Origin of the sequence: Paenibacillus sp. FSL W7-1279 (assembly GCF_037969845.1) — a bacterium.
Taxonomy (GTDB): domain Bacteria; phylum Bacillota; class Bacilli; order Paenibacillales; family Paenibacillaceae; genus Paenibacillus_AQ.
The window spans coordinates 1,789,557-1,897,500 of sequence record NZ_CP150215.1; the positions used below are offsets into that span (position 1 = coordinate 1,789,557).

The following is a 107,944-nucleotide window of genomic DNA, read 5'->3' on the forward strand; positions in this document are numbered from 1 at the left end:
AGGGCCGGCATATCGTTCTGACATTTGTTTCATCGGGAACGCGTTCCGCAACCGTGCGGCACTGTTTGATGAATTGGCCCCGTTCTTGAAAGGGAAGCAGGTTCGTATTATCGGAGGCTACTGGGAACGACTTGCCCGTTATAAAGAACTCTCCCCGTTTGTGTACAGCGGCTTCATTCCGCCTGCTGAAACCGTGAAATTCTACAACGGCGCCAAAATTGTGATCAACCTGCACCGGCCCACACAAAGCGGTGACGATAACCGCAACAGCCTGAATTATCCGGGACGTTCGATCAACCCGCGCACCTTTGAGATCAATGCTTGCGGTACGCTGCAGATCACGGATATCCGTGAGGATCTGAGCCAGTATTATACGCCAGGAATCGACATCGAAACCTTTGGCTCCGTTCCGGAATTGAAACATAAGATTTCCTATTATCTCTCTCAAGAGGATCAGCGCAGAAGTATAGCGCAGCGGGCGCTTCAGACAACGATGACAAGACATACGTATGTTCACCGACTGCCGGAACTTCTGACTTTGATCGAAGCCAACCGATAGGACGGACTTTGTTTTTCGTTCAAGCAAATATCAGGGAGGAGCGAAGCGGATGGCTAGAAGTTTAGTTACAGGACCACGTCGGTCCGCCGTATCCGATGCATACGGGCAAGGCAGGAATGCCGGTCTTCAAGCGGGATACGATGAAGGGTACTTCCGGGGGAAATCACAAGGCATCGTCAACCGGATTGTATACACCCCGCCTGTGCGGGATATCCATGTCTTGTTTGTCAGTTCGGGAAAAGGATTTCCCTACTCGCCGATTGACGAGGCGATTATCGGCACGCTGCATGGCATGGTACGTCAGCTTTCGCTGACGGATGCGAAGCAGGATGTAGCAGCGGAAGCAAGCCGCACCAGGCCGGATCTAGTGCTGGTGCTGGACGGCATGTATCTTCCTGTGGAACAGATGGATGCCGTTCGGGCCATGGGGATTCGGACAGCCGTATGGATGACCGACGATCCGTATTATACCGATATGACCATAGGCTGGGTTCATCACTATGATTATGTGTTTACGCTGGAGTTTAACTGCGTGGCCCATTATCAGAACTTGGGCTGCGCTCAGGTTCATTATTTGCCATTCGCTGCATTTCCCGGTCATTATCGTCCGATTGTCAAACCTGGAGCGGCAACCCGCGATATCAGTTTTGTCGGCACAGCCTACCCGAAGCGGATTCAGTTCTTTGAGCCCATTATGGATCAACTGATGGCGCACCGTACATTTATAAACGGAAATTGGTGGGAACGATTCCCTGGGTATGGGCGATATAACAACCGAATCGAGGTCAACAAATGGATGGGCCCCGCGGAAACGGCAGACGTATACAACAGTGCCAAGATTATCATCAATCTGCACCGTGCGGTAGATGACGACGACATTAATCAAAATAGAGGTCATATTCCTGCGGCTTCCCCGAACCCTCGGACGTTTGAGATCAGTGCCTGCGGTACGCTTCAACTCTGTGATGAGCGCGCGGATCTGGCACGCTTTTACACGCCGGGTGTGGAGATTGAGACATACCGATCGCCTGGTGAACTGCTGGAGAAGATTGAGTATTACCTTACGAATGACCAACTGCGTAAAGATATCGCCCATCGTGCGCTGGAGAGAACGTTTCAGGAGCATACCTATGCGCATCGGCTGAACACGATGTTCTCGGTCATCTTCCCTTGATCGATATTCAGAAATAGATGAATGTTGGGGGAACAAGCGTCGTTGCGGTATCTTTGTCTCCCTAATATATTGTACCAACTGGGTGAAAAGGAGGTGGATCGCATCCGGTACTGCGAGAATCACGGTTACTGAAGATGCGGACGATACCGATGGCCCTTAAACCGAAAATGTTGATTTTTTCACACGTATCCAATCCTTCAAGCATTACGGGAGCGGAGAAGCTGCTTCTGTTCTTCTGCGGGCAGTTAGCTCCATACTTCGATTGTGTTCTGGTTGCACCGAATGAAGGCCGGTTGACCATGCTGGCCAGACAATCCGGGATTATGGTCAAAATATACAAAATCCCATTGCTCCACAGTATATATACACCTGGTGCCCATCTTATGAACGAAGCGGAAAAGTTAATGACAACACCTGTATTCCGTGCCTTGACAAAATGGATAGCAAAAGAAGGACCTCAGGTGATCCTTACCAATACCTGCGTGCATTTTATGCCGGCGGCTGCCGGAAAACGACTCGGGATTCCCGTGATGTGGCAGCTGACAGAAAAAATTACGGATAACGGGTATGCCCATTTCTCCACTTCGTTAATCCATCAGTACAGCAGTTGGATCATCAGTATTTCCGAATCGGTAGCCGAGAGCTTCCCGCCGGAAGTGAGGCAGACGAAGATGACGGTTCTTCCTCCATCCTGGAGCGAGTCTGACATTCAGCCGGAAGCATGGCCGGGATGGAGGGCTTCCTACCGGGAGAAGCTTGGGATCACATCGAACAGACCTGTAATTGGAATGATCTCGTCGTTTCTGATCGAGAGCAAAGGGGTCCATCATTTTATCGACATGGCGCTTTCACTCAAGGATGCCTATCCGGACGCGGTCTTCCTCATTGTTGGCAGCGTGCTGGACCTGGACTATGAGAGATTGTGCCGCGATCGGATTGCTTGGTCCGGAGCTCAGCACCGATTCATATTCGCCGGTACCCAGGATGATATCACTCAGGTGTACTGTGCACTCGATGTTGTTGTTGTACCGAGCGTGGTACCGGAGGGATTCGGGTTGACGGCACTGGAGGGCCTGATGTACGGAAAACCGGTTGTTGCCTATGCCTCAGGAGGACTCCAGGAAGTGTTGACAGCTGCCGGCTGTCCGCAACTGCTAGCCGACCCAGGGAGTACGGCCTCTCTGGTGGAGAAAGTAAGGTCCATACTGGATCAGCCGGATCAGGGAGTTTCCTTGGGAATGCAGAACCGGATGCAAGCACAGGCTGTTTATGGTCCTGCGATGTACCAGGTACGAGTGAACGAAATGGTTTCCCGGTGGATGAATGAGCATCCTGAGTGGTTCCAGGCGACGGCAAGAACGGCGAAGCACCGGGCTGCTCCGACGAGACGGCATAAACAGCAGCGTAAGCGGATCCGGAAGAAACGCGGCAAAGCCGGACTGCGCCGAATAATCCCTCGCACGAGAACCAGAGGAACAGAAGGAAAACCGACCAGGCGACGGGCATCAAAGCCTAGACAACGCAGAACGTCCGCAAGGCGACGGAAGGCATAAGACGAGGGGAAAGGCAGAGTGGTCCTCAGGCTCTGAGACATTGAGAAGCAGATATGCATTCACCTCTGCCTCCTCACGAATACGGGAAGAATGGTCGTGCTGCGGAAAGATCGCCTTCGGATCTGTGATTAACTTGGCAAGGGAGAATCCGATATGAAAGTCATGACAATCTTGGGTACGAGGCCCGAAATTATCCGATTAAGCTTGATCATTCCTCTATTAGACCAGTATGCAACGAGGCATGTGCTCGTGCATACAGGGCAAAATTTCACGAATACCTTAAGCGGGGTGTTCTTCTCGGAGATGGGACTCCGCAGTCCGGATTACGTCCTTCAGGACCGTCAGGCAACGCTCGGAGGCCAGCTGTCGGTCATGTTCAGCCGTATGGAAGAAATCTTGGAGCAGGAGAAGCCCGATACCCTTCTGCTGCTAGGCGATACAAACAGCGCGCTTTGCGCTGTGCTGGCTGAGCGTCTGGGGTATCCCGTGGTGCATATGGAAGCGGGGAACCGCTGCTTTGATCTTGATGTGCCTGAAGAGAAGAACCGCAAAGTCATTGATGCGGTATCCTCTATCAACATGCCTTATACGAACTATAGCAAGAATCATCTGCTTCGCGAGGGTGTGCCGAGTCAGCGTATCGTTCTGACAGGGAACCCGATCTATGAAGTCATGAAACATTATGAAACTCAGGTCAATCAAAGCCGGATCATGGAGCAGCTGTCCTTGTCGCCTCAGCAATATTTTCTGGTCACGATACACCGCTCCGAGAATGTGGATCGACCTGAGAATTTAAAGGAAATTTTAAATGGGTTAAACGCGGTTGCGGAAACGTTCGGACACCGGCTCATATGCAGCCTTCATCCCCGGACGGCTTCGCGCCTTGAAGGGGCGAAGGAGGTTAGTCTCCATCCGCTCATTGAATTCCACGAGCCGTTTGGCTTTTTTGATTTTGTGAGGCTCGAGAAGGATGCTCTGTGTGCCATCACCGACAGCGGCACGGTACAAGAGGAATGCTGCATCATGCACGTACCCACAGTAACGGTTCGGCGGACGACGGAGCGACCGGAAACTGTGGATTGCGGAAGTAACATCGTATCCGGCTTGAGTGCCGACCGGATCCATGGAGCGGTCAAATTGATGACTCAATTGAGTCGCGACTGGAAGTGCCCGGACGGATACTTGGCGGACAATGTGTCGCGTACCGTCGTAAAATATGTGCTTGGAGGGAAAGTGAATGTTCACTAATCAACGGATTTTGGTGACTGGCGGCACAGGCTCTTGGGGACATGAACTGATCAGCCAGCTACTGCCGCTAAATCCTAAGCAGGTCATCGTCTATTCCAGAAGCGAGGCTACGCAAGTGGCCATGGACCGTGAGTTTGAAGATCCGAGACTCACTTTCCGAATTGGGGACATCCGCGACAAGGAAGCTCTTACGGCAGCCTGCCAGGATGTCGATTACGTCTTTCATCTTGCGGCGCTGAAACATGTGCCTGTATGTGAGGAGCATCCCTATGAAGCTCTGAAAACCAATGTAGTAGGCACGCAGCATGTCATTGAAGCAGCCATTGAAAACCAAGTGAAAAAAGTGATATATATTTCAACGGATAAAGCTGCAAATCCATCCAACTTTTACGGCATGACCAAGGCGATTGGCGAAAAGCTGATTGTGTATGCTAATCTGTTGAGTAATCACACCAAATTCGTTTGCGTGCGGGGCGGCAATGTTCTCGGAACGAACGGGAGCGTCGTTCATGTATTCAAGAATCAGATTCGGCAAAAGGGACAGATCAGCATCACCGATCACAACATGACCCGTTTCTTCCTGACCTTGAAGGACGCAATCTCCTTGCTGTTCAAAGCGTCGATTGAAAGCATAGGCGGCGAAATCTTCGTTATGACGATGCCGACCTGCCGCATCGTGGATTTGGCGGAAGTGCTTATAGAGGCTTCCGGGCGAAACGACGTCACAGTGGTTGAAACCGGAATTCGACCGGGAGAGAAGATCCATGAAATACTCATGAGTGATTTTGAAAGCCAGACAACCGTTGTTTACGATGACGAATATTTGGTCATATTACCGACTTTAGATATTCCTGATCTGAAGGAACGGTATCAACACCTGCCCAAAGTGTCTTTCAACAGCTTCAGCTCGGAGCATCAATTGATGACGAAGGTCGAAATACGGGATATTCTGCGCCGCGGAGGATTCTTGCCATGAAGATGCTCATTCTCGGGGGAAATGGCATGGCGGGACATATGCTTGTACAGTACTTTCAGTTATCCGGCAAGCATCATGTCTTTTATACGACCCGGGACAGTAGCGATTCACAAGGCCTGGTGCTCGATGTAACCGATATGAGTGCTGTAGAGCATGTCGTTAAAGCGGTTGGGCCCGATATCATCATCAACGCCGTAGGCGTCTTGAATCAACGAGCTGAGGAAGACAAGATAAATGCGTATCATATCAACGGTTTTTTACCTCATCGGTTGCGATATTTAGCGAATAGCATTTCAGCCAGACTTATTCATATCAGCACGGATTGCGTGTTTCTGGGGACCAAGGGAGGCTATCGGGAAGATGATCTTCCCGATGGTGTGACTTCCTATGCGGTAACCAAAGCGCTGGGCGAGGTCAAAGACCCGGATCACTTGACGATTCGAACCTCGATCATCGGACCTGAAATTCGGCAGAGCGGAATCGGCCTGTTTAACTGGTTTATGAAGCAGCGAGGTGAGGTTTCCGGCTACCGGGCTGTGCTATGGAACGGTGTTACAACGCTGGAGCTTGCCAAAGCGATCGAATTCTTCATGAACAAGGACGTGGGGGGGCTCATCCATCTCGGACATCCGAATCCGGTAAGCAAATATGAGTTGCTGCTGTTGTTCAAGGACATATGGGGGAAACACGATGTGGTTGTGGTCCCGACCAACGAGTTTGTTCAGGATCGGACGCTGCGCAGCACGCGACTCGATGCAACCTATCCATTTCCGGATTATGCTCAAATGTTAAAGGAGATGTATGAATGGCAGCAGAAACATTAACAAACAAAAAACTGCTGATCACAGGAGCCACAGGTTTTACCGGCTTACATGCTTGTGCTTATTTCGTCCGGCAGGGCTGTACGGTCGTTGCTGCCGGTCGAAATAAGAAAACGCTGGATTCGATACAAGGCGTCATTTCCGCCGAGTGTCACCTGGAGGATCGTGAACAGGTGAATGACCTTATTCGAAATAACCTTCCCGATTATATTTTGCATTTAGCCGGAAAAAATTCAGCATCGGAGTCGTGGAAGCATCCTGCTTCATATATGGAGAGTAATGTTATGGGTACCATCTATCTGCTTGAGGCTGTTCGGCAGCACTGTCCGGAGAGTCGCATGGTGATGGTTGGGTCCAGACTAAGCGTAGATCCCGCAAAAGGCGCGGCCGCCGTTCCTCATCCATACAGCCTTAGCAAAACCTTTGCCAGTTGGTCCGCAGCGGCCTGGCACAGCATGTTTAACCAGCATATCGTCCTTGCTGAGCCGTCCAATCTGATTGGCCCTGGAGAATCGACAGGATTCTGCACGCTGCTTGCCCGGTATATTGCAGGCTGTGAAGCGGGTAGGGGCCTGCCGCTATTCCGTATCAGTTCCCGATTCGAATCCAGGGACTTTCTGGACGTTCGGGATGCGGTAGCTGCATACGGCGTACTTCTGAAGAGCGGGTCTTCCGGCATGACGTATCCCATCGATTCGGGGAAAGAGCATACGCTTGGAGAGCTGGCTGAGCGCTTACTGAAGGAGACCGGGACGGCGGTGCCCATCGATTGGGGACCTGAATCCGCCTCGCTTTCGTTGGATTCGTTAAATAGGGGGACCGGGGGCCAGCAAGGGGCCGGGCTCCTCAAAGCGCTGGGATGGAGCCCGCAATACGTCCTGGAGCAATCGCTTGCCGATATTATGGATGACGCCAGAATACAGGTGCAGTCCTCCACTTCATAAGTAAATTGAAATAAAACGCCGATGGATGCTCGTGATCTAATCGGTGTTTTTTTGTCCATAAAATTAGGCTTGATCATCAGTAATCTTCCATGTTAAAACCTTTCAGCATACCACTTCTGCCGCAAGGTCATCCTATACGATGTTAATACACTCATTATAGAGATGGAGGATGAATCATGATTAAATCCAAGGCCCTCAACCTGACCGTCTCCACGGCATTGCTGCTGAGTATGGCTGCAGTAGCAGGATGCGGTAACGCCAACGACGGCAACACGACACGTACGAACAATGTGGACAGTGGCCGTATCGGTGTGAATTCCGAACGGAACAACCAGAACGTCCGCAGCACGCAGCAGCATGACCTGACCAACCTGAAATACAGCAAAACGCTGTCGAAGAAAGTTTCGGATATCAGTGGTTTAGGTACAGCGCATGTATTCGTGACGAACCGCAATGCGTATGTATCGCTGTCCCGGGATGGCATGAACACGAATAACATCAACGGTCGTGTGACGGGTATGAGCACTGGAGCTAATCGTGCCACTGACCGTACGCTGACGGGCACGAACACCACGAATGTCAGAAACCGTACCTTCGGTACCTCAGGTACAGGCAGCGTCGGTCTCCTGCAAGGAATGGCAAACGACACAAGACGTGCTGTGGACAATACGACAGGTCTTGGAACAGGTTTAGGCCGTAATGCCGATAACCGCGGCTTCGGTGTAAATGGAACGACAACCAATGGCGGATTTGGCGGCAGCAATTATAATACGTTAAACGGAACACGCACGAATGGACTGATGGGTACTAACGGAACGAACGGTACGACAAATGACACTCATATGGGAACAGGCATCAATGGCGTTCCTTATGGCACTTACAACAACAATAATATGGGCATCATGAGCAACAATCGTGAAGAGGTTCCTCAACATGTACGTCAGGAGATTACGAGCAAAATTCGCAAGACCGCTCCGCATATCAGTCAAGTATATGTTTCCACGGATGAGGATTTTTATCAGCATGCCAATCGTTTTGGAACTGACGGTAATGCAGCGAACACGGTTGGAACGCTTACGCGCGATTTCGGCACATGGATTAACCGTGTGTTCCCACTGAACCTTGGCGGTCGTGACGGCATGAACGATACCCGCGGCAACCTGATGAAGAATGATACGGATGACGGTTGGTTTGGCGGTAATCGGAACAGCCGGTAAAACCTCTATACCAAAAGGAGCTGCTCTTTAGGAATGAAATCATCCCTAAAAAGGCAGCTCCTTTGCTATGTCTGCTATAAGTAATAATCAATCAGGATTAATGTTTGCGTTGTCCTTGAATCCAGACGCCTTGAAGCTCCAGATCACTTGAAAGCATCAGCACATCGGCAAGCTTGCCGGCTTCAAGAGAGCCTGTAAGATCTGCGATGCCGATCTTTGCGGCGGGATTAAGACTTCCAACGCGGGAAGCCTGCTCAATGCTTAACCCAACCTCTCGGACCAACAGCTGAAAGCCCTTGATCATCGTCAGTGTACTGCCAGCCAGGCTGTCTCGGTTGCTCTTGAGCGTGGCGATGCCGTTCTCGACAACAACCGGCAGGTCACCAATCGTATATTCGCCGTCAGCCATACCGGTAGCGGACATCGCGTCGGTAATCAGAATCAGATTTCCGTCTTGCTTCATGCGGGCCAGAATCCGAATGGCTGCGGGGTGGACATGGATACCGTCAGCGATAATCTCGCAGCTTAAGCGATCATCACTGAGCATCGCGCCCACCACGCCAGGCTTGCGGTGGTGCAGTCCTGTCATCGCATTGAATGTATGCACGCCATGGCTAAGACCTGCTTCAACGGCGGCTTCGACTTCCTCATAGGTGGCATCTGTATGCCCCAAGGCGGCTACGATCCCGTGGGTGTTCAGCCAAGAGATAGCCTCTAGTGCTCCCTCGCGCTCGGGTGCGAGCGTCACCTGGCGGATCAGGCCAGGGTAAGTGGATACCCACTCTTCCAGCCAATCGATATTAGCGTGGACGATATGCTCCGGATTTTGTGCGCCGGGCCATTTCGGACTGATAAAAGGGCCTTCGAGATGTACGCCCACCAGTCTTGTGTAAGGCATGCCTTGGCTCTGGTAGTCGTTAACTTCTTGCAGCACATGGTCGATGGCTGCCTTAGGGGCCGTCATCGTGGTAGCAAGCATGGCCGTTGTTCCCTGGGAGCTGTGGAACGACGTGATTTTATCCAGGACATCCTTGGAGGCATCCATGAAATCTTCACCGTTACCCCCATGTACGTGGATATCAATAAAACCGGGAATAATGTACCCATCCGGTTGATGGATCACTTCCGCTGCGGCCTGCTTCAGATCGGCAGGGAGTCCGGAAGCATCACCGGCGTAGGAGATGCTCTCACCTTGAATCGCCAGCACGCCGTCTTCGCGGATTCCGTTTGGCGTCAGGACTTGACCATACAGCAATTGGACAGATTCTTTTCGTTCGCCGCTCATACCAGCAGTCTCCCCGCACCTTGATCCAAAAGGACAACCACGTTCGGATGACATTGAAGCAGCGATGCCGGACATTGTGTGGTAATCGGTCCTTTCAATGCACGGTGAACAATTTCCGCTTTATCCTCACCACGGACGAGGAGAAGGATTTGCCGGGCTTTCAAGATCGTGGCAACGCCCATCGTAATCGCATGGGTTGGCACATCATCCAGGGTAGGGAAGAATCTTGCATTGGCGTTGCGTGTTTTCTCTTGCAGCTCAACCACATGCGTACCCCCACTCAAGGCTTCGCCAGGTTCGTTAAAACCGATGTGTCCGTTATGTCCAAGGCCGAGAAGCTGGAGATCAACCGGGCCGAATTCTTCCAACATTTTATCGTAATTCAGGCATTCTGCTTCCGCATCGGCAGCATTTCCGTTCGGCACATGGGTCCGTTCGATCTGGATGTCCACATGATTAAAGAACTTCTCATTCATGAAAGTGCGGTAGCTCTCGGGATGGTTCTCGGGAAGGCCTACATATTCGTCCAGATTATATGTTGTGGTCTGGGCGAAGCTGACCAGGCCCTGACGGTTCATTTCAATCAGTTTGGCATAGAGCCCGACCGGTGTGCTTCCTGTAGCCAGTCCCAGCTTAGCGCGCGGATTGGTGTGAAGCAGGCTGGAGATCAGGTTGGCACCTGTTTGCACAAATTGCTCTTCATCGCGGAATGTGTAAATATTCATTGGTTATTATCCTCCTCGGCTTTTGCGATAGTTTTGAACATTAAGATATGATTGCTCCAGACGGGGAACATACGTAGAGAAGTCCCGACTGGCCATACCCATGAACAGGATGTCGATAATGTGAAGCTGAGCGATACGCGAAGCCATGTCTCCCCGCCGCATTCCTTCCTCTAATGAAGATGAATACAGTGTGATGTCTGCCAGAGCGGAGATGGCGCTGCTTCGGTACGAGGTGATGCTGATCGTGAAGGCGCCGGCGTCTTTGGCACAAGTCAACGCATCGATGGTCTCCGGTGTTTCGCCGGAGTATGAAACAGCAACGGCAACATCGCTTGAAGCCAGGGTAGAGGCTGATGTGATCTGCATATGCGAATCTGCGAAAGCCGTGCAGTTTTTGCCGATCCGGATCAGCTTCTGGTAGAAGTCCTGTGCCACAATGGAAGAGGTAGCCACTCCGTACAGATCAATGCGCTTCGCGCGGCATAGGGCATCCACGGCACGCTCCAGCTGACCCAGATCGAGCAGCTCTGTCGTATCCCGTATCGAAGTCAGATGATTGGATTCAATCGCCTCGACGATGCCGGCAAGCGCGTTGCCGGCAACGATATCCTGATAGCGCGTATTTCCCGTGCGTGAGGCCATTTCGGCATGAGCGATCTCGGCGGCGAGCTTGAGCTTAAAATCAGGATACCCCTTACACTGAAAGTTCTTACAAAAACGGGTTACGGTGGCAGCGCTGACCTCACACAGCTCTGCAAGATCTTTAATGCCCATATGCACAATCTCGGATGGAGCTGTCAAAATAAACTCTGCGAGCCGTCGTTCCTGACGGGGCAGACTTTCCTTTTCGACAGAAATAATATGCAAGATTGGTGTCATCACAAGCCTCCTTCAAGGTTCCCGGTGAGCTTATTGCTTGGGCATAACAAATGGGATTCCATTTCTGAAAATAATTTTTATAAATATGAAAAAATAAAGAAAATTATTTTTACACCATCATCATAGACCAACCCTCGAGAGGAAGCAAGGACAAAAATCGCCAATACGGGCCAATCGCCCAAATTGTTCGCCTCTTTCGCACCTTCCCCCCTCATCTTACATAAGATGAGTTGACTGTATCCCTTACCCTTGTTAGACCACACATACCCGGGCAAGGAGGGGTGACACCATTGAAGGGGACCGACCATAACAGCAAGTTCTTGTTAACCCACCGTGAACGCGAAGTGTTTGAATTGCTAGTGCAGGACAAAACGACTCGCGATATCGCCGGGCAGTTGTTTATTAGCGAAAAGACGGTGCGTAACCACATCTCCAATGTCATGCAGAAATTAAACGTCAAGGGCCGTTCGCAAGCTGTCGTTGAGTTGATAAAACTCGGTGAGTTGAAGATCTGACACCATGCCGGTTGCATGAACGAAAGCACAGCGAAAGCCTTCCTTCCCGTAGCAACGGGAGTGAGAAGGCTTTTTTGTGTTTTCATTGCGGAAGTCCGGTTATATTCTGTGATTGGAAATGGGCAGAAACTGCCATGACAAATACAAGATATGTTAAAATGTTCGCAAATGTATTAATGTAGCGACGTCGTTTATACGTGATCATGGAGTGTAAATCTGCTAATCGTTTTTTAGCTATTTTGTACAAATAGCCTGCACATGTCGGAGGTGAAATAAACATGGGATGGATGATCGGGATGATGACCGGAGCCGTTCTAGTCCTTCTTGCAGTTGTATGGATCAGACGCAAGAAAAGAAGCGGAAGGGAGCGTAATGTTATCCATCTGAACACAACAACGCGAACCCGGAGCGGTCAGCACGGACAAGCATGCAGTAAATGCCGGCGCAAGCGACAATTAATCTTTTACGCGGATGACGCCGGCGCCGTAAGAGGGCTGTGCACCGATTGCAAAAGAGAGCTTGAGCGGCATCAGGAATTATATCCGGTATAGTATGTTTGGCTGTATATGAGAGGAAGTGCAAGGGGAAACTAACCTTTCGCATTTCCTCTTTTTTTGAGTAATAAAGTACATATGCCTTGGACCTTTGCGGAACGGCGAGGACTCCCTAACTTCAACAAGATTGTGTATAGTGAATTACAGTTCCAAATCGAAAGGGAGTGCAGAACTTGAACAGGTTTGGCAGGCTGAATACACTGCGGAATCAAATCTTCCTTGGATTTATGCTGGTGATGGTTATCGTATTGGCATTGGTCGGGGTGTTTGTATATGATCAGGTTTCGGCTTTGCTGCGCAACAGTGCGGAGAAGCATATTCAGCAGACGGCCGTTCAGGCCACGGGGAAGCTGGATGCGCTGCTCAAGCAGGTGGATACGCTGACGGCACAAGTCTCGACGAACGCGACGGTTCAGCGCTTTCTGGCGCAGGAGACCGCGGGTAAGCCGATAACATTCGGTGAACGGCAGTCCCTTCAACAGGAGGTTCGTAAATATGAAGCCTACGCTACGGGCATCCGGTCGCTGGAATTATATACGAAGGATTATCGGCGGCTGTTTCCACTGGATGAAGGAAGTCTGACCAGCCGGGTTAGGGGCGATTGGATTGCTGCGGCAGACCAGGGCATGGGGAAGCTGGTATGGTTCGGTCAGGATCCCCGGGACCCGGATGTGGTGGTAGCGGTACGGAGAATTCGGCTGATTGACCATTCCTTTGCCCACGGCGGATACTTGCTCGTGAAGCTGGAGAAGGACTATTTTGCGCTGGCGGACTCTGCAGGCGGCATGGGCACCGATTCGCGTGAAACGATGGGATTGTTTGATCAGGCGGGGAATGAAATCTCGTCCGATTTTGCCACCGTGGTGGATGCGAAGGAGGTTTTGCACCGCGAAGGGGAGACGGTTACGGTTGGCCATGAGGACTACATTGCCGTACAGAAACAGTCTGAGGCCACGGGCTGGAACCTGGTCATCCTGACGCCTGTCGATTATACGACGGAGGGGATATCGGTGCTGCGGACCGCGATCATCGTATCCGGGGGCGTGGGTGCGCTGCTGTTTCTGTTCTTAAGCTTTATACTGACCACGATGATCATCCGGCCGATTTTGAATCTGATCAAAGCCATGCGCGGCGTGAGATTGGGAACGCTGAAGCCCATTGCCGTCACCTCGAAGACGATGGAGATCAACGAGCTTAACAATTCGTACAACCAGATGGTGGATTCGCTGAATGAATTAATCGAGGTTGTGTATCAGAAGGAGATCATTCAGAGCCGGACGGAACTTAAAGCGCTGCAGGCGCAGATCAATCCGCACTTTCTTTTTAACACATTGGAAGCGTTTTACTGGGCGCTGGATGATCAAGGGGAAGAAGAGCTGGCCCAAATCGTGGTCGCGATGTCCGGCTTATTCCGTTACGTCATTAACCGCAAAGACGAGGATGAGTGGGTATCGGTCCGGGACGAGCTGGATCATGCCGAGCGTTATTTGATGATTATGAAAATGCGGATGCTGGACCGGTTATCCTGGAAAATCGAGGCGGATGAAGCCAGCAAAAACGTGCCGATTCCGAAGCTGCTGATTCAGCCGATCGTGGAAAATGCGATCCTCCACGGAGTTGAGCAGCGATTGGGTCCGGGCACCGTTATTGTACGGGCGAAGGTCTCGGATCACCCGGGATATACGGTCATTTCGGTTAGCGATGACGGCCCGGGAATGGACGAGGAGACGGTTGCCTCTCTGTATTCCTCCATGGAAAAGGGATACGCGGAATCTTCTAAAAAAAGCGGTGTTGGCATTGCCAATGTAGAGCAGCGAATCCGGTTGTATTACGCTTCCGGGCAAGCCGGCCTGCGTATTCACAGCGTGGTGGGTCAGGGAACGACGATTTCATTTCAAATTCCGAATGATTTTCAGGCTAATGGTGGGGAGGGGGAACAGCATGAAAACGATACTAATCGTGGATGATGAGCCGAGAACGAGGGAAGGGGTAAGGAAGACGCTGGAGGCATGGTCGTCGGGTCGCTGCAGAATCGTGACGGTTTCAAGCGGCGTAGAGGCGCTGGAGTGGCTGCAGGAGCAGGTGGCTCATCTGGTGGTGACGGACATCCGCATGCCGGAAATCGGGGGACTTGAGCTCATTGAGAGATTGCATGAACTAGAGCATCCGCCGGTCATTATCGTCATATCCGGTTATTCGGAATTCGATTATGCCCGTAGAGCGCTGCAATACGGCGTCGTGGATTATCTCCTAAAGCCGCTGGATAAGCGGAAGCTGGTAACTGCGGTCGAATCGGCCCTGGAACGCCGGGAAAAAATAGACCGGATTGAGCGGATGGAGAAACTGGTGGATCCCAAGCTCCTGGAGGCGGCGCAGCAGGATAAGGGCTACAGCATTCAGGTCCTGGAAGCGCTGAAGTACGTGGATCAGCACCTTCAGGAATCGGTATCGCTTAAGGAAGTGGCAGAAGTGCTTCATCTGAATTCCAGTTATTTCAGCGTGTTATTCAAAGAGCAGACCGGACTCACCTTCAGCGAATATTTAACGCGTCGCAGGGTACAGCGGGCCAAGGAGCTGTTGGCGGGCACATCGCTGCCTGTCGCGGAAATTGCGGAGAAGGTGGGATACCAAACGGCGAAATATTTCGTGAAAGTGTTCCGTGACCTTGAGGAGGTAAGCCCGAGTCAATACCGCCATAGCGTATCCGATAGCGGAGAGGAAATCTAATAAAAGTGGAATTAGTCCCAATCATTATGACCTTATACAATCATCCCCTCACTGATAAAATTTGATTAAAGCGGTTTCAATACGCGAACAGCATACTAGAAAAGGGGTTGTAAACGTGTTCAACAAAAAATGGACGGTTCTGCTTCTAACATTGTGTCTCGCACTGGTTGCGGCTGGTTGTGGATCGAGCAACAGCAGCACGGGGGATTCAGGCGACAGCGGCAGCGAGGGCGATAAAGTTACGGTGAACTTCATGCACTTATGGCCGGCAGGCGTTTCTGCGGGACAGAACAAAATCGTGAATCAGATCATCGAAGAATATCAAAAAGAGAATCCGAACGTGACGATCAAACAGGAAGTTCTGGATAATGAGCAATATAAAAATAAATTGAAAGTGCTTTCCGCCTCGAACGAGCTTCCGGACGTAGGGGTAACCTGGGCAGCGGGATTCCTGAAGCCTTATGTCGAAGGCAAGCTTTTTGCACCAGTAGATGATTTGCTGGACGGTCAGCTTAATGGCAAGTTCGTAGCCGGCACGACCGAGGCTTATGCCATTGACGGCAAAACGTATGCGCTTCCACTCGAGTTCAATATCGCTCCGGTATACTACAACAAAGCGATATTCGAGCAGCATAATCTGGCGATTCCGCAAACCTACGAAGAATTCAAAAATGTCGTGAAAACGCTGTCCGATAACGGGATTGCTCCGATCGCACTGGGCAACAAGGATCGCTGGACCGGTTCGCTCTGGTACATGTACCTGGCAGACCGAATCGGCGGACAAGAAACGCTTGCCAGCGCAATCAGCGGTTCGGGTTCTTTCAAGGACGAATCGCTTGTAAAGGCAGCCGCCGAGGTTCAATCGCTGGTGGATGGCAACGCGTTTGTCAAAGGGTTCAACGGCTTATCCAACGAGGAAGCGAAATCCGAATTCCTGAACGGCAAAGCGGCCATGTACATGATGGGGACCTGGGAACTGCCTAACTTTACGACCAATGAAGAGATTCCGCAAGAATTCCGCGACAGCGTCGGTTTCTTCAAATTCCCGACGGTTGAAGGCGGCAAAGGCGATATTAACAGCTGGGTAGGCGGACCGGGTGTCGGCCTGTTCATCGGCGAGAACTCCAAAGTGAAAGAGGAGTCCAAGAAGTTTGTTGAGTATTTCGTCACCAAGTGGGGCGAGCAGTCCGTCACAGGTGCCGGCGTCATCCCTGCAACGAAGGTGGATACCTCGACGCTTGAGCTTCCGCAGCTGTACATCGATCTCTTTGATGAAATGAACCAAGCAAGCAGCATCACCCTGTTCGCGGATGTTCAGATGGAGGCGAATGCCGCCGAGACACATCTGAACATGATTCAGGCGCTCTTCGGCAAAGCCGTGACGCCGGAGAAATTCTCCGAAGAGCATGAAGCGGCGATCTCCAAAGGGAACTAAGACTCTTTAGGACAACAAAGAAACGGGATCCTGATTTATCCGGCAGCGATGCCGGATAAATCTTTCCTTAAGACCATAGGAAGAAAGGAGTCGGACACTTTGGATAAAGTGATGTCCAACAAAAAAATCATCGCGCTGTATGTTTTGCCCGCACTGCTTGTGATTATGGCCGTCGTTTATATTCCGATCCTACTTACCGCCTATTACGGACTGAACGAATGGAACGGCATCGGTGCGATGACCTTTATCGGACTTGATAACTACCAGGCCCTGCTCTCGGACGGCAAGTTCTGGGACAGTGCATGGCACTCCCTGCTGTTAGCCGTATTCTCGGCAGCAAGCCTGATCATTTACCTGGCCGTGGCAATGGTGCTGGCCTCCAAGATCAAGGGCGCCAACCTGTTCCGTAAAATCTATCTCATCCCCATGCTGCTGTCCTCCGTTGCGATCGCGCAGCTGTGGCTGCGCATTTACCACCCGACGAACGGAATTGTGAACAGCTTCCTGGAATCCATCGGGATCACGAACCCGCCGGCATGGCTCGCTGAGCCGTCGCTTGTCTTGTTCGCATTGTTTATTCCGATTCTCTGGCAGTATGCCGGTTTCTATATCTTGATCTATTATGCAGCTTTGAAGAATATCCCGGCATCGCTGGTGGAAGCGGCCAAGATCGACGGTGCGACTTCCCTGCAAATTGCGTTCCGGATCAAGCTTCCACTCATCATGGAAGTGATTAAGGTTACGATCGTGCTGGCGGTGGTAGGTTCCTTGAAATATTTCGACCTCATCTTTGTTATGACGGACGGGGGGCCTAACGGCGCAAGTGAAGTGATGGCGTCCTACATGTATCACACGGCTTTCCGCGCTTATGATTTCGGTTACGGCAGCGCGATCGGATTCTTCCTGCTGGTGATCTGTCTGATCGTAACGTGGGTCATACGGAAATTAACGGCATCGAAAGAAACGATCCAATATTCATAAGGAGGAATGCTTCATGATATCCGGAGCCACAGGACAGCTCCAAGACGGGCGCGCCCGGTCCGGAAACGGAGTGGGGGGCAAGCTGGGTTACACGCTGCTGTATATCGTGCTGATCGGCGTTGCCGTATTCCAGCTGTTCCCGCTCGTATGGCTGCTGCTGTTCTCATTAAAAAACAATCAGGAAGTATTCGATCTTCCTCCGTTGTCCCTTCCGATGAATCCGCGCTGGGAGAATTATGAGAAGGTATGGAGTGCCGGCAACATCAGCGTATATTTTCTGAACAGCGTCTGGATCACCGTTGTCGCGACTGCGCTCACGGTCATTCTGGGAAGTCTCGTCACCTTCGCGATTACGAGAATGAAGTGGAAGGGCAGCTCCTTCGTCCTCGGATTATTTATGGTTGCCATGATGATTCCGGTTCACTCCACCTTGATCCCGCTGTTCAGCATGTTCAACAAGGTTGGCCTGACCGATCATCCGGTTTCTTTGATATTGTCGTACGTGGCCTTCAATATGCCGATTACCATTATGATTCTGCTCGGGTTCTATTACACGCTGCCGAAGGAAGTGGAAGAGGCGGCGGTCATGGACGGCTGCTCGGTTCACCGGGTCTTCTTCCGGATCGTGCTTCCGATGACGGGCTCGGTGCTGGCGACGACAGCCATCATTAACATGATCTACAACTGGAACGAATTTATTTTCGTGAATACGTTTATCAGCTCGGACATATTCAAGACGCTCACCGTCGGCGTGCAGAACTTTATCGGACAATACACAACCGATTGGGGTGCGATTGGCGCAACCTTGATGATCAGTATTTTGCCAATCCTGCTGATGTTCCTGTTCCTCAGTGATCGTATCGTGGAAGGCATCGCTGCTGGTTCGGTGAAAGGTTAAGTTTCATAGAACTCATCCATTTCCGGATAAAATAAAACGAGCCGCTTCAAGGAGACTTCTTGTAGCGGCTCGTTTGCTTTATATGATGCTGATTCAATCCTCGGTCGTTAAACCCATCCCAGTGCCCGGGCCACCTGAGTGACCAGGAAGGTGACGCCGATGGCGATGGCCGTCGGGATGGCAAAGGACAGGAACGTCCACTTTGCGCTTTTCGTTTCCTTCCAGATATTGACGAGCGTGGTTCCGCATGGATAATGAAGGAGCGAGAAGAGCATCATGTTCAGTGCGGTCAGCCAGGTCCAGCCTTGGTCCAGGAAGATTTGCTTGAGGGCAAACATATCGGTAACCTCGGTCAGGGACCCCGTAGCCAAATATCCCATCAGCAGGATCGGCAGCACGATTTCATTGGCGGGAAGTCCGATGATAAAGGCCATCAGAATGAAGCCATCGAGTCCGAGTGCGCGCGCAAACGGATCAAGAAATTCAACGAAATGAATCAGAATGCTGGCATCGCCAATATAGATGTTGGCAAGCACCCAGGTGAGCACGCCTGCAGGCGCCGCTACGATAATGGCTCTGCGCAGCACATAGAGGGTTTTATCCAGGGTCGACCGGAGAATGGTATTCAGTATCTTCGGTTTACGGTATGGAGGCAGCTCCAGGGTGTAGTGGGAAGGAATGCCTTTCAAGGCGGTTTTGGATAGACCCCATGATACCGTGAGCGTGACAACGACACCGATCAGCACCATGCCCATAACAACGGAAGCCGTTACGAGCGTCTGGGCTCCTCCCGAGAAACCTGCAGCCATGAACAAGGAGGCCAGCAGGATCAGGGTCGGCCAGCGACCGTTGCAGGGCACGAAGTTATTGGTCAGAATAGCGAGCATCCGCTCCCGAGGCGACTCGATGATCCGGGTCGACATAATGGCCGCCGCATTGCAGCCGAATCCCATCGCCATGGTGAGGGACTGCTTGCCGTGCGCTCCTGTTTTTTTGAACAGGCGGTCCAGGTTAAAGGCTACCCGAGGCAAATAGCCATAGTTCTCCAGCAGCGCAAAGGCTGGAAAGAAGATGGCCATGGGAGGCAGCATGACACTGACAACCCAGGAGGTCCCCCGGAACAATCCGAGAATCAGCACGCCATAGAGCCAATCGGGAGCATGGAGGGCCTGAAAGGCCATCGTCAGGTATCCTTCGATCCAGCCAAAGAAATTTGCCAGCATGGAAGAAGGCACGTTAGCCCCTGCGATCGTTAAGTAAAAAATAACGCCGAGCATGGCCAGCATGATCGGAAATCCCCACAGCTTGGAGGTGAAGATGCGGTCCAGACGCTCGGAACGGTACAGAAGCTCACGGTTGGTGACGGTGACGGCATCACTGCACAGCTCACGGGATTTTTTGAATAATTCGCCCACGATGTCTTCCCGAACGTCCTCTACCTGCTCAGCAGGAATGGCGGCTGTTAGAGCTTCCAAGCGCTTTAGCTGTTCCAAGTGAAATCCCTCCTTTATCCGAAGCCTTTAATCGTTCTTTCAGCGTCGCGATCAGCTTCCGGTCTCCATCAAGAAAACGGATCGCCAGCCATCTGGCTGGATATTCGTCGCCAAGAATGTCTCGTAATTCGGACTCCAGGCCGGAAATTCGCGATTCCAGATATTCGTTATATTTCATACGGTACGGCGTAGTCGGAGTCTGCCCTGTGCACATGAGAAGCAGCTGCTCGGACAGGGTATCCAGCCCTTCGTTATTTCTGGCCGATATCGGAATGACGGGAACCCCGAGCTGATCCGCCAGCTTGCGTGCGTTAATCTTGATACCTTTTTTCTTCGCTTCGTCCATCAGATTCAGGCAGATGATGACCCGGTCGGTCATTTCCAGCACTTGCAGCGCAAGGTTAAGGCTTCTTTCCAGCGCCGTAGAATCCAGAACCAGCAGGGTAACGTCCGGTTTCTCAAAAATAATATAATCGCGCGCCACTTCTTCATCGGCCGAGTTGGAGAACAAGGAGTACGTCCCGGGCAGATCGATAAATTGGAAGCGGGTGTCTTTGTAATCGTAATAGCCGCTTGCGAGACTGACTGTTTTGCCGGACCAGTTGCCGGTGTGCTGCTTTAGCCCGGTGAGCGCATTAAAAAGCGTGCTTTTTCCCGTGTTCGGGTTGCCAGCCAGCGCGACGGTAAAAGTTCTCATGATGACATCACCTTACCCCAGATTAACTGACTTTCTTCTTTTCTTAATGCTATGACGGTACCTGCCACTCTATAAGAGGTCGGATCGCCGAGCGGGCTGGTTTGCAGCACTTCGACAACGGAGCCCGGTACGAATCCGAGGTCCAGAAGCCGCCGCTTATGCTCTCCGCGGATATCCACCTGTTCAATCAGAAACCGCTCGCCGAGCGCTGCCTGATGCAAATGCTGCCGATATTTTGTCTCATCCATAAAGTTTAACCTCTCCCTACTAAATTGGGCCGAGCATATATTGTTTCCTCGAAGCAACTTTATGCCTATAGTATGACTGAATGTGTATGTTGTCAACTGGATTCATCAGATATTTATTCCAGTTTCATGCGGCGTTTGACGGTGCAATCACCATTTTATGCTTGAAGGGGAAACAAGATCCATGTTATATGTATATATGAGCAATTATTCATATAATTGGAGTGATACCTATATGATATGGGACGTAATCGTTATCGGCGCGGGGCAGGCAGGATTGGCAGCTGGCTATTGGCTGCAGCAGGCAGGGATGAAGTTTCTGTTGTTGGATCGGGGGATGGAGGCAGGCGATGCATGGAAGATGAGATATGATTCCTTGAGGTTGTTTACGCCGAGGACTCATAGTGCCTTGCATGGAATGAGGTTAGAGGGGGATCCCGACGGGTTCCCGGATAAAGATGAGATGGCGTCCTATCTGAAATCGTATGCAGCGCGGTTTAGGCTGCCCATTCAGTTTGAGACGGATGTGAAGTGTGTCCGGAAGGAAGAAGACCGTTTTATAATCGACACCCATCAGGGAGAATATCATGCAAAGGCGCTGATCATCGCTACCGGGCCGTTCCGGCAGCCTCGAATTCCGACGTTTGCAGCATCGGTTCCAGAGGACATTCTCCAGCTGCACTCATCCGATTACAGGCAACCTTCACAGCTTCAGGAGGGCGGCGTTCTTGTCGTTGGCGGCGGGAACAGCGGGGCACAGATTGCGGTCGAACTGTCACGTGGTCGGGAAACGTATTTGGCCCTCGGACAGCAGCCGCGTTATTTACCCATGACCATTGGGGGAAAGGGCATGTTCTGGTGGTTGGACAAACTCGGCATTTTATCTGCCGGCGGTTCCTCCTGGTTGGGGCGTAAGCTGAAGCGCCGCGGACCCGATTTTGGATATGAATTGAAACAAGCGGTCAAGTGCGGTAAAGTGGTGTTGAAAAAGAGAGCCGTTGATGCCGGCGCTTCCGGAATGCGATTCGAGGATGGAACGGAGCTTAAGGTTCAGAATATTATCTGGGCGACCGGCTTTGTTCCCAGCTATGATTGGCTTCAAGTGGATCGAGCGCTGGATCATGAGAAGGCTGTTATTCATACACGCGGTATCAGTCCGGTAAAGGGGCTCTATTATGCAGGTTTGCCTTGGCAGACGCACAGGGGCTCCGCACTCTTGGCAGGAGTTTCACGGGATGCCCGCGAAATCGTTCAAGCCATTATGGAGAAGAGGGGATTAGTTTATGGAAAAAGAGCACCATGAGCTGCTGCACGAAGACGAGGCCATGGAAGCGTCACGACTGCTGAAGGCCATCTCGGATCCGACGCGGATCCGGATTCTTCATTTGCTCTCGCAAGAAGAATGCCCGGTCGGCCATATTGCCGAGGTGCTTGGCATGAGTCAGTCGGCGGTATCCCACCAGCTTGGCTATCTGCGAAGTTTAAGACTGGTCAAATACCGGAGGGAAGGAAATACATATTTTTATACGTATGAAGATGAGCATGTCATCGGGATCTTACGGCAGGTGCTGGACCATATCGCTCATTAGAATCGCCTGACCCGTTCATGCTTGACATTCCGACCGTCCGGCTGTAATGTATTGGAAAATGAATTTCCCGTGAATAACGATCATCAAGGACATGAGGATGCAAGATTCGGCGAGACAGAAAAGAAGCCCTTGGCTGAAAGGCTTCCCCCGCTAGGCTGTGTCCTTCCTACCTTGTAGTTGCCCGCTGTGAACAAGCGGCGCCGGTTTGGCCCGTTACCGCCGTATGAAGCATCTTCAATGGAGCGTCTTTTGCGTCCGGCAAGATGGAATCAGGGTGGTACCACGAGCACATTCGTCCCTAGGAGCGAATGTGCTCTTTTTGCGCTCAGGCAGGTTCATTCATGGATATAAGAAGGAGTATGAGGAAGATGCGGCAAAGCCAATTATTGATGACAACGATGCGTGATGTGCCTTCCGAGGCGGAGGCACTGAGCCATCAATGGATGCTCCGCGGCGGCTATATCCGTCAAACGGCAGCAGGAATCTATTCGTATCTGCCGCTGGGATGGCGGGTCTTGCGAAAGATCGAAGCTATTATTCGGCAGGAAATGGATGCCTCCGGCGGACAGGAAATGCTCATGCCCGCTGTTCAGCCCGCCGAGCTGTGGAAGGAATCGGGCAGGTACGATGTTTACGGTTCGGAACTCATCAGGCTGCATGACCGCCATAATCGGGAGTTCGTGCTTGGACCAACCCATGAAGAAGTGATTACGTCCATCGTTCGCCAAGAGATTTCTTCGTACCGGAAGCTGCCAGTCAACCTGTACCAAATTCAGAACAAATATCGGGATGAGCGGCGTCCGCGTTTTGGTCTGCTGCGGGGGCGTGAATTCCTGATGAAGGATGCGTATTCCTTTGATCGGAACTGGGAAGGCCTGGATGTGTCCTACCGGAACATGTATGAAACGTATGAACGAATCTTCAGACGCTGTGGCCTGACGTTCCGGGCGGTGGAAGCCGATGCGGGTGCCATTGGCGGGCAAGGGGAAACCCATGAGTTTATGGCACTGGCGGATATAGGCGAGGATACCGTTGTTTCCTGTACCGATTGCAGTTATGCTGCGAATCTCGAGCGAGCGGAGTCTGCGGTTTCAGCTGAGCCTGCAGGAAGAGAATCCGTAAAGACAGACGGAAGCTCAGTTATAGAACGGGTAATAACTCCCAATGTGAAGAGCATTCAGGAATTGACTGACTTCCTGCAAGTCGGCCCGGAGCAATTGATCAAGACGCTGATTTACCACGTGGACGGAGAACGGGTTGCGGTGCTTGTCCGGGGAGACCGCGAAGCAAACGAGGCAAAGGTGAAGTCTTACCTAGAAGCAGAACTCGCGGAATTAGCGAGCGCCGAAGAGGTGATGCAGGCGACGGGAGCCCCGGTCGGGTTTGCGGGACCGGTAGGTCTAACCCTGAAGGTATTGGTCGATTCCGAAGTAGCAGCTATGGCAGAGGGGATCACCGGTGCTAACCAGGGGGATATCCATCTGAAGGGAGTCCGCCCAGGACATGATTTTTCGCTGGAACACACCGGCGATTTCCGGAATGTAACGGAAGGTGAACCTTGCCCGCGCTGTGGAGCTTCGCTTCAGTTTCATCGCGGGATCGAGCTTGGACATGTGTTCAAGCTGGGTACGAAGTACAGTGAGGCTATGAACGCCATGTACCTGGATTCCGACGGACGGGAGAAACCGCTGATCATGGGCTGCTACGGTATTGGCGTCTCCCGCGTCATGTCCGCCATCGCCGAGCAGTGCATCTCGGATGAGCGGTTGGTCTGGCCGATGTCCGTGGCTCCGTTCAAGGTGCACATTATCCCGGTTGCGGTTAAGGATGAGATTCAGATGAGACTGGCTGAACATATCTACAGCGAGCTGAACAGGGCTGGTCTGGAGCCGCTGTTGGATGACCGGGACGAACGGGCAGGCGTCAAGTTCAAGGATGCCGACCTTGCCGGCGCTCCGCTGCGTCTGATCGTTGGACGCGGAGCCGCTAACGGAGAGGTCGAATGGATGGGCGAGGACGGAATCAAGATCACCCTGCCTGCCGAGGAAGCCATCCAGCGCTCATGCCAGGAAGTAGACCGTCAGCTGAAGTGATGTGATGGAGCCTTTCAGTATGAGGCGAGCATTCATTAAGCTGGAGATGAGTAGAAGGAATTAACTTGGAATATCAAGAGGTTGCAGAACGTGCAATTTCCCAAGAGGGACTTTGTGGATCGAAAAGAGAGTGTAAACATCATGCAAGTCCTAAGAAAGTCTTACAGGATTGAAATGAAGCGTACTCAGCTAACTCAAAAAAATTACAGTTTCGCTAATGGAGAAGCATCCCCAAGTTTATATGACTATGGGGATGCTTTTCGTATATGAAAGAAGGTCATCTGCTTATTAAGATCAGATGGTACACGCTTTATGATGAACGAGCACGAAGCAGCGGAGCGGACGAATCGATTCCGTAAAAGCGGCAGCGGTCGCCTTTGCCATCGGATTTTTACAATCAATCAATACGATGAAAAAAATCCGGGGGCAACAGCGATTGGAGGAACGATGCGTACGTGAAGCGTCCTTTGATGGAAAACAGTAGCATCTAAACCAGGCACCCTGCTATACATATCCCGATTACAAGCTTATGATGAAAGAGTCGGATTTGAAGTCATAATGCAGATGGAGGTTGCATCTACAATGAATCAGGAAGAGAAGGGAAATAGCCCGGACATTCATCATATAGAAGAACATCAGCTCAGTCAGGTGAAGATTACATTGTCCAACCCTTTAAGATGGGTGAACAGCTATGTGCTGCGGGGGGATGACGGTGTGACCATCATCGATCCGGGGCCGCGAACGAGTTCCTCGGAGCAGGAATGGCTGGCGGCGATGGAGCAGCTCGGGTTCGAGTACAGCGACATCGCTTCGGTCGTGCTGACCCATCATCACCCGGATCACTATGGGCTTGCCGGGTGGTTTCAGGAGCGTTCGGGCGCCAAGGTGTGGATGTCAGAGCGGGCGCATCGGGAAGCGATGCTCATGTGGGGAACGGATTCCACAATGGATCACGAACTCCCGGTGTTCTTCAGGCAGCAGGGCATGCCGGAAACCAAGCTTTCCCTGCTGCCGGAGCATCTGAATGGCTTCTTCCCCCAAGTTACGCCGCAGCCGGAGATCTCGTTTATCAGCGAGGATCTGCCGTTCCGGATGGGCAGCCGGATATGGGTGCCGGTGCAAACGGCCGGCCATGCTCCGGGGCATCTGTCGTTCTTCCATGCAGACAGCGGCGTTCTGCTATGCGGCGATGCCGTGCTGCCGCAAATCTCGCCCAACGTGAGCCTGCTGCCCGGCAGCGACGCCGAGCCGCTGGCACTATTCCTCGCAGGGCTGCGCCGCCTGCGGGAGCTGCATGTCCGGACGGCGTACCCCGGACACCGCCACCCGTTCACGCATTTCCGTGAACGGATCGAGACGCTCCTCCTCCATCACGAGGAGCGCCTAGCCGCCATCGTCGGCATGCTGAGCGCTGCCGGCCGCCTAACCGCCTTCGAGGTCTGCACCGCCCTCTTCGGCGAGAAGCTCGGCATCCACCAGCTGCGCTTCGCCATGTGCGAAGCGCTGGCCCATCTCGCCGAGCTGGCCCGCCGCGGGGAAGCCGAGGAGATCGAAAACGAGGATGGAATGCGCTATTTTTCTGTACGGAAACAGCCGCATTCCTGATATAATTAAGACATAAATAAAACCGTCTGCTTGTACGTTGACTTCCATCATGCGTAGAATAGGCGGTTTTTTGTTTAATAGATTCAGAGGGCTACATTGTGGAGCATCTCTTGATCAGAAGCAGCCGGATAGTCTGCCCGCGCAGCCGCTGCGATCAGGATGCTTGGCAAGTGGCGCCACGGCTTTTTTATAGAAGAGGAGGCCGATAATTCCTAAGATGGGGGGCCTTTCCCTCAATAGAGTCAGAGTTAGAGTCAGAGTTTCTCACTACCCCGCATATAGTTGATGTACCTTGCTGTTTAAGTAAGGCATTCCCTCAAGGCTTTTTTCTTAATCACTCATCACCATGATTCACTCCACCATATTCGTATCGAAGCGTTCCCTTGGTTCCGCAATTTTCATGTTATAGGATTCGTATCTCATAAAGCCCCTTAAAGGAGAATCTGTCATGAAGAAAAAAGATGTGGTCGCTATGCTACTCGCAGGAGGTCAGGGCAAACGGCTGAAGGGCCTCACGAAGACGCTCGCCAAGCCGGCTGTTTATTTTGGGGGTACATACCGGATCATTGATTTTCCGCTGAGCAACTGCTCCCATTCGGGAATCGACACGGTTGGGGTACTAACCCAGTATGAACCTCTGGTTCTGCATTCTTACATTGGCGTAGGAAGCGATTGGGACATGGACCGGTTGAATGGGGGCGTATTCGTGCTTCCGCCCCATGAACGCGAGGACGGGACGACCTGGTACCGCGGGACGGCAGATGCGATTTATCGGAATCTTAAGTTTATTGATCAGTACGATCCCGAGCACGTTTTGATTTTGTCGGGAGATCACATCTATAAGATGGATTATGACCGTATGCTGACTTATCACAAGGAGAAGGATGCCGATTGCACCATCTCCGTCATCGAGGTGAGCCTGGACGAAGCGAAGCGGTTCGGCATGGTGAATACGGATGAGAACTGCCGGATTTTCGAGTTCGAGGAGAAACCTGCGCATCCGAAGAGTACGACGGCATCCATGGGCGTTTATCTGTTTCGCTGGAAGCTGCTGCGATCCTATTTACTGCGGAATGCGGAGCATCCGGATACAAGCCATGATTTTGGCAAAGACATTCTGCCGAGCATGCTGGCGGACGGCAAAACGCTGTACGCTTATCCGTTCGAAGGGTACTGGAAGGACGTCGGCACCATCGAGAGCCTATGGGAAGCCAATATGGATCTGCTCTGCGTGCAGCCCAAGCTGGACTTGAACGATCCGCTGTGGCGCATTTACACCCGGAACCCGAATCAGCCGGCAGAGTATATTTCTCCAACCGGCGTCGTCCGGAACAGCATGATTAACGAGGGCTGCACCGTGTGCGGCGAGGTAGAACATTCGGTCCTCTTTTATGGCGTGGAGGTAGGGGAAGGCAGTGTCATTACCGATTCCGTCATCATGCCCAAGGTGCGCATCGGCAGCCATGTACGAATACACCGGGCGATTATCACTGAGGACATGATCATTCAAGATCATGCCGTCATTGGTCCCCCTCCTGAAGATCCATCCCGGATTGTGCTTGCAAGCGGTCAAGATGAAGACGTCCTGAAGCTGCTTCAATCGTCGTCTTCGTCCCATAATAATCAAGGTTAGGACGGGATTCGCAGATGAGAGAACTCATGGGTATTATTAATTTGGAGCATGAACGGGATGTATTGAGTGAATTGACATATTACCGGTGCGGGGCAGCTGTGCCTTTTGCGGGGAGGTACCGCCTGATCGACTTCGTGATGTCCAATATGATGCATGCGGGCATCGAGGATATTGCGCTGTTTGTTCGCAGGAAATACAGGTCCCTGATGGATCATCTGGGCGAAGGCAGGCCTTGGGATATGCATCGCAAGCGGGGCGGCCTGTTCATACTTCCGCCGGATTGGAACGATGAAGCCGATGTGTCCGCCGGCGAGCTGCGGCATATTTATAACAATCTCGATTTTTTTGAGCGGGGAGCCGCGAAGCATATCGTGCATTCCGGCAGCCAGCATATAAGCACCGTCGATTTTAATGAGGTATACGAATACCATTTGGAGCAGGGCGCCGACGTGACGCTTGTTTATACAAAAGTGACTGCACCACGGGAAGAGCACCGTTCCTGTGTTCGCCTCGATGTCGATGAGGACGGCATGGTCAAGGATATTCATTACGATCACAAGCATGATGCGGTATACATGGAGATGTTTGTGATGGAGAAAGCGCGGTTTCTGGAGATGGCCGACCACTGCATCGCCCATGGGGGCAGCCATTTCTTCCGGGACGCGATCATGCTTAACCGGCACAAGCTGAACATTGCGGGATATGAATACCTCGGCTATCATGCGGTGATCAATTCGCTTGAGAGCTATTACCGTACCAGCATGAACCTGCTGAATCCTAAAACGTACAACAGCTTGTTTCGCAAGCAGGCGGTCCACACCAAGATCAAGTATGAGGTTCCCGCTAAATATTTGAATTCGGCCGATGTGAGCAATGCACTGGTGGCCAACGGCTGCCAGATCGACGGGGAAGTAAAGAATAGCATTCTGTTTCGCGGAGTACAGGTAAAACGAGGCGCAAGCATCCATAACTCCATCATCATGCAAAAATGCGTCATTGGCGAGAATGTGAGGCTGGAGAACGTCATACTCGATAAAGATGTGATGATCTCGCGGGATCATAAGCTTCAAGGGGATTTTCGCAAACCTTTTGTCATCGCCAAGGACATCTCGATTTGATCACAAAATAATTCGAATCCGTCAGGAGGAACTTTCTTTTGTTTAACAACAAGGAAACATTCAAGCAGGTCTTTACGGAGCAGTTGGTGAGTCGGTTAGGGAAGGGACTTGAGGAAGCGACAGCTGAGGATGTATACAAAACACTCGGCGGCATGATCCGGGAGTATGTCGGACGGGAATGGGCGGCCGCCAATCGGATATACCGGGATACCGGGCAGAAGCAGGTATATTATTTCTCGCTTGAATTTTTGATCGGGCGGTTAATGGGAAACAATCTGCTGAATTTGGGCGTGCTGGATATGGTCCGCAGCGGCCTTTTGGACCTCGGGTGGAATTTGGATGAGATTGAGGAGCAGGAACCGGATGCAGGCCTTGGAAATGGGGGGCTCGGACGTCTAGCGGCATGTTTTCTCGATTCGTTGGCATCACTAAGCTATGCAGGCCACGGGTGCGGAATCCGGTATAAGTACGGATTGTTTGAACAGAAGATTATTGATGGCCACCAAGTCGAGCTGCCGGACAACTGGCTTCAGCGGGGCAACGTCTGGGAAGAACGGCGGGCTGACAAGGCGGTGGAAGTGCGCTTTTGGGGCCGCGTGGAGGTGGATGTGCAGGAGGGGCGAACCGTGTTTCACACGATGGATTATGAGCGGGTTCTGGCGGTACCTTACGACGTTCCGGTGATCGGGTACGGTGAGGGGCAGGTGAACACGCTGCGATTGTGGAGCGCCGAGTCCGCTTCGGATATATCCAGAATCCGTTCGGCTCATCATCACAACAGCTATTATAAATTTTTGGAATATAACCGTTCGGTCGAATCGATATCGGAGTTTTTGTACCCGGATGATTCGGCTTACGAAGGCAAGCTCCTCCGGCTGAAGCAGCAGTACTTTCTCTGTTCCGCGGGCGTTCAGAGCATTCTCAGGACGTTCGACAAGCTGGGACGGTCCTATCATGAGCTGCCCGAGCATGTGGCCATTCATATCAATGATACGCATCCGACCTTGGTGATTCCGGAGCTGATGCGGATTCTTATCGACGATAAGGGTTTCGGTTGGGAGGAAGCCTGGGACATCACGAGCCGGACCGTTTCCTACACAAACCACACGCTGCTTAGCGAAGCTTTGGAGAAATGGCCGGCCGGCATGGTTCGTGAGCTGCTGCCGCGCATTTACATGATGATCGAAGAGATCAATAAGCGGTTCTGCGGCATGCTGCTGGAACGCTATCCTGGCGACCATGAGCGCATATCGCAGCTTGCCATCATTGAAAGCGACCAGATCCGCATGGTCAATCTGGCAATTGTGGGCAGCTATCATGTAAACGGCGTGGCGGCGCTGCACACGGAACTGCTTAAGACACAGGTCATGAAACCGCATTATGAGCTGTATCCGGAGCGATTCAGCAACAAAACCAACGGGATTACCCACCGGCGCTGGTTGATGCACAGCAACCCCGGCCTGAGTCAATTGATATGCGATAGTATCGGCGATTCATGGATCACGGATCCGCATCAATTAATTCAGCTCAAGGGACTGAAGACCGATTCCGCCTTTCAGCTGGGAATTCAGCGGATCAAACGGAACAATAAAGAACGGCTTGCCGATTACATCGCGAATAAGCAAGGGATTGTCATTAATCCTGATTCTATATTCGATGTCCACGTGAAGCGGCTGCACGGCTATAAACGGCAATTGCTGAATATATTACGGGTGATGCACGCGTATAACGAGATTAAGGATCAGCCAAGCGCGGATCGCGTTCCCCGTACCGTCATTTTTGGGGCGAAGGCAGCACCGGGTTATTATCTGGCCAAAAGCATCATCAAACTCATTAATGTCGTTGCCGAAGTCGTGAATAAGGATCCGCAGGTCAATGACAAACTCCAGGTGCTGTTCCTGGAGAACTATTCGGTGTCTCTGGCGGAGAAGATTATCCCCGCAGCCGATGTGAGCGAGCAAATTTCCACGGCTGGCAAGGAGGCATCCGGCACGGGAAACATGAAGTTCATGTTGAACGGCGCTTTGACCATCGGCACGCTGGATGGGGCTAATGTGGAGATGTTCGAGCTGCTTGGCCATGAGAATATGTTCCTGTTCGGATTGAAGCTGGAGGAAGTGCTTGAGTATTACAAGACGGGAGCTTATGTATCCAGGGAGCGGTATGAGCAGGATCCCAGAATCGCCCGTGTGCTGAATCAGTTAATATCTTCAGGACCTTTCTGCTGTCACGAGTTGGAGTTTGGTCAGATTCTCCAGTCCCTGCTTGATCATAACGATGAGTTTTTTGTATTAGCGGACTTTGCCAGTTATGTGGCAACCCAGTCGGAGATCGATCGTGCTTATTTGAATACCGGAGCCTGGACCGAGAAATCGATAATAAATATGGCCCACTCCGGACATTTCTCCAGCGATAACACGATTCACCGTTATGCATCCGACATCTGGAATGTTTCTCCTGTTATGGTTGGTGCGAACCGGTAATCTATCTCTATCATATTCTTTAAAAAAAGAACCCCGCCATAGGCTTGGCGGGGTTTCCATAGGTGCTCTATTGGAATGTTCTTCATCATATCATATGATGGATCTTTTCAAAAATGACTAGATAGATTTACCGATTTACGTGATTGGACAGCCCGTTTTTTCATAGGTGAGAGGAGGCTTCTTATTATAGAAGAAACTCATTGTTCCGGCCCGTAAAGAGGTATGCTTTCTAACTGCATTCGTCTATAATTCTTTGAAATTACCTACTCTCGGCTTGGATAGCTCCCGTCCGGTGAGCTGTTTCCTTCTGGTAGGCAGAAAAAAAGAAGATTCGCATGTTGAGCGAATCTTCTTTTTATGAGCGTTTTATTCTTTTGGAAGCTCTTCGGTCGTGCCGTACAACTCGATCTCACGCTCCGCTTGCTTGCGGTGGGCGATCCGGCTGCTGGCGGCTGCGGCAACCGCGCCGACGATATCGTCGAGAAAGGTATGTACACGGCCGCTTGATTTATCATTCAATTGCTCAAGGATGCCGGGTTTGAGTTTGTCGATATACCCATAGTTGGTGAAGCCGATGCTTCCATATACGTTAACGATGGAAAATGCCAGGACTTCATCCACGCCGTATAACCCTTCGTCATTGGCCAGCATTTCTTGAAGCGGGGATATGAGATTGCCTTCCTCCGCCAAAATATCTAGTTGAATTCCGGTTAATACGGCGTTTTGGACTTCGCGTTTGCTGAGTACGGCATCCACGTTCTCCATGCACTCGTCCATGGTCAAATTCGGGTAGTATTTATTCTGAAGGATCATCACCAGTTCCGCGATTTCCTCCAACTTGATTCCACGCTTATGCAGCAGGCTCCGTGTCGCATCCGCTACCTTCTTGCTGTTCAGACTGTATGGAATGTTTGAATCGTTTTCTGCCATGATGGAACTCACCTCATTTTCGTGGTTGATGAAGATGCATACGACGATTGTACTTTTTCCACCCCCCTTTGTCCAGAAAGGGCAAAACTGAGAGTTATTTTTTTGGAAAGGGCTCGTATACATAGGAGTACAACCTGTACAAAAAAATGTTAGGGAGGAACAATACATGAAACGTAGTAAACGTAACCTTCGCAGGCTTTCCGCCGCCGGGCTGCTTGCTGTTCCGATCGTGTTGTCCGGCTGCGGCGTATTTTCCGGGAAGCAATCGGAGGCGATTGACCCGCCGCCTGCACAAGTGGAGAAGCAGATGCTGAACACGGCCGGATCCACAGCGGCACAAGGTGACATTGGCACGCAGACAACGGTTTATCTTTCGGATGCACGGGGAATGCTGGCACCTGTAACCTTGGGTATTCCGAAGGTAGAAGGTGCAAGCGCCGTGAAAGAATCTCTTGAAGTGCTTGTGAACGGAGGCCGCTATGCTGGCTATGTTCCACAGGGTTTCCAGGCGGTATTGCCTGCAGGTACGCAGATCCATAATGTGACGGTCGATCCGGAGAGCAAATTGGCCGTTGTTGAATTCAATAAATCGTTTACGGAATATCAAGCGGCAGATGAACGAAGAATCTTGGAGGCGTTGACGTGGACGCTGACGGGACATGAAGGCATCGAATCGATGCAGGTATGGGTGGATGGAGTCAAACTAACGGAAATGCCGGTCAATCACACGCCGCTGGACCGTCCGCTTTCACGAGCAATGGGGATCAACCTTCAAAAGGCGGATGACGCATTGTACACTTCCTCTTCGCCGGTTACCGTCTATTTCTCTTCAGTGACGCCAGACGGCATTCAGTATTATGTACCTGTTACCAGACTTGTTCCGACTGGACAGGATGCGGTTAAGGCTGCTTTGAACGAACTGATCCGGGGACCGCATTACGGTGATGGGCTTGTCGAGGTCATCCCGGACGATACCACCGTTGCATCGGTCGAAAAAGGAGAGGACGGCGCTGTTACCGTATCGCTTCAGGACAGCATGTTTGAGCAGGGAGAGCAGGTTCCAACCGAGCTGCTGCAGGCCGTCGTGCTAACCGTAGCCGAGAATTCGGATGATGCGAAGGTCAAAATTCGAATGAACGATCTCTCCGAGGTCGTTGGAACGGATAGCCGTAATTACAGCGAGCCTGTCAGCCGTCCGGAGTTCATTAACGAAATTTCGATCTGACCCTTCACGGCCATCTTTGAAATATGCGCCGGAAAAGGTGCTTTTGTGCCTGCACTTTGGTAGAATAGGGAATGCTAATCAGGATTGCGATAAGAAGTAGGAGGCAGAAAACATGAGATCTAACGGACGTAAGAGCGATGAGCTTCGACCGATGAATTTATCGACCCATGTGAATAAATATGCGGAAGGCTCCGTGTACATCGAGATGGGAGACACCAAGGTGCTGATTACGGCAACCGTGGATGAGAAGGTTCCCCCGTTTCTGAAAGGACAAGGAAAGGGCTGGGTGACGGCTGAGTACTCCATGCTGCCGCGCGCAACACAATCCCGTAACCAACGGGAAGCCAATCGCGGTAAACTCAGTGGCCGGACGATGGAAATTCAGCGATTGATCGGCAGAGCGCTTAGGTCTGTTGTGAATCTGCATGCTCTTGGCGAGCGGACAATTACGCTGGACTGCGATGTAATCCAGGCGGATGGCGGAACGCGGACCACCTCCATTACAGGAGCATTTGTAGCTTTAGCCATAGCGGTAAATAAAATTGCAGAACAACATAAACTAGCGGTATTTCCGATTACGGACTACCTGGCCTCCATTAGCGTGGGCATTGCAGGCGGACAGGCGCTGCTGGATCTGAATTATGAAGAGGATTCCAAAGCGAAGGTGGACATGAATCTGGTCATGACCGGAAGCGGCAAATTCGTTGAGGTTCAGGGAACCGGCGAAGAAAGCCCGTTCTCTCGTGAGGAACTGGATCAGATCCTGGAGCTTGGGGAACAGGGAATCCGCGAGCTGATCGGACGTCAGCAAGAGGCGCTTGGCCCGATTGCAGCAAAAATCGGTTCCGTGAATGCGAGTACTGGAGTATAATCCCATGACATTGACACTTGGAGACACGTTAATCGTAGCTACCCGCAATCAGGGGAAAGTCAAGGAATTTGCGCATGCTTTTGCTGCTTTTGGTACGGAGGTCAAGAGCATGTACGATTACCCTGATCTGCCGGATGTCGTTGAGGACGGAGCCACATTTGCAGCCAATGCATTTAAAAAAGCCAAGGCGGTTGGCGACGCACTGGGATTGCCTGTTCTGGCCGATGATTCGGGATTGTGCGTGGATGCGCTGAATGGCGCGCCTGGCGTTTATTCCGCCAGATATGCCGGCGAGCACGGCGCGGATGAGGACAATAACGAGAAGCTGCTCGGTGAGCTGGAACAATTAAGGCTCGGTGAGGATACGGAGCAGCCCTTGCTAAGTCCGGCCCGATTTGTCTGTGTGCTGGTGCTGTATGATCCGGTCTCGGGAGAAAAGCTTGAGGCTGAAGGGAGCGTTGAAGGCTGGATCACGTCGGATCCGTCCGGAAAAGGCGGGTTTGGATATGATCCGCTGTTCTACCTGCCAAGCCATGAGAAGACGATGGCCGAGCTTTCCCTGGAGGAGAAGCAGGAGATCAGCCATCGGGGCCAAGCGCTGCGCAAGCTTGTAGCGGACCTGCAGGCACGATAATTGAATAGTAATACTATAAAAAGAAACCATACCGGCTATTGCGGGTATGGTTTCTTTAATTTTTCGTAAACAATAAGAACTTAACGTATGGATACGTTATACTCTTTGAGCCAGAAATGCACCTGGGCCAGGTAGGCAAACAGCTGCGGACCGGACATCAATTGACCGAACCAAGGGAGATTGGAGGAAGCATCCGGCGAAGAAGCCAATTCCCGGATCCGTGCCGTATTGATGAGCGGAAGCAGCGGCGAAGAAGGATCGTCCAGAATGGACAGCACCTGCGCTTTGACGGCTGCCAGATAGTTCGGATTGTGAGTTTTGGGATACGGGCTTTTTTTGCGGTACAGGACATCGTCGGGAAGCACACCTTCAAGAGCTTTGCGCAGAATGCCTTTTTCACGGTCGCCTGTCGTTTTGATGCTCCAAGGAATATTCCACACATAATCGATCAGGCGATGATCGGTATAGGGAACGCGGACCTCCAGCCCAACGCCCATGCTCATCCGGTCTTTGCGATCGAGGAGCGTTGGCATGAAGCGGGTGATATTGAGATAGGACATGACCCGCATTTTGGCCTGCTGCCCGGTCTCCCCGTCCAGCTTCGGCACTTCGGCTACCGCATCGGCATAACGGTCTCCGAGGTATTCCAGCGGTTTGATCCAGTCACGAATCTCGGCAGACAGCAGCCCGGCTCTCATATCCGGGGCGACAGACCATGGGAAAGTACCGGAATTCAGCATTTCTTCCCGGTGAAACCAAGGGTAACCGCCGAATATTTCATCAGCGGCTTCACCGGATATGGCGACGGTCGCGCCTTTTTTAATCTCACGGCAGAAGAGGAGAAGGGAGGCGTCCACGTCAGCCATGCCCGGGAGGTCCCGCTTCTGCGTGGAGACATCTAACGCTTCGACCAGTTCGGGCGTGTCGAATTCAATCCAATGGTGGTCCGTGCCCAGCTCCTCGTGCATCCGTTTGATCCATGGCGCATCCGCGCCCGGCTGGAAGGAATGGGATTTAAAATGTTTGTTGTTGTCCACATAATCGACGGAGTAGGTGTGCACTTGTCCTTGGCCCGTCCGTTTGTAGTAATCGACGGCGAGCGAGGAGAGCGCACTGGAATCAAGACCGCCGGATAACAGGGAGCAGACCGGTACATCGGATACCAGCTGACGTTCAACGGTGTCCCGCAGAAGATCGCGTAAGTAGCTTGCCGTCTGATCCGCATCATCCTCATGGGGCTTGCTTTCCAGCTTCCAGTAGGTATACTTGCGCAATCCTTCCCGGTTAAAGATCATCGCCATTCCAGGGCGAAGCTCTGCGATATCCTTGTAGACACCATGTCCCGGGGTTCGCGCCGGACCGATAATAAACACTTCCGCAAGCCCCTCGGCCCCGACCACAGGCTCCACCTTCGGGTGCTGAAGCAATGCTTTCGGTTCCGAGCCGAATACGAGCGTTCCGTCAATATAACTGTAGAACAGGGGCTTTACCCCCACCCGGTCTCGAGCCAAAAATACTTGTTCCCGCACACTGTCCCAAATCGCGAATGCAAATATGCCATTGAGGCGTTCCAGACAATCGGGACCCCATTCGATATAAGAGACTAACAAAACTTCCGTGTCGCATTTGGTATTGAAACGATGACCGCGTCGTACCAATTCGTCTTTAAGCTCCGCAGCATTATATAATTCCCCGTTATATACAATGGCATAGACTTCCTCTTCCCGATGAATGATCATCGGCTGGGCGCCATTTTCGGGGTCGATCACGCTGAGTCTTCGGTGACCGAATGCGCACGGGTTGGAAATCCAGGTGCCGGATCCGTCAGGTCCGCGGTGAGCCAAACTTTCTGTCATTTTTACCAGCAGCTGCGAATCCTGCGTCAAATCGCCGCTCCATTGTATAAAACCGGTTATTCCGCACATGACGGTTCATCCTCTCTTTGTCTTTGTCATACGCTGTCCCATCTTTTTAATCCTACGTCGCCAAAGTGATACAGATATATGCCGAAGGAAGGCATAAAATGTCTGTCCTTTTACGAAAACTAAGAAAGAGGACGAATATCAAAGAGAAGGAGAGATGCGTCCATGAATAAGTCGACCTACTACGTTTCCGTCCAGAGCCGCTCCGTGTTGACCGAACAGGGAGCGAGCGCTTATGAATGGGAGATCGAAGCAACGCCGGAAGAGGCGGACCAAGTTCGGATTGAGCTGGACATGATGCAGGAGAAGGAGGAGGAGGGGTTTCCAGGCTATGTATTCCCATGGCCGGATACGCCGGAGCAATCCTCCAATTCGTTGTTTCAATATTCCTTGGACAAGGTGTATCGAACCATTTATCAATTAGGCACACCGGCCACGCGCCAGCAAATGGAAGAGCTGCGATTGCTCTCCGACTGACTGAAAACTATACGGATCGTGCAGTCCCTGCACATCGCGATGAAGGAGAATGTATGATGTATGCAATTAAAGATGCAAAAATCCGCCGGATTACGGAAGTGAATGGCGCTCCTTGCGCTGAGGTTGAGGTCTATCCCGCAGCGGAAGGAGAAAGTGCATTGCTGGCTTATCTGACGCCGTCCTCCCCGCTGGGAGGTTATGAGCTGGTGAAAATCGTCCGCAGCGACGCCAGCATGGAGGTGGATTGGTACGACAACAGCATGCATGATGCATTTGTCGATGCCACGGATGAAGCGTTCGAGAGCACCGTTCAATCCACCGCGGAGGAAGATCGGGATGCATTCAAGCAGCAGCTGCTTTCTACAGGCCAGCTATATGAGCAGCTGAACCAGCGGCTCAGCGAAGGGTCTCAATATTTTTAGAGATATAAAAAAGAAAGAAGAGATCTGTCCGATGCTCATCGGCAGATCTCTTTTTGTATGTGTAAGGGCAATGCCGCCATACCAGCATTCCCCATCTAAAAAACTCAGTTCTGCCCATGCTTTCGAATGATATCCTCGTCCAGTTCCATAAAAGGCCATCCCGGATATTCAGCAGGCAGACGGCTTACTTCATCCAGTCGAGAAAGTTCGGTTTCATTCAGAATCAACCCGCTCGCTCCCAAATTATCTTGCAGTTGGTCAGTACGTTTAGCTCCTACGATAACTGTGGTGACCGCTTGTTGATGAAGGAGCCACGCAAGCGCAATTTGGGCGACAGTTGCCTCATGAGCTTGCGCGATATCTTGAAGCACATCAAGAATCGGGTACACCCGCTCCGTATCAATCGGCGGAAAAGCCAATTTGGCATGGCGGTCCTCGGAGCCTCCCCGATGTTCACGCGTATATTTTCCGGTCAAGAACCCGCCTGCTAACGGGCTCCAGACGATCAAACCCATATGCTGATCCTTTAGGGCAGGGATAATCTCTCTTTCGATATCCCTTGCGGCGAGTGAATAATACGATTGGCTGCTTTTGAATGCATGAAGACCGTGCATAGTGGAGATGCCGCGCGTTTTCATGATTTCCCAACCGGTCATATTGGAGTTGCCAATGTACCGGACTTTTCCGCTTCGGACAAGGTCATCCAGTGCACGGAGTGTTTCCTCCCAATCGGTTAATTGATCCGGGTTATGAATTTGATATAGATCGATATAATCGGTGTTAAGGCGTTTAAGGCTTTCTTCCACCTGACGAATGATATGCAGCCGCGACAGTCCAATATCATTGGGGCCCGGCCCCGTGCGCGCACGAACCTTCGTAGCAATCAGCGCTTGATGTCGCTTGGATTTCAGTGTTTTACCAAGAATCTCTTCAGAGCGGCCTTCGGCGTAGGCATTGGCTGTATCAAAGAAATTGACACCCGCATCCAAGGCCTGATCTACAAGATATCCTGCTTCCTTATCATCCAGCGTGCCGAACATTCCCCACTTCGCTCCTCCGCCAAACGTCATCGTGCCGAGCCCGATCTCTGATACCAGCACACCTGTATTACCGAGTAAATTGTATTTCATCTCTTTCCAGCCTCCTATGATTTGGTTTACACTAAGGGAGACGCTGGTCTGTTGGAATGGACGCAAAAATCAATCGAATTATTTTTGGAAAATGCCGGGGGTGAGCTTTCAGATGGATGCAGTCGCCATTTGGACGGAGTACCATGAGCCTGTTAAAAGGTTTGTCATGACTAGGATTCGTGAGCGCGCTGATGTGGATGATATTGTACAGAATGTATTTATGAAGGTCCACACCCATATCTCAGATTTAAAGGATGAGGAGAAACGGGGCTCCTGGATATTTCAAATAACTCGCAACAGCATCGTGGATCATTACAGGAAGACTCGTTCAGGTGAAGAGCTGCCGGAACAGCTGTCTGTTGTCGATGAATATGCAGAGATTGATTATGATCAGGAAGTGATTGCCTGTTTTCAGTCCGTGCTGCCATGCTTGCCGGATAAATATCGGGAAGCTCTTGAATTGACCGAATATAGAGGGATGTCGCAAAAGGAATTAAGCGAGCATTTGGGGATATCCTACTCCGGCGCTAAATCAAGAGTACAGCGCGGAAGAGAAATGATGAAAGAGCTGCTGATGGGCTGTTGTCATATCGAATCGGATGCATACGGGAACATCGTGGATTTTCGGATCGTGTACGATGAGCCGCAGCCGGTAAGAAAAAAGACCAAAAAATAAAGCTTGGTGCGTTCACCAAGCTTTTTATTATTATGTATCACAATGGGAATCACCCCGAAGCGTATATGTTCTTTCCAGTGGCTATAACAATGATGATATTCCTATATAGGACAATGGATTTTTACGTAGTTCTGCAAAAGATGTCGATAAAAGATAGGATTCTTGTCGATTCCGATTCCGCTTCAGTAGGGAGTATGGACCACGCGGGACTCTTGATTATGAAAGAGATGCAAATAGGGCTTTTCCTCTATATGATTACTGAAGAATCCTCCCTATAATGCTGGATTAGCGTCACTTCTAACATATTAGACAAGGGGAGATTGAAATTGGGTAGATGGAATAAACATATGGTTAAGCTGTGGGGAGCGGGAATCCTGGCATTGTCGATTACATTGGGCTCCGTCCAAGTGCCGGTATACGCGGATACCGTACAGAGCGTCACGGTTCTTGAGTCCACGCATGAGCTGGTGAACGGCAAGATGCGCGTGACGGCGGATATTCGCAACGGAGGAACCGGTGCGGAAGCGGGATTCTATGTCGTGGGTTATGATGAAAACGGCAAAGCGCTTGAGGTTGTCGGTGATTCCGAATATATGATGAGTGATGAAATCGGTACATATGAGGTGGATCTGGATAGCGGCAGCAGCGTTAAGCGGGTGGAAGTCATTCCTGCAGGACCCGCCGGCGATCAAGCACAGCTGCTGGCTTCAGGTTACTATACGAATAACGGCGTGATTAACGTGTCGGGTGTCGTGCAGAATTCAACGGTCGGGCACAACGTGGGCATGCTCGCGGTAGGTTATGATGCTTCTGGTAAAGCGGTTGAAGTGACATCGGCGGACAGCTACTTTGGCGGCAGTGATGTCGGTACGTTCATCGTACAGCTGAAGGCAGCCAAACTGATCAAAAGCGTAAAGGTATCCGTTATCGATCCGGTTGAAGATGCCGTGAAGCTGCTTCAAACGGGCAGCCGCCTGGAGAACGGAAAGCTTGTCGTGACCGGCTCGATTCAGAACCGGAATAAAGGCGGGCAAGCGGGAGTCATTGTTGTCGGCAGCAACGGCAGCGGCAAGGTTTTGGAAGTCAATACAACCTCGGGCTACCTTTCATCTAACGAAATCGCGACTTTCCAGGCTGAGCTGGAAGCTGGCAAAGCGGTCAGCGATCTCAAGGTGTTCCTGACGGGAAACAGTCAGGCTCCAAAAATCATAGCCGAGGGCAGAACGACGATCAACAATAAGCTCGTCGTTACGATCGGGGTGGAGAACGGGGATGTGTCCCAACGAATTACCGTGAAATCAACGGCATATGATGCAAAGGGACGCTCTTTGGGGACGGATACGGATTCCATGTTCATGACGGCCAATGAAACGACGACCCTGCGCATTGATTACGATACACGCGTAAAAAGCGTAAAGCTTAAATATTATGATCAGTCCGGCAAACAAATCGGAGAAGCGCCGATTCGCATCAAAATCAACGGTCAGCTCCAATCCTATGCACAGTCACCGGTCATGGTAGGGGGAAGCGTTCTTGTCCCAATGCGCCCGATCTTCGAATCCCTCGACGCCTCGGTCAAATGGGATCAAAAGACGCAAAGCGTATCTTCCAGTAAAGGATCTACCCAGATCAAGCTGAAGATGGGCTCCAAGCAAGCGGTCGTTAACGGAAAAAATGTAGTACTGGATTCGGCGCCGAGGATGGTAAAAGGCACCACGATGGTGCCGCTGCGTTTCGTTGCATCCGCGCTGGGCTGTGAAGTGAAGTGGGACGGAAATGAAAAAATGGTGCTGATTACAACGAAATAACACGAGAAGGACCATGCGGTTAAACGCATGGCACAACCAAATAACATAAGAAGGACCATGCAATTAAGCGCATGGTCCTTTTTAAATATGATCAGTAAGCGTACTCCCTCAGCACTTGAATGCCCATGATCACATTATAAACAAAAGCCCCGAAGTAGATGATGCCGAACAGGATCAGGTATCCAATGACGGAACCGAAGGACCCTGCGGTTACGGCCATGTAGATTAAAGGGATCGCAGCGATAATGGGGAACAGGTGCGAGAATAAGGCGCGACGGGCGTGCTTGGCTACATAGGCGTCCGGGGAAAAAATCCAAACGATGACAGGAAGGATGAAGGGGGCAAAGAAGATGCTGAAATACGATAAAGAGGATAAAAGCTGTCTCATGATATCACGCTCCTGAAGTCATTTTCATGATATTCATATTACCCAGTAAGCCCGCTCCTGATTCTGTTCCGAACCATTCTGAAAAAAAGTTCTTTGAAAAATACGAAAGATGCGATATAATATACTTCGTTACTGTTTAAAAGATTTTCATACATATTTGTCCCAGTAGCTCAGCTGGATAGAGCAACGGCCTTCTAAGCCGTCGGTCAGGGGTTCGAATCCCTTCTGGGACGTAAAAAGAAGACACCGTCAAACGACGGTGTCTTTTTATGTCCCGTGAGGATGAGAACCCCAAAAAAGGGGTTCGCCGGAGGATAAGCTTCGTTAGGATTACATCGCAGTCGGCCTGGAAGGCCGTACCCCGACTGGGACGAGAATGTCCCGTGAGGATGAGAACCCCAAAAAAGGGGTTCGCCGGAGGATAAGCTTCGTTAGGATTACATCGCAGTCGGCCTGGAAGGTCGTACCCCGACTGGGACGAAAATGTCCCGTGAGGATGAGAACCCCTAAAAGGGGTTACGCCTGCGCATAAGCTTCGTTAGGATTACATCGCAGTCGGCCTAGGAGGCCGTACCCCGACGGGGACGAGTACGTCCCGTGAGGGTGATGAATCCCCAATCCATAATACGACTAGAAACGTGGAGGTATATGATAGATGAATAAAATCACTATGACTTTGGTAAGAGAGACCGACAAGGATCTTCAGGAGCTCATCGCGAAGCTGGACGATTATTTATCAACGTTATACCCGGCGGAAGGAATATTCGGGCTGGATCTGACTGACCCCAAGGTAAAAGAAACCCTCTTCGTGTTCGCCTACCAGGAGGGCCGACCTGTCGGCTGTGGAGCTGTACGGCCGCTGGATGAAGAGGTGGTTGAGATCAAGCGGTTATTCGTGGATATTCCATACCGGAACAGAGAAATAGCCTCTCGGATTCTGCTCTATCTGGAAGAGCATGCGAAGAATCGGGGTTATCGTTTTTCGCGCCTGGAAACAGGCGAGCCGCAGGAGGAATCCGTTCATTTTTATAAGAAGCTGGGGTATGCCCAGATTGAACCGTTCGGTGAATATATCTTGAGCGAATATAGCTTATGTTTTGAGAAGTGTCTGACATCCTAGCGGTTTCGTCTTATAATAGAAGAAAAAAGTATTTTACGATACATATTGAGGAGGCGTCGAGCATGCAGCTTACGAAAATCTCACAGAATACCGCCATTTTATTGGAGCATGCCAAAAAATCGGGGCTAACTACCTCCGATCTGCTGGAGGCTGTGCGCTCGGGTGAGGTCGAGAGATTCCAAGTCGCGAACAATGGTCATTTTCACTATGAGGAATTGTTCTCTTATGCAAAAGAACATGGGGAAGATTTAGAGAAGGCCGTTAGCGAGGGGTACAAAATGACGTTTAATACCCGCAACGGGTTGAAGATCTGGCTGGAGGAAGCCTTCCACATCAGTTCAGAATCCGATTTTAGTGTAGGTGAAGGCATTATTGAGGGGCTGAAGCTCCAGGAGGAGCAGGTCGCTCGCTTGAAGGAAGCGCTGGCCGTCAACTGGACCCTGCAGGAAGAGCCTGCAGCAGATGCCGTCCAGATCAGATTGACCGTCAGAGGATTGCAATAATATATGATAGCCACCGTACGTATTCAACATGAATCGTACGGTGGCTCTTTTAGTACAGCGTCATTCGCTAATCTCTTTAGAGGGAGATTTACATCCGGCTTGGCGTGGGCAGTCCCAGTACATCCAGTGCTTCTCCAAGAGTGTTTTTAAATAAGGAAGTGAGCCATACACGGAACCGGAGCACTTCATCCGCCGATTTCAGAATTGGGCATGCCGAGTAAAAATTGTTGAACAAGGAGCACAGCTCATAAGTAAAGTTGCAGATGGCGCTTGGAGATAGATCCCGGCCGGCGGCATACAGGGTATCGTGCCAGGTGCTGATATGGCGAAGGAGCGCATGCTCCGCTTTTTCCATGGCAGGGAACCGGGCAGGCACTGACGGCGAAACACCCGCTTCTTGCGCTTTATTGAGCACGCTGAGTGCACGCGCGTAGGAATAGAGCAGGTATACCCCCGTATTTCCCGATATTTCAGTGGCCTGCTTCAGATCGAAGACCACTTCGGTTTGCAGTGCAAAACGAAGCAGATAGTAACGGATGGAGGCGGCTGCGATCGTATGACTGGACAAACCGTTTTTATCGGAACGGGTGTCTTCGATGACCTTGGCTACTTGATGGATAAGCTCGGTGATTTTAATTCCGATCCCCTGACGTCCGGACATCGCGTAGGATGCTTTCCCGTCGGAAGTATCGATGCCGAGATCCGAAGCGGCAGAAGGGCTTAACGAAACGACGCCGTAGCTGACATGACGGAGCTTGTCGGCCTCTTTATGGAATCCCAGGCTTTCCAGCGCCTGCTTCACCATCGCCTGCGGGTACTGCTGCCTGTAATCAATGACGTTGATGACCATGTCTGCTTTGCCGAAAGAGAGCTGCTCGCCATGAGTGCTCGTCGTCCAAACTTCGTTTGTGAATTTTTTATATACAAAATCGTTGGAGAGCACACCGTATTTCCACAGGTGATAGGCGATGTCTTTAGCGGTGTAAGTCAGGATGCCATTGGAGCGCACGAGCACTTTATCCATGCTGTGGTCTGACTCCGGATCGTCCACGGCTTCCGTTCCTATTTGCTTGAGCACCCAGCAGCCTGCAAGTTTGCCCTCCGTTTCCTGATGGAAGAGCGGCGTGTTCTTCAACAGCTCGAAAGCGGACGCCCAGAACCCCTCTCTGACAATGCTGCTCTCCCACACAAGCAGATCATAGTCAATGCCGAACTGCTTCATTTCTTCAAGATGCTCTTTGACAATTCTCTCGGCAACGAGCAGTCCGATCCAGGACAGATTCTGGTTACCCTCTTCCAGTGCGTGCAGAACCTCGGTCCGATGCTGAACCAGCCCGGGCTCCCTTTCGTAGGCCTTATTGGTACTTGAATACACGTCCCAGCAGTAATCGCCGAACCGGGCTTGTTCCTTTGACAGCGGCGTGTGGAGCATCCCGACCACTGTATCTGCCAGCTGATTGCCAAGGTCGTCGATATAATTATGAACCTCCACCTCGTAACCAAGCTTCCTCATCAGCCTGACCAGCGTATCGCCGATACAGGAGTTTCTTAGATGGCCGATATGGGCGGATTTATTCGGATTGATGGAAGTATGCTCAATGACAATCTTCTCGTTCGTTGCCGGGGGCAATTCAAAGTGATGACCAGCCCAATATTCCCAATCGATACGCAGATTCATAAAACCTGGTGCAACAATCTCCGTGGCATAGACTAGCTGTTTATAAGTCGTATCCTGCTCAAGCTCGGCTTGAATCAGCTCGGCAATATGCAGCGGAGCTTTACGAAGCAGCTTCGCAAGCTGCATCGCAATGTTGGTGGCATAGTCCCCATGCTCCATGCTGGCAGGCTGCTCAATCCGGATTGGAGTAGAATCGGGCAGTTGGACGCCCATATCTTCACACACCTGGTTTACAGCTTGTTGAAGGCTCGAAGTAATCAAATGACTTAACACGTTAAATCCCCCTTTGAAAAATAAACAAAACACGTCAGAAAAATCAAAAAAGCCCTCATCTCCTAAAGAGACGAGGACTTGTGCTCGCGGTACCACTCTTGTTGTTAAACCACAGAGGGTTTAACCACCTTGATACGATAACGGTGTAAGCCGGGGCTTCCTACGATATTTCATTTCGGAAGACCATCTCCTGGGTCCGTTTCACCGCCGACATTGTACCGGTTTCCACCCTCCCGGCTCGCTTGGACTAAAGTCAAGTGCAGTTACTCTCCCAATCAACGAAAATCACATGTTCAAGTTTTTCATATTATTAACCATTCTATTTAGAAAATCAACCCTAAAATTATGAAACTTTCTCTGCAAAGACTCGCAGGCGCTTGTAATCTGCATAAAATGCATCCTCACGCCAGAGCGTCGCCCGGGCAGCTTGGCTGATACGGGCAATGGCTTCGTCCTTCTCTTCAGCCGAGAATCCAGCAAAGAAACGATCGCCAAAATGCAGCAGCCAATACTTCACGCCATCCTTGCCCTCAGGCAGCTTCGTGGGACGGTCGAAGTGATGGGCGATACGCACCCGGAACCCATGGGATTCAAGCAAGGTCGTATATTGGCCCAAGCTGGGAAAATACCACGGATTTCGGGTGTCGGCATCCATTCCATAATGGTCGGCGAACACCGTTTTCAAAGCTTGGTAAATTCCGTCGATGTTCCCCTTGCCTCCAAACTCCGCTACGAATCGGCCACCGGGCTTGAGTGCGCCATAGACGGAGCGTACCACACCATCAGCATCCTTCATCCAATGCAGGGCGGCATTGGAGAAGATGGCATCATACGGCGATTCGGTGTCGAAGTTCTCGCCGTCTCCGGCCAGAAATGTAAGGCCGGGATATTTGCTTTTGGCGCGCTCAATCATCTCGGCCGAATCATCCATGCCGGTTACATGTGCACCCGAAGCAGATATTTCATTTGCCAAATCGCCGGTTCCGCAGCCGAGATCAAGAATCCGCTCTCCGGGTTGAGGTGTAAGAAGCTCTACTACGCCTTTTCCATAAGCCGAGACAAACGATAACTGCCGATCATAATCGTGCGCTTTCCATACTTGCTCTGACATAACAACAACTCCCTCACCCATGAATTATCCTCATTGTGACATGTTTATCTTATAATTAGAAATATATAAATGTGATTATATTGATAGGTTTTAACAATAAATGAACGAACAAAAAGCCGCTGAGCAGCGGTTTTATGTAGAACTTATTTAACGGCAACCAGAAGAACGCCAACGGCAATGAGTGCAACGCCGGCTGCGTTAATCCAGGATATCTTTTCTCCAAGAAACACAAAGGCCAGAATGACCGCGATGACAACGCTCAATTTATCGATAGGTCCTACCTGCGATACTTTGCCGTATTTTAGTGCAAGAAAATAAAACAGCCAGGACAATGCCCCCGCAATGCCGCTGAGCACAATGAAGCTTAATGCTTTCTTCTGAACCAGAATGTCACCGAGTTCCGAGAATTTGCCCTGAACCCCCACGACTCCCAGCAGAAACAGGGCCATAATGACAGAGCGGATGGCCGTTGCCGAATTGGCATCGATGTTTTGCAGGCCTATTTTTCCGAAAATGGCGACAAGAGCCGCCGTGACCGCCGACAGCAATGCATATAAAAGCCATAACGGCATGTTGTTCTCTCCTTCCTGACAAAGATAAAGTCTCTGATTAATGTACCGAATTCCACTATAATAGTATAGAGCAATTTACACGTTATCATGAATATCGATGAGATCGAATGATTTGGAAGGGACTGGATGAAGTGGTGTTACATATAGCGCCTTATACAGAAGAGTATCATGATCGGCTGGTGGAAATATGGCTTCGTGCCGTATCCCAAACGCATGATTTCCTGACGGAGGAGGATATCCGGTTTTATTATGAGATGATGCAAAACGGAGCGCTGAGAGCCGTAGAGATCTGGGTTTGCTTGAATACCGAACAGGGGGAACCGATTGGATTTATGGGGCTGGATGGCGCCAAAATCGAAATGCTGTTTGTGGATCCCCTCCATCACGGCCAAGGCACGGGAACGAAGCTGATCCGGCATGCCGAACAGCTCAAGGGGCGGAGGCTGCAAGTCGATGTGAATGAACAGAACCCCATGGCCCATGCTTTTTATAAAAGATACGGCTTCGTGCAAATCGGTCGCTCCGAGCTGGACGGCTCCGGAAAGCCGTTTCCGCTTATTCATATGGAATTACAGTAGGTCATGGATCACTTTTTTAGACTATCGAATATATAAGTTTTCAGCGCAGCTGAACCCAATCGATAATGCAAGAAAAACATCCTTTACACGCGATCTGTCTTCTGTGAACGTACGTCGATGGACGTTTTTCTTATACACACCGAAGAAGAAAGAGGTGCATCTAAACTGGAGGAATTCATGAAGTTTTTCCGAGTAATCTGTCGTTTCGTTATCCGTGGCGCTCCTATCAAAAAAGGGTCCTTCACGGGCTGGAGCATCATCTGAAGAATCGGCATCTGCATTTGGTGGCGCCGCCGGGTTCGGGGAAGACCGTTCTTGGACTGGAAATCATGCTGCGCATTAACCGGCCGACAATCATCCTGGCCCCCACACTCACCATCAAGCAGCAATGGGCGAGCCGATTCGTGGAATTATTCCTAGACGATCAAGAACAGCCCGAATGGATCTCCACCTCGCTCAAGCGACCGGCATTGGTAACGATTACGACCTATCAAGCCCTTCATAGCCTGCTTAGTACTGCTGGGGAGCAAACCTCTGTGAGGAAGAAAGGTGCGGCGGAGATAGAGCATGCGCATCAGGTTGAAGATGAGAACTACAGGGATCCCGAAATGGCCATGGAAGCTTCTGAGGCGGAGGTGATGGATAGCGCTAGCGAGGATGATATCACGAACGGTACCGAGGCTCAAGAAACTTTGGAATTGTTGAAGCGACAGGGCTATCATACAGTCATTTTTGACGAGGCGCATCATCTCCGGATGTCTTGGTGGCAAAGTGCTATGCAGCTGTGCGAAATGCTGGGCCAGCCGACGAAGATTGCCCTTACTGCCACACCGCCATATGATGTTAATCCAAGGGAATGGCAGCGGTATATCGAGCTTTGCGGTCCCATCGACGAAGAGATTAGCGTCCCGGAGTTGGTCCGTCATGGTGAGCTGTGCCCGCATCAGGATTACATAAGTTTGACCACGCCTACTCAAGAGGAGGCAGCTAAACTCCGGGAGTTTCGGCTGCAGGCAACCCAGGTTAAGGGCGAGCTGATCCGGGATAAGTTCCTGGCGGATTTGATTGTCAATCATCCTTGGATTACGCAATCCGAAACGTATACCGAAGAAATATTATCCTCGCCCGAGTATTACTCCAGTATGGTGCTTTATCTGCGTGCCGCCAATCAGCCCATCTGGAAGGAGGCGGTGAAGCTGCTCGGAATGAAGGAGAAGGAAACGCCCGATTTTTCGGAAGAGTGGTTGGAGGAACTCCTTAGCGGCATGCTGTATAAAGATCCGCATATGGATCGTGAGCTGCCGGAGTTAAAGGGTTTACAAAAGAGGCTCAGCCGAATGGGCATGATTGAACGCCGGAGGGTTTATATGCGTTCTACCCCGGCATTTGACAAAATGCTGGTCCAGAGCGTTTCGAAATTGCACGGCATCGGCCGTATTCTTGATTTCGAGCGTTCCGTGCTGGGGGAGAACTTGCGGATGGTGATTTTGACCGATTATATCCGTAAGGAGGACCTGCCGAAGGATGCAGCTGACGAGAAGCCGCTTCATCGGCTCGGCGTTGTCCCCATTTTCGAGTTAATCAGAAGGCAGCTGGCTGAGAAAAACAGCTCGCAGAGCGAGCATGAGCTGCCTATCGGAATTCTGACCGGCTCCTTTGTTGTGCTGCCGGCAAAGGCTCTGCCTTTAGCCAGGGTTTGTGCCGGTCGGCGAGATATTCACTTATCGGAGCGCCCGCTTGCTCACGACAGCCGCTATGTAACGATTGATGTTCGTGATGCGAATCGCTCGGCTATCGTCGCAATCATAACGGAAGTGTTTTCGGAGGGAGAAATCCGGGTGCTGGTTGGTACGGCGGCTCTTCTGGGTGAGGGGTGGGATGCCCCCGGAATCAATTCCTTGGTCATGGCATCATATGTCGGTTCGTTCATGCTGTCCAATCAGATGAGAGGGCGGGCGATTCGGGCGCAGCGCGGGAATCCCGATAAGACCGGAGCGATCTGGCATCTGGCCTGCATAGATACAGCCAAGAGCGACGGCGGCGAAGATTTGGGCTCGCTGGCCCGAAGATTTCGATCTCTCGTAGGTTTATCGATCTCGCACCAGACCATAGAGTCGGGCTTGGAGCGCATGGGTCTTGATCTTCGGAAAAGGCAAACCGCAGACAGCATTAACGCTTATAACCGCGACACATTGGAGCGTGCGAAGCAGCGGCATCTTCTGAAGGGGCGTTGGGATTCGGCGATTGCCCTTCACAGCTCCATGACGGAAGAACTGACGGCGGATCGAGAGAGCATCCCTAGGCCTGTCGTGTTTTCTCATACGGTGAAAGCCGTACTCCTATTCGCCGTTGGTCTGGGATTGGGCGCCTTCAGCGAGACGTTAACGTCTCCGCGTTTGTTCCAATCGGACGCGCCGGCCTGGTTCAATATACTAATCCCGGTTGCCTTTGCCTTACTCGTATCAAGCCCATGGGTATATAAAGCCATCAAAATGCTGGCGCGGCATCAGTCGCTGGAGCGAAGTATCCGTGAGGTTGGTCTCGTCGTTTATACGGCCCTGTTCGATATGAAGCTGGTCGAATCTGGGCCAAGCATTCACCGATTGAAAGCGGAGGAAGTGGGAGGAACCGTCACGTGTTGGCTTAGGGACGGAACCACTCAGGAAAAAACACTCTTTTTGGATTCGCTGCAGCAGGTGCTGGACCCGATCAATAACCCGCGTTATCTTCTATACCGTGAATCGCGAAGCTGGTTTATGAAGAAACGGGATTACCATGCCGTGCCGGAGGAAATCGGTCGCCGCAAAGAACACGCGGAACGGTTTGCCCAGCTGTGGCGCAAGCATATCGGCCCTGCCGAACTGGTCTATACTCGCACGCCCGAAGGAAGGAAAATACTTCTGACCGCGCGAGCGAGAGCGTTGTCTTCCATTTTCGTGAAGAAATCGGAGCGGGTCAGTGCTTGGCGATAGGCAGGACTGTTTGCAGAAGCTTATTGAGCAAGTGGCGGGTATGCGTTGCTTTAACGGACTCAGGGGCCGTTATTTGCGGGGAAAACGCTCTTACAGGTTCTGTAACGGACCTGAAGTCCGTTATTTAGGAAAAATGAGGGTAATTTGCCTATGAAAAAGCTAAATAGCGGATGTGGAGTCCCTTAAATTCTAAATTGGGCCGTTTTTTCTGAAATAGCGAACCTATGGTCCGATAGAGTTTGTGTTCTGTGTGGGATGTTTTGGAATCGACTATGGGGTTCATCCCCCTTCTGGAATGCAAGAAAGCCGCGACTATAAAAAGTGGCGGCTCCATCTTTTACGTCCCAGAAGGGATGCGGCCCTTCGGGCCGACTGCGAGGTAATCCTCCCGAAGCATAGGCTCCGACGAACCCCCTTGTGGGGTTCTCATCCTCGCGAACGCAAAAACACCGCCCTTAAGAGGCGGTGTCTTTTTACCTCCCAGAAGGGATGCGGCCCTTCGGGCCGACTGCGAAGTAATCCTCCCGAAGCATAGGCTCCGACGAACCCCCTTGTGGGGTTCTCATCCTCGCGAACGCAAAAACACCGCCCTTAAGAGGCGGTGTCTTTTTACCTCCCAGAAGGGATGCGGCCCTTCGGGCCGACTGCGAAGTAATCCTCCCGAAGCATAGGCTCCGACGAACCCCCTTGTGGGGTTCTCATCCTCGCGAACGCAAAAACACCGCCCTTAAGAGGCGGTGTCTTTTTACCTCCCAGAAGGGATGCGGCCCTTCGGGCCGACTGCGAAGTAATCATCCGAAGCATAGGCTCCGACGAACCCCCTTGTGGGGTTCTCATCCTCGCGAACGCAAAAACACCGCCATAAGACGGTGTCTTCTTTTACGTCCCAGAAGGGATGCGGCCCTTCGGGCCGACTGCGAGGTAATCCTCCCGAAGCATAGGCTCCGACGAATCCCCTTGTGGGGTTCTCATCCTCGCGAACGCAAAAACACCGCCCTTAAGAGGCGGTTGTTTTTTTACGTCCCAGAAGGGATGCGGCCCTTCGGGCCGACTGCGAAGTAATCCTCCCGAAGCGTAGGCTTCGTCGAACCCCTACCAGGGGTTCTCCTCCTCACGGACACAAAAAACACCGCCATAAGACGGTGTCTTCTTTTACGTCCCAGAAGGGATGCGGCCCTTCGGGCCGACTGCGAAGCTATCCTCCCGAAGCATAGGCTCCGACGAACCCCCTTGTGGGGTTCTCATCCTCGCGAACGCAAAAACACCGCCCTTAAGAGGCGGTGTCTTTTTACGTCCCAGAAGGGATGCGGCCCTTCGGGCCGACTGCGAAGTAATCCTCCCGAAGCATAGGCTCCGACGAACCCCCTTGTGGGGTTCTCATCCTCGCGAACGCAAAAACACCGCCCTTAAGAGGCGGTTGTTTTTTTACGTCCCAGAAGGGATGCGGCCCTTTGGGCCGACTGCGAAGTAATCCTCCCGAAGCGTAGGCTTCGTCGAACCCCTACCAGGGGTTCTCCTCCTCACGGACACAAAAAACACCGCCATAAGACGGTGTCTTATTTTACGTCCCAGAAGGGATGCGGCCCTTTGGGCCGACTGCGAAGCTATCCTCCCGAAGCGTAGGCTTCGACGAACCCCTACCAGGGGTTCTCCTCCTCACGGACATAAAAAACACCGTCATATGACGGTGTCTTATTTTACGTCCCAGAAGGGATTCGAACCCCTGACCGACGGCTTAGAAGGCCGTTGCTCTATCCAGCTGAGCTACTGGGACATAGAAATTTTTCAAGCAAAAAATATATTATCACATACGTCGGAAAAATTCAATCATTATTTTAAGTTGCAAAGATTATTGGTTCTGTAAGATTATGAGTGCAGCATATCGGGTTATATTGATAAAATATACGCTGGGATATATAAAAACAGTCGTCAACTTGTTGCCGGATGCGGCAACGCACGAGGGAAGATTGCCTTTTTTTAACTTGGCATTACATATGCTATAATCAACGAATACGAAAAACAGGACTAGAAAGGAGGTGTCCTTATCAAGGACTCTTACTCCCAAGAACAAGAGGACAAGAACATCATCCTGTTTCCGAAGACGCTGGACTATTACCAGATTCAGCTTACGGTTATGCTCGAGAATGAACGTTACGGTGAAGCGATGGAGGTTCTGCGCTTTCTGCTGAAATGCGGCGGACAGAATGAACGGCATTACGAAGAGTGGAATTCGCTCCTCGACTGGCTTGAAGCTGCATTTCCGGAACAGGCTGTACCCCGTTCAGTTAACGAAGCAGAGCCCGAGGAGGATGACCCGGACGAAGCGGACATGGCGAGGCAGATGGTTAGGGATAAAGTTGCCCAGGATGCCGGATATGCCGACAAGCTGCTGGCTTCGGTCATGAACGGACCGTTGACGGAGCAGACCATTTTGGCGCTGGAACAGCTTGCATACTTGGACCGTCCGGAGATCGACGCTATTTTGGTCGAGTGGCTGCATGATACGCCGCTTCATCCGCTGCTGCAATTTCGGGTGCTGCAAACGCTGCGGAGAAGAGGGATGGAAGGGCATGTGAGCCTTCATCGCGGGCAGGAAGCCGTCGAGATTGAGATCGATACGGTTCCCCTGGACCCGGGAGGTTTCCCGGATGCCATTACGAGAATTTTGGAGCGCGTTGCCGATCAGACTGAGGTTCATGAACCGACACTGTTTTATTTTGCGCAGGAATTATGGTCTCAGTTCATCATGGCGATTTACGGCACCGAAGATTACCATTCCATGCTGGATGAAGAAGAATCCACGCTTGATATATGGGCGGCTGCTCTGCATGACATTGTGTCGGAGAGTCTGAAAGGGTTTCGCAATGAGGAGGAAATCCGCCCGCTCTACGGCATAACGGACACCATGAGGTTCCGCTATGAGGGAGCCTATCGATCTCTCAAGCAATTTGTCGCAGCTGGCGTGGAAGATTAGCCAGAGTTGGAAAACGTTTACGGTATCGTAGCATAAGGGTTCGCCCTTGAAAAAGAATTTAATGTTGTTTATACTATAGTGGTTATTCGGTACGTGATACATTATTGCGTCGACCACGTGAATTATTTTGGAGGGGAAAGCATAAATGAAAGCAACTTGGGAAAAAATAGAGAAGAACCTTGGCGTTCTTGACGTTGAGGTTGATGCGGAGCGCGTTGCATCCGCCCTCGACAAAGCTTTTAATAAAGTAGCTAAAAAAGCAAATGTACCTGGATTCCGTAAAGGTAAAGTACCTCGCTCGATCTTTGAAGCTCGCTTTGGCGTTGAGAGCTTGTACCAGGATGCAATCGACATCCTTCTTCCGGAAGTATACAGCGAAGCTGTAGAACAAGCGGATATCTTCCCTGTGGATCGTCCGGAAGTGGACATCGAGCAATTCGCTAAAGGCGAAACTTTCAAATTCAAAGCAAGAGTAACTGTGAAACCAGAAGTTAAACTTGGCGAATACAAAGGTATCGAAGTTGCTGCAGTAGCTGCTGAAGTTTCCGACGAGGAACTGAGCGAAGAGCTTGAGCGTCTGCAACAACGTCATGCTGAGCTTACCGTTATTGACGAAGGTGCTTCCCAGTCTGGCGATATCGTTGTGATCGACTTTGACGGTTCCGTTGACGGCGTTCCTTTCGAAGGCGGACAAGCTGAGCGTTATTCCCTTGAGCTTGGAAGCAACACGTTCATTCCAGGCTTTGAAGACCAAGTGATCGGAATGGCTACTGGTGACTTCAAAGACGTGGAAGTGACATTCCCTGAAACTTACCATGCTGAAGAATTGGCTAACAAACAAGCCGTCTTCAAAGTGAAAGTTCACGAAATCAAACGCAAGCAGCTTCCTGAGCTGGATGATGAATTCGCTAAAGACGTAAGTGAATTCGATACGCTTGACGAGTACAAGGAAGATCTGAAGAAACAATTGCTGACTCGCAAAGAGCAAGAAGCACAAGGCGTTCGTGAGAACGAAGCCGTTGAAAAAGCAGCAGCTAACGCTGAAGTTGAAATTCCTGATGCTATGATTCAATCCGAAGTTCAAAACATGATGCGCGATTTCGACAACCGTCTTCGCCAGCAAGGCATGAACCTGGAAATGTTCCTTAGCTTCTCCGGCCAAACGAATGCCGATCTGGAAGGTCAAATGAAGGACGATGCTGAAAAACGCGTTCGCAACAACCTCGTGCTCGAGCAAATCGCAAAAGAAGAAAATCTCGAAGTATCCGAAGAGGAAATCAACAAAGAGCTGGAGAACATGGCTGACACGTACAAACGTCCTGCTGATGAAATCCGCAGCATCCTGGGTGCTAACGGTTCCCTTGACAGCCTTCGTGAAGAACTGCTTCTTCGCAAAACAATCGACTTCTTGTTGGAAAACAGCGTAGAAGGCGCTCCTGTTGAGAAAAAAGAAGCAACTGAAGAATAATAAATAGGCAGCTGCGATAAGCTGCCCTCACATTAGATAAGGCACGTACATTTCATGCGTGCCTTATTTTTAACTAAGAATAGCCAATTTACTACTAATTGTGACATGAATTGGTTATTAATTTCGACATACATAATGAGACAAGTTGGCAGGATATAATTCTTGGCAAGTTCATAGAATGTAAGCAGGGTTAAAAAATGACATCGTGCTTTGAACATGTTAGAATAACTTTTGTAACGCTGTAGTATATTTTTCAAGGAAAAGAGGTTGGTCGCATGAGTCTTGTACCTATGGTTGTGGAACAAACCAGTCGAGGCGAAAGATCTTACGATATCTACTCAAGATTACTGAAGGATCGCATAATATTCCTCAGCAGTGCGATCGATGACGATGTTGCCAATCTTGTCATTGCCCAGCTTCTGTTTCTAGCTGCGGAAGATCCGGAAAAAGACATCTCTTTGTACATCAATTCCCCTGGCGGTTCGGTTACAGCCGGGATGGGTATATATGATACGATGCAGTTGATCAAGCCTGATGTGTCCACGATTTGCGTTGGCATGGCTGCCAGCATGGGATCACTGTTGCTTACTGCAGGAGCGCCAGGCAAACGCTACGCTCTCGAGAACAGTGAAGTGATGATTCATCAGCCGCTCGGCGGTATTCAAGGTCAGGCATCCGATATCCAAATCCATGCAGATTGGATCATCAAGACCAGACAGAAGCTGAATCAAATCTATGTGGAGCGCACGGGTCAGCCCCTTGAAAAAATCGAACGCGATACAGACCGCGACTTTTTCATGAGCGCGGAGGAAGCGAAGGCGTACGGTATTATTGATGATGTTCTGTCTTCACCGACCAAATCTTAAGGGGTGGTAATAGCATGTTTAAATTTAACGATGACAAAGGGCAGCTGAAATGCTCCTTCTGCGGTAAATCGCAGGAGCAGGTCCGCAAGCTGGTTGCGGGGCCCGGTGTTTATATATGTGACGAGTGCATTGACTTGTGTTCAGAGATCGTTGAGGAAGAACTCGGCCATGAGGAAGAAGTGGATCTGAAGGATATTCCGAAACCGCGCGACATTCGTGACATTCTGGATCAATATGTAATCGGTCAGGATCAAGCGAAGAAATCTCTTTCCGTTGCTGTTTATAACCACTATAAACGGATCAACACCCAGAGCAAGATTGAGGACGTAGAATTGCAAAAGAGTAATATTTTGCTGCTCGGACCTACAGGTTCCGGTAAAACATTGCTCGCGCAAACCATGGCCAAAATTCTCAACGTGCCGTTTGCTATTGCAGATGCAACTTCACTGACCGAAGCTGGTTATGTGGGTGAGGATGTTGAGAACATTCTGCTGAAGCTGATTCAAGCAGCGGATTATGATGTGGAAAAAGCGGAACGCGGCATTATCTATATTGATGAGATCGATAAAGTGGCTCGTAAATCGGAGAATCCGTCCATTACCCGTGACGTTTCCGGTGAAGGGGTTCAGCAGGCGCTGCTGAAAATTCTTGAGGGAACCGTTGCTTCCGTGCCTCCGCAAGGTGGACGCAAGCATCCGCATCAGGAATTCATTCAGATCGATACAACGAACATCCTGTTCATTTGCGGCGGAGCATTTGACGGATTGGAACAGTACATTAAACGCCGGATCGGTAAAAAGGTTATCGGCTTTAATGCATCCGGAGAAAACCAGAAGGATCTTAAGCCAGGTGAATACCTGACGATGGTTCTGCCGGAAGATCTGCTGAAATTCGGCTTGATTCCGGAGTTCGTTGGTCGTCTGCCAGTTGTGTCTACACTCGAACCGCTGGATGAGGCAACATTGGTACGAATTCTGTCCGAGCCGAAAAACGCGCTGACGAAGCAGTATCAAAAGCTGCTTGAATTTGACAACGTAAACCTCAAATTTGAGCCAGGCGCGCTAGAAGCGATTGCCCGCGAAGCCATTAAGCGCAATACCGGTGCACGCGGACTGCGTTCCATCATTGAAGGCATCATGCTGGACGTGATGTACGAAGTGCCGTCCAGAGATGACATTAAGGATTGCGTCATTACGGAGCAGGTCGTTCGGGATAAAGTGATTCCTGAACTGCAAGCCAAAAGTAACGATGACGACAAGAAACAAGAAGAAAGCGCCTAATTTGCTTTAGCGCATTAGACGTGGAATAAATCTACGCTGATTCTCCACTTCCAGTTATACCCAGTCGGGTTTTGCTGGGGTGGAGCTTTGGCGTTATATGGGAGAGATCGTACCATGTTTTTGAGACAAGACACACGGCCCGTCAAGGTGGGTAATCTCACCATTGGGGGAAAGAACGAAGTCATTATTCAAAGCATGTGCACCACCAAAACAGCAGATGTGGAGGCGACCGTTGCCGAGATACTCCGTCTGGAAGAAGCGGGATGTCAGATCGTTCGGGTAACGGTGAACAATGAGGAAGCAGCTGCGGCCATTAAGGAAATCAAGAAACGCATTCATATTCCGCTTGTGGCGGATATTCATTTTAACTACAAGCTTGCCCTGATGGCGATCGAGAACGGTATCGATAAAGTCCGGATCAATCCGGGAAACATCGGTAAGCGTGAAAAGGTCGAAGCTGTCGTGAAAGCATGCAAAGAGAAGGGAATTCCGATTCGGATCGGGGTTAACGCCGGTTCCTTGGAGAATCATCTCCTTGAAAAATACGGGTACCCGACACCGGAAGCCATGGTGGAAAGCGCCCTGTATCATATCGGGATCCTTGAAGAACTGGATTTCCATGATATCATCGTTTCGCTTAAAGCTTCTGATGTACCGATGGCGATTGCAGCTTACACGAAGGCAGCGGAAGTAATACCATACCCGCTTCACTTGGGCATTACCGAAGCAGGCACCCTGTTCTCGGGTACCGTCAAGAGTGCCGCCGGGCTTGGCGCGCTGTTGTCTCTTGGAATCGGCAGCACGATGCGTATATCCTTGAGTGCCGATCCGGTGGAAGAGATCAAGGTGGGCAGGGAGCTGCTAAAATCCTTCGGTCTGATCTCGGATGCGGCAACCTTGGTATCATGCCCGACCTGCGGACGGCTGGATATCGATTTGTTCTCCATTGCCAATGAGGTCGAGGAGTACATCTCGAAGATCAAAGTGCCAATCAAGGTTTCCGTTCTGGGCTGTGCCGTAAACGGTCCCGGAGAGGCTAGGGAAGCCGACATCGGGATTGCGGGAGCACGTGGGGAAGGTCTTCTCTTCCGTTACGGAGAGATGATCCGTAAGGTGCCGGAAGAGACCATGGTTGAAGAGCTTAAGAAAGAAATCGATCATATCGTGAAGGTGTACGAGGAAACGGGCGAAATCCCGGGCCGCAAGCACAAATCCACGGTCTAAGCTGGATAACTAAGTTTCCGTATAGGTAGTTTCAATCTCTAATATAAAAACGGCAATCTCTGGACCACAAGAGATTGCCGTTTTGTTGTTTTTAAGAGTTTAAGGGGGGCGGGGCATTTCTGACACGCTAAGACGTGCAGGCGACCGTTTCAATGTATTTTACATTAACTATATCTTGCCCTTTATTGAGCTTCTTTGTTATGAAGCTCAGCTCCACCCACTCCCCCACCCTCATGATTTAGAAGGATGCCTGACGCCGCACCAGCGGAGCGGACGAATCGATTCCGGAGAAACGAAGTGGTCGGCTAAAAGTTTTCCACCGGAAAACTCGCATCGAAAGCATAAGCTGTTTCCGAATTTCTACATTGATACTCGTCATTCATGAAATTCGGAAACAACAGCGATCGGAGGAACGATACGTACGCGGAGCGTCCCATTGGAGCATCTCACTTAAGTGTCTTACTTAAGCATCTCCATCCACTTTTTGATACTTTTCCGCCTCCAGCGTTTTACCATCCGAGGAATCGGCAATACTACCATGTATTAACGTTTGGATGAAGACATAATGGAGTACAGGAGGAATGACTTGTGAATTTAAGTATCGTGATTATGCTGGTGCAGCTGTTTTTTGCGGTCATCATCGGCATTTATTTTTGGAATTTATTGCGCGGGCAGAAGACAAGCAAAACAGCGGTGGATCGGGAATCGCGCAAGGAGCTCGATAAACTCCGCAAACTCCGGTCGATATCGCTAACGAAACCGCTCGCTGAGAAAACAAGGCCGCAAACGATGGATGACATCGTGGGTCAAAAGGACGGCTTGCGCGCCTTAAAGGCCGCCTTATGCAGCGCAAATCCCCAGCATGTGATTGTATATGGACCGCCGGGAGTCGGGAAGACGGCCGCGGCCCGCGTGGTGATGGAGGAAGCCAAGAAGAATCCGCAATCTCCGTTTAAATATGACGCGAAATTCACAGAGATTGATGCCACGACGGCCCGCTTCGATGAACGCGGGATTGCCGACCCGCTCATCGGGTCTGTTCATGATCCGATCTATCAAGGTGCCGGAGCCATGGGGGTTGCAGGCATTCCTCAACCCAAGCCGGGAGCGGTGACCAAAGCCCATGGCGGGATCCTGTTTATTGATGAAATTGGGGAATTGCATCCGATTCAGATGAATAAGCTTTTAAAAGTGCTGGAGGACCGCAAGGTACTGCTCGAAAGTGCATATTATAATTCTGAGGATGCCAATACACCTGCCTATATACACGATATCTTTCAAAATGGCCTTCCGGCGGACTTCCGTTTGGTGGGTGCTACGACACGTTCGCCCGAAGAGATTGCTCCTGCGCTTCGTTCACGCTGCATGGAGATTTTTTTCCGTCCGCTTTTGCCCGAAGAGATTGGGAGGATTGCAGAGGATGCCATTCAGAAAATTGGTTTGAATGCTGCGCCGGAAGCGGTTGAAGTTGTGAAGCAGTACTGCTCTAACGGGCGGGAAGCGGTCAATATGATTCAATTGGCTGCCGGTCTTGCATTGACCGAGAAACGAGATTCGCTGCGGGCAGCGGATGTGGAATGGGTGGCCAGCAGCAGCCAGCTTCAGCCTAGGCCCGACCGGAAAATACCGGAGAAGCCTCAGATCGGCGTAGTCAACGGATTGGCTGTATATGGCCCGAATATGGGGGCACTGCTTGAAATTGAAGTATCTGCGGTACCTGTCGAGAAGGGCCGGGGTACCTACAATATCACCGGGGTTGTGGATGAAGAGGAATTTGGCGGAGGTTCACGCAAGCTGCGCCGCAAGAGTATGGCCAAAGGCTCGATCGAGAATGTCCTAACCGTGCTCGGTTCGATGGGCTTTACGCCGAAAAACTATGACCTGCATATCAATTTCCCTGGAGGAACGCCGATTGACGGCCCTTCCGCGGGTATTGCGATGGCTACTGCGATCGTATCAGCCATGAAAGGGATTGAAGTTGATAACAAAGTCGCCATGACCGGCGAGATGAGCATTCATGGAAAAGTAAAACCGATAGGCGGGGTCATCGCTAAAGTGGAGGCGGCATTCCAAGCAGGCGCGACCCGCGTGATCATCCCTAAAGACAACTGGCAGACGCTGTTCCAGGATTTGAGCGGCGGTTTGCGGGTAATTCCGGTCGAATCGGTGGATGAAGTGTTCGGCCATATTTTTGGCGGAACGTTCGCTCCCGAGGTTGTTCAGCTCCCCGCAAACGAGGGATTTCCATCCTCTTCCGCTTCATTGCTGCAGGCGACGCCTCCGCGCAACGGTAAAATAACGGACGCCGGAGGATGTTAAGCTTCGTATGGTTGGTTTTTTATACGCAGATTTGATAAAATAGGAATAGTGTCAACATTGAGAGCCATTGGAGGTGCGAAAGCGATGGGACCCAGTAAATCCAAAGGTCGTCGTTTTCCTTTACTGCCTTTGAGAGGTCTTTTGGTCTATCCAAGCATGGTGCTTCACTTGGATGTAGGCCGGGAGAAGTCGGTAAAGGCTTTAGAAAAGGCGATGGTTGAAGACAATTTGATTCTCCTATGTTCTCAATCGGAAGTGAACATTGAAGAACCGACGCAGGATGATATTTTTCGGATTGGCACAGTTGCGAATGTACGCCAGATGCTTAAGCTTCCCAACGGTACCATACGTGTGCTAGTGGAGGGTATGGAACGGGCGGAAGTTATTGAATATACGGATCAAGAGGAATACTATGAGGTCATCGCTCGGGAACTTCCCGAAGAAGAGAACCATGACCCTGAAGTTTCCGCATTAATGCGAACCGTACTGTCTCAGTTTGAGAATTATATCAATCTGTCAAAGAAGGTGACACCAGAGACACTGGCGGCCGTTTCCGATATTGATGAGCCGGGTCGACTGGCAGACGTCATCACGAGTCATTTGTCACTGAAGATCAAGGATAAGCAAGAAATTCTCGAAACAATTGATGTTCGCAAACGGCTCGAGAAACTTCTAGATATACTGAATAACGAGCGCGAAGTGCTGGAGCTGGAGCGTAAGATTAACCAGCGGGTCAAGAAGCAAATGGAGAAGACCCAGAAGGAATACTACTTGCGCGAACAGATGAAGGCCATTCAGAAAGAGCTTGGCGACAAGGAAGGCCGTGCCGGGGAAGTAGAGGAACTCCGAAGTCAGCTTCAGGAGCTTGAACTGCCGGAGCGCGTACACGAGAAGGTCGAGAAGGAAATCGACCGACTCGAGAAAATGCCGGCGAGCTCTGCTGAGGGCGGCGTGATTCGGAACTATGTCGATTGGCTGTTGGCGTTGCCGTGGACCAACATGACCGAGGATGATTTGGACATCGTCAAAGCGGAGCAAGTGCTGGACGAGGACCATTACGGACTCGAGAAGCCGAAGGAGCGGGTGCTGGAATATCTGGCGGTGCAAAAGCTGGTGAAGAAGATGAAAGGGCCTATTCTATGTCTGGTTGGCCCTCCCGGGGTCGGCAAAACATCACTGGCCCGGTCCATCGCCCGCTCTCTGGAGCGCAAGTTCGTTCGCATTTCGTTAGGCGGGGTAAGAGACGAGGCGGAGATCCGCGGCCACCGGCGCACTTATGTAGGGGCCATGCCGGGGCGTATCATTCAAGGCATGAAAACGGCAGGGTCAATGAATCCTGTATTCCTGCTGGATGAAATCGATAAGATGGCATCCGACTTCCGGGGCGACCCGTCCTCAGCCCTGCTTGAGGTACTTGATCCTGAGCAAAATAATACGTTCAGCGATCATTTCGTGGAAATTCCTTTTGATCTGTCCAACGTCATGTTTGTCACGACGGCAAACGTGCTGCATAATATTCCAAGACCGCTCCTGGACCGGATGGAAGTGCTGTACATTCCGGGATATACGGAGCTGGAGAAACTGCAGATCGCCAATCGTTATTTGCTGCCCAAGCAGAAGAGTGAGCATGGGTTGACGCCGGAGCAACTGATTCTGGACGAGGAAGCGCTCATGAAGGTGATCCGGGAGTATACCCGTGAATCCGGGGTGCGGAATCTGGAGCAGCAAGTGGCTGCGCTGTGCCGCAAAGCCGCCAAACAGATCGTCACCAATCAATCGGAATCCATTGAGATTAAGGCTGACGATATTAAGGAATATCTCGGTATTCCGAAGTTTCGCTATGGCATGGCCGAGCTTGAAGATCAAGTGGGCACGGTAACAGGGCTTGCTTGGACGGAAGTGGGCGGCGAGACACTAACCATTGAGGTAACCGTGGTGCCTGGGACCGGCAAGCTGACCTTGACGGGTAAGCTTGGCGACGTGATGAAGGAATCGGCTCAAGCCGCCTTCAGTTTTACCCGCTCAAAAGCGGTAGAACTGGGCATTGATCCGGATTTCCACGAGAAGCTGGATGTCCATATCCATATCCCGGAGGGAGCCATTCCGAAGGATGGCCCTTCAGCCGGCATTACGATTGCGACGGCTCTTATCTCATCTTTAACCAAACGGCATGTAGCCCGTGATGTGGCCATGACGGGGGAAATTACACTTCGGGGACGCGTTCTTCCGATTGGTGGCTTGAAAGAGAAATCCCTGGCAGCCCACCGTGCCGGCTACAAAAAAATATTACTCCCTAAGGATAACGAACGCGACTTGCGTGATATCCCTGACAGCGTGAAGAACGACGTTGAGTTCGTTCCCGTATCCCATATGGATCAGGTTCTGGAGCATGCGCTCGTTGAACAAGCGGGAGTGCACTAGAGAGGAAAGTCTAAATTATGAAAGTTACGAAAGCCGAGTTTGTCATCAGTGCTGTCGTACCTGCTCAATATCCTGAAGACGCCTTGCCGGAAATTGCTCTGGCAGGGCGTTCCAATGTGGGCAAGTCATCACTGATTAACCGTATGATATCCCGTAAGAACCTGGCCCGTACCAGTGCAACACCGGGGAAAACCCAGCAGCTCAACTATTATCGGGTGAACGACGACCTGTATCTGGTCGATTTTCCCGGCTATGGTTATGCGAAGGTATCCAAGACCCAGCGTGCAGCATTTGGCGAAATGATTGAGAGATATTTGCTCAGCCGGGAAGAATTGAAGCTTGTATTATTGATTGTGGACATGCGTCATCCACCCTCAAAAGACGATATCAGCATGTATGAATGGCTGCAGCATTATAACCGGCCGGTATGCGTGGTCGCGACCAAGGCGGACAAAATTCCGAAAACACGCCGCCAGAAGCATGTTAAGATTGTGAAGGAGACGCTTGGCTTCAAACCCTATCACTCTTTTGTCATGTTTTCATCCGAGCTCGGTTTGGGTAAAGATGAGTTATGGGCCATCATGGAGTCCCACATGGGGACAAAGGATGACGAGGAAGAGACATATTTGGATTCGGAAACGGAAGGCAAAGAGCAATCCTGATCCGGTTCATTTCGTGATATTTTTTTCGAGGGTAATGTAGGGAATCGGTGTATTCTTTATAGGAAAGTGAGCATCTTGCGGGAAATATCGCTCTGATTCCGGCTAATTCCGTTTTTTTATGAAATATGATGGATATTCTCGTTCGAACGGCAGGAAAGACCGCTTGGATCTGCTGTATAATGGTAGTAAGTTAAAAGAATTGAGGGAGATTTTTATGGCTCAGCGGTTAGCCACAGAATATGTTAATGCCACAATGCAAATGACGGATATTCAAATGGATCAATTTCTGCAATATACCCAAGCTTTCCGGGTTACTAACCGGGTAAAAGTCATGGATAGCGGAGAGCAGGAGTTTGTGCTCGAAGATGAAAGCGGGGAAGAAGTTCATTTGCCCTTTGAACGCAAGAATGGCTTGTACGTCTGTGAGCTGTCGTGCCGATTGGTTACTCCCCATCTGACAAATGCCGTACGCAAACTGTTTGCGGCTTTTAAGGGATCAGGTAAAGTGAATCGGATTTATCGCGGCTTTACGATGAGCTACGACTACCATGCGGGAACGGTGCACAGAATTACGCAAGTCGCCGGGAACGACAGCATTGTCATTTATGAGTACAAGAATACGGCAGGAGAGCTGCAGCGACTCTTCAACAGCAATGAAGCAGAGAAAGAGATCGAATCCATCCAGCATCATATTAATGTGCTTCTGGACCAGCGGATTGCAGCAGGGAATGATAAACTTATTACGAAGACAATAGATGAGCGGCTGCGACAGTTTAATCAACGCCTATTCGTGCTAGAAGCCTAAGGAGGCTGCCCTGTAACAGGGCGGCTTTTTTTATTATTGGATCCATGACACCAAGTAGTTCAGACGCACATATATTGAGCTGTAAAATATTTATGGGTTATTTTCGAAAAAGGTGTTGCATTTAAGCGTCATAGATGTTATTTTTAATCTCGTTGAAAAGAATATAGGAACCAGGATTCACTCAGGACATGTAATGTTGCGAGAGATTATTCCCTCGGGAAGTGAATGACGTAGGTCCTAGCGGATGAAATTTTCAAACATTTTATTCCTAGGAAGGGGGAACCCGGAAGATGGAATACTCAACTTTCGGAAGACACGTTGCTGTTGATACTTGGGGAGTCGATTTTGAACTATTGAACAGTGCAGAATTTTTACAAGCTCAGATGGTGGAAGCCGCTGAAGCATGTGGAGCAACGGTATTGTCCGTCCAATCCAAGCAGTTTGAACCACAAGGTGCGACTGTGCTGGTGTTGCTGTCGGAAAGCCATCTCTCGATTCACACATACCCTGAGAGAGGTTTTGCTGCGATTGACTGTTATACCTGCGGGGAGACAGTAGATCCGCAGTTGGCTATTGACTATCTGGTATCCGCTTTGAAACCTGAAAAATGCTATGCCAAGAAACTCGTGCGCGGACTCGGCGAAATGACCGTGGAAACGCCTGAGATGAAACAGGCTGAACTCGTTTAATCCAGCCTTCTAAAAAATGCGTATACTGATAACCATGGATTTTTCCATGGTTATTTATTTTGAGAACATGAGAAGATCGGCGGAATTCCAGGGAGGCGTTCTCTGAAATGAGATATCGTAGTAAATAACACGTATATCTAAGCTGTTCTATATCCACAATAGTAAGGTGCGATCAAACAGGTAGAAAGTTTCATGAATGGAACGAAGAAGTATGGGGATTTCATAAACATTTCATAAAATAGACAAGGCTGTTCAGCATACTGTGATATAATGAACAAGGTCAAGGATGTCCGTTGTGAACGGCAAAACTACTCGGAGAAATAGGCAGGTGAACATGCAATGCACATCGTCGTTGTTGGGTTGAACTATCGCACAGCGCCTGTGGAAGTCAGAGAACGCTTTACATTCTCGGAAGAAGACATGCCTAAGGCGTTAGAGCAGCTTAATTCGACCAAGAGCGTATTGGAGGGCGTCATTGTCGCTACCTGCAACCGAACTGAGATTTATGTTGTGGTAGACCGCCTTCATATGTGCGGCTACTTTATCCGCAGTTTTATGGAACAGTGGTTCGGCATTAATCGTGAAGAATTTACACAGCACCTCTATATATATGAAGACGAACAAGCGATTTCCCATCTGTTTAAGGTCACCTGCGGTTTGGATTCCATGGTCATTGGAGAAACGCAGATCCTGGGACAGGTGCGCCATGCTTTTTTGACGTCGCAGCAGCAGAATGCCACGGGTACTTGGTTCAATATGTTGTTTAAGCAAGCCGTTACGCTCGGCAAGCGGGCTCATTCGGAGACATCGATCGGAGAGAGTGCCGTCTCTGTCAGCTATGCAGCGGTGGAACTGGGTAAACGAATTTTCGGGGCATTTAACGATAAAAAAGTGATGATACTTGGTGCGGGCAAGATGAGCGAACTTACCGTGAAGCATCTTTATGCCAACGGTGCCGCTGAAGTAATTGTGGCTAACCGTACGCTTAGCCGTGCTCAGGAACTTGCAAGCAAATTCAAAGGGACGCCATGCACCATTGCCGAAGCCAAGCATTTGCTGAATGACGTGGATATCATTATTAGCTCCACGGGCTCGAATGAATATGTTCTGAATGCGGATCGGGTGAAAGAGAGCATGAAGAAACGCCAGTCCCGTCCGTTGTTCATGATTGATATTGCTGTGCCACGGGACATTGATCCGGCGGTTGGGGAAGTATCCAACGTGTTCCTGTACGATATTGACGATCTGGAAGGCATTGTAGAGACCAATATGGAAATGCGCCGGGCGGAAGCAGCGAAGATTGAAGTTATGATTCAAGAAGAGATGGATGCATTCCACACATGGCTGAAAACGCTCGGTGTCAGACCGGCAATTCGGGCCTTGCAGGAGAAGTCGAATGCCATTCATGAAGAAACGATGGAAAGCTTGTTTAACAAGCTTCCGGAACTGGATGAACGCCAGCGAAAAGTCATCCGTCGTTTGACCAAGAGCATCGTAAACCAGATGATGCATGATCCCATTAACCGGATTAAGGAAATGACGGGCGGCAAGCAGGGCGGTGAAGCACTGGATTATTTTTCACAAATCTTTGCGCTGGAAAGCTTGATCCATGAGAATGAGCAGGAAGCCCGCAGCCGCAACAAGAAAGCAACTGCACCCGTTAAAGCTGAACGGTCGAAGAATGCTGTAGATCAGCAGGCAGAAGAGAAACCGCTTAAGGTGTCTCTGGCCCCAGCCACCCTTTGAGGAGGGTGAGTATAACCCATGCTGTTAAACTTAATTTATATCACCGGCATTTGCATCTATGCCCTGAGCCTTCTGTTTTATATCTCGGATTGCGTTTCACGCAATTCGGTGGCGAAGCGGATAGGCACAGGGCTTCTTGTTATTACTGCGCTGTTACAATTTACCGGAATCGGCATCAGAGCGATGGAAGGCGGACATTTCCACTTTCCGGTATTTACTTTGTTTGATTTCCTGTTCCTGCTGGCGTTCTGCATATCGATCACTTCGATTGCTCTGGCGTATATGAAGCGGTCGGAATTTGCCGTCCTGCTCATGAACCTCGTCGGGTTTAGCGTCATGCTGGTCAATCGTTTATGGTTCACGGCAGGAGACAATGCATTGCACAGCTGGGAGACGGAACATCGTCTCTTGCTTATTCATATTGCCCTGGCGAGTATCAGCTTCGCCGCTTTGACCGTCGGGGCCGTGTTTGCGGCGATATATATGTTCCTGCACCGGAAACTGAAGCACAAGCAATGGAATGATACGATGCGCAGGCTGCCAAGTCTGGAGAAGCTGGATGTTTATTCCTATAAAGCGCTGATGGCCGGGACGATTATTCTGGTCATGTCGCTCATCTTGGCCGTGATGTCGGTGGCCATGGCTGGACGGTGGACCCTGTTCTTGGACATCAAAGTCATGTCTACCATGACGGCTCTTGCGATGTATTTGATTTATTTCATCAAACGTCGCTTGTGGAGAAGGTCCGGCAGGGAAGCGGCCATATGGGCTTTAATCGGGTATGGGTTCATTATTCTGAATTTCTTTCTCAATACGTGGTCCGCTTTCCATAGTTGGTCAGGAGTGTGATGGCAAGAATGGCCTATGATGATCATTATGTACCCGTAATGCTGAATTGCAGGGGACGTTTATGCTTGATTGTCGGCGGCGGCACGGTGGCGGAACGTAAAGCCGTCACCCTACTGAATGCCGGGGCAGTCGTACATATTGTAAGTCCCTTATTACGAAGCGAGAAACTTCAACGTTTAGAGAGCGAGAAGACTTTTCGATGGACGAAGCGGAAGTATCAATCAGACGATCTGATAGGCGCGTTTATGGTCCATGCGGCAACGGATGACAGCAAGCTGAATCTGCAAATAGCGGAGGATGCCGATCGTCTTGGCATACTGGTTAACGTGGCCAGCAACGGCGAGGCCGGAACGTTTATCAACCCGACGGTGCTGCGACGGGGAAGGCTTACGCTAGCTGTATCCACATCAGGAGCAGGGCCGATGGCCGCACGCGAGATACGCGACGAGCTCGAAGACCAGTTCGGGCCTGAGTATGAGGACTATTTGGATTTTTTATATAGGATGCGTTCGATGATCAGGGAAGAGGTGGAGTCCGCTGACGCACGCAGGCGGCTTTTGCACAAGGCAGACCGCATGGATATGCTCGGAGAGATTCGCCGCGGAGGTTATGAGCCCTGGAGTGCGGACAAGATCAAGCAGTGGATTGCGAATAATCAGGAGGAATGAAAGATGCGTACAATCGTAGTTGGCAGTAGACAAAGTGCTCTGGCACTGACACAGACAGGACAGGTTATTGATGACTTAAAGCGTTTAGCCAAGGAGCACGGTCTGGACTATGACTTCACCGTCAAAAAAATCGTCACGAAGGGCGACCGCATACTGGATGTTACGCTCTCCAAGGTAGGCGGCAAAGGATTGTTTGTCAAAGAAATCGAGCAGGCGATGATGGACGGCGAGATTGATATGGCGGTTCACAGCATGAAGGACATGCCTTCCGTTCTGCCCGAAGGTTTGGTGTCCGGCGCGGTGCCGGCAAGAAAGGATCCTCGTGATTGCCTGATCTCCAAAGAAGGAACAACGCTGGATGACCTTCCTGCAGGTGCCAAGGTGGGAACAAGCAGTCTGCGCCGGTCCAGTCAGCTCAAGGCCTACCGGCCGGATCTGCAGATCGAATGGATTAGGGGGAATATCGATTCTCGCATTCGCAAAATGGAGGACGGTGAATTTCAGGCCATCATTCTGGCGACCGCCGGTCTTCAGCGTATGGGCTGGGAGGACCGGATCACGTCGTACTTGCCGATTGAAATTAGCCTGCCAGCCGTCGGCCAGGGCGCACTTGGAATTGAATGCCGCGAAAACGATGCAGATCTGCTGCATTTGCTCTCTCTTTATAATGATGAGGTTACTGCACGAACCGTTGCGGCGGAGCGCAAGTTTCTAAGCGAGCTTAACGGAGGATGCCAGGTGCCTATCGGAGCTTACGCCGTCCTGAAGAATGTGGATGCCGGAGATTCCCGCGGAGAACAAAACGTTATACAATTAACAGGAATGGTAGGTTCTCCTGACGGCGAAATCATACTGAAGGAAAGCGCCGAAGGAACCGACCCTGAATCGCTCGGAGTGGAAGTGGCTGAAAAGCTGAAAGCTAAAGGAGCGGAGAAGATACTGGCACAAGTTAGGGGCTGAGGGGATGGCAGGCAAGGTTTATCTGGTGGGAGCAGGACCGGGCGATGCACGCCTGATTACGATTAAAGGCAAGGAATGCATTGAAAAAGCGGATGTCGTGGTGTATGACCGATTAGCTAGTCCTCGGCTGCTGCGATGGATGAAACCCGGAGCGGAGAAGGTCTATGTAGGCAAGCTTCCGGATCGGCATACGATGAAACAGGAGCAGATCAATCAGCTGCTGGTTGATTATGCTTTGGAAGGCAAGACAGTTGTCCGTTTAAAGGGCGGCGATCCAACGATCTTCGGAAGAGTGGGTGAAGAAGCGGAGCTGTTATACCGTCATGGCATCATGTACGAAATTGTGCCGGGGATCACCTCGGCGATCAGTGTTCCGGCTTATGCCGGGATTCCCGTGACGCATCGTGACCATGCTTCGTCATTATCGATAATTACCGGCCACGAAAGTCCCGAAAAGCTGGACCGAATGATTCAATGGGACAAGGTTACCAATGCAACGGGAACTTTGATTTTTATGATGGGTGTGGCGAAAATCGGTTATATCAGTCGTCAGCTGATCAAGCACGGCCGACCGCCGGAAACCCCTGTGGCACTTATTAGATGGGGAACCCGGGCAGAGCAGGATACGCTGACGGGGACACTGGCGGACATCGAGGACAGAGTCAAGGCAGCGGATTTTCAGCCGCCTGCGGTTATCGTTGTTGGACAGGTGGTGCTTCAGCGGGAGCACCTGAAGTGGGCGGAACGGCTGCCCCTCTTCGGCAAAAGAATACTGGTCACAAGGACGCGAAGCCAGGCCAGTGTATTGGTATCCCAGATCGAAGAGCTGGGCGGAGAGCCTTATGAGTTTCCCGTCATCGAAACCGTCATGCCTTCGAAGAGCGAGAGGCTTGCCGGAATTCAACAAGCACTGGACAAGCTGAGTACGTATGACTGGGTATTTTTCACCAGCGTGAACGGAGTTGAATTCTTTTTCCGCCACCTGAAGGAGAACGGTCGCGATATTCGCGCCTTAGCCTCGGCCCGCATCGTCGCGGTTGGCCCCGCAACAGCCCATGCTCTTGGAAAATACGGTGTAGTGGCTGAAGTTATCAAGGAGCGTTACCAGGCGGAAGGTCTTATCGATGCTTACGGTTCAGAGCTCCAGGCCGGTCAGCGCGTGCTGCTGCCACGCGGCGATCTGGCACGCAAGTGGCTGCCGGAGAAGCTGACGGAAATGGGACTGAACGTGACGGAAGCCGTGATCTATGAGAATGTGTTGTGCGGCGAGGACGATGATGAGCTGCTGAAGCTGCTTGAAGATGGAGGCATTCACGCCGTTACGTTCACCAGTTCATCTACGGTTACCAATCTCTTGAAGGTGCTGAAGGGGATGGGCGTGGAGGATCCAGTCGAACTGTTGAAAGGTTCGACGATTGCTTGCATCGGACCATTAACCGCGCAGACGGCTGAAGAAGCCGGACTGCACGTATCCCTCCTCGCCGAGGAAGCGACGGTCGACAGTCTGGTTAAGGCCTTATGCATTTGGAACGAGAACGATCCACGCCGTGTTGCGCCATAATATCCATAATCTCTTATATACATGAACGAAATTACATCATTTGGAGGTATACGTCATGAGTTTTCCAATCGTACGCCATCGTCGGCTGCGTCAAAATGCCGGCATTCGCAGCATGGTCCGCGAGACCGTGCTTCATACGGAGGATCTGGTTCAGCCGATCTTCGTGACCTATGGCAATGGTGTGAAATCCGAGATTTCCTCCATGCCAGGCGTCTATCATTTTTCGCTTGACACCTTGAAAGAGGAAGTAGACGAAATCGTAAGTCTAGGCATTCCTGCTGTGCTCCTGTTCGGAATCCCCGAGACGAAAGACAGCGTGGGCACATCCGGTTTCGCGGATGACGGGATTGTCCAAGAGGCTACCCGTCTCATCAAGTCGTGGCATCCCGATCTTCTGGTGATTGCTGATACGTGCCTATGCGAATTTACCGACCACGGCCACTGCGGTATGGTGCATACCTTTGAGCGTGACGGCCACACCTGCGGCGATGTATTAAACGACGAGTCGCTGGAGCTGCTCGTTCGTACAGCGGTTTCCCAGGCCAAAGCTGGAGCCGATATTATTGCACCTTCCAATATGATGGATGGTTTTGTCCAAGCCATTCGTTCCGGTCTTGACGAAGCCGGATTTTATAACGTGCCGATCATGTCTTACTCCGTTAAGTACGCTTCGGCCTTTTACGGACCCTTCCGTGAGGCTGCCGATTCCGCTCCGCAATTCGGCGACCGCAAAACTTATCAGATGGATCCGGCCAATGTGAGAGAGGCGCTTCGCGAGGCGGAGACGGACGTGCTGGAAGGCGCCGATATGCTGATGGTGAAACCGGCTATGGCCTACCTTGATGTTGTCAGATTGCTGAGAGACCAGTTTGATCTGCCAATTGTTGCATACAACGTGAGTGGTGAGTATTCCATGATTAAAGCGGCTGCTCAGCAGGGATGGATCAGTGAGCAGGCGATTGTGATGGAGCTGCTGACCGGGATGAAGCGTGCCGGTGCGGACATTATCATTACGTATTTCTCGAAGGACGCAGCACGCTGGATGCGCAGCTAGTAACCATTAACGATGAAAGAGTTAGGAGTGCATACGATGAGCCAAGATTTGCGAAAAGAAGATTTGTCGCGTTCTGCTTTTGAAGAAGCGAAGTTATATATTCCCGGCGGTGTCAACAGTCCGGTACGTGCGTTTAAGTCTGTTGGACTAACCCCGATTTATATCGATCGCGGAGAAGGCAGCCGGGTATATGATATCGATGGCAACAGCTTTATCGATTATGTCGGTTCCTGGGGGCCGCTGATTATGGGTCACGCGCATCCTGAGGTTGTTGAAGCGCTTCAGGAGACAGCTGCCAAGGGGACCAGCTTCGGTGCTCCAACCCTATTGGAAACGAAGATGGCGAAGCTCGTCTGTGAACGCGTGCCGTCGATCGAGGTGGTGCGGATGGTGAATTCCGGTACGGAAGCAACCATGAGCGCCATTCGTCTAGCGCGCGGATATACAGGACGCAGCAAAATCATTAAATTCGAGGGCTCCTATCATGGCCACGCCGACAGCCTTCTGATCAAAGCGGGATCGGGTATCGCAACGCTTGGACTTCCTGATAGTCCGGGTGTGCCAGAAAGCGTTGCTTCCAACACCATTGCGGTTCCTTATAACGATCTGGAATCGGTACAGCTTGCCTTCGAGCGGTTCGGCGAAGAGATTGCAGCCGTTATTGTTGAGCCCGTGGCAGGCAATATGGGCGTGGTCCCTCCGCAGCCAGGATTCCTGGAAGGTCTTCGCAAGGTCACTTCTGATTATGGCAGCGTGCTTATTTTTGACGAGGTGATGACCGGATTCCGCGTTGATCTGAACTGCGCGCAAGGCCGTTATGGCGTTACACCGGATTTGACATGCTTGGGCAAGGTGATTGGCGGCGGTCTGCCAGTCGGTGCTTATGGAGGCAAGCGTGAGCTGATGGATCAGATTGCTCCGGCAGGACCGATCTATCAAGCAGGAACGTTAAGCGGTAATCCGCTCGCCATGGCGGCTGGTTACACCACCCTGAAGCTGCTGACGCCTGCCGTCTATGAACAGCTCGAGGAGCGGGGAGCCCGTCTTCAGGCAGGATTTGAGCGTAACGCTCAGGAATTCGGTATCCCGCTTACGATTAACCGGATCGGCTCCATGGTATGTCCATTCTTCACGAATACGCCGGTCGTCAATTTCGATACGGCGAAGACTAGTGACCAGGATCGTTTCCGTCGTTATTTTGCAGCGATGGTACAAGAGGGAGTCAGCGTACCTCCTTCCCAGTTCGAGGGCATGTTTATCTCTGGCGCTCATACGGTAGAAGATATCGATGCTACCATTGAAGCCAACTACAACGCCTTCAAAAGCCTATGAGTTACGGGGGAAATTGGAGCAAACGCGGCGAATGGCTGGAGCTGACGCCGGGTAAGGCGCTATTGAGTCTGCCGGATCGGAACGAAGCCGCTGCCAAGTGGCTTATGGAAACGGTCGGTATGCCCGAGAAGCTGTATCGTAAGCTTCGTCATGAACAGGGGATACAATGGGGAGGGGATCGGCTTCGGCTGGTCCTTTTTCCTTATCGGGATTACGGCATCGAACCGAGATGGCAGGAGCTTGATGTATTGTATGAGGACGATTTTTGCCTGGTTGTGAACAAACCGGCCGGTATGGCAGTCCATCCGGACAACGAGAGCCGCGAGACGACCCTGAATCATGCGGTTGCCGCATATTACGAAGCCGAAGGCATCCATACGGCAGTCCGGCATATTCATCGGCTGGATAAGGATACAACAGGTCCCGTACTGTATGCCAAGAACGAATATGCGCAGCTAAAGCTTGACGAGGACATGCGGGAGAAGAAGATCGTCCGGATATACGCGGCTATCGTTCAGGGGAGGGTCTCTCAGGATCTGAAGAGAATCGATCTGCCGATAGGCAAAGACCGCTATCATTCAAGCCGTCGGAGAGTTTCATTAACCGGGCAGGCTGCAATCACGCATATTCTATCATCCGAGGTGTATCCGAAAGCCAGCCTGCTGCAAATTCGACTGGAAACCGGCCGGACGCATCAGATCCGGGTGCATCTAAGTCATATGGGACACCCGCTTCTGGGAGATTCCTTATACGGAGGACCAGGGGCGTTTCCGCGCCAAGCGCTGCATGGCGAACGTCTGCTATTTACTCATCCTTTCTCGGGCGAGGATATTGAGGTGAATGCACCCTGGCCTCTGGATATGTTGGAGTTAAGAGAGCGAATCATAGAGACATCGGACCGGTAAGAAAACTTGCAAGATCCTGAATGAACCTGTAACTTTCACGCACAATTCGCAAAAAAGTCATGCTCTCCTATTTTCGGCATATAGATAAATTGAGTGGCAAAACTTAGGCTCATGCCGTGATAACAGATCACGGATAGTATATGCCAAAAAGGAGGACATTCCCGTGTTTGACCAGTCCTACGGATTGCGGTTCGATATTTACGAGCGTATTAATTTAACGGAAGATTTGCCGGGAATCGAAGAATTGGAAGAGGCGGAGTTGATCCCGCATATTCAGGTGATCAGTCAGCAGGACCAGGCTACGCTTCGGGGTCATCTGCTTCTTGCAGGCCTGTATAAAGGTGACACCGAAGCAGGAGAGACGGAGCCGCTCGAACACTGGATCCCGGTTGAAATCACGGTCCCGATGAACCGGGTATTATCATTGGATGACATCGCGGTCGAGATCGAGAATTTTGACGTGGATTTGTTATCCAAACGCAGCTTGAACATTACAGGGGTTCTGTCGCTCAAAGGAATTCAGGCGGCGGCTCCGGGAGCCCGTGACCAAGTATGGGCCAATGAGGAATTCACAGTGGTACATGCTCCTGAAGCGACTGATTTGTATTCGAACGGGGAGCAGCAGTTCGCAGCCAACCCGTACGACCAGCTTCATGGCAGCGGAGCTCATACAGACGCTAACTCACCTTCTCCTTCTTACTTCAACGAGGCTCAGACCAGAGCCCAAGAGTTCGGGACGGATGCGCGCACACAGCAGTATCTGGCATCCTGGGCGCAGTATGAGAACCAAACACGGGATTCACAGGACTCAGCAGACAGCACCATTAGCATTTCTAATTCGCCTGAAGCTCGGGATACGGTCGAATATGCCTTACATAATGAGACGGAAGCTCAGGCAGCTGAGTCGTCGATTCCAAGTGTATGGCAATTCGAACGGGCTTCGGTCCAGCCCGAGCCGGAGCAAGAAGATCCAGCAGCCGGTTTTCCGGGTGTCATTGAGCGTAAGGGTGAAGAAGTGGAAGCCGTTCCGGTACTGGAATCACCGGAAACGGAGGAAGTGCAGCCTGTTTTTGCTGAGGAAGAATTCCCTTCGGAGGATATGGATGATATAACGGAAGAGGTTTCCATTAAAGCCGAAGAGGTTCCGACCAAGCCGGAGTTAAAGGTGGCCTTCAACACGAAGAACAGCAGCACAACCAGCGCATCGGGCGTAGGCTTCTCTTCGTTGCTTCAATCGAGCAGAACGGTTCAGGATCAGGATCAAGCCGCTCGGGACGAGGAAGAAGAGACGGAGGAATTGGTTGACTCCGCAACGGCCGAGGACGTGGAGTGGAAGAGTCTGTTCCTGGGTAACCGCCGTGAGGAAACGCCTTTCCGCAAGGTCCGGATGTGCATTGTGCAGCGTGAGGAGACACTCGACGTGATTGCCGAGCGTTATCAACTGACGCCGCGAGAGCTTTTGTTATATAACCGCATGTCCGAGCAGAATGTGGAAGAAGGCCAGGTATTATACATTCCCCAGTAATCAGCGGAGGAAGCGATCGCGTTTAGAACAAGCAGGTCAAGGTAGGATATCCTTGGCCTGTTTTTTGTGTTTGGCGGGGAGTCGGTTAGAAGAAGAGGGGAGTCGGACGAGCCGGGGCTTCTTTTTACAATGTATTAGAATTAATTTGGATCGACAGGTATGATGTCTAAATCGTTCGGAAACACTCGAAATATTGACTATATGCAACAACCACGGTATATTTGAATAGTATATGTACAGGTATTCCTAAAGCTAGAACAACGTTGAACGGGAAGAGTAGGAAGGTATGGCCTTCAGAGAGCGGAATTGCTATCAAGCGCTGTGAGATTCCGCAGGAACCAGCTTGCCGAAGTCGCCCCGGAGTTGCGGACTTGAGATAGAGTAGGGATCGATCGCTACCCTGGTTAGAGTTCGCCGGCCGCAGCCGTTATCTGCGTAAAGTGTCGTGCTTGATCGCTGGCCTTTCATGTTCTGCATGGGAGGACTCGATTCATGAATGATTATAAGCGCGAAACAAAGGTGGTACCGCGAGAGAACAGTCTTTCGTCCTTTGAGGACGAAGGGCTTTTTTTGTTTCAAGCAAACATGGATATCCATGGCCACGCCCGGAGGCTAAAACGTTACGGGTTGGCAAAACTGATTAACAGTATCGGAGGTACGAAAATATGGATCAAAAACAAAACCAATCCCAGTTAGACATGCCGACGACGTATGATCCGAAGGCAGCCGAACAAAAATGGTATCCGTACTGGAAGGAAGGCGGCTTCTTTGAAGCTGGCAAACGACCGGACGCGGAGCCGTATACGATTGTTATTCCTCCACCAAACGTTACGGGAATGCTTCACATCGGCCATGCCCTTGACTTTACGCTGCAGGATATCTTGATTCGCGTAAAGCGGATGCAGGGCTATGATGCGTTGTGGCTGCCGGGCTCTGACCATGCGGGCATCGCCACGCAAACCAAGGTTGAGCAGAAGCTTCGCGAAGAAGGCGTTACCCGCTACGATCTGGGACGTGAAAAATTCCTGGAGAAAGTGTGGGAATGGAAGGATCTATATGCGAATACGATCCGTGACCAATGGTCCAAGATCGGCCTGTCCCTCGATTACTCCAGAGAGCGTTTCACGCTCGACGAGGGGTTGTCAGAAGCGGTTCGGGAAGTATTCGTCAAGCTCTATGATAAGGGGCTTATATATCGCGGCAAACGTATCATCAACTGGGACCCGGCTGCCCGCACGGCTTTGTCCGATATCGAAGTGGAGTACAAAGAGGTCAACGGCCATTTGTACCACTTGCAATACCCGCTCAAAGACGGCAGCGGCTCCATTACCGTAGCAACCACCCGCCCGGAGACCATGCTTGGCGATACGGCGGTAGCCGTTCATCCGGAAGATGGGCGCTATAAAGACATGATCGGCAAGACTTTGGTCCTGCCTATTGTCGGCCGAGAAATTCCGGTTATTGCCGATGAGTACGTGGAGAAGGATTTCGGCAGCGGAGCGGTTAAAATTACGCCGGCCCATGATCCGAATGACTTCGAAATGGGTCTTAGACATGATCTGCCGCAAATCACCGTGATGGATGAATCCGGGACGATGAATGAATTTGCCGGCAAGTACCAGGGTCTTGACCGAGCAGAATGCCGCAAGCAGATCGTAAGCGACATGAAGGAATCGGGCGTGCTGCTTCGCATCGAAGATCATGTTCATCAGGTTGGCCATAGCGAAAGATCCGGCGCCGTTGTCGAGCCGTATCTGTCGACGCAGTGGTTCGTTAAGATGCAGCCGCTTGCGGAAGCAGCCGTTACTGCGCAGAAATCCGGCAAGGGCGTAAATTTCGTGCCTGACCGATTCGAGAGAACCTACCTGCATTGGATGGAGAATGTGCGCGATTGGTGCATCTCTCGTCAATTGTGGTGGGGCCATCGGATTCCGGCCTGGTATTCCGAATCCACGGGCGAAGTGGTTGTTGCCATGAATGAAGAGGAAGCGCGCGCGAAGCTTGGCAAGGACGATCTGAGACAGGATGAGGATGTGCTGGATACCTGGTTCAGCTCGGCATTGTGGCCGTTCTCGACCATGGGCTGGCCGAATCTGGACAGTGAGGATTTCAAACGTTATTATCCGACAAGCGTTCTCGTAACGGGGTATGATATTATTCCGTTCTGGGTTTCGCGGATGATTTTCCAAGGGCTTGAATTTACGGATCAAATGCCGTTCAAAGATACGCTTATCCATGGTCTGGTTCGGGATAGCGAAGGCCGCAAGATGTCCAAGTCGCTCGGCAATGGTATCGATCCGCTCGAGGTTATCGAACAGTATGGCGCAGATGCCATGCGTTATATGATATCGACCGGCAGTACGCCGGGTCAGGATCTTCGATTCCGCTGGGAACGTGTGGAACAAGCGCGTAACTTCGCGAACAAGATCTGGAATGCGTCACGTTTTGCACTCATGAATCTGGAGGGCTTCACGGCGGCGGATATCGACATTTCCGGAGAGCTGGGAACGGCCGACCGTTGGATTTTGCATCGTCTGAACGAAACTTCCCGCGACATTACGCGTCTAATTGATGCCTACGAATTTGGCGAAACCGGTCGACTGCTCTACAATTTCATCTGGGATGATCTGTGTGACTGGTATATTGAATTTGCTAAGCTGTCCCTGTACGGCGAGGATCAAGCGGCCAAGAAAAAGACGCAGTCGGTGCTTGCCTATGTGCTGGACCGCACGATGCGCTTGATCCACCCGTTCATGCCGTTCATCTCCGAAGAGATCTGGCAGCATTTGCCGCATGAAGGAGAGACGGTGATGCTGGCTTCATGGCCGACCTATGATGAAGCATTTGAGAATGCGGAAGCCGTTACCGAAATGAACCTGCTGATGGATGTCATCCGTGCTGTACGTAACATCCGGGCGGAAGTAAACGTACCGATGAGCAAAAAAGTAGAACTCCAGTTGAAGCCGGTAAGCGAGCAAATTGCCGGCATCATCGATCGCAATGCGGATTATATTCGCCGCTTCTGCAACACGTCGGAGTATCAATCCTCCCTTGCGCTTGAGGCGCCGGATAAGGCGATGACCGCCGTGGTAACAGGTGTTGAAATGTATCTGCCGCTTGCCGGGTTGATCGATATCGCTCAGGAGATCACGCGTCTGGAGAAGGAAATTCAGCACTTGAACAGCGAAGTCGAGCGTGTGGAGAAGAAGCTGAACAATCCAGGTTTCGTATCGAAAGCACCTGAAATGGTGATTGAAGAAGAACGGGCGAAGCTTGCGGATTACTCGGACAAACGCAGTAAAGTGATTGCGCGCATCGAAGAACTGAGAGGCTAAAGGGAAAGATGAATCTGGACCAGAAGGTGAGAACGATGGTTGATCATTCGGAAGCTGCAGTGGCAGCTCCGTTCCATACCTATGAGGAAGCGGTAGCTTGGATCAACGGGCTGATTCCGTTTGGAATCCGCCCGGGCATGGATAGAATTCAGCGATTGATGGAGCTTCTCGGCCATCCGGAGCGGCGGTTAAAATTTATTCACGTGGCCGGAACGAATGGAAAAGGCTCCACATGCGCTTTTTTAACAAAGGTTCTGCTTCAAGGGGGATTCACGGTTGGCACCTACACGTCTCCCTATATTACGAAGTTTACCAATCGGTTTCAGTATAACGGCGAGGACATATCGGAAGAGACGCTGCTTGAACTCGCTAATCGCTTAGAGCCGCTTGTAGCCGAAATTGCGGGTTCCGGGCTCGGATCGCCCACTATGTTTGAGGTGTCCACCGCCCTTGCGATACTGTATTACGCCGAGGTATCTTATCCGGACGTGGTGGTATGGGAGACGGGACTTGGCGGTCGTCTGGACGTGACCAATATCGTTCATCCCATCATTTCGGTGATCACGAATATCGGAATGGACCATACCGACGTTTTGGGTGATACCATTCAGGAGATCGCCACGGAAAAGGCTGGCATTATCAAGCCTGGAGTTCCTGTGGTGAGCACGGTAACTCAGCCGGAAGCTGTCGATATTCTGAAACAAACGGTAGCCAAAAACCGTACAAGTCTGTATCTCGTAGATGAACAGTTCTCCTATGAGCGTCTGCGTGGGAACGAAGAAAGCCAGACTTTCCGTTTTAAGGGTCCGTTCCGGGACATGGATCTGGACATCTCGATGCAGGGTGAGCACCAATGCGCCAATGCCGCGCTTGCGATGATGACGCTGGAAGTGCTTCGCCAGTATATGGCTTTCATCGTGGATGATGAAGAATTGCGTAGAGGGTTTAAGGATACTTTCTGGGCGGGAAGACTGGAACAAGTGCAGTCCTCCCCGCGGATTGTTCTCGATGGTGCGCACAACCCCGAAGGGGCTGAAACCTTGGCCAAAAGCTTGCCGCAGATCTATAAGTATCGGAAACTGAACTTAATGATGGGAATGCTGGCAAATAAGCATCATGAATCGTATTTGCAGCATATACTGCCAATAGTGGATACGCTTATCCTGACTGAACCGGATTTCCGGAAGAAACTGGACGCCAAGGCGCTTGGTGACATCGTAGAGCAGGTAAGGGAGAAATACGCCAAACATACACTGCAAATCATCATAGAACCAAATTGGAAAAACGCACTTGAAGAGTTGAAGTCACGGACGGAAGCGGAGGATCTTGGGGTGGTGTCGGGCACGTTGTACCTGATTGCCGACGTGCGTTCCAACCTCCTGGGCCTTTCCGATTCTGAAAAAGGTTGGTGATATCTGTTGAATACATCGGAACATGTTCATTTTATAGGAATTGGCGGCTACGGGATGAGCGCCATTGCAAGAGTTATGCTGGAGATGGGTTATAAAGTCACGGGTTCTGACGTGGCATCGCAAGAATTGACAGAAAAGCTGGCGGCCAAGGGCGCCAAAATATACATTGGACATACCGCCGAGCAAGTCCAGGGCGCGGACCTTGTGGTTTACTCGACGGCATTGTCCCAAGACAACGTGGAGCGGGTCGAGGCAGAGAAGTTGAACATTCCTGTCCTTCACCGTGCGCAGATGCTGGCGCGTCTTCTGAACGAACGCAAAGGGGTTGCCGTAGCGGGTGCGCATGGTAAGACAACCACTTCATCGATGATTGCGCTCGTAATGGAAGAATGCGGCGTCGATCCGACGTTTATTATCGGCGGGGAAATCATGAACGTTGGCACGAATGCCAAAGCTGGTGAAGGCGAGCACGTGGTGGCCGAAGCGGACGAGAGTGACGGTTCATTCCTTCAGTACCACCCTTGGCTCGGCGTTGTTCTGAATATTGAGGCCGATCACCTGGAGAATTACGAAGGGGATTTCAATCGTCTCAAGGCAGCATATGTACAATTCCTCAGCCAGATCAAGGCAGACGGTACGGCCGTAGTTTGCGCGGACGATAACAACATTCAGGCGATTTTGCCTGACCTAAAATGCAATGTGACCACATACGGCATTCATGCGGATGCAGAGTATACGGCAACGAATCTGGTGCTCGGCGACCGTCACGTCAGCTTCACGATGCTTCATAACGGCATGGAGCTGGGTACCGTGGAATTGTCCGTACCGGGTAAACACAATGTCTACAACGCCATGGCTACGGTGATTTGCTGCTTGAAAGGCGGAATCTCGTTCGAAGCGATTGTAGAGGCCATCGTCAAGTTCAACGGAGCTAAGCGCCGCTTCCAGGTGCTGGGCGAAGCTGAAGGAATTCTGGTGATTGACGACTATGCGCATCATCCGACGGAGATCGAGGCTACGATCAGTGCCGCCAAAGCTACAGGCAAACGGATTATTGCCGTATTCCAGCCGCAGCGGTATTCGAGGACCTTTTTCCTTCTGGATGCGTTTAGCCGCGCATTCGGGGAAGCGGACGAGGTGATCATTACCGATATTTATTCTCCTGCCGGCGAGAAGCAGATCGAGGGTATCAGTTCCGGTAAGCTGGTGGAGCTGATTGTCCAGAACAGCAATGCCGGTGCCCGCTATTTGCCTACGAAGGAAGATGTCCTGAGCGATCTCAAAGGTCGCGTAAAAGAAGGCGATCTGGTTCTGACGATGGGTGCGGGCGATATTTGGAAGGTCGGCGCTGCTTTAGCGGAGTCTATTAAAGGCAAGAAGTAAATGGATTGCAAGCATGCTTTGCTGCTTCGATGCAGCAGGGGATTGCATGGGCTTTTGTCTTTGAACGGAGGCAAAGCAGCGGATCGATAAGTAGAATACAGGCTGATCAAGATACTTTCTTGATCAGCCTGTTTGTTTTGTTTTTCGCACACTCATAAGTTGCCAAGCTTGATCATATAGCTAGGTGTAGAAGGACAAGTGAGGTGTGTGGATATGAATAAAGCACGAATGACGATTCGCTTCGATCACGATCCGCCAAAAGATAGTCATAAGGATCATATGCGTGAGGAACGGGATTCGTATCAGAAAGTTCCCGCAAGGCGCAATGATCAAGTTGATGACCGTCATCTTGTATTCGACGAGTTTGACTCAACGACTGATCGGTTTACCGATGCGGGCAATTCGTTTGAACATAGGAGCAGCATGCAGCATGATCATCTGCGCGTTGTTCCGCCGCTCCGGGTGGAGGACACTCGGGATGTGAACGGACAAGATTGGAGAACATCGCGTCATACCCAATCCAGGGGGCGATTAGCTGAGGAAAGAAGACGTCTGGATCATGTTGAGGGCGGGTCGTTCGGTGACGGGCCTGATCCTGCCGATACATATGACGATATGCGTGAGGTTGAGGATCTTTACGATCTTCATGATGACGCGTATTCCGGAAGTGTGGGCTCCGGCGCAAACGATTCGAATTGGAATCTCGGGCCCGAGAAGGATCTATATGAGTCACCTGCCGATGATTACGGTTATTATCGCTCGCGCAAGCCTACCTCCTTCTGGAAAATGGCTGTATCCGTGACCGCGGCTGTTGTGACGGGTTTGCTGTTTGGGTATATGGTGCTGTCCATGTTTAACGGCGGTAATGAAGGTGAAGACCCTGCATCGGGGCAGCTTGGAAGCAATGACGCAGTTAATCAAGCACCGGCTGACTCTTCCGGGGGAACGGGGGCATCACTCGCACCCGGTTCAACTGAATCGGCAGTACACGTTCCGGGTCAAATTTTTTATATGCTTCAGTACGGTGTATTCAGCACGTCGGAACGGGCAGAGCAGGCGAAAGGGGAGCTGCTGCAGTCCGGTATTGCGGCTGGGGGAGATTTGGATGAGGAGAACCGGGTGTACGCCGGCGTATCACCAGACCGCGAGCAGGCCAAGCTGCTCAGCAATCAGCTTAAAGCCGAAGGCGTCGAATTATACGTGAGAGAAATCGCGCTGCCTGATATAGAGTCAGCTGCCTTTGCGGGCGAGGAGCAGACGCTGACGGACTATTTCACGATAAGCGGGGAGCTTGTGTCGGAGTTGAGTACGCTATCGGCATCGCTGCTGGGGCAGCAGGAGGCGGGCGCGGTGGCGTCAGAGAGTATGACTGCAATCACAAATCTGCACCAGCAGTGGATCCAATCGATGAAGCTGCTGTCCGCCGGCTTGGGTCCGGAGACCGGGGCAGTGCTGCCGGCGATGGAGCAATCCATGAACAGTTCGATCACGGCGCTCTCCGAATATAACAAAAACCAATCCAAGGGGCATTTGTGGGAGATTCAAACGGGCATGATGAACTATGTCATGGGCCAAAAGAAACTCCTGGATGGCCTATAAATTCAAATTTACGTCAAATCCGGCTCGGAACTGGAAATAGTTCCCCCTGCCGGATTTCTGTTTGTATTGCTTATCGATTCACCGTATAATAATTAGGGTGTCAAAATATGGCGAGGGAAGAGGATGCATGAAGAAAAACAAAGGAATGCTCATCTTGTTTTTGCTGCTGGGGTGGCTGACGGGAACTTGGCTGGCCAAGGCGCTTCAACCTGTTAAGGCTTTGTCGTTTTTAACGTCAACTACACCGATTAAGTGGTCGCCTAGCGCTGATTTTGACATTATTCGTTATGACATTAACCTTGAACTTAACTTTTGCCTGCTCAGTCTGCTTGGCATTATAGCAGCGCTTTGGTTATACCGCAGGCTCTAAGACATGACAAAGGAGATTATCCCCCTTGAATGAGAAGAGAAACCGCCGTATCATATTGGCCTCCACCTCTCCTCGGCGTCAGGAATTGATTGCCTCCCTTCGTATCCCATTTGAGATTATGCCTAGTGAAGCTGACGAGGACACCCCGCATGGGTGGTCGCCAGAGCGAATTGTGGAGTCACTGGCACTACGTAAAGCGGAAGCGGTTCTCCGAAAGCTGACGGATGATCCGGGAGATGGTATCATTGTGGGAAGCGACACGATTGTAGTTGTCGATGATCTTGTCCTCGGGAAACCGGAGGATCATGCTGACGCGGCAAGGATGTTGTCCATGCTTCAAGGACGGGCTCACCTCGTGTACACGGGCGTCGCTTGTGTCGACCGGGAATCTGGTCGTACCAAGGTCGCTCATCGTGTGACAACCGTAAAGATGAAATCGTTAAGTGATGACGCGATCGCGGCTTATGTAAAGAGCGGGGAACCTGCTGACAAAGCGGGCTCGTATGCGATTCAAGGCTTGGGTGCAACCATCGTGGAAGGAATCGAAGGCGACTATTTTAACGTTGTCGGCCTGCCGCTTTCTCTGCTGTCGGACATGCTGTCTGAAATGGGGATGGATGTACTCACCGATTCATAGATATAGAACAACGGCATACGAAATGTAGGGGTATCCTGAAGTTTCGGTGACCTGCTGATTTAAATCTTAGAAAAGAGGGGAATATATGGAGTCGCCAACGCTATTGCTGCGCGACATCCCCCATGATGAACGACCAAGAGAGCGCATGATGCAATATGGGGCGAGCGCTTTAAGCCATGCAGAATTGCTGGCGATATTGCTTCGGACCGGAACCCGCCAGGAATCTGCCGTACATATAGCCCAGCGGCTGCTGGGGGAAGCAGGCGGCATCCGGCAGCTCGTTGATCTTAGCATTGAGGAAATTACGCAAATCAAAGGAATTGGAACCGCTAAGGCTGTTCAGCTGAAGGCTGGCATCGAGCTTGGACGGCGCTTGGCCGCATCGAGACATGTAGAGCCGGTTATTATTCGCAGTCCGCATGACGCGGCAGAACTGCTCAGTGAACAGATGCGCTATTTACAGAAAGAGCATTTTGTCTGTGTATTTTTAAATACGAAAAATCATGTCATTGCCCAGGAAACGTTATCGATGGGAAGCCTTAATGCTTCCATCGTTCATCCCCGCGAGGTGTTCAGAGCGGCCATCAAATGCAGCAGTGCATCCCTGGTGTGCGCGCATAACCATCCTAGCGGAGATCCGACGCCCAGCCCGGAAGACATATCGCTGACTGCACGTTTAGTGGAGGCAGGACAGATTGTCGGGATCGACGTACTGGATCATCTGATCATTGGGGACGGATCGTTTGTAAGTTTGAAGGAACGGGGCTTGATGTAATATAATAGTTCAGATTGACGAAGAAAGGGAGATACATCATGTTAGGTGGTTTTACGAAAGATTTGGGAATCGATTTGGGGACGGCAAATACGCTGGTTTATGTTCGTGGGAAAGGAATTGTCGTAAGAGAGCCTTCCGTGGTTGCTCTGCGTACAGATACGAAGAGCATTGAAGCCGTTGGTGAATCGGCTAAGAAAATGATTGGACGCACACCAGGCAACATTCGTGCCATTCGTCCGATGAAGGACGGCGTTATCGCTGATTTTGATACAACGGCTACGATGATTAAATACTTTATTCGTCAAGCACAGAAGCAGCGTTCCATATTCCCCCGTCATCCGAACGTGATGGTATGCGTACCTTCCGGCATTACGGCGGTAGAGCAGCGTGCGGTGGAAGATGCCACCAAGCAAGCGGGAGCACGCGAAGCTTACACGATCGAAGAGCCTTTTGCAGCTGCAATTGGTGCCGATTTGCCTGTGTGGGAACCTACGGGCAGCATGGTCGTTGACATCGGCGGAGGTACGACCGAGGTTGCGGTCATTTCGCTTGGCGGTATTGTAACCAGCCGCTCTGTACGCGTTGCAGGCGATGAGATGGATGAGTCTATTATCTCCTATATCAAACGTCAATATAACTTGATGATCGGTGAGCGCACATCCGAGCTGCTTAAGATGGAAGTCGGTTCCGCCATGCCGCTGGAGACCGTGGAAACGATGGAAATTCGCGGCCGTGACTTGGTGACGGGGCTGCCGAAGACGATCACCATTACTTCGGATGAGATTAGCGAAGCGTTGGCAGATACCATTAATGCGATTGTTGAAGCGGTAAAGGTTACGCTTGAGAAATGTCCTCCGGAGCTTGCTGCGGATATTATGGACCGGGGCATCGTGCTTACGGGAGGCGGCGCATTGCTTCGCAACCTGGACAAGCTGCTCGCCGAAGAGACCGGCATGCCGGTGATCGTTGCAGAGAATCCGCTGGATTGCGTAGCCATTGGTACAGGTAAAGCGCTCGAGAACATTCACCTGTTTAAATCCCGGAGCAGCTCTGCCGTCCGTTCTAAACGGTAGAAACCGAATAGAAGTGTAAACCCCTAATGTTGGGAGAGAAAACAGTAAGTTAGAGGGTGTTGCAACTGTTTAAGCTGCTAGGCAATAAGCGTTTGTTTATTATGCTCATCGGGCTGGTAGCGTTTATCGCTATTATGGGGTTTACGCTCGGCCCGAGAGCTTCTTTATCTTGGCCTGAAAAATTCGTCAAGGATACGGTCGGTTTTGTGCAAAGTGTGTTTTATAAGCCCGCTGCCTATATAGCGGGTTTCTTTGAAGATGTGCGGAACATGAAGGCAATCTATGAAGAGAATGAGGAGCTGCGGAGAGCCGTGGCCCAATATTCCCGAGAGAGTGCGAATTACAATACGATGAAAGCTAATTACGAGAAGCTTCGGGACCAGCTCCATTTTACAGAGAACCAGAAAAATCGGGACAAGTACGAATACCGTACGGCTCAGGTTCTCAGCGTCAACTCGGATCCAAACAATCGGACGCTTGTTATCGATCTGGGCGAACGCGACGGGGTTAGAGCAAACATGTCCGTTACCACGGTAGATGGTATGGTAGGTATCATCAGTAGCGTAAGCAACTTTACCTCCACGGTGAAGCTGCTGACCACGATGGATGCCCAGGATCCGAATCCACAGCCGATTTCGGTAACGGCCATCGGCAAAGAAGATAAAACGTTCGGTGTGGTTGAGAGCTACGATGAGAAGACCAACACGCTGCTCATGACGCGGATTTCGGAAGATGACCCGATCAAGAAAGACGACAAAATCATTTCATCCGGTGCAGGAGGCGTTATACCTCAGGGCTTGATTATTGGCAAGGTGAAAAGTGTTCAGGTAAGCCAATACGGTCAAAGCAGAACGGCTACCATCGAACCGGCGGCCAAGTTTGATGACTGGAAGTATCTAATCGTCGTCTTTACCCCTGAGGAGCCGAAATGATGGCGCGTAAACAAATTCTCGTCCTGCTGCTGTTCGTGCTGTTTATTCTGCAGGGCACGGTGGTTTTCTGGTTAACGCCAAGCTCGCTGCAGCTTCAGATTTATCCTAATTTCGTGTTGGTTTGCTTGTTTTTTGTATCGATTTATTATCATCGCCACACGGGGCTGGTACTCGGACTCATATTCGGCATGCTTCACGATATCGTGTATTACGGCGAGATGATTGGCACTTATTCGTTCGCTATGGGCGTATCCGCATATCTGGTGGGACTTGTATTCAAGTCCCCGCGGGCGCCGCTGCCCATGATGATGACCATTGTCATTCTGGGGAGCCTGTTGTTTGACAGTACGCTTTTTGGCATATATAAGGTGTTTCGACTCAATCCGACTTCTTATAATTGGTCACTGCTTCATCATATGCTACCCAATCTCCTTGTTCATTTTGCCTTTGCTCTGGCGATTTACGTTCCTCTTCGCAAGCAGATTGAGTTGGTTACGAAGAATCAGAGAAGGAAGGCATCCTGAACCCTCCATTATGACATTTTACTAGACTAGCAGGAACTTGAAGGTTTGAGCGCGAAATGTATAGGGATGGGAGGGACAGGCTTATGGCTGTAAAATCCAATCATGTGACGATTAAGGGCATCAAAGATGGCCTGGTATTCCTGCTTGATGACCAGTGTGAGCTGGAGGAGCTGCTCGGCGAGCTGCGCTATAAGCTGGAGCACAGTCATCAGAATATTTTGACCGGACCTATCATTCATGTGGATGTGAAGCTGGGTTCCCGGAAAATTTCCGAAGAAGAGAAGCAGACGATTCTTGACATATTGAAGCAAAAGGGCAATCTGTTGATACGTAATGTGGAATCACCGCCGTTTGAGTCGGAGCTCATACCAGAGGAGAAGCTTACGCTTAAGACAGGGATGGTGCGTTCCGGACAGGTGCTGCATCATGACGGCGATCTCTTGTTCCTCGGGGATGTGAATCCCGGCGGAACCATAACGTGCACCGGTGATATCTACATATTGGGAGCTCTGCGCGGAACCGCGCATGCCGGTGTAGAGGGCAACGAGGAAGCGATTATAGCGGCTTCGTATTTTGCCCCTACCCAGCTCCGTATCTCCCAGATGATCAGCAGACCGCCGGATGAATGGGAGACGCGGGAAACGGTCATGGAATTTGCGTATTTGAAGGACGGTAGCATGGAGATCGATAAGATCAGCAACATCTCACGTTTGGGTCGGGATTTTAATGTGTTTAAAGGGGGGTAGAACATGGGAGAGGCAATCGTCGTAACTTCAGGTAAAGGCGGAGTCGGTAAAACGACGACATCGGCGAACATCGGCACAGCTCTGGCACTGCTCGGAAAAAAAGTGTGTCTGGTTGATACGGACATCGGTCTTCGTAATTTGGATGTCGTGATGGGCCTGGAAAACCGGATTATATACGATTTATGCGACGTTGCAGAAGGGCGATGCCGACTTAACCAGGCGCTGATCAAGGACAAGCGCTTCGATGAGCTGTATATGCTTCCTGCAGCCCAGACCAAAGACAAGAATGCCGTTTCTCCAGAGCAGGTGAAAGATATCGTACTTGAATTGAAAAAGGAATTCGAATACGTCATTATCGATTGTCCGGCTGGAATCGAGCAAGGATTTAAGAATGCCATTGCCGGCGCAGATAAAGCGATTGTGGTTACAACGCCCGAGAATGCGGCCGTGCGGGATGCGGATCGGATTATCGGCTTGCTGGAGAGCTCTCATGTAGAGTCTCCGAAGCTTGTTGTAAACCGGATTCGCCCGAACATGGTGAAATCCGGCGACATGCTGGAGATTGAAGATGTGCTGCAGGTGCTGAATATTGATCTGATCGGGATCGTCCCCGATGATGAAATGGTCATTAAAGCGGCCAATATCGGGGAGCCTACGGTGATGAATCCGGACTCTCAGGCAGCCATCGCCTATAGAAACATCGCCCGGCGCATCCTGGGTGATACCGTTCCTCTGATGCAAATCCATCAGAAAAAAGGAATGTTTACCAAATTCAAAAAGTTTTTTGGAATGGGTTAAAGACTTTAACACGAACCGGTGCCGGGAGGCATCGGTTTTTTTGTTCTGTTCGCCTCTTCAATAGGGCTTGTTCTAAATATCTTTCATCTCCTCATAGGATAGAGTAAGAAAACAAGCCCCAAGGGGGAAAGAACAATGGACATCAAAACTTCAGTTAAGAACCGAAGAGAAGCCCGCATTCGCGAGCTGCTGGAAGGAGCGTTACCGGCGCCGCATGATAAGTCGTCATGGGGGCCCGTTCCCGAGAAAAAGCCTCCCCATCCCAATCTTCACAAGACAGGCTTTATACAGGATCACAGGGCGAACCCATCCCCGCTTCTTGCAGAGAGTGAACCGGATCCCGAGCGGCTTTGGAAGCAAGGGCACCGCGGTTGGTATGGTGAGCTGGATCCCGGTGATCCAGGGGAACCGCCAAGAAAAGCTTCGTTTCTGTCGGGCTTAGTGCGCCGTATCATCGTCAGTGCGCTGGTGTTTGGATTGGCATGGGGGGTATTTTCGTTTCAGCACCCGTGGGCTCTTCGTACTCAAGCTTTTATCGTTGAGGGACTGAGCCATGAGATGGATTTTCAGGCAGCCCAGGTATGGTACGAGGAGCATTTTGGAAGCGCGCCTTCCTTCATTCCGATTTTTGGACAAACCGACGAGCACTCGACGAAGGTGAATGCCGGGACTTCTTTAGTTCCTCCGCTTTCCGGAAAGGTGGTCCAATCCTTTGCCGTGGATCTGAAAGGCATCGTTTTGGAAGCCGGAGGGGGTTCTTTAGCAGACAGGGCGGTTAAGAGTATAGAGACCGGACGCGTGCTTGAGGTTAAAGAACATCCTGAGAATGGGATCACCATTCTCATACAGCATACAGGAGAGAGAACGGCGATATACAGCAGATTGGCAGAAACGGGACTTAAGGTAAACGATTGGGTCCAAGGTGGAGATATTGTCGGCACATTGGCGTCTTCAGGCGCAGGCAGCCCGCCCTCCCTTTATTTCGAACTGAAAGAGGGGGATCGAGGTATCGATCCGGCGGAAGTGATTCCGTTTGATTAAGTTTAAGGGAACGGTATTGTCGCTGCATCCTCTCTTTGTTATTGTCATGCTGGCCTCCGTATTCACCGGTCGCTTTTTGGAATTGCTGACCCTGTTTATTATCGTTTTTATTCATGAATTGGGACACGCCGCCGCAGCGGCAGCGATGGGGTTCAAGGTACGAGCCATTCAGATGCTGCCGTTCGGCGGCGTTGCTGTCATAGAAGATGACGGCAGGATGACTGCAATGAAGGAAATCATCATTGCGCTTGCGGGTCCGCTGCAAAATGTCATCATGATTGGAATTACCCTGATGTGCAGATGGGCGGGATGGGGAGACGAGCAGCTGTTGTCTTATATCATTCAGGGGAATCTCATCATCGCGCTGTTTAACCTTCTCCCGATTCTTCCGCTGGATGGCGGCAAAGTGCTGCAAGCCGTCATCAGCTTGCTCGCCCCATATCATGCGACCTTGCTGTGGGCTTCCCGCGCTGGTATTTTGTGCAGCCTGATCATGATCGGATATGGCTTGCAGCCGTTATTTTCCGGCGGCGGTATTCGTTTAAATGTGCTGATGATCGGCCTGTTTTTAGCGTATTCCAATTTTGAAGACTATCGGAATGTGCATTACCGGTTTTTAAGATTTTTGGTCAATCGGAGCGAGATTTATGAACGAAATTTGGATGGACTCGGTCCTGCGCAGCCAATCGTTGCAGATTCTTCGAAACCTTTGGATGATATTATGCGTCTATTTAAACGAGAGAAGTATCATCTGATTTATGTTATGAGCGGACGAGGCAGCCTGCTTGCCGTCGTTCCGGAGCAGCATGTGATTTCTTCTTATTTTGCATCAAATGGTCCGCCTTGGTATGCGTAAATCGTAAACACCATGAGGAAGACGCAGGGCGGGCCATGATTCTTTATCCATTCAACTCATCTGAGATTGTGTTAGGATAAAAAATAGAATATCGTCTTCCATTTGAGGGGTGAAGCCATGAGGCAAATGATAGTTCATTGTGAACATGAGACCATTCAGATGGCCCTCATCGAAGATGGGAGGTTAGCAGAATTCGCCGTTGAGCGGAGTTGTGAGCAAAGTGTAGTCGGCAGTTTTTATAAGGGCAGGGTCGTAAATGTGCTGCCGGGGATGCAGGCGGCTTTTGTAGATATCGGGCTGAAAAAGAATGCATTTTTATATATTGATGATGTGCTCCATCCTCATTTAGAGAAGCAGCCCAAGCAGAAGCCTTCCATTTCGGAGCTGCTAACGGTAGGCCAGGAATTGATCGTGCAGGTGATGAAGGAACCGAGAGGCGGCAAGGGGGCGCGGGTCACTACCCATTTTTCGCTGCCTGGCAGATGCATGGTGTACATGCCTACTGCGGATTATGTTGCCGTCTCCAAGAAAATTGGACGTGATGCGGAGAGAGCAAGGCTGAAGAGTATCGGCGAGCAGCTTCGCACGGATGAAGAGGGGATCATTATCCGAACGGTATCGGAGGACGAGCCTCTGGAATTCCTTAAGGGAGATCTTGAGTATCTGCGAAAAGAGTGGGCGCGAATTCTCGACAAGGCCGAGCTTTCTTCTGCTCCGGCGCTGCTTCATCGCGATTTAGGTCTGCTGCAGCGTTTTCTCCGCGATGCCTTTGACCCGCTTCATGATGAACTTGTGATCGACAGCAAGCTTAAAGGCGAGGAGACCAAAAGCTATCTGAAGGAAACCGTCCCTGGTATGGAGCCCAAGGTTACATATTACTCGGAAGGAAGTCCGATTTTTCAAGCTTACGGGTTGGACGAGCAGATGAGAGCCGGCTTTGCAAGGAAAATCACGCTTCCGGAAGGTGTGACCATCGTTGTTGATCAGACGGAAGCCATGACCATCATGGATGTCAACACAGCCAAATATATCGGTGGCGATAATTTCGAGGAAACGGTGCTGAAGACGAATCTTCTGGCGGCGAAGCAGATTGCAAGAATTTTGCGGCTCTGGGATATCGGAGGCATTATCATCGTTGATTTCATCGATATGGATCGTGAAGAGCACCGGGAGCAGGTTGTTTCTGCCATGGAGGCTGTAATGCGCAAGGACCGCACCAAAAGCTTTGTGGTGGGCTGGACCAAGCTGGGACTGCTGGAAATGACCCGCAAAAAAGCCAGGGAAAGCTCTTCGCTCCCATTTGCCAAGCCTTGCGGGGCTTGCCGGGGCAGAGGTTTTGTTATCGAACAATGATGTTGACGGTGAACATGGATTATGATATTATCATTAGGTATGTGTCTAGTGATGGTTTGCTGCACATGCTGTAACCGCTCCGGTTGGGTTAGCAAGGACGTTCCTGCTTTAGGACGGACACCTTATACTAGGCGAGTCTGAGACATAGGGAGGTGCAAGCAAATGTACGCTATTATCGAAACAGGTGGTAAACAATACAAAGTTCAAGAGGGCGACGTATTGTTCATCGAGAAGCTGACTGCAGGTGACGGCGAGAGCGTGACTTTCGACCGTGTACTGGCCGTATCCAAAGAGGACGGGTTGGTAACAGGTACGCCGGTTGTTTCCGGTGCGACTGTAACTGCAAAGGTAGAGAAGCACGGTAAAGGCCGTAAGGTCGTTGTATACAAATACAAGCCGAAGAAGAACTACCACAAGAAGCAAGGTCATCGTCAACCTTACACTAAAGTAACCATCGAGAAAATCCAGGCGTAAGTAGGTGCGGTAATTGATTACTGTACAAGTACTGCGCGGGGGAGATGGACGGATCCATAGCTTTAAGGTAACGGGGCACGCGGGATATGCCAATCCTGGAGAAGATATTGTATGTGCTGGAGTTTCCAGCATTACAGTGGGAACGGTCAATTCCATTGAAGCGTTAACCGGAACTGTTATGGAGACCCAGATGAAGGGCGGCTTTCTTAGTGCGAATCTTCCGCCGACGGCAAACGACTCCGTCTCGGGACAAGTTCAACTGCTTCTCGAATCCATGGTTGTTATGTTACAGGGAATTGCCGATTCATACGGCAAGTATATAAGAATACAGGAATTGACTACTTGAAGAAGGAGGTAGACAACATGTTGAAATTGGATCTTCAGTTATTCGCATCGAAAAAAGGTGTAGGTTCCACAAAGAACGGTCGCGATAGCGAATCGAAACGTCTTGGTGTGAAACGTGCAGACGGTCAAGCAGTGACTGGCGGCAGCATCTTGGTTCGCCAACGCGGAACGAAAATTCATCCAGGCACGAACGTAGGTATCGGTAAAGACGATACTTTGTTTGCGAAAGTTGACGGCGTTGTGAAATTTGAACGTTGGGGTCGTGATCGCAAGAAAGTGAGCGTCTACCCGGTTGATGTCGCTCCAGTAGCGGCTGCAGTAGAAGCTTAATCGTTTCTTATGCTGCATACAGAAGAAGCCTTTCGGCATCGTTGCCGGGGCTTCTTTTTTTGTAAATAACGCAAAGATCATCATCCAGGGGATGAACCGTCCTGAAGGTCTATGATATACTGGGATTTGGTGAATGTAACCAATTGCTGTTGAAAGACGAGGAGAAGCGATGAAATCCTGGAAATGGATAGCAGCTGGGGCGGGGTTAACCTCCGTAATACCCGTAGCATGGATGGTATGGAAACCGACTTTGGCTGCAGGAGCAGTGTTAACGGTTTGGGCTGTCGCTGCGTCTGCCTGCGGGGCTTGGCTTGTCCGAAAATCGGAGGAGCGCAGGCAGCAAGCCATCATTCGGAATGTGGAGCAGACGGCGATTCAGATGCTGAATCACCATCGTCATGATTGGATGAATGAGCTTCAAATTTTGTACGGCTACATTCAACTTGGAAAGCTTGATAAAACAGTGGGTTCTGTGGAAAGAATAAAGGACAGGATGGCGACGGAAAGCAGAATCTCTAAGCTGGGCATTCCTTCGCTGGTTTTTTATTTACATTCATACCGTACGTACAGCAATAATCTGCAGCTCGACGTTGAAGTTGTGGACCAGGTGCAACTGGAAGACAAAGTATCGCCACAAACGGCGGAGTCTTTTACCGAAGCTATCATTCAAACGGTGAGAGCTTTTCAATTAAGCGGAAAAGCGTCTTGGGGGGATACCCGGCAATTAACATTAACATTTATGCAGCAAGAACAAGAGCTGATGGTATGGGCACAAGGAGAAGGATCCTTTGGAGACCCGGACAGCTTGAAGCTTCAGATTGAACAATCCGTAAAAGGCGAAGGCATTCGGGTAGAACAAACGGAGCCGGGGGAGACCTCGTATCGTTTGTATTTGCCGTTTGTGACTTGAGGAAGGTGATTTCATGTTTGTAGATAAGGCAAAAGTATATGTAAAAGGCGGAGACGGCGGCGATGGTCTCATTGCGTTCCGTCGAGAGAAATACGTTCCTGAAGGCGGACCTGCCGGCGGAGACGGCGGTAAGGGCGGCGACGTGATTTTCCGGGTGGACGAAGGACTGCGCACGTTGATGGATTTCCGTTACCAGAAGCATTTTAAGGCCAAGCGCGGGGAAAAAGGCCGCAATAAAAGTCAGCATGGGGCCAATGCGGATAGCATGATTGTCCGTATCCCGCCGGGTACCATCTTAACGGATGACGATACCGGTGAGGTGATTGGCGATTTGACCCGACACGGTCAACAGGTTGTTGTTGCCAGAGGAGGCCGTGGAGGGCGAGGAAATATCCGCTTTGCTACCCCGAACAATCCGGCGCCTGAGCTTGCCGAGAACGGCGAGGAAGGCGAAGAGCGTTACGTAACCATGGAACTTAAAGTGATGGCTGATGTAGGTCTCGTCGGGTTCCCGAGTGTAGGCAAATCAACCTTGTTGTCCGTTGTATCTGCGGCTCAGCCAAAGATCGGCGCATACCACTTTACGACCATAACGCCGAATTTGGGAGTTGTTGAGGTTGGAGACGGTCGCAATTTTGTTATGGCTGACCTGCCTGGTCTGATTGAGGGTGCTCATGAAGGCGTGGGACTTGGTCATGAATTCCTCCGGCACGTGGAAAGAACACGCGTCATTGTCCATGTCGTGGATATGGCAGGCACGGAAGGAAGGGATCCGTTTGAGGACTGGGAAAAAATCAATGATGAAATCAGGCTCTACAACCCGGTTCTGGTCGAACGGCCGCAAATCGTAGCCGCTAATAAAATGGACATGCCGGAGGCCGAAGAGTATCTAGCGGCCTTCAAAGAGAAGCTGAAAGAGATTCGTCCGGACATCGAGGTCATGCCAATCTCCTCGCTGACCCGTCAGGGTATTCAGGAACTTCTTTACCGCACGATCGATGTGCTGGAGAGCATTCCGGACGAGCCGGCCATTGAAGAAGTATCCGAGGTTTCCGAGCGCAAGGTTTATAAATTCAAAGCGCAGAACGACAACTCCTTCACCGTTACTAGGGATAATGAGATGTATGTTGTGCATAGCGAGCGAATTGAGCGGATGCTGAAACGGATGCAGATGAATTCGCATGATGCCATTCTGAAGCTTGCAAGAACGATGCGCCATATGGGCGTCGATGAAGAACTTCGGAAACGGGGCGCGACAGAAGGCACCATTGTACGAATTGGTGATTTCGAATTTGAATTTGTTGAAGGCAGCAGCTACTATTAATGCGCAAAAAATACGTTCGTAAGAAAATACCGCAAGGTCTGTTTAACAGCAGGCTTGGCGGTATTTTTTTATGGAGGAAGTTGTGTCCCGGATATCACGTAAACATGCTCTGTGTTTTATGGCAACGGTTAGGAAGTTGTTCAGAGATATCATTTTCCACTTAGGTTTCCAAATTTTGCATCCACATATCGGGTAAATCGTATACAATGGTAGTACAATAGTCCTTTTCCATAGACTATCAGGATGGAAGGAACGGTGTATAAAGGAGAGTAGAACTATGGCTATTATTGAAGTTGTAAAATACGAAGGACCGCCGGATGTGTTTGCCTGGCGTTATCCGAATCAGGAGTTAGGTACATGGACCCAACTTATTGTTCATGAGACACAGGAGGCCATCCTGTATAAGGGTGGTCAAGCCCTGGACTCCTTCGCGGCTGGGCGGCATACACTGAGTACGGCGAATATACCGATATTATCCAATGTGATCAATCTTCCATTCGGCGGGAAGTCTCCCTTTACGGCAGAAGTCTGGTTTGTGAACAAACTTCGTTCACTGGACGTGAAATGGGGGACCAGCTCGCCGATCCAGCTGCAAGATCCAAAATACAATATTATCGTATCGGTCCGGTCTTTTGGCCAATTCGGCGTACAGATCAGCGATCCGCGAAAGTTTCTGGGAACCCTGGTTGGCACACTGCCGGCTTTTGACCAAAGCACACTGATTAAATATTATCGCGGCGTACTGATGTCCAATATTACGGAAATCATATCCTCCTATATCGTTCGCAAAAAAATCAGCGTTGTGGAGATCAATGCTTACATAGCGGAAATATCGAAGCATATCATGGAAGCGATTGCGCCTTCATTTGAAGAAATGGGGATCACCCTGCTGAATTTCTATGTGGACTCCATCAACATCCCGGAGAATGACCCGGCAGCTGTTCGAATCAAGGAAGCGTTGGCAAAGAAAGCGGAGATGGACATCATCGGATATACCTATCATCAAGAAAGAACCTTTAATACGCTGGAGGGGGCGGCAAAGAATCAAGGCAGCCCGGCAGCGGTCATGGGAACCGGATTGGGCATGGGACTTGGGATGGTTGGTCCGATGTATGAGACCGTGGGGAAAATGTTTGAGGACTCAAAGGATCCAGGAAAGAACGAGCTCCATACCAAACAGAAAGCGTGTACCCAGTGCGGAACACTGAGCGCAGAAGAGGCGCGATTCTGTTCGGGATGCGGACAATCGCTTCAGGTGCAGGCTGAGGAGGAACTGGCGAGCACCGTTCGATGCAACGATTGCGGACAGCCACTGCCTCCCAATGCCAAGTTTTGTCTTCACTGCGGTGACCCGTACCATGCATGCCCTGAATGTGGCCATGACCACCCGGCCGGTGCCGTCGAATGTCCGGATTGCGGTGCAGCGCTTCCTATGCCTTGCAGGACATGCGGTGAACTGGTGGATGCAAAAGCCAAGTTTTGCCCGCACTGCGGGTCAAGCCATGCGCTAACATGTCCTGGATGTCATCATGAGATCAAACCAGGCCAGAAGTTTTGCATGGAGTGCGGACATAAATTGATGTGAAGTGAAAGTGAGGGAATAGAGTGAGTACAAGAACCACAAGTCGAAATGGATTATGGCTGGCTGCCGCGGTGCTTCCGGTCTTAACCATCCTTCTGTTCGGATTGATCGGAGGGATCGTTCAGCTGAATGCTTGGATATCGGGCATCGCTCTCGGATGCGCCGAGGCGGCCATTCTCGTCTTTATCGGTTTAGTTGTCCACCGGCGCAAAGCGGGTTCGCCAGGAGCTCCTTTTTATATTGCTTCAGGCGTCATTATAGGAGTCTATGCCATTTCCGTTTTGCTGGAGGTCATTCTGCTGGGATATTTATTTAAGCTGCCTGAATCTTCTTATTTTATGATTCATCTTATAACCTTACTGGGGTTCTCGGTGGTTTTGGGACTGATAGCTCTGACGGGAAAATATGCAGGAGCTCATGAACGAAAGGAAAGTGATCATCTGGCGGTTCAGAAAGAGACGGTGGCCTGGATCGGGGGAATCCGAAGAAAACTAGGTGAGATGCCAGGAGAGAACATTCATTCGTTAGACCGGCAGATGGCCGAGCTGGAAGAAACGCTTCGTTATAGCGATCCTATCACGCATACCTCTTTATATGAAGTGGAGCATATGATCCAGCAAAAAATCGCATTGTTGGAGGACCAAGTGGCGCTGATCGGAGAGACGCAAGCAGAACAACGCGATGAGCTGGCAGAGCAAACCGTTCACATCATCCGCGATATCCTGAGAACGGTACAGGATCGTAACACCGAACTTCTGAAGGCAAAAGCGGGATCGACCTAATGCAGATGATAGAGGGGATAGAATATGGGAGCGTCTGAACTGAAGCGCTTTAAACAGAAGTTCACGACCATGGATTATTTCATTATTGCGCTGGCGGTACTGTTTTTTCCGCTGGCCATTGTGCTGGCGGCTGTTCGGGTGCTTGTCACCCATCGCCATAACCACTGTAAGGGAAGAAACAACCGGCTCTTCGGGTGGGTTCTGGTCATAACCTATGGAATCATTGAATTGCTTATGATCCTCGCGACGATTGAAGATAAAGATGTCGACGGCCTCTATTCGGCTTCCATCGTATGGGGCGTTATTATACTGGTTCCAGCCATCATCATGCTGTTGATTGGCAAGAAAGAAGATAAGAAATTCAACCGTTTGTTGCAATTTTATTCGAATGCCATTATGCAAAGAGGGCTCGACCAAATTGATCATATCGCTCGAGAGGCAAGGCAAAAGCCGGCCCATGCCGTCCGAGATATCACGTTCATGTTTGAACGGCGTATGCTGCCTAATGGAAAGCTGGACAATGGAGTTGTCATCATCCCCTCCTTGCAGAGGAGATCCCAGTCTTCATTCCAAGGAGAATTTGTTTCACGCAGCGGACAGCGAGTGCAGTATTCACTAGGTCAAGTTGCGGCTGAACCAGCGGCAATAACCCGAAACGAAGCGGAGCCCAATCCAGGGCCGAAGTCTGTGGAATGCCCGGGCTGCGGGGCAAGGTCGGTCGTAACGCACTTGGAGAAAAAAGAATGTGAGTATTGCGGTTCGGTGATTGTGGCTTAACCTTAGTTATGCGTCCGATTAACAAAATTGAGGAGATCGTGGTATGAGCATTCCAATAAAGCCCTTTAAATCGCAATTTTCAAAATTCGATTATTTTATTATTGGCTTGACGTATGTGTTTTTTCCATTAGCGTTGATCATTGCTGGATTTCGTATTTTGCCTACACAACAACATCACAGTTACAGGGGCAGAAATGCAAGGCTGATGGGATGGGTATTGTTCGGTTCGTATATTATGACTTCTGTGATCTTTTTACTGGCGAGCGAAACCAGTGAGGAGTTCTTAAACGACAATTTAGCAATGGCATTGTGCCTATTAGTCCCTGGCCTGCTGCTGCTTGTTGCTGCTGACCTGGCAGACAAGAAATTCCGAAAGCTGTTGAGAATTTATGCAGAGGCCGTCTTGCAGCGGCGTCTGATTTACATCGATCATATTGCGATTGCAGCGAATCAAACTCCATCCCATGTGGTCCGTGATTTGAACTTTATGATCAAGGAGCGGATGCTCCCTTACGGGAAGATTGAGAATGGTGTGCTGATGATCACTTCACTGCATAGAGAGTCAGTAAAGTCAGCCGAGATTCAGCAGGATATTGGATCGAAGTCTGTGGAATGTTCAGGCTGTGGTGCAAGAACCGTGATTTCACACCAAGAGGAAAAAGAGTGCGAGTACTGCGGCACGATCATTGTTGCTTAGATTTCACGCGGACCGTTTGAACTCAAATGTTTTATCGGCAGTCTCCGCATACCGGAGACTGCTTTTTTTTGCGCATCATTTACAATTTTGACGTGAATATCGATGTGTTCCGGTTTGAATTGCGATATAGTATAGGCTATAGAGTTGACATATAAATATCGGGTTAACCAAAAAACTGGACACTTATGTATTGCCCTTACATGGTATATCCAGTATAATGTCCACTATACGAATACAGTAGTCTTTGAGGAGAGGACGTTTGTGAAGGAACGCTACTATTTGGTCCGGGAAGACATCCTTCCCGAGGCTGTGGTTAAGACGATGCAAGTAAAAAAATTGCTGGCATCGGGAGACGTTAGAACGGTTCATGAAGCCGTTGAACAGGTTGGGCTTAGCCGAAGCGCTTTTTATAAGTACAAGGATGGAATCCATCCCATCAATCAACTGGAACGTGATGAAATCGTAACGATTTCTATCGATATGGAACATCGCTCGGGGATGCTATCCGAAGTGCTGGGGCTGGTAGCGGGTGAAGGCGGGAATGTGCTAACCATTCATCAGAGTATTCCGCTGCAGGGAATCGCCAATGTCGTGATTTCCGTCGAAGTTTCCCGGCTGAATGAGGAGCTGGATGACCTGCTTGACGGATTGAGGCGAATAGCTGGAGTAAGAAGAGTGCAGATGATAGGCCAAGGTTAAGTTATGACGAATTAAATAGATATCTATGTGATGGGATACAGGAGGTAGTGTATTAATGAAACCGGTCAAAGTAGGGCTTTTGGGATTAGGAACCGTAGGAACAGGGGTTGTCCGCATCGTAGAGGGACACCAGGAGGATTTGAGCAGCCAGGTCGGTTCGCCGATTACGATAGAACGTATCGCTGTCAAACATTTGGAGAAGTACCGCAGTGTCAATGTGGATCAGAATAAACTGACGGAAGATCCATGGGCGGTCATCCGCGATCCCGAGATTGATGTCATCGTTGAAGTGATGGGCGGGATCGAGCAGACGAAAACCTATATTCTCGAAGCGCTTGAGCGCGGCAAGCATATCGTTACCGCAAATAAGGATCTGATGGCTCTCCACGGTGCCGAAATATTGGCCAAGGCGCAAGAGAAGCAGTGCGACGTGTTCTACGAGGCAAGTGTTGCTGGCGGTATTCCCATTATCCGCACGCTGATTGAAGGCTTCTCCTCGGATCGTATCATGAAAATTATGGGGATCGTGAACGGTACAACCAATTTCATTCTGAGCAAGATGAGTCAAGAAGGTGCATCGTATGAAGATGTCCTGGCCGAAGCTCAGGAACTGGGTTATGCAGAAGCTGACCCGACCTCCGATGTTGAAGGATTGGACGCGGCGCGCAAGATGGCGATTCTCGGCACACTTGGCTTCCGCACGAACGTCGAGCTCCAGGATGTAACCGTTAAGGGAATCTCGCAAGTGACCAAAGAAGATATCGCTTATGCGAAGCGTTTGGGTTATGAGATGAAACTTCTGGGTATCGCGGAGCGTCAGGACGATGAGTTCAGCATCACGGTTCAGCCTACGATGGTTCGGAAGGGACATCCTATCGCAGCCGTGAATGGGGTATTTAACGCGGTTTATGTATATGGAGAAGCTGTAGGCGAAACGATGTTTTACGGAGCCGGCGCTGGTGAGATGCCAACCGCTACATCCGTTGTGGCAGACCTGGTTGCCGTTATCAAGAATCTGAAGCTCGGCGTCAACGGTCTCAAAGCCATCGTTCCTTACAAACCGAAGAAACTCAAAACCGACGAGCAGATCATGTATAAGAACTTCATTTTGCTTCATGTCGACGATAAAGCAGGTGTACTTGCCCAAATTACCCAGGTGTTCGCTGAATATAACGTCAGCCTGGAATCCGTTGTCCAGCAGCCGAACGAGCATAATCCGGACGCAGAGATTATCATCGTCACCCACAATGCGAGCAAAGCCAATATGGATGAAGTGTTGAATCATTTTGAAGGCCTGGAAGTCATTCGCCGGATTAAAAGTGTGTACCGTGTTGAAGGATAAAGGATTAGAACTCATTAAATAACCCTATATAATTTTTTCTTAAGAAAAGGAGAACAAGAGAGATGCCGTATGAAGGATTGCTTCAAACCTACAGAGAATATTTGCCGGTGAATGAGCGTACTCCGCTTCTAACGCTAAAGGAAGGGAACACCCCTCTGATCAAAGCTGTGAATTTATCCGAAGAGCTTGGAATTGATCTGCATTTCAAATTTGAAGGGCTGAATCCTACGGGTTCATTCAAAGACCGCGGGATGGTGATGGCCGTAGCGAAAGCGATGGAAGAGGGAAGCCGCACCATCATGTGCGCTTCAACGGGCAATACGTCTGCAGCAGCTGCTGCTTATGCCGCTCGTGGCGGATTGAATTGTATCGTAATCATTCCGAACAACAATATTGCGCTGGGCAAGCTCGCCCAAGCGATGATTTACGGAGCGAAGGTCATTGCGATTGAAGGCAATTTTGACCGCGCGCTGGAAATTGTGCGTGAGATTACGGCGAAGCATCCGATTGCGCTTGTAAACTCCGTGAATCCTTATCGAATCGAAGGTCAGAAGACGGCTGCATTCGAAGTCGTTGACCAGTTAGGGAAAGCGCCGGACGTGCTGGCCATTCCGGTCGGCAATGCGGGGAACATCTCCGCTTACTGGAAAGGATTTAAAGAATACCATGCTGCGGGCAAATCGTCCTCTCTGCCGAGAATGCTTGGATTTGAAGCGGAAGGAGCGATGGCCATCGTGAAGGGAGAGCCTATTGCAAATCCGGAAACGGTAGCGACTGCCATCCGTATCGGGAACCCGGCCAGCTGGAAAACCGCGGTTGCGGCCGCTGAGGAATCCGGCGGACAGATTAACTATGTTACGGACGAAGAGATTTTGGAAGCATACCGCAAAATCGCATCGCGTGAGGGCATTTTTGCCGAGCCAGGATCGGCTGCCTCCATCGCAGGCGTTTATAAAATGAAGCGCGAAGGATATTTTAAAGGTGGAGAGTCCGTAGTCTGTGTGCTGACAGGGCATGGGCTCAAGGATCCGAATATCGCCATTTCTACCGTGAACGCCGAACCGCTCGTCGTATCAGATACGGAATCAGCCGTAATGGATGCTATTGCTAAGCTTGAAGGAGCTGCACGGGTATGAGTTTGTCCCAAGGTGTCCGGGTGAAGGTACCGGCCAGTACGGCTAATTTGGGACCCGGATTCGATACACTCGGCATGGCATTGTCTATGTATTCCTGGATCGAGATGAAGGCGTCGGAGCGGACCGTATTCCATCTTCATGGTGATGAGATGGGCGGTCTGCCGACCGATAAGAGCAACCTGATCTATAAGGTGGCTCAGATGGTTTTTGAAGAGGCGGGACAGGCTGTTCCCGATCTTGAGATTTCCATGTATTCCGAAATTCCGCTTACCCGCGGTCTTGGCAGCAGTGCTTCGGCGATTGTAGGGGCTCTGGCGGCTGCCAATGCGCTGATCGGTTCACCCCTGCCGGATTCCAAGCTTTTTGATATGGCGACGAATCTTGAGAAGCACCCGGATAATGTAGGAGCTTCATTATTTGGAGGGATTATTACGGCTGTATGGGACGGAGCTCATGCGGATTATATACGTATTGAACCTCCAGCAGACCTCGGAACGCTCGTTGTTATTCCCGATTTCGAATTGGCAACATCCAAAGCAAGAGAAGCGCTGCCCGCCCAGGTCAGTTTAGCGGATGCTGTGTATAATATTAGTCGGTCCTCCTTGATGACCGCGGCTCTTTCTGCAGGCAGACTGGACTTGATATCTGCCGCAATGCAAGATCGGATTCATCAGCCTTATCGGGTACCGCTTGTGCCAGGGATGAGCAAAATTTTGGCCGAAGCGACAAGCCACGGAGCGCTGGGGATTGCGCTAAGCGGAGCGGGCCCGACGATGATTGCGTTGGTGGATCGGAACGATTCGCGGGTAGAAGAATTGAGCGCGTATTTAGTGCAGACGATGAAGGCGGAAGGAATTTCGGCTTCGTGCTACCCGTTGAATCCAGTTGCCGAAGGCGTCCAGCTCTTGGAAGATATAAATAATAGATCCTTTTTGGATATGATTAGAGGGGAAGTTACCGCATGAAAAAAATAGCCTTGTTGCCCTCAGGATCGGTATCTCATGAAGCGATACTTTATCTCCTTAACGGTGAGCCGGTGGAATTTGTCCACCATAAACTGATCTCTGATGTATTTATGTCTACAGTAGAAGGAAAAAGCGATTACAGCGTAATCCCGATTGAGAATACCATCGAAGGTTCCGTGAGCCTTCATATGGATTGGTTGGTCAATGAGGTGGATCTGCCGATGCAGGTGGAGTGGGTTTATCCTTCCATTCAGAACCTGATCGGAAATGCTGCCGAGTTCCAGTCCAATGACGGTACGATGGATTACAGTAAAATCACAAAAATTTGGTCTCACCAAGTAGCAACGGCCCAGTGCCGTCAGTTCCTCGCGAAGGCCGCGCCACAGGCTGAGTTGGAGCAAGTAGGCAGCACCTCGGAAGGGGTTAAAATCGTAAAGGAAAATCCCGGCCAGGGATGGGCGGCGATCGGCACTACACTAGGCGCTGCCACTCACGGATTAAACGTGCTTGCCGAGCGTATTACCGACCATGATAATAATTACACCCGGTTTGTATTAATCGGACGCGAGCCGATTTTAGTCAACCGTTCGCCGGAGCATATCAAGACCAGCATTCTCGTGACCCTCCCAGAGGATGTGCCGGGAGCGCTGCATCAGGTGCTTTCGGCGTTTGCTTGGCGGCGCCTGAATCTGTCGCGGATTGAATCCCGTCCGACGAAGAAGAAGCTGGGTAATTACTATTTTTACATCGATGTCATGGCTGCAGCAGATTCGGTTCTGTTGGTCGCCGCCATGGGAGAGATTGAAGCGCTGGGATGTGTGGTTCGTGTGCTGGGTACTTATCCGGGCTATGCGTACGAGAGTGAGAAAATGGAGGTTAAGTAAATGTCAGAGCAATGGATCTATCTGGATGGAGAATTCGTCACAAAAGAGAATGCAAAAGTATCCGTTTTTGATCATGGATTCCTGTACGGAGACGGCATATTCGAAGGGATTCGGATATATAACGGCAACATCTTTAAGTGCAAGGAACACTTGGATCGGCTGTACGATTCCGCCAAGTCCATCGATTTAGTCATCCCATTGGCATATGATGAGCTGCTGGAGGCTATGGCCGAGACGATTCGGCGCAACGATATGCGAAACGGGTACATCCGTATCGTAGTATCCCGAGGTGCAGGCAATCTGGGTCTGGACCCGCGTCGCTGCCCTAAACCAACGGTGTTGATCATTGTGGAACAGCTGGCGATATACTCCGAAGAAGCTTATCTTAACGGTTTGAAGGCCGTATCCGTAGCCCAGCGCCGCAACATTCCGGATGCGCTCAATCCGAAAATCAAGTCTCTGAACTATTTGAACAACATTCTTGTGAAGATCCAATCCAACTTTGCGGGAGCGGATGAAGCGATCATGATGAACGCACAAGGATATGTGACGGAAGGCTCAGGTGACAATATTTTCATCGTGAAAAACGGCGTGGTCACAACGCCTCCGTGCTACCTTGGTGCGCTTGAAGGCATTACGCGCCAGGCGATTATCGATTTATGCGATAAACTCGGCATCAAATTGAAGGAGGAGCCTTTCAGCATGCATGACGTATATATTGCAGACGAAGTGTTTTTTACAGGAACCGCCGCTGAGGTCATCGCCGCTCGTGAAATTGACGGACGGATGATCGGAAAAGGGCAGGCTGGTCCAATTACGCTTCAACTGCTCGAGGAATTCCGCAAAATTGTGGATCAAGACGGTTATAAAGTATGGGAATCCTAACGTTTTAGGACAGCTAAATAAACGACTTAAACCATCCTTTCATGTCGATGAAAGGATTTTTTTTGCCCAGAGGGATGTCAATCGCCCATTCCGTGCATAGGATGTAGTAACGAAAGCGGGCGAATAACATGACGCCTAGAAGAGTGTAGGAGGTTTTAGCGGCGTGAAGATACACATCGTCAAGGAAGGCGACACCCTATATGAGCTGTCCAAAAAATACGACGTTCCATTAGCGAAAATCATCGATGCCAATCCACAGCTGGTGGATCCGAATAAGCTCGATGTCGGTGCCAAAATCAAAGTACCGACAGAGCCTGTTCCGGTACCAGGCGGCAGCCAACCCATTATCCATAAGCATACGGTAAAGCAGGGGGACTCCCTCTGGAAACTGTCGAAGGCATGGGGCGTAACCCTGAAGGAAATTATTGATGCCAACCCGCAGCTTAAAAATCCGAATGCCCTGCTGGTTGGAGAGGTCGTGAACATCCCTTCATCAGGCGTATATTCGGAGTCGGGCACAGATGACGGGGTTTCGATGAGCAGTGGCAGTGGTTCGAACCCGGGCAAGAAGAAGCCGGGCGGTAAGGATTACACCGGAGTGAAGGAAGAAATCACAGCGCCGATCGAGCAGCCACCGGTTGTACCGGAAGTTAAGGAACCCGAGCCGCCGATTTTACCAAAACTGCCTGAGATTTCACCATTCCCCGAGGAGCCTAAAAAATTCGAACCGGAGCACAAACCGGAGATTTTACCTGAAATCAAGAAGCCGGTCATCCTGCCGGAGGTCAAGAAACCAGAGATCCTGCCAGAAGTGAAGAAACCGGATGTCCTGCCGGATTTTAAAAAGCCTGTGATCATGCCTGAATTCAAGCCGGAGTTCAAACCTGAATTCAAACCCGAATTCAAACCAGAGTACAAACCGGATTACAAACTGCCATATAAACCAATAGAGCCGGAGTTTACGCATCCTGTCAAAACCATGCCGTTACCTTACCCAATCCATCCTATGGCCGAACCATGTCCGCCGTTTGCGGAGATGCCACTTCATATGATGCCGCATCCTTGTCCGGAATTTCCTTTTCAAGAAGCGCCTGCATTTATGATGCCTCCATACGGTGGTTATCATGAAGGACCATGTGGTTGCCATGAACCTAAACATTGGCATGGAGCCGAATACGGCACAGCTGTCCATCCGTATCACCATATACCGCAGGAAGCGATGCCTGTATCCTATAATGAAGGCTGGGGAAATGTACCTTCAGGATATCCGGGTGTTTCTGAACAGCCCATGAGCTTGGAATATTCCCAGTTCTCGATCACGGAATCATATACAGGAAATGTGGGTTCCGATTACCATCCATATCCTGAGCATCATCATACAGCGGCGACATATGGTTATGTTCCGTCTCCTTGCGGATGCCATGGGGGAGAAGTTAGTCCATACCACAATAAGCCACATCACGGGTACCCACAACACGGGCATCACCAGTACGCACCCGACATGGCGGTACCGTATCAACCGTGGCAGGGTGGAATGGACTACAATGCTGGGGCATACGGCCATCCGTCCGCACTCATGGGAACTCAAGGAGCATATCCTCCATTTGTAAATCCATATGAACCAAACTGGAATGATCGGCAGAACGACCAGCCGTTCGATTCGGCATTCAATCCGTCGGCTCCATACGAAGCGGAGCAATCCAATATGTCGGTCAGCAGTGAAATTGGGAATGAAACGGAACCATCCGTATCCAGAGATACTTCCATTGAAGAGGATGCCAAGGAGAGAGCTAAAGTCCATCGTCAGCAAGCCAATAAAACAAGAACAGCAGCCAAGAAATCACGAAAGCCTCAAGGTTCATCAAAAGGTAAACGCCACAATCCATGGATCAAGGGTTAAGACATTATCAGTGAAGGCCAGGTTACAGCAAAC

The 107,944-nt window shown here is 50.8% G+C and carries 97 protein-coding genes, 2 tRNA genes and 2 other annotated features (1 of these 101 running past the window's edge); of the genes, 85 read left to right on the forward strand and 14 right to left on the reverse strand.

Annotated elements, in window-relative coordinates; all coding sequences use genetic code 11:
- The 8 genes from MKY82_RS07580 to MKY82_RS07615 all read left to right on the forward strand — a co-directional run.
- Positions 1–559, forward strand: the 3' portion of a protein-coding gene (locus MKY82_RS07580) for a glycosyltransferase (RefSeq protein ID WP_194541429.1). 533 nt of this gene lie to the left of the window's left edge; only the last 559 of its 1,092 coding nucleotides appear in the window; its start codon lies off the left edge, out of view; it ends in the stop codon at positions 557–559.
- 49 nt (positions 560–608) lie between these two features.
- Complete coding sequence (locus MKY82_RS07585) at positions 609–1,733, forward strand: glycosyltransferase (RefSeq protein ID WP_071223476.1); 1,125 nt, start codon at positions 609–611, stop codon at positions 1,731–1,733.
- 149 nt (positions 1,734–1,882) lie between these two features.
- Positions 1,883–3,286 carry a glycosyltransferase family 4 protein gene (locus MKY82_RS07590; protein WP_339295842.1) on the forward strand — a complete coding sequence of 468 codons (1,404 nt, stop codon included), beginning with the start codon at positions 1,883–1,885 and terminating at the stop codon, positions 3,284–3,286.
- A gap of 153 nt (positions 3,287–3,439) precedes the next feature.
- Positions 3,440–4,534, forward strand: coding sequence for a UDP-N-acetylglucosamine 2-epimerase (non-hydrolyzing) (gene wecB / locus MKY82_RS07595; protein ID WP_339295843.1), 1,095 nt, complete (start codon positions 3,440–3,442; stop codon positions 4,532–4,534).
- On the forward strand, positions 4,524–5,510 hold the full coding sequence (locus MKY82_RS07600) for a polysaccharide biosynthesis protein (RefSeq protein WP_071223473.1): 987 nt from the start codon (positions 4,524–4,526) through the stop codon (positions 5,508–5,510). The genes wecB and MKY82_RS07600 overlap by 11 nt, the downstream gene beginning before the upstream one ends.
- Positions 5,507–6,334: an SDR family oxidoreductase gene (locus tag MKY82_RS07605; protein ID WP_339295844.1), complete on the forward strand. Its 828-nt coding sequence runs from the start codon at positions 5,507–5,509 to the stop codon at positions 6,332–6,334. The genes MKY82_RS07600 and MKY82_RS07605 overlap by 4 nt, the downstream gene beginning before the upstream one ends.
- Complete coding sequence (locus tag MKY82_RS07610) at positions 6,316–7,275, forward strand: NAD-dependent epimerase/dehydratase family protein (RefSeq protein WP_339295845.1); 960 nt, start codon at positions 6,316–6,318, stop codon at positions 7,273–7,275. The genes MKY82_RS07605 and MKY82_RS07610 overlap by 19 nt, the downstream gene beginning before the upstream one ends.
- Positions 7,276–7,451: 176 nt before the next feature.
- Positions 7,452–8,492: a YhcN/YlaJ family sporulation lipoprotein gene (locus MKY82_RS07615; RefSeq protein ID WP_339295846.1), complete on the forward strand. Its 1,041-nt coding sequence runs from the start codon at positions 7,452–7,454 to the stop codon at positions 8,490–8,492.
- A 97-nt stretch (positions 8,493–8,589) separates the two neighbouring features.
- Here the strand turns inward: MKY82_RS07615 and nagA are convergent, their stop codons facing one another.
- Genes nagA through MKY82_RS07630 form a run of 3 tightly spaced genes read right to left on the reverse strand, consistent with a single transcriptional unit; the run spans position 8,590 to position 11,381 of the window.
- The gene (gene nagA / locus MKY82_RS07620; RefSeq protein ID WP_339222451.1) at positions 8,590–9,777 is read right to left on the reverse strand and encodes an N-acetylglucosamine-6-phosphate deacetylase; all 1,188 of its coding nucleotides are present in this window, start codon (positions 9,775–9,777) and stop codon (positions 8,590–8,592) included.
- Positions 9,774–10,502 carry a glucosamine-6-phosphate deaminase gene (gene nagB, locus MKY82_RS07625; protein WP_339222453.1) on the reverse strand — a complete coding sequence of 243 codons (729 nt, stop codon included), beginning with the start codon at positions 10,500–10,502 and terminating at the stop codon, positions 9,774–9,776. Before nagB ends, nagA begins: the two co-directional genes overlap by 4 nt.
- A 6-nt stretch (positions 10,503–10,508) precedes the next feature.
- Positions 10,509–11,381 (reverse strand): MurR/RpiR family transcriptional regulator, encoded by an 873-nt coding sequence (locus MKY82_RS07630; RefSeq protein WP_220686184.1) that lies wholly within the window; start codon positions 11,379–11,381, stop codon positions 10,509–10,511.
- Between the two features lie 290 nt (positions 11,382–11,671).
- Between MKY82_RS07630 and MKY82_RS07635 the strand changes: the two genes are divergently transcribed.
- From MKY82_RS07635 to MKY82_RS07665, 7 genes are all read left to right on the forward strand, one after another.
- Positions 11,672–11,896, forward strand: coding sequence for a LuxR C-terminal-related transcriptional regulator (locus MKY82_RS07635; RefSeq protein ID WP_006208732.1), 225 nt, complete (start codon positions 11,672–11,674; stop codon positions 11,894–11,896).
- Positions 11,897–12,174: 278 nt separating this feature from the next.
- Positions 12,175–12,447 (forward strand): hypothetical protein, encoded by a 273-nt coding sequence (locus MKY82_RS07640; RefSeq protein WP_339222456.1) that lies wholly within the window; start codon positions 12,175–12,177, stop codon positions 12,445–12,447.
- A gap of 176 nt (positions 12,448–12,623) precedes the next feature.
- On the forward strand, positions 12,624–14,417 hold the full coding sequence (locus tag MKY82_RS07645; protein WP_339295847.1) for a sensor histidine kinase: 1,794 nt from the start codon (positions 12,624–12,626) through the stop codon (positions 14,415–14,417).
- Positions 14,392–15,177 carry a response regulator gene (locus MKY82_RS07650; RefSeq protein WP_339295848.1) on the forward strand — a complete coding sequence of 262 codons (786 nt, stop codon included), beginning with the start codon at positions 14,392–14,394 and terminating at the stop codon, positions 15,175–15,177. Before MKY82_RS07645 ends, MKY82_RS07650 begins: the two co-directional genes overlap by 26 nt.
- Positions 15,178–15,292: 115 nt before the next feature.
- On the forward strand, positions 15,293–16,612 hold the full coding sequence (locus MKY82_RS07655) for an extracellular solute-binding protein (protein WP_339295849.1): 1,320 nt from the start codon (positions 15,293–15,295) through the stop codon (positions 16,610–16,612).
- A gap of 99 nt (positions 16,613–16,711) precedes the next feature.
- Entirely contained in the window at positions 16,712–17,593 is an 882-nt protein-coding gene (locus MKY82_RS07660; RefSeq protein WP_194541440.1) for a sugar ABC transporter permease, read from the forward strand.
- Between the two features lie 13 nt (positions 17,594–17,606).
- A complete protein-coding gene (locus tag MKY82_RS07665; protein ID WP_339295850.1) occupies positions 17,607–18,491 on the forward strand; it encodes a carbohydrate ABC transporter permease in 885 nt (294 codons plus the stop codon).
- Between the two features lie 107 nt (positions 18,492–18,598).
- Here MKY82_RS07665 and MKY82_RS07670 read toward each other — a convergent pair whose 3' ends face one another.
- Genes MKY82_RS07670 through MKY82_RS07680 form a run of 3 tightly spaced genes read right to left on the reverse strand, consistent with a single transcriptional unit; the run spans position 18,599 to position 20,929 of the window.
- A complete protein-coding gene (locus MKY82_RS07670) occupies positions 18,599–19,984 on the reverse strand; it encodes a ferrous iron transporter B (protein ID WP_194541442.1) in 1,386 nt (461 codons plus the stop codon).
- Positions 19,935–20,681 carry a FeoB small GTPase domain-containing protein gene (locus tag MKY82_RS07675; RefSeq protein WP_194541443.1) on the reverse strand — a complete coding sequence of 249 codons (747 nt, stop codon included), beginning with the start codon at positions 20,679–20,681 and terminating at the stop codon, positions 19,935–19,937. The genes MKY82_RS07670 and MKY82_RS07675 overlap by 50 nt, the downstream gene beginning before the upstream one ends.
- Positions 20,678–20,929, reverse strand: a complete 252-nt coding sequence (locus MKY82_RS07680) for a FeoA family protein (protein WP_194541444.1) — start codon at positions 20,927–20,929, stop codon at positions 20,678–20,680. Before MKY82_RS07680 ends, MKY82_RS07675 begins: the two co-directional genes overlap by 4 nt.
- A gap of 232 nt (positions 20,930–21,161) precedes the next feature.
- Between MKY82_RS07680 and MKY82_RS07685 the strand changes: the two genes are divergently transcribed.
- The 8 genes from MKY82_RS07685 (at position 21,162) to MKY82_RS07720 (ending at position 31,447) form a co-directional block, all read left to right on the forward strand.
- Positions 21,162–22,229, forward strand: a complete 1,068-nt coding sequence (locus MKY82_RS07685) for an NAD(P)-binding domain-containing protein (protein WP_339295851.1) — start codon at positions 21,162–21,164, stop codon at positions 22,227–22,229.
- Entirely contained in the window at positions 22,210–22,515 is a 306-nt protein-coding gene (locus MKY82_RS07690; protein ID WP_071223457.1) for a metalloregulator ArsR/SmtB family transcription factor, read from the forward strand. The genes MKY82_RS07685 and MKY82_RS07690 overlap by 20 nt, the downstream gene beginning before the upstream one ends.
- 368 nt (positions 22,516–22,883) lie before the next feature.
- Positions 22,884–24,608: a proline--tRNA ligase gene (locus MKY82_RS07695; protein ID WP_339295852.1), complete on the forward strand. Its 1,725-nt coding sequence runs from the start codon at positions 22,884–22,886 to the stop codon at positions 24,606–24,608.
- A 312-nt stretch (positions 24,609–24,920) separates the two neighbouring features.
- Entirely contained in the window at positions 24,921–25,067 is a 147-nt protein-coding gene (locus tag MKY82_RS07700; RefSeq protein ID WP_339222468.1) for a hypothetical protein, read from the forward strand.
- A 123-nt stretch (positions 25,068–25,190) separates the two neighbouring features.
- Entirely contained in the window at positions 25,191–26,213 is a 1,023-nt protein-coding gene (locus MKY82_RS07705) for an MBL fold metallo-hydrolase (RefSeq protein ID WP_339295853.1), read from the forward strand.
- Between the two features lie 448 nt (positions 26,214–26,661).
- Positions 26,662–27,846, forward strand: a complete 1,185-nt coding sequence (locus MKY82_RS07710; protein WP_339295854.1) for a glucose-1-phosphate adenylyltransferase — start codon at positions 26,662–26,664, stop codon at positions 27,844–27,846.
- A 14-nt stretch (positions 27,847–27,860) separates the two neighbouring features.
- Entirely contained in the window at positions 27,861–28,964 is a 1,104-nt protein-coding gene (gene glgD / locus MKY82_RS07715) for a glucose-1-phosphate adenylyltransferase subunit GlgD (RefSeq protein WP_339295855.1), read from the forward strand.
- 38 nt (positions 28,965–29,002) lie between these two features.
- Entirely contained in the window at positions 29,003–31,447 is a 2,445-nt protein-coding gene (locus tag MKY82_RS07720; RefSeq protein WP_339295856.1) for a glycogen/starch/alpha-glucan phosphorylase, read from the forward strand.
- 366 nt (positions 31,448–31,813) lie between these two features.
- On the opposite strand, the gene MKY82_RS07725 is transcribed toward MKY82_RS07720, so the two are convergent.
- The gene (locus tag MKY82_RS07725; protein WP_071223452.1) at positions 31,814–32,377 is read right to left on the reverse strand and encodes a phosphatidylglycerophosphatase A; all 564 of its coding nucleotides are present in this window, start codon (positions 32,375–32,377) and stop codon (positions 31,814–31,816) included.
- Between the two features lie 166 nt (positions 32,378–32,543).
- On the opposite strand from MKY82_RS07725, the gene MKY82_RS07730 reads away from it, so the two are divergent.
- The 3 genes from MKY82_RS07730 to MKY82_RS07740 all read left to right on the forward strand — a co-directional run bounded on the left by MKY82_RS07730 (position 32,544) and on the right by MKY82_RS07740 (position 35,107).
- Complete coding sequence (locus MKY82_RS07730; RefSeq protein WP_071223451.1) at positions 32,544–33,602, forward strand: GerMN domain-containing protein; 1,059 nt, start codon at positions 32,544–32,546, stop codon at positions 33,600–33,602.
- A 112-nt stretch (positions 33,603–33,714) separates the two neighbouring features.
- Positions 33,715–34,473, forward strand: a complete 759-nt coding sequence (gene rph, locus MKY82_RS07735; protein ID WP_194541451.1) for a ribonuclease PH — start codon at positions 33,715–33,717, stop codon at positions 34,471–34,473.
- A gap of 4 nt (positions 34,474–34,477) precedes the next feature.
- Entirely contained in the window at positions 34,478–35,107 is a 630-nt protein-coding gene (locus tag MKY82_RS07740) for an XTP/dITP diphosphatase (RefSeq protein WP_194541452.1), read from the forward strand.
- 80 nt (positions 35,108–35,187) lie between these two features.
- Here MKY82_RS07740 and asnB read toward each other — a convergent pair whose 3' ends face one another.
- Complete coding sequence (gene asnB / locus MKY82_RS07745; RefSeq protein ID WP_339295857.1) at positions 35,188–37,032, reverse strand: asparagine synthase (glutamine-hydrolyzing); 1,845 nt, start codon at positions 37,030–37,032, stop codon at positions 35,188–35,190.
- Between the two features lie 162 nt (positions 37,033–37,194).
- Here asnB and MKY82_RS07750 point away from each other — a divergent pair, with 162 nt between their 5' ends.
- Positions 37,195–37,506: a hypothetical protein gene (locus MKY82_RS07750; protein WP_194541454.1), complete on the forward strand. Its 312-nt coding sequence runs from the start codon at positions 37,195–37,197 to the stop codon at positions 37,504–37,506.
- A gap of 56 nt (positions 37,507–37,562) precedes the next feature.
- Positions 37,563–37,928, forward strand: coding sequence for a hypothetical protein (locus MKY82_RS07755; RefSeq protein ID WP_194545084.1), 366 nt, complete (start codon positions 37,563–37,565; stop codon positions 37,926–37,928).
- 104 nt (positions 37,929–38,032) lie between these two features.
- Here the strand turns inward: MKY82_RS07755 and MKY82_RS07760 are convergent, their stop codons facing one another.
- On the reverse strand, positions 38,033–39,058 hold the full coding sequence (locus tag MKY82_RS07760) for an aldo/keto reductase (protein WP_194541455.1): 1,026 nt from the start codon (positions 39,056–39,058) through the stop codon (positions 38,033–38,035).
- A gap of 112 nt (positions 39,059–39,170) precedes the next feature.
- Between MKY82_RS07760 and sigZ the strand changes: the two genes are divergently transcribed.
- A complete protein-coding gene (gene sigZ / locus MKY82_RS07765) occupies positions 39,171–39,734 on the forward strand; it encodes an RNA polymerase sigma factor SigZ (protein ID WP_339295858.1) in 564 nt (187 codons plus the stop codon).
- A 326-nt stretch (positions 39,735–40,060) separates the two neighbouring features.
- Entirely contained in the window at positions 40,061–41,542 is a 1,482-nt protein-coding gene (locus MKY82_RS07770) for a copper amine oxidase N-terminal domain-containing protein (RefSeq protein WP_339222482.1), read from the forward strand.
- 91 nt (positions 41,543–41,633) lie between these two features.
- On the opposite strand, the gene MKY82_RS07775 is transcribed toward MKY82_RS07770, so the two are convergent.
- Entirely contained in the window at positions 41,634–41,930 is a 297-nt protein-coding gene (locus tag MKY82_RS07775) for a DUF4870 domain-containing protein (protein WP_194541457.1), read from the reverse strand.
- A gap of 159 nt (positions 41,931–42,089) precedes the next feature.
- On the opposite strand from MKY82_RS07775, the gene MKY82_RS07780 reads away from it, so the two are divergent.
- From MKY82_RS07780 to MKY82_RS07790, 3 genes are all read left to right on the forward strand, one after another.
- Positions 42,090–42,163 (forward strand) — tRNA-Arg (locus MKY82_RS07780).
- A gap of 422 nt (positions 42,164–42,585) precedes the next feature.
- The gene (locus MKY82_RS07785) at positions 42,586–43,050 is read left to right on the forward strand and encodes a GNAT family N-acetyltransferase (protein WP_339295859.1); all 465 of its coding nucleotides are present in this window, start codon (positions 42,586–42,588) and stop codon (positions 43,048–43,050) included.
- Positions 43,051–43,112: 62 nt separating this feature from the next.
- Positions 43,113–43,553: a hypothetical protein gene (locus tag MKY82_RS07790; protein WP_220686167.1), complete on the forward strand. Its 441-nt coding sequence runs from the start codon at positions 43,113–43,115 to the stop codon at positions 43,551–43,553.
- 88 nt (positions 43,554–43,641) lie between these two features.
- Here MKY82_RS07790 and argS read toward each other — a convergent pair whose 3' ends face one another.
- The 3 genes from argS to MKY82_RS07805 all read right to left on the reverse strand — a co-directional run bounded on the left by argS (position 43,642) and on the right by MKY82_RS07805 (position 47,187).
- The gene (argS, locus tag MKY82_RS07795; protein WP_339295860.1) at positions 43,642–45,504 is read right to left on the reverse strand and encodes an arginine--tRNA ligase; all 1,863 of its coding nucleotides are present in this window, start codon (positions 45,502–45,504) and stop codon (positions 43,642–43,644) included.
- Between the two features lie 63 nt (positions 45,505–45,567).
- Positions 45,568–45,792, reverse strand: a binding site (T-box leader).
- A 55-nt stretch (positions 45,793–45,847) separates the two neighbouring features.
- Positions 45,848–46,615 (reverse strand): methyltransferase domain-containing protein, encoded by a 768-nt coding sequence (locus tag MKY82_RS07800; protein ID WP_339295861.1) that lies wholly within the window; start codon positions 46,613–46,615, stop codon positions 45,848–45,850.
- Positions 46,616–46,758: 143 nt separating this feature from the next.
- Entirely contained in the window at positions 46,759–47,187 is a 429-nt protein-coding gene (locus MKY82_RS07805; RefSeq protein WP_339295862.1) for an EamA family transporter, read from the reverse strand.
- Between the two features lie 107 nt (positions 47,188–47,294).
- On the opposite strand from MKY82_RS07805, the gene MKY82_RS07810 reads away from it, so the two are divergent.
- Both MKY82_RS07810 and MKY82_RS07815 read left to right on the forward strand, forming a co-directional pair.
- Positions 47,295–47,765, forward strand: a complete 471-nt coding sequence (locus MKY82_RS07810) for an acetyltransferase (protein WP_339295863.1) — start codon at positions 47,295–47,297, stop codon at positions 47,763–47,765.
- Positions 47,766–47,962: 197 nt separating this feature from the next.
- A complete protein-coding gene (locus MKY82_RS07815) occupies positions 47,963–50,737 on the forward strand; it encodes a DEAD/DEAH box helicase family protein (protein ID WP_339296649.1) in 2,775 nt (924 codons plus the stop codon).
- 1,700 nt (positions 50,738–52,437) lie between these two features.
- On the opposite strand, the gene MKY82_RS07820 is transcribed toward MKY82_RS07815, so the two are convergent.
- Positions 52,438–52,511 (reverse strand) — tRNA-Arg (locus MKY82_RS07820).
- Between the two features lie 360 nt (positions 52,512–52,871).
- Between MKY82_RS07820 and MKY82_RS07825 the strand changes: the two genes are divergently transcribed.
- The 50 genes from MKY82_RS07825 (at position 52,872) to MKY82_RS08070 (ending at position 107,911) form a co-directional block, all read left to right on the forward strand.
- Positions 52,872–53,711 carry a hypothetical protein gene (locus tag MKY82_RS07825; RefSeq protein WP_071223436.1) on the forward strand — a complete coding sequence of 280 codons (840 nt, stop codon included), beginning with the start codon at positions 52,872–52,874 and terminating at the stop codon, positions 53,709–53,711.
- Between the two features lie 145 nt (positions 53,712–53,856).
- Positions 53,857–55,179 (forward strand): trigger factor, encoded by a 1,323-nt coding sequence (gene tig / locus MKY82_RS07830; RefSeq protein WP_194541465.1) that lies wholly within the window; start codon positions 53,857–53,859, stop codon positions 55,177–55,179.
- 275 nt (positions 55,180–55,454) lie between these two features.
- Positions 55,455–56,045, forward strand: a complete 591-nt coding sequence (gene clpP / locus MKY82_RS07835) for an ATP-dependent Clp endopeptidase proteolytic subunit ClpP (RefSeq protein WP_009590407.1) — start codon at positions 55,455–55,457, stop codon at positions 56,043–56,045.
- A 14-nt stretch (positions 56,046–56,059) separates the two neighbouring features.
- Positions 56,060–57,325, forward strand: coding sequence for an ATP-dependent protease ATP-binding subunit ClpX (gene clpX, locus MKY82_RS07840; protein WP_071223434.1), 1,266 nt, complete (start codon positions 56,060–56,062; stop codon positions 57,323–57,325).
- Positions 57,326–57,439: 114 nt separating this feature from the next.
- Positions 57,440–58,549, forward strand: a complete 1,110-nt coding sequence (ispG, locus tag MKY82_RS07845; RefSeq protein WP_071223433.1) for a flavodoxin-dependent (E)-4-hydroxy-3-methylbut-2-enyl-diphosphate synthase — start codon at positions 57,440–57,442, stop codon at positions 58,547–58,549.
- A 588-nt stretch (positions 58,550–59,137) separates the two neighbouring features.
- Complete coding sequence (gene lonB / locus MKY82_RS07850; protein ID WP_194541467.1) at positions 59,138–60,868, forward strand: ATP-dependent protease LonB; 1,731 nt, start codon at positions 59,138–59,140, stop codon at positions 60,866–60,868.
- A gap of 84 nt (positions 60,869–60,952) precedes the next feature.
- Positions 60,953–63,289: an endopeptidase La gene (gene lon / locus MKY82_RS07855; RefSeq protein ID WP_194541468.1), complete on the forward strand. Its 2,337-nt coding sequence runs from the start codon at positions 60,953–60,955 to the stop codon at positions 63,287–63,289.
- A 17-nt stretch (positions 63,290–63,306) separates the two neighbouring features.
- Positions 63,307–63,951 (forward strand): ribosome biogenesis GTP-binding protein YihA/YsxC, encoded by a 645-nt coding sequence (gene yihA / locus MKY82_RS07860; RefSeq protein ID WP_113061184.1) that lies wholly within the window; start codon positions 63,307–63,309, stop codon positions 63,949–63,951.
- 214 nt (positions 63,952–64,165) lie between these two features.
- Positions 64,166–64,756, forward strand: coding sequence for a non-ribosomal peptide synthetase module (locus MKY82_RS07865; RefSeq protein WP_071223429.1), 591 nt, complete (start codon positions 64,166–64,168; stop codon positions 64,754–64,756).
- A gap of 290 nt (positions 64,757–65,046) precedes the next feature.
- Complete coding sequence (gene speD, locus MKY82_RS07870; RefSeq protein WP_006208786.1) at positions 65,047–65,445, forward strand: adenosylmethionine decarboxylase; 399 nt, start codon at positions 65,047–65,049, stop codon at positions 65,443–65,445.
- Positions 65,446–65,784: 339 nt separating this feature from the next.
- The gene (hemA, locus tag MKY82_RS07875; protein ID WP_339295864.1) at positions 65,785–67,191 is read left to right on the forward strand and encodes a glutamyl-tRNA reductase; all 1,407 of its coding nucleotides are present in this window, start codon (positions 65,785–65,787) and stop codon (positions 67,189–67,191) included.
- Between the two features lie 18 nt (positions 67,192–67,209).
- Positions 67,210–68,040, forward strand: a complete 831-nt coding sequence (gene ccsA, locus MKY82_RS07880) for a cytochrome c biogenesis protein CcsA (protein ID WP_339295865.1) — start codon at positions 67,210–67,212, stop codon at positions 68,038–68,040.
- An 8-nt stretch (positions 68,041–68,048) separates the two neighbouring features.
- Positions 68,049–68,708 carry an NAD(P)-dependent oxidoreductase gene (locus tag MKY82_RS07885; protein WP_339295866.1) on the forward strand — a complete coding sequence of 220 codons (660 nt, stop codon included), beginning with the start codon at positions 68,049–68,051 and terminating at the stop codon, positions 68,706–68,708.
- Between the two features lie 3 nt (positions 68,709–68,711).
- Entirely contained in the window at positions 68,712–69,668 is a 957-nt protein-coding gene (hemC, locus tag MKY82_RS07890; protein ID WP_339222509.1) for a hydroxymethylbilane synthase, read from the forward strand.
- Positions 69,669–69,672: 4 nt separating this feature from the next.
- On the forward strand, positions 69,673–71,229 hold the full coding sequence (cobA, locus tag MKY82_RS07895) for a uroporphyrinogen-III C-methyltransferase (protein WP_339295867.1): 1,557 nt from the start codon (positions 69,673–69,675) through the stop codon (positions 71,227–71,229).
- A gap of 55 nt (positions 71,230–71,284) precedes the next feature.
- Positions 71,285–72,283 (forward strand): porphobilinogen synthase, encoded by a 999-nt coding sequence (hemB, locus tag MKY82_RS07900; RefSeq protein WP_194541474.1) that lies wholly within the window; start codon positions 71,285–71,287, stop codon positions 72,281–72,283.
- A 36-nt stretch (positions 72,284–72,319) separates the two neighbouring features.
- Complete coding sequence (gene hemL, locus MKY82_RS07905; RefSeq protein WP_339295868.1) at positions 72,320–73,615, forward strand: glutamate-1-semialdehyde 2,1-aminomutase; 1,296 nt, start codon at positions 72,320–72,322, stop codon at positions 73,613–73,615.
- Positions 73,612–74,520 (forward strand): RluA family pseudouridine synthase, encoded by a 909-nt coding sequence (locus tag MKY82_RS07910; RefSeq protein ID WP_339295869.1) that lies wholly within the window; start codon positions 73,612–73,614, stop codon positions 74,518–74,520. Before hemL ends, MKY82_RS07910 begins: the two co-directional genes overlap by 4 nt.
- 163 nt (positions 74,521–74,683) lie before the next feature.
- Positions 74,684–76,045 (forward strand): LysM peptidoglycan-binding domain-containing protein, encoded by a 1,362-nt coding sequence (locus MKY82_RS07915; RefSeq protein ID WP_339295870.1) that lies wholly within the window; start codon positions 74,684–74,686, stop codon positions 76,043–76,045.
- 254 nt (positions 76,046–76,299) lie between these two features.
- Positions 76,300–76,599 (forward strand) — a binding site (T-box leader).
- 111 nt (positions 76,600–76,710) lie between these two features.
- A complete protein-coding gene (locus MKY82_RS07920) occupies positions 76,711–79,380 on the forward strand; it encodes a valine--tRNA ligase (protein WP_339295871.1) in 2,670 nt (889 codons plus the stop codon).
- Between the two features lie 35 nt (positions 79,381–79,415).
- Positions 79,416–80,792 carry a folylpolyglutamate synthase/dihydrofolate synthase family protein gene (locus MKY82_RS07925; RefSeq protein WP_339296650.1) on the forward strand — a complete coding sequence of 459 codons (1,377 nt, stop codon included), beginning with the start codon at positions 79,416–79,418 and terminating at the stop codon, positions 80,790–80,792.
- Positions 80,793–80,798: 6 nt separating this feature from the next.
- On the forward strand, positions 80,799–82,175 hold the full coding sequence (gene murC / locus MKY82_RS07930; RefSeq protein WP_071223416.1) for a UDP-N-acetylmuramate--L-alanine ligase: 1,377 nt from the start codon (positions 80,799–80,801) through the stop codon (positions 82,173–82,175).
- A gap of 213 nt (positions 82,176–82,388) precedes the next feature.
- Entirely contained in the window at positions 82,389–83,774 is a 1,386-nt protein-coding gene (locus tag MKY82_RS07935; RefSeq protein WP_339295872.1) for an SPOR domain-containing protein, read from the forward strand.
- A gap of 127 nt (positions 83,775–83,901) precedes the next feature.
- Positions 83,902–84,144: a DUF4321 domain-containing protein gene (locus MKY82_RS07940; RefSeq protein WP_071223415.1), complete on the forward strand. Its 243-nt coding sequence runs from the start codon at positions 83,902–83,904 to the stop codon at positions 84,142–84,144.
- Between the two features lie 25 nt (positions 84,145–84,169).
- Positions 84,170–84,781 carry a Maf family protein gene (locus MKY82_RS07945; RefSeq protein WP_071223414.1) on the forward strand — a complete coding sequence of 204 codons (612 nt, stop codon included), beginning with the start codon at positions 84,170–84,172 and terminating at the stop codon, positions 84,779–84,781.
- Between the two features lie 85 nt (positions 84,782–84,866).
- On the forward strand, positions 84,867–85,556 hold the full coding sequence (gene radC, locus MKY82_RS07950; protein ID WP_009593994.1) for a DNA repair protein RadC: 690 nt from the start codon (positions 84,867–84,869) through the stop codon (positions 85,554–85,556).
- 38 nt (positions 85,557–85,594) lie between these two features.
- Positions 85,595–86,629 (forward strand): rod shape-determining protein, encoded by a 1,035-nt coding sequence (locus tag MKY82_RS07955; RefSeq protein ID WP_009593998.1) that lies wholly within the window; start codon positions 85,595–85,597, stop codon positions 86,627–86,629.
- 56 nt (positions 86,630–86,685) lie between these two features.
- On the forward strand, positions 86,686–87,561 hold the full coding sequence (gene mreC, locus MKY82_RS07960; protein WP_339295873.1) for a rod shape-determining protein MreC: 876 nt from the start codon (positions 86,686–86,688) through the stop codon (positions 87,559–87,561).
- Complete coding sequence (mreD, locus tag MKY82_RS07965) at positions 87,558–88,085, forward strand: rod shape-determining protein MreD (RefSeq protein ID WP_194541480.1); 528 nt, start codon at positions 87,558–87,560, stop codon at positions 88,083–88,085. The genes mreC and mreD overlap by 4 nt, the downstream gene beginning before the upstream one ends.
- An 83-nt stretch (positions 88,086–88,168) precedes the next feature.
- Complete coding sequence (locus MKY82_RS07970; RefSeq protein ID WP_339295874.1) at positions 88,169–88,831, forward strand: septum site-determining protein MinC; 663 nt, start codon at positions 88,169–88,171, stop codon at positions 88,829–88,831.
- Between the two features lie 3 nt (positions 88,832–88,834).
- Positions 88,835–89,629 (forward strand): septum site-determining protein MinD, encoded by a 795-nt coding sequence (gene minD, locus MKY82_RS07975; protein WP_009594006.1) that lies wholly within the window; start codon positions 88,835–88,837, stop codon positions 89,627–89,629.
- A gap of 135 nt (positions 89,630–89,764) precedes the next feature.
- Positions 89,765–90,670 carry a M23 family metallopeptidase gene (locus MKY82_RS07980; RefSeq protein WP_339295875.1) on the forward strand — a complete coding sequence of 302 codons (906 nt, stop codon included), beginning with the start codon at positions 89,765–89,767 and terminating at the stop codon, positions 90,668–90,670.
- Complete coding sequence (locus tag MKY82_RS07985; RefSeq protein WP_216535365.1) at positions 90,663–91,526, forward strand: M50 family metallopeptidase; 864 nt, start codon at positions 90,663–90,665, stop codon at positions 91,524–91,526. Before MKY82_RS07980 ends, MKY82_RS07985 begins: the two co-directional genes overlap by 8 nt.
- Before the next feature lie 117 nt (positions 91,527–91,643).
- Complete coding sequence (locus tag MKY82_RS07990; protein WP_339295876.1) at positions 91,644–92,879, forward strand: Rne/Rng family ribonuclease; 1,236 nt, start codon at positions 91,644–91,646, stop codon at positions 92,877–92,879.
- A 162-nt stretch (positions 92,880–93,041) separates the two neighbouring features.
- Positions 93,042–93,353 carry a 50S ribosomal protein L21 gene (rplU, locus tag MKY82_RS07995; RefSeq protein ID WP_113061207.1) on the forward strand — a complete coding sequence of 104 codons (312 nt, stop codon included), beginning with the start codon at positions 93,042–93,044 and terminating at the stop codon, positions 93,351–93,353.
- 13 nt (positions 93,354–93,366) lie between these two features.
- Positions 93,367–93,699 (forward strand): ribosomal-processing cysteine protease Prp, encoded by a 333-nt coding sequence (locus tag MKY82_RS08000; RefSeq protein WP_194541485.1) that lies wholly within the window; start codon positions 93,367–93,369, stop codon positions 93,697–93,699.
- Between the two features lie 17 nt (positions 93,700–93,716).
- Positions 93,717–94,028, forward strand: a complete 312-nt coding sequence (gene rpmA, locus MKY82_RS08005) for a 50S ribosomal protein L27 (protein ID WP_015734021.1) — start codon at positions 93,717–93,719, stop codon at positions 94,026–94,028.
- 169 nt (positions 94,029–94,197) lie between these two features.
- Positions 94,198–94,938, forward strand: coding sequence for a Spo0B domain-containing protein (locus MKY82_RS08010; protein WP_233354790.1), 741 nt, complete (start codon positions 94,198–94,200; stop codon positions 94,936–94,938).
- Positions 94,939–94,951: 13 nt separating this feature from the next.
- Positions 94,952–96,262, forward strand: a complete 1,311-nt coding sequence (gene obgE / locus MKY82_RS08015) for a GTPase ObgE (RefSeq protein ID WP_071223403.1) — start codon at positions 94,952–94,954, stop codon at positions 96,260–96,262.
- Between the two features lie 277 nt (positions 96,263–96,539).
- The gene (locus MKY82_RS08020; protein ID WP_339222529.1) at positions 96,540–97,847 is read left to right on the forward strand and encodes an SPFH domain-containing protein; all 1,308 of its coding nucleotides are present in this window, start codon (positions 96,540–96,542) and stop codon (positions 97,845–97,847) included.
- Between the two features lie 20 nt (positions 97,848–97,867).
- Positions 97,868–98,626, forward strand: coding sequence for a hypothetical protein (locus tag MKY82_RS08025; RefSeq protein ID WP_339222531.1), 759 nt, complete (start codon positions 97,868–97,870; stop codon positions 98,624–98,626).
- A 24-nt stretch (positions 98,627–98,650) separates the two neighbouring features.
- Positions 98,651–99,403: a hypothetical protein gene (locus MKY82_RS08030; RefSeq protein ID WP_339222532.1), complete on the forward strand. Its 753-nt coding sequence runs from the start codon at positions 98,651–98,653 to the stop codon at positions 99,401–99,403.
- A gap of 43 nt (positions 99,404–99,446) precedes the next feature.
- Positions 99,447–100,100: a hypothetical protein gene (locus tag MKY82_RS08035; RefSeq protein ID WP_339295877.1), complete on the forward strand. Its 654-nt coding sequence runs from the start codon at positions 99,447–99,449 to the stop codon at positions 100,098–100,100.
- A gap of 261 nt (positions 100,101–100,361) precedes the next feature.
- The gene (locus MKY82_RS08040; protein ID WP_009594028.1) at positions 100,362–100,799 is read left to right on the forward strand and encodes an ACT domain-containing protein; all 438 of its coding nucleotides are present in this window, start codon (positions 100,362–100,364) and stop codon (positions 100,797–100,799) included.
- A 55-nt stretch (positions 100,800–100,854) separates the two neighbouring features.
- A complete protein-coding gene (locus MKY82_RS08045) occupies positions 100,855–102,141 on the forward strand; it encodes a homoserine dehydrogenase (RefSeq protein WP_194541490.1) in 1,287 nt (428 codons plus the stop codon).
- Between the two features lie 62 nt (positions 102,142–102,203).
- Positions 102,204–103,277, forward strand: coding sequence for a threonine synthase (thrC, locus tag MKY82_RS08050; RefSeq protein ID WP_220686147.1), 1,074 nt, complete (start codon positions 102,204–102,206; stop codon positions 103,275–103,277).
- Positions 103,274–104,242, forward strand: coding sequence for a homoserine kinase (gene thrB / locus MKY82_RS08055; RefSeq protein WP_194541492.1), 969 nt, complete (start codon positions 103,274–103,276; stop codon positions 104,240–104,242). The genes thrC and thrB overlap by 4 nt, the downstream gene beginning before the upstream one ends.
- Positions 104,239–105,126, forward strand: coding sequence for a prephenate dehydratase (gene pheA / locus MKY82_RS08060; protein WP_194541493.1), 888 nt, complete (start codon positions 104,239–104,241; stop codon positions 105,124–105,126). The genes thrB and pheA overlap by 4 nt, the downstream gene beginning before the upstream one ends.
- Positions 105,127–106,011, forward strand: coding sequence for a branched-chain-amino-acid transaminase (gene ilvE / locus MKY82_RS08065; RefSeq protein WP_071223394.1), 885 nt, complete (start codon positions 105,127–105,129; stop codon positions 106,009–106,011).
- A 163-nt stretch (positions 106,012–106,174) separates the two neighbouring features.
- The gene (locus MKY82_RS08070) at positions 106,175–107,911 is read left to right on the forward strand and encodes a LysM peptidoglycan-binding domain-containing protein (RefSeq protein WP_339222540.1); all 1,737 of its coding nucleotides are present in this window, start codon (positions 106,175–106,177) and stop codon (positions 107,909–107,911) included.
- Positions 107,912–107,944 lie beyond the last annotated feature (33 nt).

What these genes read in the sequence shown, in the direction of transcription:
- glgD (WP_339295855.1), top strand. Translation starts at nt 27,861, where the DNA reads ATGAGAGAACTCATGGGTATTATTAATTTGGAGCATGAACGGGATGTA.
- ispG (WP_071223433.1), top strand. Translation starts at nt 57,440, where the DNA reads ATGTTTTTGAGACAAGACACACGGCCCGTCAAGGTGGGTAATCTCACC.
- MKY82_RS08010 (WP_233354790.1), top strand. Translation starts at nt 94,198, where the DNA reads ATGAAATCCTGGAAATGGATAGCAGCTGGGGCGGGGTTAACCTCCGTA.
- MKY82_RS08030 (WP_339222532.1), top strand. Translation starts at nt 98,651, where the DNA reads ATGGGAGCGTCTGAACTGAAGCGCTTTAAACAGAAGTTCACGACCATG.
- asnB (WP_339295857.1), bottom strand. Translation starts at nt 37,032, where the DNA reads ATGTGCGGAATAACCGGTTTTATACAATGGAGCGGCGATTTGACGCAG.
- MKY82_RS07730 (WP_071223451.1), top strand. Translation starts at nt 32,544, where the DNA reads ATGAAACGTAGTAAACGTAACCTTCGCAGGCTTTCCGCCGCCGGGCTG.
- thrC (WP_220686147.1), top strand. Translation starts at nt 102,204, where the DNA reads ATGCCGTATGAAGGATTGCTTCAAACCTACAGAGAATATTTGCCGGTG.
- thrB (WP_194541492.1), top strand. Translation starts at nt 103,274, where the DNA reads ATGAGTTTGTCCCAAGGTGTCCGGGTGAAGGTACCGGCCAGTACGGCT.
- MKY82_RS07725 (WP_071223452.1), bottom strand. Translation starts at nt 32,377, where the DNA reads ATGGCAGAAAACGATTCAAACATTCCATACAGTCTGAACAGCAAGAAG.
- pheA (WP_194541493.1), top strand. Translation starts at nt 104,239, where the DNA reads ATGAAAAAAATAGCCTTGTTGCCCTCAGGATCGGTATCTCATGAAGCG.
- MKY82_RS08045 (WP_194541490.1), top strand. Translation starts at nt 100,855, where the DNA reads ATGAAACCGGTCAAAGTAGGGCTTTTGGGATTAGGAACCGTAGGAACA.
- MKY82_RS07750 (WP_194541454.1), top strand. Translation starts at nt 37,195, where the DNA reads ATGAATAAGTCGACCTACTACGTTTCCGTCCAGAGCCGCTCCGTGTTG.
- MKY82_RS07910 (WP_339295869.1), top strand. Translation starts at nt 73,612, where the DNA reads ATGAGTTACGGGGGAAATTGGAGCAAACGCGGCGAATGGCTGGAGCTG.
- hemA (WP_339295864.1), top strand. Translation starts at nt 65,785, where the DNA reads ATGCACATCGTCGTTGTTGGGTTGAACTATCGCACAGCGCCTGTGGAA.
- obgE (WP_071223403.1), top strand. Translation starts at nt 94,952, where the DNA reads ATGTTTGTAGATAAGGCAAAAGTATATGTAAAAGGCGGAGACGGCGGC.
- MKY82_RS07695 (WP_339295852.1), top strand. Translation starts at nt 22,884, where the DNA reads ATGCGGCAAAGCCAATTATTGATGACAACGATGCGTGATGTGCCTTCC.
- nagA (WP_339222451.1), bottom strand. Translation starts at nt 9,777, where the DNA reads ATGAGCGGCGAACGAAAAGAATCTGTCCAATTGCTGTATGGTCAAGTC.
- MKY82_RS07755 (WP_194545084.1), top strand. Translation starts at nt 37,563, where the DNA reads ATGTATGCAATTAAAGATGCAAAAATCCGCCGGATTACGGAAGTGAAT.
- MKY82_RS07760 (WP_194541455.1), bottom strand. Translation starts at nt 39,058, where the DNA reads ATGAAATACAATTTACTCGGTAATACAGGTGTGCTGGTATCAGAGATC.
- rpmA (WP_015734021.1), top strand. Translation starts at nt 93,717, where the DNA reads ATGTTGAAATTGGATCTTCAGTTATTCGCATCGAAAAAAGGTGTAGGT.
- MKY82_RS07980 (WP_339295875.1), top strand. Translation starts at nt 89,765, where the DNA reads ATGGACATCAAAACTTCAGTTAAGAACCGAAGAGAAGCCCGCATTCGC.
- MKY82_RS07885 (WP_339295866.1), top strand. Translation starts at nt 68,049, where the DNA reads ATGGCCTATGATGATCATTATGTACCCGTAATGCTGAATTGCAGGGGA.
- MKY82_RS07600 (WP_071223473.1), top strand. Translation starts at nt 4,524, where the DNA reads ATGTTCACTAATCAACGGATTTTGGTGACTGGCGGCACAGGCTCTTGG.
- hemB (WP_194541474.1), top strand. Translation starts at nt 71,285, where the DNA reads ATGAGTTTTCCAATCGTACGCCATCGTCGGCTGCGTCAAAATGCCGGC.
- wecB (WP_339295843.1), top strand. Translation starts at nt 3,440, where the DNA reads ATGAAAGTCATGACAATCTTGGGTACGAGGCCCGAAATTATCCGATTA.
- MKY82_RS07615 (WP_339295846.1), top strand. Translation starts at nt 7,452, where the DNA reads ATGATTAAATCCAAGGCCCTCAACCTGACCGTCTCCACGGCATTGCTG.
- MKY82_RS07990 (WP_339295876.1), top strand. Translation starts at nt 91,644, where the DNA reads ATGAGGCAAATGATAGTTCATTGTGAACATGAGACCATTCAGATGGCC.
- rplU (WP_113061207.1), top strand. Translation starts at nt 93,042, where the DNA reads ATGTACGCTATTATCGAAACAGGTGGTAAACAATACAAAGTTCAAGAG.
- MKY82_RS07775 (WP_194541457.1), bottom strand. Translation starts at nt 41,930, where the DNA reads ATGAGACAGCTTTTATCCTCTTTATCGTATTTCAGCATCTTCTTTGCC.
- MKY82_RS08035 (WP_339295877.1), top strand. Translation starts at nt 99,447, where the DNA reads ATGAGCATTCCAATAAAGCCCTTTAAATCGCAATTTTCAAAATTCGAT.
- MKY82_RS07810 (WP_339295863.1), top strand. Translation starts at nt 47,295, where the DNA reads ATGATTTGGAAGGGACTGGATGAAGTGGTGTTACATATAGCGCCTTAT.
- MKY82_RS08020 (WP_339222529.1), top strand. Translation starts at nt 96,540, where the DNA reads ATGGCTATTATTGAAGTTGTAAAATACGAAGGACCGCCGGATGTGTTT.
- MKY82_RS07605 (WP_339295844.1), top strand. Translation starts at nt 5,507, where the DNA reads ATGAAGATGCTCATTCTCGGGGGAAATGGCATGGCGGGACATATGCTT.
- nagB (WP_339222453.1), bottom strand. Translation starts at nt 10,502, where the DNA reads ATGAATATTTACACATTCCGCGATGAAGAGCAATTTGTGCAAACAGGT.
- MKY82_RS07825 (WP_071223436.1), top strand. Translation starts at nt 52,872, where the DNA reads ATGCTCGAGAATGAACGTTACGGTGAAGCGATGGAGGTTCTGCGCTTT.
- MKY82_RS07590 (WP_339295842.1), top strand. Translation starts at nt 1,883, where the DNA reads ATGGCCCTTAAACCGAAAATGTTGATTTTTTCACACGTATCCAATCCT.
- MKY82_RS07955 (WP_009593998.1), top strand. Translation starts at nt 85,595, where the DNA reads ATGTTAGGTGGTTTTACGAAAGATTTGGGAATCGATTTGGGGACGGCA.
- MKY82_RS07865 (WP_071223429.1), top strand. Translation starts at nt 64,166, where the DNA reads ATGGCTCAGCGGTTAGCCACAGAATATGTTAATGCCACAATGCAAATG.
- ilvE (WP_071223394.1), top strand. Translation starts at nt 105,127, where the DNA reads ATGTCAGAGCAATGGATCTATCTGGATGGAGAATTCGTCACAAAAGAG.
- MKY82_RS07740 (WP_194541452.1), top strand. Translation starts at nt 34,478, where the DNA reads ATGACATTGACACTTGGAGACACGTTAATCGTAGCTACCCGCAATCAG.
- MKY82_RS07685 (WP_339295851.1), top strand. Translation starts at nt 21,162, where the DNA reads ATGATATGGGACGTAATCGTTATCGGCGCGGGGCAGGCAGGATTGGCA.
- ccsA (WP_339295865.1), top strand. Translation starts at nt 67,210, where the DNA reads ATGCTGTTAAACTTAATTTATATCACCGGCATTTGCATCTATGCCCTG.
- MKY82_RS07710 (WP_339295854.1), top strand. Translation starts at nt 26,662, where the DNA reads ATGAAGAAAAAAGATGTGGTCGCTATGCTACTCGCAGGAGGTCAGGGC.
- MKY82_RS07640 (WP_339222456.1), top strand. Translation starts at nt 12,175, where the DNA reads ATGGGATGGATGATCGGGATGATGACCGGAGCCGTTCTAGTCCTTCTT.
- MKY82_RS07805 (WP_339295862.1), bottom strand. Translation starts at nt 47,187, where the DNA reads ATGCCGTTATGGCTTTTATATGCATTGCTGTCGGCGGTCACGGCGGCT.
- MKY82_RS07680 (WP_194541444.1), bottom strand. Translation starts at nt 20,929, where the DNA reads ATGGATGAGACAAAATATCGGCAGCATTTGCATCAGGCAGCGCTCGGC.
- MKY82_RS07690 (WP_071223457.1), top strand. Translation starts at nt 22,210, where the DNA reads ATGGAAAAAGAGCACCATGAGCTGCTGCACGAAGACGAGGCCATGGAA.
- MKY82_RS07925 (WP_339296650.1), top strand. Translation starts at nt 79,416, where the DNA reads ATGGTTGATCATTCGGAAGCTGCAGTGGCAGCTCCGTTCCATACCTAT.
- MKY82_RS07630 (WP_220686184.1), bottom strand. Translation starts at nt 11,381, where the DNA reads ATGACACCAATCTTGCATATTATTTCTGTCGAAAAGGAAAGTCTGCCC.
- clpX (WP_071223434.1), top strand. Translation starts at nt 56,060, where the DNA reads ATGTTTAAATTTAACGATGACAAAGGGCAGCTGAAATGCTCCTTCTGC.
- yihA (WP_113061184.1), top strand. Translation starts at nt 63,307, where the DNA reads ATGAAAGTTACGAAAGCCGAGTTTGTCATCAGTGCTGTCGTACCTGCT.
- MKY82_RS07970 (WP_339295874.1), top strand. Translation starts at nt 88,169, where the DNA reads ATGGCTGTAAAATCCAATCATGTGACGATTAAGGGCATCAAAGATGGC.
- MKY82_RS07935 (WP_339295872.1), top strand. Translation starts at nt 82,389, where the DNA reads ATGAATAAAGCACGAATGACGATTCGCTTCGATCACGATCCGCCAAAA.
- MKY82_RS07790 (WP_220686167.1), top strand. Translation starts at nt 43,113, where the DNA reads ATGCAGCTTACGAAAATCTCACAGAATACCGCCATTTTATTGGAGCAT.
- MKY82_RS07700 (WP_339222468.1), top strand. Translation starts at nt 24,921, where the DNA reads ATGATGAACGAGCACGAAGCAGCGGAGCGGACGAATCGATTCCGTAAA.
- cobA (WP_339295867.1), top strand. Translation starts at nt 69,673, where the DNA reads ATGGCAGGCAAGGTTTATCTGGTGGGAGCAGGACCGGGCGATGCACGC.
- sigZ (WP_339295858.1), top strand. Translation starts at nt 39,171, where the DNA reads ATGGATGCAGTCGCCATTTGGACGGAGTACCATGAGCCTGTTAAAAGG.
- hemL (WP_339295868.1), top strand. Translation starts at nt 72,320, where the DNA reads ATGAGCCAAGATTTGCGAAAAGAAGATTTGTCGCGTTCTGCTTTTGAA.
- MKY82_RS07940 (WP_071223415.1), top strand. Translation starts at nt 83,902, where the DNA reads ATGAAGAAAAACAAAGGAATGCTCATCTTGTTTTTGCTGCTGGGGTGG.
- MKY82_RS07800 (WP_339295861.1), bottom strand. Translation starts at nt 46,615, where the DNA reads ATGTCAGAGCAAGTATGGAAAGCGCACGATTATGATCGGCAGTTATCG.
- MKY82_RS07675 (WP_194541443.1), bottom strand. Translation starts at nt 20,681, where the DNA reads ATGAGAACTTTTACCGTCGCGCTGGCTGGCAACCCGAACACGGGAAAA.
- minD (WP_009594006.1), top strand. Translation starts at nt 88,835, where the DNA reads ATGGGAGAGGCAATCGTCGTAACTTCAGGTAAAGGCGGAGTCGGTAAA.
- speD (WP_006208786.1), top strand. Translation starts at nt 65,047, where the DNA reads ATGGAATACTCAACTTTCGGAAGACACGTTGCTGTTGATACTTGGGGA.
- MKY82_RS07705 (WP_339295853.1), top strand. Translation starts at nt 25,191, where the DNA reads ATGAATCAGGAAGAGAAGGGAAATAGCCCGGACATTCATCATATAGAA.
- radC (WP_009593994.1), top strand. Translation starts at nt 84,867, where the DNA reads ATGGAGTCGCCAACGCTATTGCTGCGCGACATCCCCCATGATGAACGA.
- rph (WP_194541451.1), top strand. Translation starts at nt 33,715, where the DNA reads ATGAGATCTAACGGACGTAAGAGCGATGAGCTTCGACCGATGAATTTA.
- MKY82_RS07610 (WP_339295845.1), top strand. Translation starts at nt 6,316, where the DNA reads ATGGCAGCAGAAACATTAACAAACAAAAAACTGCTGATCACAGGAGCC.
- MKY82_RS07585 (WP_071223476.1), top strand. Translation starts at nt 609, where the DNA reads ATGGCTAGAAGTTTAGTTACAGGACCACGTCGGTCCGCCGTATCCGAT.
- mreD (WP_194541480.1), top strand. Translation starts at nt 87,558, where the DNA reads ATGATGGCGCGTAAACAAATTCTCGTCCTGCTGCTGTTCGTGCTGTTT.
- clpP (WP_009590407.1), top strand. Translation starts at nt 55,455, where the DNA reads ATGAGTCTTGTACCTATGGTTGTGGAACAAACCAGTCGAGGCGAAAGA.
- MKY82_RS07920 (WP_339295871.1), top strand. Translation starts at nt 76,711, where the DNA reads ATGGATCAAAAACAAAACCAATCCCAGTTAGACATGCCGACGACGTAT.
- hemC (WP_339222509.1), top strand. Translation starts at nt 68,712, where the DNA reads ATGCGTACAATCGTAGTTGGCAGTAGACAAAGTGCTCTGGCACTGACA.
- MKY82_RS07650 (WP_339295848.1), top strand. Translation starts at nt 14,392, where the DNA reads ATGAAAACGATACTAATCGTGGATGATGAGCCGAGAACGAGGGAAGGG.
- MKY82_RS07665 (WP_339295850.1), top strand. Translation starts at nt 17,607, where the DNA reads ATGATATCCGGAGCCACAGGACAGCTCCAAGACGGGCGCGCCCGGTCC.
- MKY82_RS07785 (WP_339295859.1), top strand. Translation starts at nt 42,586, where the DNA reads ATGAATAAAATCACTATGACTTTGGTAAGAGAGACCGACAAGGATCTT.
- tig (WP_194541465.1), top strand. Translation starts at nt 53,857, where the DNA reads ATGAAAGCAACTTGGGAAAAAATAGAGAAGAACCTTGGCGTTCTTGAC.
- lon (WP_194541468.1), top strand. Translation starts at nt 60,953, where the DNA reads ATGGGACCCAGTAAATCCAAAGGTCGTCGTTTTCCTTTACTGCCTTTG.